At 40.9% G+C, this 115343-nt stretch carries 101 protein-coding genes and 1 tRNA gene (2 of these 102 running past the window's edge); 55 read left to right on the top strand and 47 right to left on the bottom strand.

Annotation, left to right across the window (positions count from 1 at the left end):
• From cysH to V7K76_RS01740, 13 genes are all read left to right on the top strand, one after another.
• Positions 1-139: the 3' end of a phosphoadenosine phosphosulfate reductase gene (cysH, locus tag V7K76_RS01800; RefSeq protein ID WP_334779331.1), read on the top strand. It extends 587 nt beyond the left edge of the window; 139 of the gene's 726 nt are visible here — the last part of the coding sequence; its start codon lies beyond the left edge, outside the window; the stop codon is at positions 137-139.
• 68 nt (positions 140-207) lie between these two features.
• Positions 208-1461: an exonuclease SbcCD subunit D gene (locus tag V7K76_RS01795; RefSeq protein ID WP_334779332.1), complete on the top strand. Its 1254-nt coding sequence runs from the start codon at positions 208-210 to the stop codon at positions 1459-1461.
• A 376-nt stretch (positions 1462-1837) separates the two neighbouring features.
• Entirely contained in the window at positions 1838-2467 is a 630-nt protein-coding gene (locus tag V7K76_RS01790) for a restriction endonuclease subunit R (RefSeq protein WP_334779333.1), read from the top strand.
• Between the two features lie 93 nt (positions 2468-2560).
• Positions 2561-2839 carry a type II toxin-antitoxin system HicB family antitoxin gene (locus V7K76_RS01785; RefSeq protein WP_334779334.1) on the top strand — a complete coding sequence of 93 codons (279 nt, stop codon included), beginning with the start codon at positions 2561-2563 and terminating at the stop codon, positions 2837-2839.
• A gap of 425 nt (positions 2840-3264) precedes the next feature.
• Positions 3265-4422 carry a sulfate ABC transporter substrate-binding protein gene (locus V7K76_RS01780; RefSeq protein WP_334779335.1) on the top strand — a complete coding sequence of 386 codons (1158 nt, stop codon included), beginning with the start codon at positions 3265-3267 and terminating at the stop codon, positions 4420-4422.
• A gap of 84 nt (positions 4423-4506) precedes the next feature.
• A complete protein-coding gene (locus V7K76_RS01775; protein WP_334779336.1) occupies positions 4507-5508 on the top strand; it encodes a PstS family phosphate ABC transporter substrate-binding protein in 1002 nt (333 codons plus the stop codon).
• Between the two features lie 49 nt (positions 5509-5557).
• The gene (gene pstC, locus V7K76_RS01770; protein WP_334779337.1) at positions 5558-6499 is read left to right on the top strand and encodes a phosphate ABC transporter permease subunit PstC; all 942 of its coding nucleotides are present in this window, start codon (positions 5558-5560) and stop codon (positions 6497-6499) included.
• 6 nt (positions 6500-6505) lie between these two features.
• Complete coding sequence (gene pstA / locus V7K76_RS01765; RefSeq protein ID WP_334779338.1) at positions 6506-7405, top strand: phosphate ABC transporter permease PstA; 900 nt, start codon at positions 6506-6508, stop codon at positions 7403-7405.
• A gap of 51 nt (positions 7406-7456) precedes the next feature.
• Entirely contained in the window at positions 7457-8284 is an 828-nt protein-coding gene (pstB, locus tag V7K76_RS01760) for a phosphate ABC transporter ATP-binding protein PstB (RefSeq protein ID WP_334779339.1), read from the top strand.
• Positions 8285-8535: 251 nt separating this feature from the next.
• Entirely contained in the window at positions 8536-8760 is a 225-nt protein-coding gene (locus V7K76_RS01755; RefSeq protein WP_334779340.1) for a hypothetical protein, read from the top strand.
• The gene (locus V7K76_RS01750) at positions 8729-9010 is read left to right on the top strand and encodes a type II toxin-antitoxin system RelE family toxin (protein WP_334779342.1); all 282 of its coding nucleotides are present in this window, start codon (positions 8729-8731) and stop codon (positions 9008-9010) included. Before V7K76_RS01755 ends, V7K76_RS01750 begins: the two co-directional genes overlap by 32 nt.
• 115 nt (positions 9011-9125) lie before the next feature.
• The gene (locus V7K76_RS01745) at positions 9126-9551 is read left to right on the top strand and encodes a hypothetical protein (protein ID WP_334779343.1); all 426 of its coding nucleotides are present in this window, start codon (positions 9126-9128) and stop codon (positions 9549-9551) included.
• A gap of 104 nt (positions 9552-9655) precedes the next feature.
• On the top strand, positions 9656-11785 hold the full coding sequence (locus V7K76_RS01740) for a single-stranded-DNA-specific exonuclease RecJ (protein ID WP_334779344.1): 2130 nt from the start codon (positions 9656-9658) through the stop codon (positions 11783-11785).
• 173 nt (positions 11786-11958) lie between these two features.
• Here V7K76_RS01740 and psb30 read toward each other — a convergent pair whose 3' ends face one another.
• Positions 11959-12102, bottom strand: a complete 144-nt coding sequence (gene psb30, locus V7K76_RS01735; protein WP_069068686.1) for a photosystem II reaction center protein Ycf12/Psb30 — start codon at positions 12100-12102, stop codon at positions 11959-11961.
• A gap of 394 nt (positions 12103-12496) precedes the next feature.
• On the opposite strand from psb30, the gene V7K76_RS01730 reads away from it, so the two are divergent.
• From V7K76_RS01730 to V7K76_RS01720, 3 genes are all read left to right on the top strand, one after another.
• On the top strand, positions 12497-12847 hold the full coding sequence (locus V7K76_RS01730; RefSeq protein ID WP_334779345.1) for a YkgJ family cysteine cluster protein: 351 nt from the start codon (positions 12497-12499) through the stop codon (positions 12845-12847).
• A 126-nt stretch (positions 12848-12973) separates the two neighbouring features.
• Positions 12974-13402, top strand: coding sequence for a TMEM165/GDT1 family protein (locus V7K76_RS01725; protein WP_334779346.1), 429 nt, complete (start codon positions 12974-12976; stop codon positions 13400-13402).
• Between the two features lie 104 nt (positions 13403-13506).
• A complete protein-coding gene (locus tag V7K76_RS01720; RefSeq protein WP_334779347.1) occupies positions 13507-13809 on the top strand; it encodes a TMEM165/GDT1 family protein in 303 nt (100 codons plus the stop codon).
• 334 nt (positions 13810-14143) lie between these two features.
• Here the strand turns inward: V7K76_RS01720 and V7K76_RS01715 are convergent, their stop codons facing one another.
• Positions 14144-15070: a cobalamin-binding protein gene (locus V7K76_RS01715; protein ID WP_334779348.1), complete on the bottom strand. Its 927-nt coding sequence runs from the start codon at positions 15068-15070 to the stop codon at positions 14144-14146.
• A gap of 529 nt (positions 15071-15599) precedes the next feature.
• Here V7K76_RS01715 and V7K76_RS01710 point away from each other — a divergent pair.
• Positions 15600-17375: a sensor histidine kinase gene (locus tag V7K76_RS01710; protein ID WP_334779349.1), complete on the top strand. Its 1776-nt coding sequence runs from the start codon at positions 15600-15602 to the stop codon at positions 17373-17375.
• A gap of 257 nt (positions 17376-17632) precedes the next feature.
• Here V7K76_RS01710 and V7K76_RS01705 read toward each other — a convergent pair whose 3' ends face one another.
• Together V7K76_RS01705 and pruA are read right to left on the bottom strand one after the other, a co-directional pair.
• Complete coding sequence (locus V7K76_RS01705) at positions 17633-18079, bottom strand: GNAT family N-acetyltransferase (protein WP_334952204.1); 447 nt, start codon at positions 18077-18079, stop codon at positions 17633-17635.
• Positions 18080-18595: 516 nt separating this feature from the next.
• On the bottom strand, positions 18596-21607 hold the full coding sequence (gene pruA / locus V7K76_RS01700; RefSeq protein ID WP_334779351.1) for an L-glutamate gamma-semialdehyde dehydrogenase: 3012 nt from the start codon (positions 21605-21607) through the stop codon (positions 18596-18598).
• A gap of 644 nt (positions 21608-22251) precedes the next feature.
• Here pruA and V7K76_RS01695 point away from each other — a divergent pair.
• Together V7K76_RS01695 and V7K76_RS01690 are read left to right on the top strand one after the other, a co-directional pair.
• Positions 22252-22902: an HD domain-containing protein gene (locus V7K76_RS01695; protein ID WP_334779352.1), complete on the top strand. Its 651-nt coding sequence runs from the start codon at positions 22252-22254 to the stop codon at positions 22900-22902.
• A gap of 213 nt (positions 22903-23115) precedes the next feature.
• Positions 23116-24696, top strand: coding sequence for a DHA2 family efflux MFS transporter permease subunit (locus tag V7K76_RS01690; RefSeq protein ID WP_334779353.1), 1581 nt, complete (start codon positions 23116-23118; stop codon positions 24694-24696).
• 449 nt (positions 24697-25145) lie between these two features.
• On the opposite strand, the gene V7K76_RS01685 is transcribed toward V7K76_RS01690, so the two are convergent.
• The 4 genes from V7K76_RS01685 to acs form a co-directional block, all read right to left on the bottom strand.
• Entirely contained in the window at positions 25146-25826 is a 681-nt protein-coding gene (locus tag V7K76_RS01685; protein ID WP_334779354.1) for a tetratricopeptide repeat protein, read from the bottom strand.
• 278 nt (positions 25827-26104) lie between these two features.
• On the bottom strand, positions 26105-26437 hold the full coding sequence (locus V7K76_RS01680; protein WP_334779355.1) for a XisI protein: 333 nt from the start codon (positions 26435-26437) through the stop codon (positions 26105-26107).
• A complete protein-coding gene (locus V7K76_RS01675) occupies positions 26407-26871 on the bottom strand; it encodes a XisH family protein (RefSeq protein ID WP_334779356.1) in 465 nt (154 codons plus the stop codon). Before V7K76_RS01675 ends, V7K76_RS01680 begins: the two co-directional genes overlap by 31 nt.
• A gap of 106 nt (positions 26872-26977) precedes the next feature.
• Positions 26978-28951 carry an acetate--CoA ligase gene (gene acs, locus V7K76_RS01670; RefSeq protein WP_334779357.1) on the bottom strand — a complete coding sequence of 658 codons (1974 nt, stop codon included), beginning with the start codon at positions 28949-28951 and terminating at the stop codon, positions 26978-26980.
• 230 nt (positions 28952-29181) lie between these two features.
• Here acs and V7K76_RS01665 point away from each other — a divergent pair, with 230 nt between their 5' ends.
• The 8 genes from V7K76_RS01665 to V7K76_RS01630 all read left to right on the top strand — a co-directional run bounded on the left by V7K76_RS01665 (position 29182) and on the right by V7K76_RS01630 (position 36000).
• Entirely contained in the window at positions 29182-29826 is a 645-nt protein-coding gene (locus V7K76_RS01665) for a restriction endonuclease subunit R (protein WP_334779358.1), read from the top strand.
• Positions 29827-29855: 29 nt separating this feature from the next.
• Positions 29856-30605 carry a Uma2 family endonuclease gene (locus tag V7K76_RS01660; RefSeq protein ID WP_334779359.1) on the top strand — a complete coding sequence of 250 codons (750 nt, stop codon included), beginning with the start codon at positions 29856-29858 and terminating at the stop codon, positions 30603-30605.
• Positions 30606-30697: 92 nt separating this feature from the next.
• Positions 30698-31381: a hypothetical protein gene (locus V7K76_RS01655; protein WP_334779360.1), complete on the top strand. Its 684-nt coding sequence runs from the start codon at positions 30698-30700 to the stop codon at positions 31379-31381.
• A 71-nt stretch (positions 31382-31452) separates the two neighbouring features.
• A complete protein-coding gene (locus V7K76_RS01650; RefSeq protein WP_334779361.1) occupies positions 31453-31875 on the top strand; it encodes a hypothetical protein in 423 nt (140 codons plus the stop codon).
• Between the two features lie 543 nt (positions 31876-32418).
• Positions 32419-33135: a biliverdin-producing heme oxygenase gene (locus V7K76_RS01645; protein ID WP_334779362.1), complete on the top strand. Its 717-nt coding sequence runs from the start codon at positions 32419-32421 to the stop codon at positions 33133-33135.
• 166 nt (positions 33136-33301) lie between these two features.
• Entirely contained in the window at positions 33302-34684 is a 1383-nt protein-coding gene (hemN, locus tag V7K76_RS01640) for an oxygen-independent coproporphyrinogen III oxidase (protein ID WP_334779363.1), read from the top strand.
• Between the two features lie 179 nt (positions 34685-34863).
• On the top strand, positions 34864-35142 hold the full coding sequence (locus tag V7K76_RS01635; RefSeq protein ID WP_334779364.1) for a GlsB/YeaQ/YmgE family stress response membrane protein: 279 nt from the start codon (positions 34864-34866) through the stop codon (positions 35140-35142).
• A 165-nt stretch (positions 35143-35307) separates the two neighbouring features.
• Positions 35308-36000 carry a manganese catalase family protein gene (locus V7K76_RS01630; RefSeq protein ID WP_179063992.1) on the top strand — a complete coding sequence of 231 codons (693 nt, stop codon included), beginning with the start codon at positions 35308-35310 and terminating at the stop codon, positions 35998-36000.
• Positions 36001-36349: 349 nt separating this feature from the next.
• On the opposite strand, the gene psaK is transcribed toward V7K76_RS01630, so the two are convergent.
• From psaK to V7K76_RS01615, 3 genes are all read right to left on the bottom strand, one after another.
• A complete protein-coding gene (gene psaK / locus V7K76_RS01625) occupies positions 36350-36610 on the bottom strand; it encodes a photosystem I reaction center subunit PsaK (RefSeq protein ID WP_179063993.1) in 261 nt (86 codons plus the stop codon).
• 804 nt (positions 36611-37414) lie between these two features.
• Complete coding sequence (locus tag V7K76_RS01620) at positions 37415-39193, bottom strand: tetratricopeptide repeat protein (RefSeq protein ID WP_334779365.1); 1779 nt, start codon at positions 39191-39193, stop codon at positions 37415-37417.
• Positions 39183-40475: an ATP-binding protein gene (locus V7K76_RS01615; protein WP_334779366.1), complete on the bottom strand. Its 1293-nt coding sequence runs from the start codon at positions 40473-40475 to the stop codon at positions 39183-39185. The genes V7K76_RS01620 and V7K76_RS01615 overlap by 11 nt, the downstream gene beginning before the upstream one ends.
• Before the next feature lie 847 nt (positions 40476-41322).
• Here V7K76_RS01615 and V7K76_RS01610 point away from each other — a divergent pair.
• Together V7K76_RS01610 and V7K76_RS01605 are read left to right on the top strand one after the other, a co-directional pair.
• Complete coding sequence (locus V7K76_RS01610) at positions 41323-42645, top strand: hypothetical protein (protein ID WP_334779367.1); 1323 nt, start codon at positions 41323-41325, stop codon at positions 42643-42645.
• Positions 42646-43563: 918 nt separating this feature from the next.
• A complete protein-coding gene (locus tag V7K76_RS01605; protein WP_334779368.1) occupies positions 43564-44124 on the top strand; it encodes a nitrate transporter in 561 nt (186 codons plus the stop codon).
• 3 nt (positions 44125-44127) lie between these two features.
• Here the strand turns inward: V7K76_RS01605 and V7K76_RS01600 are convergent, their stop codons facing one another.
• The 4 genes from V7K76_RS01600 to V7K76_RS01585 form a co-directional block, all read right to left on the bottom strand.
• Complete coding sequence (locus tag V7K76_RS01600; RefSeq protein ID WP_334779369.1) at positions 44128-45531, bottom strand: collagen-like protein; 1404 nt, start codon at positions 45529-45531, stop codon at positions 44128-44130.
• Between the two features lie 157 nt (positions 45532-45688).
• Entirely contained in the window at positions 45689-46711 is a 1023-nt protein-coding gene (locus V7K76_RS01595) for an NADP-dependent oxidoreductase (protein ID WP_334779370.1), read from the bottom strand.
• Positions 46712-47245: 534 nt separating this feature from the next.
• Positions 47246-47680: a VOC family protein gene (locus V7K76_RS01590; RefSeq protein WP_334779371.1), complete on the bottom strand. Its 435-nt coding sequence runs from the start codon at positions 47678-47680 to the stop codon at positions 47246-47248.
• A 103-nt stretch (positions 47681-47783) separates the two neighbouring features.
• Positions 47784-48197 (bottom strand): GNAT family acetyltransferase, encoded by a 414-nt coding sequence (locus tag V7K76_RS01585; RefSeq protein WP_334779372.1) that lies wholly within the window; start codon positions 48195-48197, stop codon positions 47784-47786.
• Between the two features lie 153 nt (positions 48198-48350).
• Between V7K76_RS01585 and V7K76_RS01580 the strand changes: the two genes are divergently transcribed.
• From V7K76_RS01580 to V7K76_RS01560, 5 genes are all read left to right on the top strand, one after another.
• Positions 48351-49112 (top strand): dienelactone hydrolase family protein, encoded by a 762-nt coding sequence (locus tag V7K76_RS01580; RefSeq protein WP_334779373.1) that lies wholly within the window; start codon positions 48351-48353, stop codon positions 49110-49112.
• Between the two features lie 659 nt (positions 49113-49771).
• Positions 49772-49909, top strand: a complete 138-nt coding sequence (locus V7K76_RS01575) for a hypothetical protein (protein ID WP_334779374.1) — start codon at positions 49772-49774, stop codon at positions 49907-49909.
• A gap of 17 nt (positions 49910-49926) precedes the next feature.
• Positions 49927-51063, top strand: a complete 1137-nt coding sequence (gene ssuD / locus V7K76_RS01570; protein WP_334952215.1) for an FMNH2-dependent alkanesulfonate monooxygenase — start codon at positions 49927-49929, stop codon at positions 51061-51063.
• 49 nt (positions 51064-51112) lie between these two features.
• Positions 51113-52504, top strand: coding sequence for an LLM class flavin-dependent oxidoreductase (locus V7K76_RS01565; RefSeq protein ID WP_334952217.1), 1392 nt, complete (start codon positions 51113-51115; stop codon positions 52502-52504).
• A gap of 180 nt (positions 52505-52684) precedes the next feature.
• The gene (locus tag V7K76_RS01560) at positions 52685-52927 is read left to right on the top strand and encodes a hypothetical protein (protein ID WP_334779377.1); all 243 of its coding nucleotides are present in this window, start codon (positions 52685-52687) and stop codon (positions 52925-52927) included.
• Here V7K76_RS01560 and V7K76_RS01555 read toward each other — a convergent pair.
• Together V7K76_RS01555 and V7K76_RS01550 are read right to left on the bottom strand one after the other, a co-directional pair.
• A complete protein-coding gene (locus tag V7K76_RS01555) occupies positions 52924-53952 on the bottom strand; it encodes an aliphatic sulfonate ABC transporter substrate-binding protein (RefSeq protein WP_334779378.1) in 1029 nt (342 codons plus the stop codon). The genes V7K76_RS01560 and V7K76_RS01555 overlap by 4 nt on opposite strands.
• Positions 53953-54135: 183 nt before the next feature.
• Complete coding sequence (locus tag V7K76_RS01550; protein WP_334952220.1) at positions 54136-54354, bottom strand: hypothetical protein; 219 nt, start codon at positions 54352-54354, stop codon at positions 54136-54138.
• Between the two features lie 443 nt (positions 54355-54797).
• Here V7K76_RS01550 and V7K76_RS01545 point away from each other — a divergent pair, with 443 nt between their 5' ends.
• Positions 54798-57608 carry a pitrilysin family protein gene (locus V7K76_RS01545; protein WP_334779379.1) on the top strand — a complete coding sequence of 937 codons (2811 nt, stop codon included), beginning with the start codon at positions 54798-54800 and terminating at the stop codon, positions 57606-57608.
• Positions 57609-57806: 198 nt separating this feature from the next.
• On the opposite strand, the gene V7K76_RS01540 is transcribed toward V7K76_RS01545, so the two are convergent.
• A complete protein-coding gene (locus V7K76_RS01540) occupies positions 57807-58823 on the bottom strand; it encodes a sulfate/molybdate ABC transporter ATP-binding protein (protein WP_334779380.1) in 1017 nt (338 codons plus the stop codon).
• Between the two features lie 140 nt (positions 58824-58963).
• Complete coding sequence (locus tag V7K76_RS01535; RefSeq protein WP_334779381.1) at positions 58964-61762, bottom strand: two-partner secretion domain-containing protein; 2799 nt, start codon at positions 61760-61762, stop codon at positions 58964-58966.
• Between the two features lie 430 nt (positions 61763-62192).
• On the opposite strand from V7K76_RS01535, the gene V7K76_RS01530 reads away from it, so the two are divergent.
• Entirely contained in the window at positions 62193-64835 is a 2643-nt protein-coding gene (locus tag V7K76_RS01530) for a CHAT domain-containing protein (RefSeq protein WP_334779382.1), read from the top strand.
• 83 nt (positions 64836-64918) lie between these two features.
• Here the strand turns inward: V7K76_RS01530 and V7K76_RS01525 are convergent, their stop codons facing one another.
• From V7K76_RS01525 to V7K76_RS01500, 6 genes are all read right to left on the bottom strand, one after another.
• Positions 64919-65626, bottom strand: a complete 708-nt coding sequence (locus V7K76_RS01525; protein WP_334779383.1) for a DUF928 domain-containing protein — start codon at positions 65624-65626, stop codon at positions 64919-64921.
• A gap of 122 nt (positions 65627-65748) precedes the next feature.
• Positions 65749-66303, bottom strand: coding sequence for a hypothetical protein (locus tag V7K76_RS01520; RefSeq protein ID WP_334779384.1), 555 nt, complete (start codon positions 66301-66303; stop codon positions 65749-65751).
• A gap of 262 nt (positions 66304-66565) precedes the next feature.
• A complete protein-coding gene (locus V7K76_RS01515) occupies positions 66566-66994 on the bottom strand; it encodes a DUF2752 domain-containing protein (RefSeq protein ID WP_334779385.1) in 429 nt (142 codons plus the stop codon).
• Positions 66995-67183: 189 nt separating this feature from the next.
• Positions 67184-67498 carry a hypothetical protein gene (locus V7K76_RS01510; RefSeq protein ID WP_334779386.1) on the bottom strand — a complete coding sequence of 105 codons (315 nt, stop codon included), beginning with the start codon at positions 67496-67498 and terminating at the stop codon, positions 67184-67186.
• Between the two features lie 387 nt (positions 67499-67885).
• Positions 67886-68803, bottom strand: a complete 918-nt coding sequence (locus V7K76_RS01505) for a hypothetical protein (protein ID WP_334779387.1) — start codon at positions 68801-68803, stop codon at positions 67886-67888.
• A 479-nt stretch (positions 68804-69282) separates the two neighbouring features.
• Positions 69283-69966 (bottom strand): hypothetical protein, encoded by a 684-nt coding sequence (locus V7K76_RS01500; RefSeq protein WP_334779388.1) that lies wholly within the window; start codon positions 69964-69966, stop codon positions 69283-69285.
• A 670-nt stretch (positions 69967-70636) separates the two neighbouring features.
• Between V7K76_RS01500 and V7K76_RS01495 the strand changes: the two genes are divergently transcribed.
• From V7K76_RS01495 to V7K76_RS01480, 4 genes are all read left to right on the top strand, one after another.
• Complete coding sequence (locus V7K76_RS01495) at positions 70637-71365, top strand: hypothetical protein (RefSeq protein ID WP_334779389.1); 729 nt, start codon at positions 70637-70639, stop codon at positions 71363-71365.
• A gap of 394 nt (positions 71366-71759) precedes the next feature.
• Positions 71760-72431, top strand: a complete 672-nt coding sequence (locus V7K76_RS01490; RefSeq protein WP_334779390.1) for a response regulator transcription factor — start codon at positions 71760-71762, stop codon at positions 72429-72431.
• Between the two features lie 70 nt (positions 72432-72501).
• Positions 72502-74397, top strand: a complete 1896-nt coding sequence (locus tag V7K76_RS01485) for a sensor histidine kinase (protein WP_334779392.1) — start codon at positions 72502-72504, stop codon at positions 74395-74397.
• A 288-nt stretch (positions 74398-74685) separates the two neighbouring features.
• Positions 74686-76893, top strand: coding sequence for an alkaline phosphatase family protein (locus tag V7K76_RS01480; protein ID WP_335029642.1), 2208 nt, complete (start codon positions 74686-74688; stop codon positions 76891-76893).
• A 259-nt stretch (positions 76894-77152) separates the two neighbouring features.
• Here V7K76_RS01480 and V7K76_RS01475 read toward each other — a convergent pair whose 3' ends face one another.
• Together V7K76_RS01475 and V7K76_RS01470 are read right to left on the bottom strand one after the other, a co-directional pair.
• Positions 77153-78292, bottom strand: a complete 1140-nt coding sequence (locus V7K76_RS01475) for a glycosyltransferase (protein WP_334779394.1) — start codon at positions 78290-78292, stop codon at positions 77153-77155.
• 218 nt (positions 78293-78510) lie between these two features.
• Positions 78511-79683 carry a glycosyltransferase family 4 protein gene (locus V7K76_RS01470; protein ID WP_334952231.1) on the bottom strand — a complete coding sequence of 391 codons (1173 nt, stop codon included), beginning with the start codon at positions 79681-79683 and terminating at the stop codon, positions 78511-78513.
• Between the two features lie 561 nt (positions 79684-80244).
• On the opposite strand from V7K76_RS01470, the gene V7K76_RS01465 reads away from it, so the two are divergent.
• Positions 80245-82530: a hypothetical protein gene (locus tag V7K76_RS01465; protein WP_334779396.1), complete on the top strand. Its 2286-nt coding sequence runs from the start codon at positions 80245-80247 to the stop codon at positions 82528-82530.
• 429 nt (positions 82531-82959) lie between these two features.
• On the opposite strand, the gene V7K76_RS01460 is transcribed toward V7K76_RS01465, so the two are convergent.
• Positions 82960-83406, bottom strand: coding sequence for a hypothetical protein (locus tag V7K76_RS01460; protein ID WP_334779397.1), 447 nt, complete (start codon positions 83404-83406; stop codon positions 82960-82962).
• Positions 83407-83812: 406 nt separating this feature from the next.
• Between V7K76_RS01460 and V7K76_RS01455 the strand changes: the two genes are divergently transcribed.
• Complete coding sequence (locus tag V7K76_RS01455) at positions 83813-84409, top strand: acyltransferase (protein WP_334779398.1); 597 nt, start codon at positions 83813-83815, stop codon at positions 84407-84409.
• 14 nt (positions 84410-84423) lie between these two features.
• Here V7K76_RS01455 and V7K76_RS01450 read toward each other — a convergent pair whose 3' ends face one another.
• Both V7K76_RS01450 and V7K76_RS01445 read right to left on the bottom strand, forming a co-directional pair.
• Positions 84424-85197: a hypothetical protein gene (locus tag V7K76_RS01450; protein WP_334779399.1), complete on the bottom strand. Its 774-nt coding sequence runs from the start codon at positions 85195-85197 to the stop codon at positions 84424-84426.
• Positions 85198-85248: 51 nt separating this feature from the next.
• The gene (locus V7K76_RS01445) at positions 85249-86640 is read right to left on the bottom strand and encodes a cytochrome P450 (protein WP_334779518.1); all 1392 of its coding nucleotides are present in this window, start codon (positions 86638-86640) and stop codon (positions 85249-85251) included.
• Positions 86641-86919: 279 nt separating this feature from the next.
• Here V7K76_RS01445 and V7K76_RS01440 point away from each other — a divergent pair, with 279 nt between their 5' ends.
• The 7 genes from V7K76_RS01440 to V7K76_RS01410 all read left to right on the top strand — a co-directional run bounded on the left by V7K76_RS01440 (position 86920) and on the right by V7K76_RS01410 (position 93253).
• The gene (locus V7K76_RS01440; protein WP_334779400.1) at positions 86920-87555 is read left to right on the top strand and encodes a ParA family protein; all 636 of its coding nucleotides are present in this window, start codon (positions 86920-86922) and stop codon (positions 87553-87555) included.
• Positions 87555-88181 (top strand): hypothetical protein, encoded by a 627-nt coding sequence (locus tag V7K76_RS01435; RefSeq protein WP_334952235.1) that lies wholly within the window; start codon positions 87555-87557, stop codon positions 88179-88181. The genes V7K76_RS01440 and V7K76_RS01435 overlap by 1 nt, the downstream gene beginning before the upstream one ends.
• A 216-nt stretch (positions 88182-88397) precedes the next feature.
• Positions 88398-89381: an alpha-ketoacid dehydrogenase subunit beta gene (locus V7K76_RS01430; protein WP_334779402.1), complete on the top strand. Its 984-nt coding sequence runs from the start codon at positions 88398-88400 to the stop codon at positions 89379-89381.
• Between the two features lie 267 nt (positions 89382-89648).
• Positions 89649-91067, top strand: a complete 1419-nt coding sequence (gene secD, locus V7K76_RS01425; RefSeq protein WP_334779519.1) for a protein translocase subunit SecD — start codon at positions 89649-89651, stop codon at positions 91065-91067.
• Entirely contained in the window at positions 91064-92041 is a 978-nt protein-coding gene (gene secF, locus V7K76_RS01420; RefSeq protein ID WP_334779403.1) for a protein translocase subunit SecF, read from the top strand. Before secD ends, secF begins: the two co-directional genes overlap by 4 nt.
• 230 nt (positions 92042-92271) lie before the next feature.
• Positions 92272-92685, top strand: a complete 414-nt coding sequence (locus V7K76_RS01415; protein WP_334779404.1) for a hypothetical protein — start codon at positions 92272-92274, stop codon at positions 92683-92685.
• A 97-nt stretch (positions 92686-92782) separates the two neighbouring features.
• On the top strand, positions 92783-93253 hold the full coding sequence (locus tag V7K76_RS01410) for a GNAT family N-acetyltransferase (RefSeq protein ID WP_334779405.1): 471 nt from the start codon (positions 92783-92785) through the stop codon (positions 93251-93253).
• Here V7K76_RS01410 and V7K76_RS01405 read toward each other — a convergent pair.
• The 11 genes from V7K76_RS01405 to V7K76_RS01355 all read right to left on the bottom strand — a co-directional run bounded on the left by V7K76_RS01405 (position 93216) and on the right by V7K76_RS01355 (position 105704).
• The gene (locus V7K76_RS01405) at positions 93216-94157 is read right to left on the bottom strand and encodes a sensor histidine kinase (RefSeq protein WP_334779406.1); all 942 of its coding nucleotides are present in this window, start codon (positions 94155-94157) and stop codon (positions 93216-93218) included. The two genes, V7K76_RS01410 and V7K76_RS01405, sit on opposite strands and share 38 nt — an antisense overlap.
• Positions 94158-94343: 186 nt before the next feature.
• Positions 94344-94952, bottom strand: a complete 609-nt coding sequence (locus V7K76_RS01400; RefSeq protein WP_334779407.1) for an L-threonylcarbamoyladenylate synthase — start codon at positions 94950-94952, stop codon at positions 94344-94346.
• Positions 94953-95114: 162 nt separating this feature from the next.
• A complete protein-coding gene (locus V7K76_RS01395) occupies positions 95115-95375 on the bottom strand; it encodes an acyl carrier protein (RefSeq protein ID WP_334779408.1) in 261 nt (86 codons plus the stop codon).
• A gap of 25 nt (positions 95376-95400) precedes the next feature.
• Positions 95401-96360: an acyl-CoA desaturase gene (locus V7K76_RS01390; RefSeq protein ID WP_334779409.1), complete on the bottom strand. Its 960-nt coding sequence runs from the start codon at positions 96358-96360 to the stop codon at positions 95401-95403.
• Positions 96361-96382: 22 nt separating this feature from the next.
• Positions 96383-98002, bottom strand: coding sequence for an acyl-CoA dehydrogenase family protein (locus V7K76_RS01385; protein WP_334779410.1), 1620 nt, complete (start codon positions 98000-98002; stop codon positions 96383-96385).
• Positions 97989-99872: a fatty acyl-AMP ligase gene (locus V7K76_RS01380; protein WP_334779411.1), complete on the bottom strand. Its 1884-nt coding sequence runs from the start codon at positions 99870-99872 to the stop codon at positions 97989-97991. Before V7K76_RS01380 ends, V7K76_RS01385 begins: the two co-directional genes overlap by 14 nt.
• 130 nt (positions 99873-100002) lie before the next feature.
• Positions 100003-101367 (bottom strand): aminotransferase class I/II-fold pyridoxal phosphate-dependent enzyme, encoded by a 1365-nt coding sequence (locus V7K76_RS01375; RefSeq protein WP_334779412.1) that lies wholly within the window; start codon positions 101365-101367, stop codon positions 100003-100005.
• Positions 101368-102377: 1010 nt separating this feature from the next.
• Entirely contained in the window at positions 102378-103268 is an 891-nt protein-coding gene (gene prmC / locus V7K76_RS01370) for a peptide chain release factor N(5)-glutamine methyltransferase (RefSeq protein ID WP_334779413.1), read from the bottom strand.
• Positions 103269-103293: 25 nt separating this feature from the next.
• On the bottom strand, positions 103294-104100 hold the full coding sequence (locus tag V7K76_RS01365) for a Tic22 family protein (protein ID WP_334779414.1): 807 nt from the start codon (positions 104098-104100) through the stop codon (positions 103294-103296).
• A gap of 677 nt (positions 104101-104777) precedes the next feature.
• A tRNA-Pro gene (locus V7K76_RS01360) sits at positions 104778-104851 on the bottom strand.
• A gap of 301 nt (positions 104852-105152) precedes the next feature.
• A complete protein-coding gene (locus tag V7K76_RS01355) occupies positions 105153-105704 on the bottom strand; it encodes a GNAT family N-acetyltransferase (RefSeq protein ID WP_334779415.1) in 552 nt (183 codons plus the stop codon).
• Positions 105705-106166: 462 nt separating this feature from the next.
• Here V7K76_RS01355 and V7K76_RS01350 point away from each other — a divergent pair, with 462 nt between their 5' ends.
• Both V7K76_RS01350 and V7K76_RS01345 read left to right on the top strand, forming a co-directional pair.
• A complete protein-coding gene (locus V7K76_RS01350) occupies positions 106167-106886 on the top strand; it encodes a hypothetical protein (protein ID WP_086763971.1) in 720 nt (239 codons plus the stop codon).
• 164 nt (positions 106887-107050) lie between these two features.
• Positions 107051-107962, top strand: coding sequence for an alpha/beta fold hydrolase (locus V7K76_RS01345; protein WP_334779416.1), 912 nt, complete (start codon positions 107051-107053; stop codon positions 107960-107962).
• Between the two features lie 47 nt (positions 107963-108009).
• On the opposite strand, the gene tsaD is transcribed toward V7K76_RS01345, so the two are convergent.
• Positions 108010-109059, bottom strand: coding sequence for a tRNA (adenosine(37)-N6)-threonylcarbamoyltransferase complex transferase subunit TsaD (tsaD, locus tag V7K76_RS01340; protein ID WP_334779417.1), 1050 nt, complete (start codon positions 109057-109059; stop codon positions 108010-108012).
• A 274-nt stretch (positions 109060-109333) separates the two neighbouring features.
• On the opposite strand from tsaD, the gene V7K76_RS01335 reads away from it, so the two are divergent.
• The 3 genes from V7K76_RS01335 (at position 109334) to V7K76_RS01325 (ending at position 110935) form a co-directional block, all read left to right on the top strand.
• Positions 109334-109828, top strand: coding sequence for a Photosystem I reaction center subunit III (locus V7K76_RS01335; RefSeq protein ID WP_334779418.1), 495 nt, complete (start codon positions 109334-109336; stop codon positions 109826-109828).
• 39 nt (positions 109829-109867) lie between these two features.
• Positions 109868-110017 (top strand): photosystem I reaction center subunit IX, encoded by a 150-nt coding sequence (gene psaJ / locus V7K76_RS01330; protein WP_179067568.1) that lies wholly within the window; start codon positions 109868-109870, stop codon positions 110015-110017.
• Positions 110018-110413: 396 nt separating this feature from the next.
• Positions 110414-110935 carry a photosystem I reaction center protein subunit XI gene (locus V7K76_RS01325; RefSeq protein WP_334779420.1) on the top strand — a complete coding sequence of 174 codons (522 nt, stop codon included), beginning with the start codon at positions 110414-110416 and terminating at the stop codon, positions 110933-110935.
• Between the two features lie 100 nt (positions 110936-111035).
• Here V7K76_RS01325 and gmk read toward each other — a convergent pair whose 3' ends face one another.
• Together gmk and remA are read right to left on the bottom strand one after the other, a co-directional pair.
• Positions 111036-111635, bottom strand: a complete 600-nt coding sequence (gmk, locus tag V7K76_RS01320; RefSeq protein WP_334779520.1) for a guanylate kinase — start codon at positions 111633-111635, stop codon at positions 111036-111038.
• A gap of 311 nt (positions 111636-111946) precedes the next feature.
• Positions 111947-112213 carry an extracellular matrix/biofilm regulator RemA gene (remA, locus tag V7K76_RS01315; protein ID WP_179067570.1) on the bottom strand — a complete coding sequence of 89 codons (267 nt, stop codon included), beginning with the start codon at positions 112211-112213 and terminating at the stop codon, positions 111947-111949.
• A gap of 254 nt (positions 112214-112467) precedes the next feature.
• Here remA and V7K76_RS01310 point away from each other — a divergent pair, with 254 nt between their 5' ends.
• Entirely contained in the window at positions 112468-112710 is a 243-nt protein-coding gene (locus V7K76_RS01310; RefSeq protein WP_334779421.1) for a hypothetical protein, read from the top strand.
• A 127-nt stretch (positions 112711-112837) separates the two neighbouring features.
• On the opposite strand, the gene V7K76_RS01305 is transcribed toward V7K76_RS01310, so the two are convergent.
• The 3 genes from V7K76_RS01305 to V7K76_RS01295 form a co-directional block, all read right to left on the bottom strand.
• Positions 112838-113992, bottom strand: a complete 1155-nt coding sequence (locus tag V7K76_RS01305; RefSeq protein ID WP_334779422.1) for an endo-1,4-beta-xylanase — start codon at positions 113990-113992, stop codon at positions 112838-112840.
• Between the two features lie 309 nt (positions 113993-114301).
• Positions 114302-114715, bottom strand: a complete 414-nt coding sequence (locus V7K76_RS01300; RefSeq protein ID WP_334779423.1) for a hypothetical protein — start codon at positions 114713-114715, stop codon at positions 114302-114304.
• Positions 114716-114749: 34 nt separating this feature from the next.
• Positions 114750-115343, bottom strand: partial view of a hypothetical protein gene (locus tag V7K76_RS01295; protein WP_334779424.1) — the 3' portion only. 165 nt of this gene lie beyond the right edge of the window; 594 of the gene's 759 nt are visible here — the last part of the coding sequence; its start codon lies off the right edge, out of view; the stop codon is at positions 114750-114752.

Here is a 115343-nt window from a genome sequence, read left to right as displayed (position 1 = left end):
CATCTACAACCCTCTACACGACCAAGGTTATCCCAGTATCGGCGACGAACCTATCACCACCAAAGTAGGCGAAGGTGAAGACGAACGCGCCGGACGCTGGCGGGGAAGTGATAAAACAGAATGCGGAATTCATATTTAGTCATTGGTCATTTGTCATTTGTCATTAGTATTAGACAAAGGACAAATGACTAAGAACAAAGGACAAATATGATTAAAATCCTCCATCTCTCCGATATCCACATGGGAAGCGGCTTTTCCCACGGACGAATTAATCCCACGACTGGATTAAATACACGATTGGAGGATTTTGTCAATACATTGTCTATATGTATTGACCGAGCGCTAACAGATGCAGTTGATATGGTGATATTTGGTGGCGATGCTTTCCCGGATGCTACACCACCGCCTTATGTACAACAAGCTTTTGCTAGCCAGTTTCGCCGTCTGATGGATGCCAATATTCCGACAGTGCTGTTGGTAGGCAACCACGACCAACATTCCCAAGGACAGGGAGGGGCGAGTTTAAATATTTACCGCACTTTGGGAGTGCCAGGATTTGTTGTTGGTGATACATTAACTACTCACTGCATCCAAACCCGTAATGGCAAAGTGCAAGTAATTACTCTGCCTTGGCTGACTCGTTCCACCCTGATGACTCGCCAAGAGACAGAAGGTTTGTCTTTGGCGGAAGTCAACCAACTATTAACGGAACGTTTGCGAGTTGTTTTAGAAGGGGAAGTCCGACGTCTTGACCCCGATGTGCCTACTATTCTTTTAGCTCACTTGATGGCTGATAATGCAACCTTGGGCGCAGAGCGCTTTTTGGCAGTAGGTAAAGGCTTTACTCTACCCCTATCTTTGCTGACGCGACCTTGTTTTGATTATGTAGCCTTGGGACACGTCCACCGCCATCAAAATCTGAATAAATCCAACAACCCGCCGGTAATTTATCCAGGGAGTATTGAGCGGGTAGATTTTAGCGAAGAAAAAGAAGACAAAGGCTATATAATGCTGGAACTGGAGCGGGGAAGCGCTGAATGGGAATTTTGTCCCTTAACAGTTCGGACTTTCCAAACCATTGAGGTGGATATCTCGAAAGCAGATGATCCACAAGCGGTGTTAATGAAAGCGATCGCCAAGTATGATATTGAAGATGCTGTAGTGCGGCTAATTTACAAACTCCGTTCTGAACAGATGGATTTAATTGACAGTTCCTCTCTACATACTGCTTTAAGTCCCGCTCATACCTACACCATTCAAGCAGAGTTAGTAAGTCAATTAGCCAGGCCCCGCATTCCTGAATTGAGTGCAAGTAGCAGCATCGACCCAATGGAAGCGTTAAAAACTTACTTAAATAATCGGGAAGACCTCAAAGACATCGCAGTATCAATGATGGATGCAGCCCAGAAGTTGCTAGCAGATGAAGTGGAAGTTTGGCTGGAAGCAGCAACTAATGAGTAGGTTAACAATTCAAAATTCAAAATGACGCTCGCAGACTCGCTAACGCTGCGCTAACAAAATTCAAAATTAAAGACATTTCAGACAGGGATTTAGCGAGAAACGCGGTCTTGGGATGCATCCCAAGTGGAGCGATTTCTCAAGACAAACCCCGACTGAAATGGGTGCTACATGTAGATTGCAGGTTCTTAAACCCTTTAATTTACAATAAAATGATTCGTAATTAACAATTATTTTATTATGGAATAACGTAGACGCTTCTCTACGAGAAGCTACGCGAACGGCTTGCCGCAGGCTACCGCAGAGGCGCGGAGGGCACGGAGAAATAAGAGTTTTAGAGGTGTTTTGTGTCAGTCCTATTTTCTACTTTCCAAAATCTATGACGCAAACAATCCAAGCAAAGGTCATCGACTTACGCTATTTAATCGATAACTTTGGTATTCAGTTAGTTTTAGATGACTCATTTTTTCACGAATGGCAAGAAAATTTACCAGAAATTAATGATTTAGACAAACAACTTTTAGACAAGGTGAAAATGGGTTATTTAAATCTTCTTAATTATCCACCTTTACTAGAAGATGTAGTTAGAATGGCAGTTGTAGACCCATTACTTTTTATTGGGGATTTTTATCTAGCCCCGTTTTATGTAAAATCAGAAGAATCTATAGATATTGCTGTACCAGATGAAGATGTAATCATTAAAGGCAGAATAGATACCTTAGTTTTGAAAGAGCAATTATGGGTGATGATTATTGAGTCTAAGAGAGCTTCCTTTTCAGTTGAGCAAGGACTGGCACAAATTCTTGCTTATCTGTTAGGAAATTCGTATATTGATAAACCCAGTTTTGGAATGATTGCCACGGGAAGCGAGTTTATTTTTGTCAAGTCAGTGCAAGGAAATCCACCGCGTTATGCTTTATCAAAGGGTTTTTTGATGCGAAACCCTGGAAATGAATTGTACGAGGTGCTACGTATATTGAAGCGCCTGACTCAGTTGGTGAGTGCTTAAATCTTATAGCTTGATTATATATTCTCACAGGATGCGCGATCGCTCTTTCAATAATGAGAGAATATACTATCTATAAATTTAGGGAAGTTGATAATGAAGCGTGAATTTAATGTAATTATCGAACGAGATGCAGATGGCTACTTTGTTGCTTCCGTCCCAAATCTTCCTGGTTGTCATACGCAAGCTAAAACTTTAGATGAGTTGGTGGAACGCATTAGAGAAGCGATTGAACTTTGTCTAGAATTTGAGGAAGAACAGCAGGATTCACTCGACTTTGTTGGTATTCAACTAATTGCACTAGCTTCCCTCTCCTTTATAAGGAGAGGGATTGAGGGTGAGGTAAGCCAGGGACATAAATTGTATGTTATTTAATTTTTATGCCTAAGTATTGATGATTTTGAAAGCTAGATATTATATACAAATAATAGTCGTAATGAATAATAGTCGTAATGAGCGCGATCGCTAGATATCATACTTAAGATGTTATTATGCAGCTACTTTATTTTAAAAAAAGCTTTAGTGGCTAAAGAAAGTCGAGTTTCCACTACTATTTTGTATTACTAATCACATATTTTTTAGCAAATATTATGTATATAGCCGGATTGTTTCGCTTTCCAGCAGAACAACCCGTTTTTTGAAATGCCTTGGTAAATCAAATTTATTTGCTACTTTTGATGATAAATTTCTCACTTAATCAAAAAAATTTAATCCAGATGATAAATATTATTCTATATACCCTATAATTCTCATAATCACGGTATCCATGTAGAAATACCGTAGATTTAGGGGTGATTCTAATGAGCAAGTCGCAACAATCGATACAATTAAGTAAATTCCTGAGTGAAGGAATGCAGGCTTATGCCATGAAAGCTTTGCGGACTATACAACTATCCTATCAACATGCAATTAGAAGTTGGTTGAATGGCCGCAGTATCCAAAGCTTTGTAAGTCTGTTTTTAATAAGTATTTTTTTGAGTATAGCAGTTGCCTCCTGTTCTGGAAGCAGTTCAGCTAGCAAAAATGATGTTAAGTTAAAACTCGTTTCATTCTCTGTCACCAAAGCCGCACATGACCAGATAATTCCCAAATTTATCGAAAAGTGGAAGCAAGAACACAACCAAAATGTCACATTTGAGCAAAGTTATGGTGGTTCTGTAGCTCAAGCGTCTGCTGTCATTAACGGTTCCCAAGAAGCAGACATAGTACACTTGGCACTTACCCTCGATGTTAGCAAAATTCAACAAGCAGGTTTAATTAAGTCAGGCTGGGAAATCAAAGCTCCGAGAAGTGGTATTGTGAGTAGATCGGTGGCTGCGATCGTCACCCGCGAAGGCAATCCAAAAGGTATCAATACTTGGGCAGATTTGGCAAAAGATGGCGTGAAAGTGATTGCAGCTAACCCAAAAACTTCTGGTATTGCTATTTGGGAATTCTTGGCTTTTTGGGGTTCGGTGAGTTTAACAGGCGGTGATGAAGCCACAGCATTAGATTATGTCACCAAAGTTTATAAAAACACCCCTATTCTGACAAAAGATGCCCGTGAAGCAAGCGATTTATTTTTCCAAAAAGGTCAGGGAGATGTCTTAATTAACTACGAGAACGAGGTAATTTTGGCGGATAAAAATGGGACAAAGTTACCTTATGTTGTACCCCAAGTGAATATTTCCATTGATAATCCTGTGGCGGTAGTAGATAAAAACGTTGATAAACACGCTACAAGAGAAGTTGCACAAGCATTTGTTGATTTTCTATACTCGACAGAAGCTCAACGTGAATTTGCAAAATTACAATATCGTCCTGTTAATCCCACTGTTACCGAAGAAGTAGCCTCACAACATCCGCCAATTAAAACTTTATTTACATCTCAAGATTTAGGTGGTTGGGATATTATTCAGAAAAAGTTTTTTGAAGATGGAGCAATTTTTGACAAAGTGCAAGCTGCAAACAAAGCATAATATTTATTTTTTCATGCAGCATTCTCTACTTGCAGATAGCCAAGCATAAGCAATTTCCTGTAACTTTATCTCAATTGATAATTTATGAGCTTTCGTAGCAGATTCAAGAATAGCTTCTTACTGACGTTTTTAATGATTATTGCCAGCAGTATCACTGCTTGTAGCAGTAATGAGGAAAAGAAAAGTCAGGTGAGCATTGATGGTGCAGCTGTAGGTTTTCCCATTTCTTTAGCAGTTGCAGAAGAATACGGTAAAGTTAAACCTGAAGCTAAAGTAAGCGTTGCCTCAAGTGGTACTGGCGGTGGTTTCAGTAAATTTTGTAATGGCGATATTGATATAGCTGGTGCTTCTCGCACCATTAGAGATGAAGAAATCAAAAAATGTGAAAGTAAGAATATTAAATTTGTAGAGTTACCTGTAGCTTTAGATGGCATTGCCGTGATTGCCAACCGTAAAAATAACTTTGCCAAATGTCTAACTATTAAGGAACTAGGTACAATTTGGGGCGGTAAATCAGACGGCAAAATATTGGCATGGAATCAAGTCAATCCCAAGTTTCCTAAGGAAAAGCTGAAGCTTTATGCTCCATCTTCTGATACAGGAACATTCGATTATATGACTCAAGCCGTGACTGGCAAAGCCAAGAATGGCCGTACAGACTACACTGCCACTCAGAATCAAAACCTTCTCGTACAAGGAGTTTCAGGTGATGTATCAGCCTTGGGTTATGTAGGGATATCTTACTACATTCAAAATCAAGACAAACTGAATTTAGTTGCTGTAGAAAGTCTTACAGGAAAGTGTGAAAAACCAGTTCCGGTGGATAATGTAATTAAAAACATCTATACACCTTTGTCTCGTCCTCTCTTCATCTATGTCAGTAAAAAATCCTTAGATACTAAGCCAGCAGTAAAAGAATTTGTAGATTTTTATCTAGAAAATTCTTGGAAGTGGGTAGATAGTGTTGGTTATGTAGCATTACCTGATGAAGCTTACGTCAAAGTCAAACAAAAATTTGCTAGTGGTGAAACTGGGACAAAGTTTAAAAAAGCAAAACCAGGTGAACCGATCACAAACTTCATTTAATTTAAGTCTCAGGTATTGTAGTTTAGTTTTAGTGAGAAGTTAATTGTTTATGCAAAATACCAATTTTCAAGATGCTCCTTATCTACAATCCAGAGAGTCACTGGAGAAAAATGCCTCGGAAGACATTTCCGAAAAGATTATTGCGGTGATTTTATTTGCTTGTGCTTTAGTCTCGGTTTTGACTACCTTTGGTATTGTCGTAATTATTTTTCAGGAGACATTCAGTTTTTTCCAAGATGTTTCCTTTGCCCAATTCTTTCTTGATACTAAATGGACACCTTTATTTGCCGATAGACATTTTGGTGTTTGGCCTTTGATTAATGGCACTTTCTTAACTACAGCTATTGCAATGGCAGTTGCTATTCCTTTAGGTTTATCTTCTGCCATTTATTTAAGTGAGTATGCTCAACCCAAAGTAGCAGCAATTTTGCGTCCAGCAGTGGAACTTTTGGCGGGAGTACCTACAGTAGTATATGGTTACTTTGCGCTGTTGTTCCTTACACCATTGCTGCGGAATGTTATCCCTCTGGAAATATTCAACGCTTTGAGTGCGGGTTTAATGATGGGGGTAATGATTACTCCTACTGTTAGTTCTATCAGCTTAGATGCTATTCGAGCAGTTCCACGCTCATTGCGAGAAGGAGCTTATGCTTTAGGTATTACTAAACTGGAAACCATTTTTAAAGTAGTTCTACCAGCCGCGCTTTCTGGAATTATAGCCTCAATTATATTGGGTATTTCTCGAGCTGTGGGTGAAACAATGACTGTCCTCATCGCCGCCGGACAGCAACCAAGACTAACTATTAACTTTGCGGAATCAGTAGAAACAATGACAGCCTACATGGCACAAATTTCTGGTGGAGATAGTCCGCGTGGTAGTCTTAATTTTAAGACATTATATGCTGTAGGCGCTGTTCTATTTCTACTTACCCTTGCTCTGAATATTGTTAGTTACTGGATTGCTAATCGCTTTAAAGAAAAATACGACTAAATAGATATGACTACAAGTTATCAACAAGATGATTCTCTAGATTCTGCGGCAGAATTTACCGATAATGTTGAAAGTAGGGAGACATTAGGTAAAGTATTTGAAGTACTTTTTTTGTTAGGATTGCTGATTGGTTTATTTGTCCTAGCTTTGCTACTTTTTGATATTTTTAAAGACGGATTAGGCAGATTTTTGTCACCCGGCTTTCTCACGGAAACTCCTTCTCGTTTTCCTGACCAAGGTGGTATCCGCCCTGCAATTATCAGCAGCATTCTTTTAGGGCTGGTTGTGATTTTAGTCACCGTCCCCATTGGTGTCGGAGCAGCTTTATATCTAGAAGAGTATGCACCTAAAGCTTGGTGGACAGCAATTATTGAGATTAATATCAGTAATTTGGCGGGTGTACCTTCTATTGTTTATGGATTGCTGGGTTTAGGGGTTTTCAATTATTTGCTTGGGTTTGGCCCCGCTTTGATTTCCGGTGCATTGACTTTATCTTTGTTGTCTTTACCAGTAATTATTGTGACAGCTAGAGAAGCTATTCGCGCTGTCCCAGATTCCCTGAGAAATGCTTCTTACGGATTAGGTGTGACAAAATGGCGAACTATCAGCAATCATGTCATACCCTATGCTATTCCCGGTATTCTGACGGGGGTGATTATCTCTGTATCCCGCGCTATTGGTGATGCAGCCTCTCTGATTGTTGTAGGTGCTGTGGGTTTTCTCACCTTTAACCCTGGTTTGTTTCAGAGATTTATGGCATTACCCATTCAAATTTACAGTTATATAACTCGTCCTGAACCGGGTTTTGCTAGTGCAGCAGCAGCCACAATTATTGCGTTGTTACTCTTGATTTTAGTTTTAAATGGTGTAGCAATTTATATTCGGCAACGCTTCTCAATAAATTAGGTAATTAAATATCTAATTGGATATATTCACAGATATTAGGAGTTAAACCAAATGACTTATAGCAATAATAAAATTAAATCAGATAGTGCCACAATCGACGAAAGTAATAGCGTCTTCAATGTAGAAGGTGTGAAGGTCTATTACGGTGGATTTCTGGCACTTTTAGATGTCTATATAAAGATTCCTGATAAACAAATTATTGCTTTTATTGGCCCTTCAGGATGTGGTAAAAGTACCTTGCTGCGTTGCTTCAACCGGATGAATGATTTAATTCCTGGTGCTAAGGTTGAAGGTAGACTAAATTATCGCGATCGCAATATTTACGCTCCGAAGATAAATTCTGTAAAATTGCGCCGCCAAGTTGGAATGGTTTTTCAAAGACCAAATCCTTTCCCGAAGTCAATCTACGAAAATATTTCCTTTGGCCCGCGTGCGAACGGTTATAAAGGTAACGTTGATGAATTGGTAGAAGATTCTCTCAGACGCGCTGCTATCTGGGATGAAGTCAAGGATAAACTCAAAGAGAAGGGAACTGCATTATCTGGCGGACAACAACAACGACTTTGCATTGCCCGTGCGATCGCCATGAAACCAGATGTATTATTAATGGATGAACCATGTTCTGCTCTCGACCCAATTTCTAGCCGCCAAGTAGAAGAACTCTGCTTAGAACTTAAGGAGCAATACACCATTATTATGGTGACACACAATATGCAGCAAGCTTCGAGAGTGGCAGATTTCACGGCTTTCTTCAATACAGAAATTGACGAGCATGGCAAACGTCGTGGGAAATTAGTTGAGTTTAATCCCACAGCGCAAATGTTTAGTTCTCCTCAAACTAAAGAAGCTGAAGATTATATCAGTGGACGTTTCGGTTAAAGAGGCATCACAGCAGAAGGGGAAAGGTAAAAGCCAAGTTCAGTTGTGAGCGACTATTATCAAAACCTTTCCCTTTTCTCTAAATCTAGTTAACTCAATGTCCCCTTAAAAATACTTCTATCTACTGAAATTTATACCTTGAAAGAAATCCCCAAACTTTTGCAGTTTGTTTTTTCGTATAAATTCCCCCCCACTAAAAGCTGATATTAGGTAATATATGTATACATATAACCATAAATAAAAGGCGTACGGTGGAAATTCAAGAATTAAAAGCATTGATTAAAGAAACTATGCGTGAAGTTCTGCAAGAAGAAAGACTTCGACTCTGCCAAATTCTCATTCCTTACATAAGTGATGATGAGCAACGCGAACTTGAAGCCGAATTTGGTGTACCTTCAGATGATGCTGAGGATGAAGTAATTGATATGACCGATTGGGTAAGATATGGCAATAAAATTTCGCAAAAAAGCGATTAAAATTTTAGAAAAAGCCAATCCCGAAGATGTCGAAAATATTCGGGAGCAAATAAACCAAATTGTTATTGCTGTCGAAGACCAAGGTATTATCCCGTTTACAGAACTAGATATCAAAAAGATGAAAGGTGATTGGGAGGGATTTTACAGACTACGTATAGGTAAAAACAGAATTATTTTTACAGTTGATATTGATTCGAGAGACATCGAAATTTATGCCATTGGTGCGAGAGGAGATGTTTATAAAAAATAATTCGTAATTAGTAATTTAATAACTGGAAATTACCAAAGTAATTCTGGAAAAAATACTGAGGCTTGATAATACGAAATTGAAGTAATATTTCAGTTTAGTACTTATACTGTGTATTATGTTTAAGCCTCTTTCATTTGCTTTAGTTGCAGCTACCATTCTAGTAGCAGCAATCAATAATCCCAGTGCTACTTTAGCTCGAACTTGTGCCTCTAAGTGTGGGTCGCACCCAATTCAGTTTACACCTGGGCAATATATTCGGGTTGAAGTTATAAATAGCACACCTAACCCGATAAAAATTCAAAAACCCTCCAGGACTGATGCAATATCCTTGAGTCCAGGGCAGAAATTAAATCTAGAACAAATAGAGGGTACTGAACCAAATACATCTCTGATATTTTGGAGCGAAAAGGGTTTATCACTACAAGCAATTGTCTCCAAACCTAACTTTGGCACGTTGCGGCTCGAACTCCGTCCGACTTGGCGCTCTCCGGGCGATCGCTCGTTATATATTATGGATGATGGTAGGATAAACGTGTTTTAACAGACAAGTTAGGAGTTAGGAGTTATCAGTTATCAGTTAAGAAATAACTTTTAATTCAAAACTCTTAACTTTTAATTCCTAACTTTTAACTCCTAACTTTTATTGTGCTAGACCGACCTGTCTCTGAACTATCAAAGCCTCGCCGACGCTTACCCGATCAGCGCTGGCAGATTTATCCGCAAAAACCAGAATTTGCCCAAAATCTGGCGGCTTTGACAAATATTTCACCCATTGTCAGCCAGCTGTTGATTAATCGGGGTATGGAAACACCAGAACAGGTACAAGCATTTTTAGAGCCAGAGTCTTTAGTTTTGCCTTCGCCGTTAGAAGATTTCCCAGATTTGGCGATTAGTTTGGAGTTGTTGGAAAATGCGATCGCTTCTCAAACAAAAATTGCTATTTGTGGTGATTATGATGCTGATGGTATGACCAGCACAGCTCTACTTTTGCGTAGTCTCCGCACTTTAGGCGCACAAGTAGATTATGCTATTCCCAGCCGGATGCATGAAGGCTACGGTATTAATAAACGCATAGTTGAAGAGTTCCACAGTGAAGGTGTAGGGCTAATTCTCACTGTCGATAATGGTATCTCTGCGTTTGAACCAGTTGCTAGAGCTAGAGAACTTGGTCTTGCAGTAATTATCACCGATCATCATGATATCCCGCAAAAATTACCGCCGGCTAATGCTATCCTCAACCCCAAACTAATAGCTGAATCCTCACCTTATCGGGGTGTTGCTGGTGTTGGTGTCGCTTACATTTTGGCAGTGTCTCTAGCGCAACAGCTAGGGGCGACTAAGGGGTTGATCCAACCGATGCTAGCGCTGTTTACACTGGGAACGATCGCAGATTTAGCCCCCTTAACTGGTGTAAATCGCCGTTGGGTGAAACGTGGTTTACAGCATTTACCCAAATCCCACTTACCTGGCATACAGGCGTTGATTCAGGTAGGTGGAGTGCAGGCGAGGGATGAGGGAGCAGGGGGAGCAGGGGAAGCAAGGGAGCAGGGGAGCAGGGGAGCAGAGGAGAAAATCTCCAATCCAAAATCCAAAATCCAAAATCCAAAATCGTTAAAGCCTGAAGATATTGGTTTTCGTCTGGGGCCGCGAATTAATGCTATTGGTCGGATTGGTAATCCCCAGACTGTGATTGAATTGCTGACTACAGATGATATGGGAGTGGCGCTGGAAAGAGCAATGCAGTGCGAACAAGTCAACGCCTCTCGCCAGGAGATGTGTCAGCAAATTGAACAAGAAGCGATCGCTTATGTAGAGACGTTGCATGCAACGTCTCTACAAGATGACCGTGTATTAATTGTTGTTCAACCAAATTGGCATCACGGCGTTATTGGGATTGTCGCCTCCCGTTTGGTGGAACGCTACGGTGTTCCCGTGTTCATCGGTACTTACGAGGATGAGGGACATATACGCGGTTCAGCACGCTCAATTCCAGAGTTTCATGTATTTGAAGCTTTGGAGTATTGTCACGATTTACTAGGCAAATTTGGTGGACACAAAGCAGCCGGGGGATTCTCTCTACCCACAGAGAATTTACCGATGGTGCGATCGCGTTTGATTGAGTTTGCTAACCAGTGTCTTGAACCCCAGCATCTTAAGCCTCTGCTCAAAATTGATGCCGAAGTCAACCTCAATCACATCAATCAGCAGCTTTATCAACAGCTTAATGCCCTACACCCCTGCGGTATGGACAACCCCGATCCCGTTTTCTGGACACCTAATGTCCAAGTGGTTGAGCAAAAAATTGTTGGTAAGGGTCACATTAAATTGACAATTGCTCAAACTATTGATAATCAGGAGTATAAAATTAAAGCGATCGCCTGGCGTTGGGGCGACTACTTCCGTTTACCACCGCGAGTGGATGTTGCTTACAAACTGCGAGAAAATTACTTTAACGGCAACACTACCATTGAACTAGAGTTAATTGGTGTCAGGTTGCCAATTCAGCTTCAACAATTTTTTGCTTCGCCACCTATTCAGTCAAGCACCAACTTTGAATATAACCAGCGACAGTATACTTGTGGTTTCTATAAAAACGGTATTGAAGCAGAATTAAGAATTAAAAATTCTGAAGGCAAAGTATTAGCTATGCAGCCAGGACATATAATTGGTTTGCTGGGCACTAATCGGCAAAACGCCAAAGAAGTTGATATTTCTCAACCACAGTATGACAATATTATCCAAGCTGCCCTTCAGGCGTTATCAGTTAAGAGTTAGGAGTTAAGAGTTAGGAGTTTGGAGTTTGGAGTTTGGAGTTGTTAATTAACTTATTACTTGTGAATGTGACACTGCGAGTGCTGATTTATGAGTTCCGAGTATGAGTTGAGAAGAAAATTTAATTCCTCACTCTTAACTCCTCACTCCTAACTCTGAATCAGCACTCAGCACTCTTATAGGTTGCCGTTGCGAAATGCCAGCACAAAGATTACTGCTGGGCCAGCAATCACAATTAGCGCCACGGACAGCAATTGGAAGATAACTTCCCAATTGATACTGGTAAAAGCGTTAAACAAGTCAGACACAGCATCAAACATTTTTCCTTTTCTCCTTTCAATTGCCTTAAAAAATTCAATAACTTAATTACAAAACCCGCAATATATCATATCTGGCTACGGGTTGTTAGATTTAATTTACTTAACAAAATTATAAGAAAAGACATAAAAACGTAAAATAGGGGGATTGGGGATTGGGGACTGGGGGACTAGTTCGGTTAATGCAAGAGACGCGATGAATCGCCGTCTCTACAATAATCAGTCTTTCGTTTTGATGGCGATTTATCGTATTTTTGTGATCTCGAATTTTCACAAAAAACCTTAACCGAACCGTATTGGTTCCCAATCCCCAGTCCCCAGTCCCTAATCCCCAATCCCCAGTCCCTAATCCCCAATCCCCAGTCCCCAGTCCCCAGTCCCCAATCCCCAATCCAAAATGTCAACTTGGCAATGTGTAAAGCAATGTGGAGCCTGCTGCAATCTCGATCCAGCAGATCGTCCAGACTTAGAAGAGTATCTCTCACCACCAGAACTAGAACTCTACCTCAGCATGGTAGGCGAAGGGGGATGGTGCGTTAATTTCGACCATACCACACGAGAATGTCGCATCTACTTAAGTCGTCCTCGGTTCTGCCGTGTGGAATCAGAAGTGTTTCAAGATATGTATGGGGTTGAACCAGAAGAAGTCAACGATTTTGCTATTGACTGCTGTCGCCAGCAAATAGAAGGAGTATACGGCGATCGCAGTCTGGAAATACTACGCTTTAATCAAGCTGTTGGGCTGTAAGCAGTATGCAAGGAAGTAAAGACACTTGATAATTTTTTATCTCTATCTGTGAAGTTGCAATTTATTACAACAATCTGAGAATATGATAGAAATATGAAAGCACCCTAGCAACCAAAACTACTACCTGTGAAACTTGACTCTGCACCTTTGGGCATTTCTGGCATAACTCAGTCTGAGGTTGAGCTAGAACTAAAAGACAGCAATGATTTTAACTTAACTCCTGCGATCGCTCCATCAGTTGATCCTGTCGTTGCCGATAGTCCTCAAAAGCAGCAATCAGTGCTAGTAGTTTTTGGTACAACTTTTATAACTATTTTTCTAGCAGAAATTGGAGATAAAACTCAGCTATCCACTCTGTTAATGAGTGCAGAATCTCATTCACCGTGGGTGGTATTTATCGGTTCGGCGGCGGCGCTGATAACTACCAGCTTATTAGGTGTGCTTTTAGGTAGTTGGATAGCCAGCCGACTCAGCCCAAAAACTGTAGAAAAATCAGCAGGCGTAATGTTGTTGGTAATTTCCTTAATGCTGTTTTGGGATGTATTCCAAGGTTAGTTAGAAGTTAGGAGTTAGTAGTTATTCTCTCTCATCTCCCCCACCTCCCTCATCTTCCCTATTCCCCACTCCCCATTCCCCATTCCCCACTCCCCATTAATTATATGGATTGGCATCTTTTAGGACTGAGCTTTATTACGGTTTTTTTATCAGAATTGGGTGACAAAAGTCAGCTAGCAGCGATCGCACTTTCAGGGCGTTGTAATTCTCCGCGTGCAGTGTTTTTTGGTGCAGCAGGTGCATTGCTGTTGACAAGCTTGTTGGGATCGTTAGCAGGGGGTGCAGTAGCAGAATTATTACCTACACGCGTTCTAAAAGCGATCGCGGCTGTCGGATTTGCCATCCTTGCTGCACGCTTGCTGTTATTTAACAATGAACCATCGGTAGATTCTGAAGAAACACCCTAAAGAAGAATTCAGAATTCTGAATTCTGAATTCTGAATCAATACGCTTGGGTTAAGGGCGACTGGCAACAATTTTGGGTTTTCGAGACGCGATAAATCGCCGTCTCTACAAGTGTTTTGTTGCTCATTCTGAACTGTATTGGAATCAGAATTACTCTTTGTGGAGGATTGGAATTCTCCAAAGACTTGAATTCCTACTGAATACTGAATAGACATCTCCAGAAATTAAATATGCGTTACCCATAACCCTTGTAGAGACGTAGCAGTGCTACGTCTCTACATTCTTTTTCGGATATGTGTAATTCTGACTCCTGAATTCTGACTCCTGAATTCTTCCTCACAAAGTTTCCCAGCCAGTTCCTTTGTAGCCGTATTGAAAAATTTCTGGATGCAAAATTTCTGCCAAAATTTCTAGAGAATCTACCAGTCGAGGCCCTGGGCGATTGAAGTAAGAATTGCCATCAGTGATGTAGACCCTACCAGCTTCAGTCGCATGTAGTTTTTCCCACTCTGGGCGTTGAGTTAACAACTGGGCTTCTTGGCGAGTGCGATTTAAATCAAACCCACAAGGCATAAAAACAATTACATCTGGATTCGTTGTTAATAGAGTTTCCCACGGCAAGACAGGAGAAGGCTGACCTGTAGCGCAAAATAGAGACTGTCCTCCTGCTAAGTTAACTAATTCAGGAATCCAATTTGCAGCGACCATCAAAGGATCAGTCCACTCGATACAGGCGACAGTAGGGAGTTCATGTAAAGAAAGTCCTTGGATTCGGTGGTGACAAATTTTGACGCGGGCTTCTAAATTTTCTAAGACTTTTACCGAGTCTACACCAAAAATGTTGCCGACTCGTTCAATATCAGTCCAAACATCCTGGAGAATATTGGGTTGTAAAGAAATAATCTGAGGTTTACTGTCAACGAGTGTGGCAACTGCCTTTTCAACTTCGTGTAAACTGACAGCACAAACATCGCATTGGTCTTGAGTGAGAATGTGAGTAGGCTGCAACTGCTCTAAAACATCTGTTTTGATTTCATAAATACTAAGAGCAGATTGCAATAATTTGTTCACTTCATCGTTAATCTGGCTGCTGGAGGCATTGGAGTTTAAACGTGCTTGGGTACAAATGGGGCGATTGTGGATTTCTGGAGGGTAATCGCATTCGTGCGATCGCCCCACAATAGCATCAACCAACCCTAGTGCTGCTAAAGTCTCTGTTCCACCGGGAATCAGGGAAACAATTCTCACATCATTATCCGTCATCGCTCCACCTCCATAAAAGCTGCCGTTACCTTGATTTTGACAAAATATGAGTCATTAGGTATCTTTCTCTAGGAGAATCAAGGGTGTTTTAGTAGTCAGCACTAAGCAATAACTTTAATTGGGCATTGGAGACTGGAGACTGAAGATTAGGGATTAAATATTAAGAATTAAATATCAAATATTAAGGATTAACAAAGATTTTTCCAGTTCTCAGTCCTTAAAACTAAGTTCAAAACATTATACTAATTAACAGTATCTTCATTGATAGTGGAATTACTTGATAGTAGAATTACTTAATACTTAAGATCATTACAATGCTAATTATCCCCTGGCAAAAATTACTGGTATGAAGTAATAGAAGTAATCAGCAAAATCTAGCTTAGAACTCGTTAGCCAGAATCATAAAATTTGGTTAGAAAAATTATACTTTCCGGTTATGAAAAACCATATCAAGTAGTTGTAGTTATACAAAGACAGTTTTACTTTTTGCGTAGAGCAAGCCAACATTATTTCTTCTTGAGGGCAATTAATGCAAGTGGTGTCAGCTAGAGATATTACAGAGTACAACCAGACCCAAGAGGCTTTAAAAATCAAAGAGCATAGTCGGCGAAAACAAAGCCAAACACTGGTACAACTAGCAAGAAGCAAGACATTTCAGCAAGGTAATCTCAATGCCGTGTTGAGAGAAATCACAGAAACTACTGCTGGGACGCTCTTAGTCGAGCGAGTTGGCGTATGGTTGTATAATGAAGAACGTTCTAAAATCGAGTGTATTGATTTGTATGATGTGAGGACTAAGGAGCATACCTCTGGTAACTCGCTTTTAAAAACAAATTATCCAGTTTATTTCCAGGCTTTAGAAGAGGAACGTACTATAGCCGCAGATGATGCCATAAACGATATCAGAACTCAAGAATTATCTAAGTCTTATCTTTCAGCTATCGGCATTACATCGCTACTAGATGCACCAATTTGGCTAGAGGGTCGTTTGATAGGCGTAGTGTGTCATGAACACATAGGCAAGGGTCGCCAATGGACTTTGGAAGAAGAGACTTTTGCCGGCTCGATTGCAGATTTTGTGACGCTGGCGATAGAAGCAAGCGAGCGAAATGTCGTGCAAGAAGCGCTGCGACAAAGTGAAGCGCAATTTAGAGCGATTTTTGAGCGTTCCTCTATCGGTATTGGACTTATAGATATGAAAGCGCAGATAGTCGATGCTAATGTAGCATTGTGTGAGATTTTAGGATACAGCCGAGAAGAGCTATATGGCAAGACCTTTACCGATTACATTTCCACAGAAAGGGGGGATTTAAAACTTTACAAACAACTGATGTCAGGAATTCACACAGATTTAAAGAGAAGTTCGAGAGACGGCTTTCAAGGCTCGAAACATCAGGAACAGCTTGGCCAAACACATCACATTGAGATGGAAAGACGCTGCTTGCATCAAAATGGTAACTTAGTTTGGACTCATATCTCTGTTTCTGTTATACCAGGCAGCAATGGTGAACCCGAGTTTTTTTTAGCGATGATTGAGGATATTACTGAACGTAAGCAAACTGAGTTGAAACTACGTGCCTCTCAAGAAGCAGCAGAAGCCGCCAGTCGGGCAAAAAGTGAATTTTTAGCAACCATGAGCCATGAGTTGCGGACACCTCTGAATGCAATTATGGGTTTGTCGCAGTTGCTACAACAAGAAATAGTTGGCTCTCTCAATGAAAAGCAGAACGAATATGTAAGTTCCATATATAGTAGTGGTGAACATCTGCTAGAGCTGATTAACGATATTCTCGATTTATCTAAGGTAGAAGCAGGTAAAGAGGAACTGTTGCTGTCATCTTTGCCAGTGTCCGATTTATGTAATTATGCCATTTGGACAGTGCGCGATCGCGCCTTAGAAAAGGGATTGCAACTTACCTGTAAAATTGACCTAGAAGAGGATATTTGCATTGCTGATGAGCGGCGTATCAAGCAAATGCTACTCAACCTGCTCACCAATGCCATTAAATTCACCCCAGCCGGCCAGGTATCACTGCTAGTCAAAAAAGTACCGCAAGGGATAACGTTTACAGTTTCAGATACGGGAATTGGTATAGACTCAAGTCAGTTTAAATTTCTATTTGAACCGTTTAAACAACTTGATAGTCGGTTAAATCGGCAGTATGAAGGCACTGGTTTAGGTTTAGCATTAACACGCAAATTAGCACGTTTGCATGGTGGAGATGTTACCGTGACATCAACTCTAGGAAAGGGTAGTCAGTTCACTCTGTTTCTACCAAATTCAGCGCATCTGGGAGATGAGTGAGATGGGGGAGCAAATTTTACCTGGGTCATAAAAATACATTTTTTCATGACCGAATAGGAACGTGGATTAAATAAAATGCAAAACTTCATCCTGTCTATAGCTTCCCTCTCCTTTATAAAGCAATACGCTTGGCTTTGTGAAAAATTGTAGGTTGGGTGAAGCAAAGCGCAACCCAACAAAGTCCTAGAAATATTGGGTTTCGTTCCTCAACTCAACCTACACAATTTAAGGATTTTGTAAGAATATACAATACATTGTCACTTAGAATGTGAGAAAATTTTCCTCATTGTGATATGGGGAATACTGGCTTCTTCAAATATTTCTCCTTCTTCGACAAAATCCAATTTTTTGTATAAATCTTTTATATATTCTTGAGCATGAACCATTACTTCGGGAATATTTTTGTTAGCTATCACTTGTAGAGCATTTTCCATAATTTTTTTACCAATACCCTGCCCTCTAGCTGTCGGTAAAACAGCAAGCCTTTCTATTTTGGCAGTTTTTTCATCCAAATATCTGATTCTGGTAGTACCCACAACTTCACCATTTAAATAAGCAATTAGATGAGTAGATATTTCATCTTTGCCATCAAATTCTAAAGCGGGGTCTACACCTTGTTCTTCTTGAAAAACTGATTTTCTAATTGCTTGAATTGCCGGAAAATCTTGAGGAAATTCAGCAATTTTTATAATTAAATTACTCATTGTTCTCTGTATCTGTGGGGTTCATATATACAATAGACATCTGGTGAAATTAATGATCAGTTACCTGAAACCTATGTAGAGACGTTATATATAACGTCTCTACATTCATTTTTACTCCTATGTCTAAGGGACTGACAAATAAAAAATATCCAATTAACTCTTGTGGGGTGGGCGTCTCGCCCGCCATATCAAAGGATGCCCACCCCACAATATTGGATAATTTATTTCTTGGAGTTCCCTAATAGATAGGACATACGCCCTACTAGTACCGCAAGGCGGAATTCAAAATTCAAAATGACGCTCGCGGACTCGCTCTAAGCGAAGCCATGCCGCAGGCTTTACGCTGCGCTAACAAAATTCAAAATGAATAGAGCATAAGGTTTTCAGAAATTTTGAATGGTATGTCTATTTACGCCGTGGTGTACTAGTCTGTCAAATTCATTTTGACGGTTAGAGAGATGCAATAAATCGCCGTCTCTAAAGGGAATTTGACAGACTACTACCTACTTTTATCGTTCACTCTGCACCTTCAATTGGTGCAAAACCTTGGCGCTGAATATTTTCTGTCACCGCGCGTGGTTCCAAAAATTGCAGCAGATAATCAGGGCCGCCTGCTTTAGAACCTACTCCAGAAAGTTTGAATCCCCCAAAGGGTTGCCGTCCAACGATCGCTCCGGTAATATTGCGGTTAATGTACAAATTACCAACTTCAAATTCTGTCTGCGCCTGCTGAATGTGCGAAGGTGTTCGAGAATAAAGTCCGCCAGTTAAGGCGTAGTTTGTCCCGTTGGCGACTGCTAACGCTTCTGAGAAATCTTTCACCCGAATTACCGCCAGCACTGGGCCAAAAATTTCTTGTTGGGAAATTACCGCATTTGGCGATACTTCACTAAAGATGACTGGCCCGATAAAATATCCTTGTTCGGGTGCTGGTAATTCCAATGCTAGTTGTGCTTCTGCCTTACCCTTCTCAATATACTCGCGGATGCGATCGCGGGCATTAGCATCAATTACTGGCCCAACTTGGGTACTTGGCAACTCTGCTTCCCCAATATTTAAGGATTTTGTCGCTTCCACCAATCGCTGCACAAAGGCATCATAAATCGGTTGTAACACAATCACCCTGGAAGCAGCAGAACATTTTTGGCCGCTGTAACCAAATGCCGATTGCACTACCCCGACAACAGCTTGGTCTAAATCAGCACTTTCATCGACAATAATGGCATTCTTGCCGCCCATTTCCGCAATCACCCGCTTCATGTGCTTTTGTCCAGGTTTCAGTGTTGCCGCTTCTGCGTAAATTCTACAGCCGACCTCTTGGGAACCCGTAAAAGCAATCACATGAGTATCTGGATGATTTACCAAATAAGCGCCAACTTGAGAACCCTTACCAGGTACGTATTGAAATACACCTTTAGGAAAACCAGCTTCTATCAAAATTTCTGTGAGTTTTGCCGTAATTACAGAAGATGTTTCCGCAGGTTTGAGGAGAGTACAATTGCCTGAAACCAAAGCTGCGACAGTCATTCCACAAGCGATCGCTAGCGGGAAATTCCAGGGAGAAATCACTACAGCAATCCCCCGTGGCTGGTAAATATAACGATTGGTTTCACCAGCTATGTCGTAATTCACACCTTTGTCTAACCGTTCTATCTCGTCAGCGTAGTACCGACAGAAGTCTATCGCTTCCGAAACCTCTCCATCAGCTTCTTTAACTGGTTTACCAACTTCCAAAACTATCCAAACTGAAAGTTCGGCGCGGCGTTCTTCTAGCAAATCACCCGCTTTCCGCAAAATATCAGCGCGTTCTTTGGCTGGTGTTTTCTTCCACCCAGGAAACGCCGCTTTCGCAGCTTGCATCGCCTGTTCCGCCTGTTCAACGCTAATCAACCCAACTTTACCAATTACCTCACTGAAATTAGAAGGATTGAGAGAATCAACAAATTCTGGCGTGTTAACATACTCGCCATTAATTAGAGGTAAATAAGTTTTACCCAGCTGTTGGCGAACATTTTGGAAAGCTTGCGCCGTCTTTGTTCTCACCTCTTCCTGGGCGTAATCGGTATCAGCCGCACCGAGGAAATGAGAGTTAGGAGTTTGCAGAGACGCGATTAATCGCGTCTGTACATTAGGAGTTAAAGACTTTTTCTCTTCTTTGACAATCGGCGGCGCTAATAATTCTTCAATTGGTCGATTTTCGAGATTTTGCCGTAAAAAAGAACTGTTAGCGGTATTTTCCAACAACCGCCGAATTAAATACGCCATTCCAGGTAATAATTCACCGTAGGGACAGTAAACTCTTACCCGATAACCTCTGTCAACCAACGCCTTGGCGACTTTATCACCCATACCGTACAGGACTTGTAATTCAAAGCGACGGCGAGGGACATTTAAACTTTCAGCGATGGCAATGGCGCGAGAGTGCGATCGCACATTATGGCTACCAATGGCAGAATACACATATTGATGATTTTCTAGCAACAACTGAGTGATGGTTTCAAAGTTAGCATCAGTTGCGGCTTTATCGTTGTAAACCGGCTGTTTCCAATGCTTTTGGGCTGCTTTGATGGTTTCTTGATCCCAATATGCGCCTTTCACCAAACGGATTGTTAGGGGATAACCGCGCTGTTTCAACCAAGAAATTACGTCTTTGACATCTTGCTCACTATCACGCAGATATGCTTGAATTGTGATGCCAATATCTGTACGTTGCCGAAACTCTTCTTCTAGTAATAGTTTTTTCAGGATGCTGAGAGTTATATCCTTATAGGCATACTGTTCCATATCAAAATGCACAGCTGCGCCCAACTCTTTAGCACGACGTAAGAGAGTACGAATGCGATCGCTAACTCTATCCTCACTACCTTTAGCATCTAATGGGTCAAATTGGGAATAAAACGCCGTTAATTTCACAGAAACCTGAACTTTTGGGATTGCTTCGCCATCAGCCTCATCAATAGCCGGGATAGCAGCCCAATTCTTCGATGCTTCCACCAATTGTTGCATTAATTCTAGATAGCGTTCTAGATAAGACTGCGCTTCGGCCTCGGTAATCACCGCTTCACCAAGTAAGTCGATGGTGAAAGCCATTTTCTCTTTTCGCAATCGTTCAACTGTTTTGATGACTTGTTTAATATTTTCCCCAGAAATATATTTATGGGCGAGAGTCTCAACTGCTGTACCAACGGTTGTAGCAGCAACTTGTCCTGGTACAGAGTCGGGATTAGCAAAGTTAAGCATCCCCTTCAAAGCTGCCGGTAATTCTACAGATTCATCGCCGAGATATTCTTGTAAATGTGAGGCAATTTCTGATTTACTGTGTAAAGCAGGTAGTGTATCTATAAAGCGAAATAGTTGCACCCGCAAGCCAGGATTACTCATCGCCCAAGCTAGTAATTTATCATCCCAGCGCATTTGATCCCGTAGGGAAGAAAAAAACGAACGATTTTCCTGGGTTGCTGCTAGAAGTTGTTTAGCAATTTCTTGAGTTTTAGCTTCGTAGGTGCTTGTTTGTACTTGTAATACCACTGATAATAAACTCCGTTAATCAAGGCAAGGCTTTTTGTATAAAGCCTGTGTCTTCTATTTTGACGCTTTCATTTCGCAGTCACCATATTTAACGTGAGTTCGACGAACCTCTCCCTGCCTTGAACTAAAGTTCAAGTCTGTCCCTCTCCGACTCCGAGAGGGACGGTTTTGCGTAGTAAAACCAGGGAGAGGTTTAATCGAATTCACGTCATATTTAGGGACTTCCAAATAAAAAAATATCCAATTAACCCCTGTGGGGTGGGTGTCTCGCCCGCCCAGTCGATATGGCGGGCAAGATGCCCACCCCACAATATTGGATAATTTATTTCTTGGAGTTCCCTTAGTAGGGAGTGGGGAATTCAATTCAAAATTCAAAATGACGCTTTCTACGAGACGCTAAAAGCGTAGCTTGCTTCCCTGTAAGGGTACGCGGACTCGCTAACCTGCGCTAATAACAAAATTCAAAATTAAAGAATTTCTGCCTCCTACCTTCTTCCCCCTGCCCTCTGCCCCCTGCCCCTGCCTCCTCTTTCCCAATGCCCAATTCAATAACAAATGTTATCCTTTTGTTGATCTATTTCTAATTTGATAGACAGATGTTGCAACACAAGAGATTAGCTCAGTCATACTAAGAGCGTCAACTTATGCTTACAGAAAACCTCACGCATATTTTATTTTCTAACTGGCAACACACACTCCAACCCTTTGGCGTTGACCAGGTAGCGGCTGATAAAGCCTTTAATCCTTTGGTTGCAGCTTACTCTACTCCTGGTCGCTACTACCATACACTGAAACACATTGATCGCATCCTCAGCACAATTCAGATTTTGCAAGGCTACACCAATAACTTACCAGCTGTTCAACTAGCTGCCTGGTTTCACGATGTAGTGTATGACTCTCAAGCTCAAGATAATGAAGAACGAAGTGCAGACTATGCTTCTGAATTGCTGAGTAATTTGGGTATTCCAGAAACTATCATTAGTACTGTCACCCGTCTGATTCTGAACACTAAAGACCATCAAGCTGCGGTGAATGATTATGATAGCCAAGTTTTACTTGATGCAGATTTAGGGATTTTGGCTACTGACCCAGTGCAGTATCGAGAATACACCCGTGCCATTCGCCAGGAATATGCCTGGGTGGCAGAAGAAGATTATATCAGAGGTCGTCAGCAGGTTTTAGAAGGATTTTTAAGGCGATCGCATATCTACTTTACGCCTTTAATGTCAGAGTTCGCCGAACCATGTGCCCGTGGCAATATCCAGGGAGAAATTAAGTCTTTATTGTCTGGTTAGTTTTACATCAATTTTCCTTATGGATGCAACGCCTGTTAAAGTAGCGTTTCAAAGCCTCTCTCCGCCTCGGATAGAGGTCAAAACCTGCATCCAAGGGAGAACCTCTATAATGAGCTTTGATCTAGTATTAATATTTTAATTTAGCCATCAGAAAGAAAGATAAGATTTAATAAGAGATTTTTTACTACTGAATTTGGAAACAGGAAGAACACTATGACGAATACTGGTGTAATTCATCAACAAGCACCTCCAGAGCGTGTACCACTAAGAACCTGGATTGGTGTATTAGCTAGTATGCTTGGTGCATTTATGGCAGTATTAGATATTCAAATAACTAATGCTTCGCTGCAAGATATTCAAGCAAGTTTAGGAGCGACTCTAGAAGAAGGTTCTTGGATTTCTACAGCCTATCTTGTAGCAGAAATTGTGGTAATTCCTCTAACAGGATGGTTATCACGGGTATTTTCTCTGCGGCGTTATCTGTTAGTAAATACTGTACTATTTATTTTCTTTTCTACCTGCTGTGCTTGGTCGTGGAATCTCAATTCCATGATTTTATTCCGCGCCTTACAAGGCTTTAGTGGAGGAGTGTTAATTCCCACCGCTATGACAGTTGTTTTAACGACTTTACCCCAATCTAAGCAATCAATTGGACTGGCTGCATTTGGGTTTAGTGCAGTTTTTGCACCTTCAATTGGCCCGACAATAGGAGGGTGGTTAACAGAAAATTTTGGTTGGGAATACAACTTTTATATAAATGTAATCCCAGGGGGATTAATGCTAGCTGGCGTTTGGTATGGAATTAAGCAAGAACTACCCCAAATTAATTTACTGAAACAAGGTGATTGGTGGGGAATTATTGCGATGGCAATTGGACTAGGTTCCCTGCAAGTTGTTTTAGAAGAAGGTAGCCGCAAAGATTGGTTTAGTTCAGCATTGATTGTGCGTTTAAGCATACTAGCAGTAATTTTTATAACGCTATTCTTTTTAATAGAACTAACTCGTAAACAACCATTTATTAATTTGCGACTTTTACTGCGGCGTAACTTTGGTTTAGCCAGTATTGTTAATGTCTCACTAGGGATAGGATTGTATGGCTCAATTTATATTTTACCTCTGTATCTTGCTCAAATTCAACAATACAATGCGCTGCAAATTGGCGAAGTATTGATTTGGGCTGGTATTCCCCAACTGTTTATTATTCCTCTCATACCCAGATTAATGCAACGCATTGATGTGCGTTTAATGGTAGCTCTTGGTGTGACTTTGTTTTCCATCAGTGCATTTATGAACTCTGGAATGACTAATCAAACTGGATTAGAACAATTACGATGGTCGCAATTTGTGCGAGCTATGGGACAACCCCTAATTATGGTACCACTTAGTTCTATTGCCACTGCTGGTTTGAATCCAAAAGAAGCAGGTTCAGCGAGTGGTTTATTTAATATGATGCGGAATATGGGCGGTTCTATCGGAATTGCATCTTTAGCAACTTTATTAACTAATAGAGAGCAATTTCACTCGAATAGATTGGGTGATGGAGTATCTTTATATAACCCAGAAACTCAACAGCGAATTGACCAAATGACCCAGTATTTTATCAGGGGAGGTGCAGATTTAAATACCGCTCACAATCAAGCGATCGCATCTATATCAAATATAGTCCGTCGGGAAGCATTTGTGCTAGCTTTTAATGATTGTTTCTACTTTATTGGTATTGCGCTCTTACTCAGTGGCATTGCCGTTTTATTCCTCAAAAAAGTGAAGCCAACAGGTGGGGGTGTGGCTCATTAGACTTGTTCTATAGGTTAAAATGTTTGATAAAACTACTAAGGTACTAAAACAGAAAGATTTCATCCATTACAATTATTTTATTTCGATGTTTTTAAAAGGGCGGCTTAGAAAACCCACCCCACAAGATTAACAATTCAAAATTCAAAATGACGCTCTCTACGAGACGCTACGCGAACGCAAACTCGCTAACAAAATTCAAAATTAAAGAAATTTGATACGGGGATTTAGCGAGAAACGCGGTCTTGGGATGCATCCCAAGTGGAGCGATTTCTCAAGACAAACCCCGACTGAAATGGTTGCTACATGTAGATTGCAGGTTCTTAAACCCTTTAATTTACGATAAAAACGGGATACCTTTTACCTAGTAGCCAAATTTTACAATCGTATCCGACGCCGTTTTTCTAAATCATCCTTAAAGCCGATCGCAGCAACTCTAAATAATATGATTTTCATGAAACACTAGGTTTATCAGCAGTTTTAATTTCTCGCAAAATCCTTTCGACTTGGTTAACTTTTTCAACTCTATTCTGTTCTTTGAAAATATTTAAAGCTTTTTCTAAAGAAGATAGCGCCTCATCTTTTTTATTTGTTTGCCACATTGCCAGTGCAAAGTTAGTCAGTGCCTCCCCATAATTAGGATTAATTTCCAAAGCTTTTTTATATTCAGTAATGGCTTCTTCCCAGCGACTTTGGCTAGCGTAAGCCATCCCGATCGCATTGTAAGCTAGAGCATATTTTGGCTGGAGGCGAATGGCTTCTCGATAAACGCTAATTGCTTCTTCTGATTTCTTTTGCTGAAAAAGCGCATTTCCCAGTTGAAAGTGTCCAAAGGCATCTTCTGGGAATTTTTTAATGAATTTACGTAAACTTTCCTCTGCGTCTTTGAAGTCTCCCTGATTATATAAAGCATTAGCTTCTTGTAGCAGCTGCGATCGCTCTGGTGAATCTGTACCTGAAAATTTTTCTCGTTTTTGTAGTTCTTTGTATGTATCCTGTTCTGGCGTATGCAACGAAACTATTGCAGGAACCGCTAAAACTAATGGTGATATCCCCATTACAGCGAGAATACTCAGCATCATGCAGCTAAAAGGTTGAACAAATGCTGATTTTAGTTTGCTCTTCAGCTTCATCGCCCTCAACGCCTCGATAATGTTCTTATCTCCATTATAAAATGTGGCGTGTTAGCATGTAACGCCTACAACTGAAATGAGCTAGCCTTGGCGACTAGAAGTCGCGGCTACACGGACAAAACCTGCCTACGCAGGTTAAAAACCCTTAATTTTTCTTAGTCCACGTTCGCGTAGCGTTCCGCAGGAAAGGTGGACATAAGGTCTCATTCTATTCGCCAAATACTTTTAAAACATCTTCTAAGCGCGATCGCCTATACACTGACAATGGAAATCGTAATTTAGAGTTTTCCTGCGCTAGCAGCTAGCTCTGATTCAGGCAGAAAAGCTAAAATAATATCTGCTGGAGAAACCCCCATCACTATCAAATCTTGGATTATGCCGTGTTCTATGCCGTCATATTCAATATAAATCTTGCCATTTTGTAGCGTGACATAAATTAGATTTCCTCGGACTCGCCGTCCTCTATCCCAACCCACTTGCATCAAAGCATACCTATCGTGTGTTTCATCAAAGATTGGGTCAAGTCGAATATCTCCATGCGAGGGACGAAGTTTAGAATATTGTATAATTATCTGCTTGACTATTTCTCGATAGGTCGTACTGGTATCCATTGTATTACCTCTACTGTTTTTAAATTGATGATGATTAATTTCAGTGGCATTTCTGTAATTACTAGTTCGCCAATTGGTTCATTGAAAATATTGCTATAGATAGTATCTGTAATTGCCAAATATAGTTCTCGCTCTGGTTCTATTCTACTGAGTAAAAGCTGATAGAGTGTATATTGTCCAAGCGCTTGTTCTAAATCAGCAATAACAGATTGACCCCGAAAATCTTTTATTTCAATTGCTATTCGCTGATTTTCTTTTGTTGCACCGATAAAACTTCCTTGAGCTTGATTTAGTGTTGATGCTAAAGTAGCAGCCAAATCTATAAATAAGAATCTTTCCCCGTAAGAAATAACATAAGGATCGTCAGTTATTTTCCAACCATCTTTAATAATTGCTTGTTTGACTATATTGTGAATGCTATCTCTTGGTGGCATTATTGATACTAGGATGTCTTTGATAGCGATGTATAACACACCATGTTTTGAGCGTCATAGAAAGGCATCTCCAATATAGGAAATGCCAATCCAAAATCTAAAATTTCTATGCGCCTTCCCGTAACTTATCCAACACACCCCGATCTTCCAATGTGGAAGTATCACCAGATACCTCTTCCCCTGCGGCTAGATTCCGCAATAAGCGCCGCATAATCTTACCCGATCGCGTTTTGGGTAAAGCGTCTGTAAAGCGAATTTCTCCCGGACGTGCGATCGCACCTATTTCTTTGACAACGTGCAGTTTGAGTTCTTTAATCAGTTCTTCACTTCCCTGATAAGTGCCTTCTAGAGTCACAAAAGCAACTACTTCTTCGCCCTTAAGTTCATCAGGTTTACCCACTACCGCCGCTTCTGCAACTGCTGGATGGGAAACTAAGGCTGATTCTACTTCCATTGTACCAAGTCGGTGTCCTGAGACATTCAGTACATCATCCACACGACCCATTACCCAGAAGTAGCCGTCTTCATCAACTCTCGCGCCATCACCAGCAAAGTAAGTATAGTTACCGTCTTTAGGCGGAATGTGTTCCCAATAGGTGCGGCGGAAGCGTTCTGGATCGCCGTAGACTGTCCGCATCATTCCTGGCCAAGGATGTCGCACTGCTAGATAACCGCCTTCGTTATTGGGTACGGTGTTTCCTTCTAAATCTACGACATCTGCAATAATTCCAGGGAAGGGAAGAGTTGCGGAACCTGGTTTAGTGGGAATTGCCCCTGGTAGTGGTGTAATCATGATACCGCCTGTCTCCGTTTGCCACCAAGTATCCACAATTGGACAGCGATCGCCACCAATTACTTTGTGATACCACATCCAAGCTTCCGGGTTAATTGGTTCGCCGACGGTTCCCAACAAACGCAATGAAGACAAGTTTCGCGCGTTGGGATGTTGTTCGCCCATCTTAATAAATGCCCGAATTGCCGTAGGTGCAGTATAAAAAATATTAACGCCGTATTTTTCAATTACATCCCAGAAACAACCAGGATTTGAAGTACGGGGCGCACCTTCATACATCACCGTGGTTGCACCGTTGGAAAGGGGACCGTAAACAATGTAGCTGTGTCCGGTAATCCAACCGACATCGGCAGTACACCAATATACATCGGTGTCTTGCAGGTCGAATATCCATTTGGTGGTAATATGACTATACAAATTATAACCAGCAGTTGTATGTACTACGCCCTTCGGTTTGCCGGTGCTGCCAGAAGTGTAGAGGACAAACAGCATATCTTCACTGTCCATCGGCTCGGCAGGACAATCTGCTGATGCATCTTTTTGCAAATCATGCCACCAATGATCGCGTCCGCCCAACTGCATATCAGTTTCTTGTCCGGTGCGCTTGACAACTAGGACGTTTTCGACACTAGGAACAGCACCATCAGCTAAGGCTTTGTCTACCTGTTCTTTGAGAGGAACGATCGCATCTTTGCGCCAACCACCATCAGCCGTAACTACTAGTTTAGCTTGAACATCAATTAAGCGATCGCGCAAAGCTTCAGCACTAAAACCACCAAATACCACACTATGGGGTGCGCCAATTCTGGCACAGGCTAACATTGCGATCGCTGCTTCGGGAATCATTGGCATATAGATACCAACGCGATCGCCTTTTTGTACACCCAGTTGCTTCAATACATTGGCGAACTGGCAAACTTCCCGATGCAGTTGGGAGTATGTAAGAGTACGCGAATCACCTGGTTCTCCTTCCCAAATCAATGCAGCCTTATTTTTGCGCCAGGTTGTGAGATGTCTGTCAAGACAGTTATAAGAAATATTAATCTTACCACCGACAAACCACTTAGCAAAAGGTGGTTGCCAGTCCAGCACCGTATCCCATTTTTGGAACCATTCTAATTCCGTTCCAGCCAAATCTGCCCAAAATCGCTGCGGATCGGCTTTAGCTTTAGCGTAGAGACGCTGATAGTCATCCAGGCTCTTGATATGGGCATTCTGCGAAAATTCCGAGGTAGGATGAAAGAGGCGATTCTCTTGTAGGATTGATTCTATGGTTGGTTGAGACATGGTTAGTTATGAATGCGATCGCGATTGTTACTAAAAACTATTCTTAGCCCAGTTGTGCTATATAGGGTTTAGATTTTCGTTCAGCTGGGTGTAAATTGCCGAGTAATTTAGTTTACATTCATTTTCATCTACCAAAAGCACGCGATCAAGAAATGTAAACACGTTTTGCAACCTATCTACTGGGAATGTTGCAATATTGTAAGTAGTCTTGACAAACAAAGCCTGAAATTATGACGCTTACCGTTGAAGCTAGCAGCTTGTCTCTCAATGATGTTCATCGGTTTCTCAAACTAGAAGAGCTTTCAACTGGTTTGTTTACAGACTTCTTAAATTTAGAACCGTTGACAGAGTTTGAACAGCAGGATTTATTGCGAATTAGCAACGACTTCCGTCGTTATCTGAGGTTTGGTAAAATTTCTGAAGGTTTGGTTAAATTTATAACCATCGCGCCACTAATGCGCCTAGCTGGATTTTACGATGTGCCGATTCGGTTGACAATGGAAGATAGCATTGCGATCGCAGTGGAAGATGAAGATAGAAGAATTACCGGGCGGATGGATATTTTAGCAATCAACAATCCTCAAAGTATGATTGCACCGCCTTTTTGGGTTGTAGTGATTGAAACTAAAAACAGCGCGGTTGAAGTAGGTGAGGGTTTACCTCAATTACTAACTTATGCTTTTAAGAGTTTAGACCAACAACCATCAGTTTGGGGTTTGGTAACTAACGGACTGCGTTATCAATTTGTTTATTTAAAACGTGACGTGCAGCCAACTTATCAGTTGATGCCATTATTAAGTCTGAATGAATCTCCCGGTGCAATCGAGTTATTACAAGTTTTCAAAGCTATCTGTAAGTTACCGACTTTTCAGTAAAATGAACCGAAATTGCGGAGCGATCGCTGATGTCTGAACCTGCTACCCTAGAACTCATCTCTGATAATATTTCAGAGGAGGAAGTGATTTTTCCTCCTGGCGATATACTGAGTGACGAACCACCCTTGGAAAGTGACCTACACCGAGAACAAATCGATTTGCTGATTCGCCTACTTAAATTATGGTGGCGAGAACGGCAAGATTTTTATGCTTCTGGCAATTTGACAATTTACTATAGTCCTAACCAGAAAAAATCAGAGTATTTCCGTGGCCCAGACTTTTTTGTAGTTTTGGGAACCCAGAAAAAAGACCGTAAGAGTTGGGTAGTTTGGCAAGAAGATGGCAAATATCCAAACCTGATTGTGGAAATATTGTCAAGTTCAACAACAGCAGTTGATAAAGGTTTAAAAAAACAAGTTTACCAAGATACCTTCCGTACACCAGATTATTTCTGGTTTGACCCTGTAACAACCGAACTTCAGGGATTTCATTTAGTTGATGGTAAGTATCAAGAAATCCAAGTAACCACTGATGGACGTTTGTGGAGTCAGCAGTTAGAACTTTATTTGGGAGTTTATGAAGGTAAATTAAGATTCTTCACTACTGAAAATCAATTAATACTATCATCAGAGGAATTGGCCCAACAAGAACGTTTACGTGCCCAACAGGCAGAAGAGCGTGCCCAACAAGCAGAAGAACGTGCCCAACAAGCAGAGCAAGAAATTGCTCGACTGCGGGAGGTTTTACGTACACAGGGCATCGACCTAGAGAATATTTAATGACATCAAGAAATTAACTAAAGACATTTTTGGGTTAAGATTTAGTTGAAAGTGTGTAAAAAAAGCGTAATCTTCTGAAAGTAGGGCATCGTTTGCAAGCACAAGAGATTAAGGATAAGCTAAATTCCCTTACCCTGCAAGCCTCCTCGGTAGATCAGAATTTAGCGAGAAGATTAGATGAAATCAATCGTTGGGTAAAGAACATCAAACCAGGTTCCCTGACTGCAAAACCCTTTGTCATTGCCTTTCTGCTAGAGGTGATTACAGATTCTACAATATGGCTGATCATCAAATCATTACCTTCAGAAGAACAAAAAGCAAAGTTCGAGCTAATGACGCCGATTGAGAGATATTGGTATGGTTATCTCTTTCCTAGATGGATCAATGCAAGTGACTCCAAGTTTTATATTTGGAAACAAAAATTGATGGCAGGCGAATTTAATCAGGTCGATAATGATATCATTAGATCAATAGCCCAAGATATAGTTCAGCGAGAAGGTAGTTTTTGGCAGCGTTATATTGCCGACCTTTCTATGGCAACAGATTTGATTGTTAGTCGTAATAATCAACCACTGTGCATTCAAGTTACAAGTGTTAGTGAAGAACTTAATCACCAAAAGTACGAAGCTTGGCAAAATACACTGCGATCGTGGGAAATCGAGAGAGGGTTGTTCTTAAGCTACAATCCGAAGGATGCTAATTTTGTAAACCAGTTAGTCAACGTGGCCCTGTATAACAGTGATTACCTTTCTGGTGGCAAATATTTAAAATTTTAGTGAAATTTCAGGAATTTGATATTTCAGATTTGTGTTCTAGCCTACATACTTACGTGCTAATTAGAGCTTTTATGCCTAACAAAAGAGAAACTCACTGCAACAATCAAGTAGATACATTTGCTGAAGCTTTAGCAACAGCGCGACAAATGCAGCAGAACTGGTTAACTTATGGGGTTGATTTTGTCAATATTTACGTTGAAGATGTAGATGGAGACTGGCTAGAAACGTGGGGACATGACGAAATATTGGGTAATTTTCAATTAAATACTATCAAAGAATTTTTGGTAAGTAATGATAGTGTAGCAGTGAAAGTAAGACAGCACTTAGGAGAGCGATCGCTGTTTGATTTTGCAGTAAATTTAGAAGAATCTTGGAGAATTTCTGAAAACCATGACAGATTATCTGCTGTGAGACACTTGTTAGTTAGTGAAGAAAATAGTGTTGATACAGATTTAGCAAATAGTTTGCTGGTAAAGTTGGCAGATATTCTGTGAGATTTTTAGTTGCATAGTGGTAGAGTAAATTGTGAACTCAAGGGTTTTGATGTTTTATTTTGGTTGCGATTGGGTGGGATATAGGCCAATACGGTTCAGTTAAGGATAATCGCAGGTTGGGTGGAACGAAGTGAAACCCAACAAACCCGCGAAAATGTTGGGTTTCGTTCCTCCACCCAACCTACGCATCTGAGGGGTTTTTGGCGCTAACTGAACCGTATTGGGATATAGGCGATCGCTTTTCCAGATAAGCTTTAATAATCTTTGAGATTTGCAATCTTTATGATTGTTAAATGTGCCTAAATATGAGCATCATAAAACATAAATAAATATTAATATCTTCATAGTTATATATAAATTAATAGTTAAATACTTTTAGGAGAGATAAAAATAGCTGGGATTTGTATCGGCAGTGGTACTTGCTGGATAGAGTAATGCAGATCCTCTCTAAACCTAAAATAACAATTTTTTAGCTGGCCTTGGCAGGTATCGTGAATCGGTGACTGCCGAAAAACCTTGCGCTTGAACACGAAGGAAGCAACAATGAGTAGCAATCTAGCCATCAAACTCCGCTCTGGAACTCAACAAGCCCATACATCAGCGGAAAATGTGGCATTCATGAAATGTTTTTTGCAAGGAGTTGTGGATAAAGACTGCTTTGCCAAGTTCTTAAGCAACTTGTATTACGTCTACAGTGAACTAGAAGCGGCATTAGAAAGCCATGTAAAGCATCCTGTAATTAGTGCAGTTTACTTTCCTGAACTTAATCGCCAATCCTCGCTCGAAAAAGATATGGTGTTTTATTATGGGGATAATTGGAGAGAGCGAGTTACAGCCTCACCAGCTGCCCAGACATATATTAGCCGCATTCGGGAAATTTCTGCTAGTGAACCAGCCTTACTGTTAGGTCATGCGTATACTCGCTACATGGGCGATCTTTCTGGGGGTCAAATGCTACAAAAAGTTGCTCAGTCAGCCCTGAAACTTTCTGGCTATGAAGGCACATCCTTTTACAACTTTGAGCAAATTCCTGACAAAAAGGCATTTAAGGATAAGTATCGTCAGGCATTAAATGCATTACCCGTTGATGATATAACAGCAGAACGGATTGTTGCAGAAGCCAATAATGCCTTTGGGTTCAATTTACAAATGGCTCAAGAGTTAGAGGGAAATTTAATTAAAGCACTCGGTCAAGTCCTGTTTAATAGCCTCACTCGTTCTCGGAATTCAGGTAGTACTGAAGTAGCTGCGACTAATTAATTTTTATTGGGAATTGGGAATTGGGCATTGGGCATTGGGCATTAGAAAGAAACTTGTTCAATAATTCTCCCCAGTCCCCAGTCCCCAATCCCTAGTTCCCAGTCCCCAATCCCCAGTCCCCAATCCCCAATCCCCAATCCCCCCTCATTCATTGGAAAGCAACTCAATGGTTTTTCTATTACCTGGTGTCAAGTTTGATCTGGATCTGATTCAAAAGTACGACACTCGCGCACCTAGATATACCAGTTACCCGCCCGCTACAGAGTTAAGCGAAACATTCACTGAAACTGATTTTAAGGCCGCGATCGCAGCCTCGAATCAACGCAAAACCCCTCTTTCTTTGTATTTCCATATCCCCTTCTGCCAAAGTGCTTGCTACTTCTGCGGCTGTAATACAGTAATTTCCAACAACAAAAATATTGCTAAACCTTATGTAGAGTCTTTGGCTCAAGACATCAAAAACACCGCAGCTTTAATAGATCCAGATAGAAAAGTGTTACAAATCCATTGGGGAGGTGGTACTCCTAATTACTTAGAACCTCACCAAGTAGAATTTTTATGGAAAAACATCAATCGCTATTTCAACATCGACCCCCAAGCAGAAATCTCAATTGAGATTAATCCCCGCTATATCGATAAAAACTACATTTTCTTTCTGAGACAGATTGGCTTTAACCGCATTAGTTTTGGCATTCAGGATTTTAATCGCCAAGTTCAAGTAGCTGTAAATCGTGTCCAGCCAGAAGAAATGCTCTTTGATGTCATGAGTTGGATCAAAGAAGCTAAGTTTGAAAGTGTGAATGTAGACCTAATCTATGGTTTACCTTATCAAACTCGCGAGACATTTCAAGAGACGCTGAAAAAGACGATTGAATTAGATCCTGACAGAATTGTAGTCTTTAACTTTGCTTATGTGCCGTGGCTCAAACCAACACAAAAAAATATTCCTCAAGAAGCGCTACCCCCAGCCGAGGAAAAGTTAGAGATTCTGAAAATGACCATTGAAGAATTGACGAATAACGAATATCTATTTATTGGGATGGATCATTTTGCTAAAACTAATGATGAACTAGCGATCGCTCAACGCAATGGCACTCTCAAGCGTAATTTCCAGGGCTACACTACCCACGCTGAAACAGAATTGTTTGGTTTTGGGGCTACATCCATCAGTATGCTAGAAGATGCTTATGCCCAAAACCACAAAGAATTAAAGGATTATTATCAGACACTTGCAGTGGGTGCATTACCTGTTAGTAAAGGTATTAAACTTACTCAGAACGATATCATCAGACGGGATGTGATTATGGGCATAATGTCTCACTTTCAGCTTCATAAGCAAGACATTGAAAACAAATATCATATCAGTTTTGATAAATATTTCTCTGAGGAACTAGAGGCGTTAAAACCACTAGAAGCCGATGGACTAGTCAGTTTATCTAAAAATCAGATCCAGATTACAGACATCGGGAGATTACTAGTAAGAAATATTGCCGTCATCTTTGATACTCATACAAGAACGCGAGAGACAAAATTTTCCCGCGCTATTTGATATCATTTCTGTAAATTGTGCTGCCCAGATCCCCGACTTCTTTAAGAAGTCGGGGATCTAAGTTCTTTGGATATAAACTCTTTTGTCTAACTTTTGGATTTAGCATTTACCCCATCTGGTAGAAAGAATTTGAAATCAGAGTTGATAACTTAGACACAGGTGAGCTTGTTGAGGCAGTTATGAGTATTATTGCTTGGATAGTTTTAGGAATTTTGGCAGGTGCGATTGCTAAAGCTATTTATCCTGGTTATCAAGGTGGCGGAATCCTTTCCACAATGATTTTGGGTATCATTGGTGCTTTCGTTGGTGGAACTCTATTTACCTTGTTACGAATAGGAACTCTACAAATTACTGCGGCTGGTACTGGTTTAACTCTTCCTGGTATTTTAGTAGCTGTGCTTGGCGCAATTGTTGCTATTTATCTATGGGGATTAATCAGAAGAAGCAGCAATGCCTAATCATTAATTTGCAGTCATCAAACCTGAGATAACTACTGTACTTTATTCAGTCTTTTATCTCACCAGTTGAAGAAGCTATTAAACATCAAATTAGCTCTCTCTGGAAAAAGACTAAAAGATAAGTCGATCCATTCTGGAACACTAAATTTTGGGAAGTGTAAATCTATGTTTTTTCACAAGAAAGAGCCTATTCATGCAGTTAACGTTAGTGAAGCAAACCCTCGTTTTGCTCAGTTGTTACTAGAGCAGTTTGGCGGAGCTACTGGCGAACTTAGTGCAGCACTTCAATATTGGGTTCAATCATTCCATGTCGAAAATGCTGGCATTAAAGATATGCTTCAAGACATCGCCATTGAGGAATTCAGCCATTTAGAAATGGTTGGTAAACTCATCGAGGCTCATACCAAAAATGTCGATCAAACAGAGGCTTATAAGAGTACTCTCTTTGCAGTCCGAGGGATTGGGCCTCATTTTCTAGATAGCCAGGGTACTGCTTGGACTGCAAGTTACTTGAATGAGGGTGGAGACGTGGTACGTGATTTAAGAGCTAACGTTGCAGCAGAAGCCGGTGCCCGTCAGACTTACGAATCATTGATCAAGTTGGCAACCGATAAAGGAACTCAAGAGACTTTAGTCCATCTGTTAACACGAGAAATTTCTCATACTCAGATGTTTATGAAAGCTCTAGATTCACTGGGTAAATTGACAGATCCATTCTTTGGTAATATTAAGCCTGATGACACTGTTGCTCTCTACTACAACCTATCGACAAACGGCGATGGTAAAGACGAGCGTGGCCCTTGGAATTCTGAGCCAACATTCAAATACATTGCTAATCCGCTAGAAAGTCACTCTTAGGGTATAGATTGATTTTGAGCAAAGAGATTGTTGGCATATCCTAAAAAAATCCTAATCATCCGGTGGGCAAACAGCCCACCTTTTTTAGTAATTTTTAGGCTGCTTATACCATTTTGAATTTTAGATTTTAGATTTTGGATTGGGAATTGCTTTCTGTGTCTGGGTTGCGTGAAAATTTAAAATTTGGTGGTGCAACAATTCAGTCGCGGGTCTCTTGATTCTGAATTATTCTTCAACAAACCTCGATCTCTCAGGAGAATTTGTATAAAAAAGAGCCAGAGAACTAACTCTCTGGCTCAAAGCTGGAGACAAAAGAATCACTAAAATAAAGGCTAACTTGGGTAAAAGCCTAAATTCTTCCCAGGTTATGCAGCCCTAAGACAACGCCCACGCCTAAGATATGACCAAAGGCAGTAGTTGCTAAAAGGGCAGGTAAACCAAAACCACCAAATAAATTGGGTGAAGGTAGTGCTGGTTCTGCATTGGGATACTTGATGCTAGATTTGCCAAAGGCGATCGCAACGATATTAGCGAGAATTATAATCAGACCAACTGTTGGACTCCATTCCAGGGGTGTGGTTGCAGCAGCGAGTAAGGTCGAAGTAAACACCTGATTTGCTCCTGAAATTTATTAATGGTTGAAAATATAATCTGAAACTTTCCGAAGCAAATTCAATAAATTACCCGATTTTGCATCAATATTTAACAGTTATTCTTACTACTTAATACAAAATGAGTTCAACGCGGTGAGTTAACTGTGGTAGGTGGTTTGAACTTCAATATCTAAATTGAACATATACGCAGAAAAATTAATACTTATTTGTGCGTTTTTTTACTTATATAACGTCATTGCATCTATAAACAAAAAGATCCCCGACTTCTTCAAGAAGTCGGGGATCTGAGCAATTGAGCAAGCTGGTTTTGTCGAGGTTCGCCAGTAGATTTGACGGTGTTAGTTATTGTTGAGTGCGATCGCTCCTCCAGGACTGAGCGCTTGGACAGTTTTTTCGTAGGCAAAGTAGTGGGTGAGAAAATTTATAACTACGATACCCTTGTATTTACCAATCTTTTTGTAATCTTCATAGCTAAAACCTTTGAATGATAAGGATTTCGGGATATAATTAAAGAGATCGAGTCAGTAGTCTACTGTTGGAGCCGAAGACCGGAAAACTCTCATCCCAAACCAACAGACTGAACCTTGAAAACTGATATGGGGTTGCATCCAGAAATACAGATTTCATCTGTTAGGTTGGTTGCGTAAAATCAGTTACCTTGGTTGTACAAAACTTTGGTTTCTTGTACAAACGGTGGTGTGGACGCATCATTGCTGGCTGTGGAGGTTACTGGAATACCAGACCTGTGAATCAGCAAACTCTAATCGTGAGGTTAGATGCTCCCGCTAATTGAAAAGCAATTAGCGGTGAGAGTCGTCACTACTCTCCATTACTGCGGCAAGTTTTTCTAAATTTTGACGAACAGTGACACTACGGTGATGATTTACACCCCAGACTCGTTCACAAATATCTAAAGCTTGCAAATAAAGCGGCTCTGCTTCACCATAACGCCCTGTTGCACGATAAATTTCTGCCAAATTGTTGAGACTTTCCGCAACATTAGGATGATTTTCTCCTAACAAAAGCTTATCAAGTTCTAATGCTTTTATACATAAAGATTCCGCTTCATTGTAACGTCCCTGTTCTCTATACATATAACCCAAAGCATAGATAGTATCTGCTAAAAGCGGATGCGCCTTTTGCAATAAACGCTGCTTGAGTTCTAATGATTGCAAAAACACTGATTCAGCTTGCTCGTAGCGTCCTTGAGCGCGGTATATTAAACCTAAATTGTGCAAATCTGTTGCAACATCAGGATTCTCTTCTCCCAAAAATCGCTTATCTAGTTCTATTGCTTGTTGCGACAACGGTTCAGCTTCACTGTAACGTCCTTGATGATAATAAAGTAGCGCTAAATTATTCAGTATGAGAGCGAAAGAAGGATGATTTTCGCCAAGCAAACGTTTTTCGAGTTCTAATGATTGCAGATATAGAGGTTCTGCTTCGTCATAACGTCCTTGTTCATCATATAGTAATGCCAAATTGTTCAGACTAGCGACAACATCAGCATGGTTTTCTCCTAACAGGCGTTTCCTAAGTTCTAAAGCTTGTTGATATAAAAGTTCCGCTTTATTATATTGTCCAGTAGATTTGTAGAGTCCTGCCAAATTATTCAGGCTAGTCGCAAAAGAAGGATGGTTCTCTCCTAGCAGGCGTTTCCTCAATTCTAAAGCTTGTTTATATAAGGGTTCGGCTTCGCTGTAGTTTCCGATTGCACGATATATTCCTGCTAAATTGTTGAGGCTAGTAGCTAAGTCTATCTGCAAACTTAATTCATTTTGTAACTCACTCGCCTGACGCCAATATTTAATTGCTAATTCTTGTTCTTCTTGATAATTTTGAGATTCACCCCGCTCTAATCTGCTGCGGTAAATATCACCTAACCTTGAATATAAAGTAGCCAAGATAGGATCTTTAGTTCCTTGCTCCTGTTCGACTTTCTCGATTAGCCTTTGTAAATCTTGGATGGGTAAGAAAAAGTGATTATTTTCATTAGTATCTGTGCTGGCTAATTCTGTGTCTCTAAAAACAAAGCGGATATTTTCTAATTCTTTACCAGGAATAGCATTTGTCTTTTTAGATTCAAACCGAAATACACCATTACGCCAACTCCAAAAATCAGGGGCTTTTTTAATCAAGTTGACTAAAATTTGATTAGTTACCCAAAGCACGATCGCAAAGGGAAATTCGCGCAATCCTTCCCTTGTCCACTGTAAGTAACCAAAAAATTTCTCCTGTTCTGATTGCTCTTTTCCCAACCTGAGAAAATAAAGTTGTTCAGCACCCGTCACAGTAATCACCGCCGGCTTCTGCTGATGGAGATATTCTTCTTGTTGTACCAGTTGGTTAAGAGCAGCTTTAAGGCTTGGTTCATGACGTGCTAAAGTTACTCGATATGGACGAAACTTAGGTTGTAGTTCGGCTTCATATTGGGCAATAATCTCATCACGAAAGCTAGCATCATCACAAACGGCAATCAGCAAATTTAATCCCCGCTTTTGAGCTTCAATAGAAACAATTAAATCATCATACGCATCTTGATTTTCTCCATCATCATCTAATAATTCCTCATTTAACATTAATAGCTCCCTGTCTTCTCAAGCTTTCGATAATAATTGGATGAACATCGTACCAAGTTTCATCAGTGCGATATTCTAGAACATATAGCCCATGTAGCAAATCCAAAAACTCTGGTTGTTTGGGGTCATTGGGCATAAATTGTTCATAAACACTCTGTAAAATATCGATATCAACCTTTCCTAAACGGATAGAAAAATCATTGCGAATTTTATTGATTGCTTGGAGGAGAATTTTATCATCAATAATAACTTCTGCTGAGGGATTTCGCCGGATCATCCGTAAACAAATGCGGCAACATTCCTTGGAGATACGAATTAACTCTCGCAATACGCCACCACTATAAATTACAATTTTTTCAGCCGTTTCAGGCGCAATTAATTCACTGGGAATCCGCTTTTGTAAAACTTCACCGAGAATCTTTGTTGCTTCCGGGCGAGGTTGGGCATTAGGGAAGCGATTTTTACCTTTATCAAATATTTTTAATACAGGCATTGCCACCACTTGATCGTTGGTTTCAGTAGTAATTATTGTGCTGATGAATGTTTCCCGAAGGACTGCGATGGGGATGGTGTAAATAATTTGAAAGTTAGGTTGACAAAGAGCTTTAATATTATCCCGATAAATTTCATTAACTCTACCTAAGTCCAGTTTATCTAAATCATCAATAATTACTAAAACGTTTTGTTTAGTTGCAGCTTGAATTAGAGCCGCAATTTCGTTAATTCTGGCAACTAAATCTGATAACTTGCGTTCAAACTCTTGCTTAATTTCATCCCGGACGCTTGCATCAGCTTTTAATTTAGAGCTAATCAATTTTAAGAGGTCAAAACCTATACTAGCTTCTGCCTGCAAATTTAATTCTTCAGTGCGAGTACGGGTAGCAAACCACTTATAAAGAGCTTCTTTCGTAGATTGCGGAATATCAACTTTGCGGGCTTCTGCCTCTGTCATTAAATTAACTGCGATCGCAAACAGTATATTAATATGATTAACAGCCGACATTTCAATTTTGTCAGCAATAGAAAACAGAACTACAAAATATTTATCTTGAATTTGTCTGCTAAACTCAGCTAACAAAGTAGACTTACCACATCCTCGATGTCCTGTAAAGACAATTTTGCCATCTCCATTAGGACTATCTTCCACTAATTGGTTCAGGTCTGCAATTAAATCATCACCATATTCGACTCTAAATCTTTCCATTTCGTTCCGTTCCATCAACGGAAATAGTTCGAGATTGCTGTATGCTTCTTGAAAGGAGTTTAATAAGTCTTGAGACATTGGATAGTGCCGGGAAGGTGCTAACTATCCATATAATGGCTCATGATTTTTGAAGTAGAAGTTCAGCCAATTACAGCTTTACTAACTTCGTCAATAAATGAGTACTAGGTGATACTGTCGTATGTTTTTAAAGAGGATACTTTCTCTTCCACAATCTCAACCGAGAAGCAAGTAATAGAGGTGAATCTAAATAAGAGTGAACAATAGATTATACATTCGACAAATCTGAATAAATAATAGATTATACATTTGAAATAGTGAAAGTTACCTAACAAATCAATAAAATTAAATTTTCATTTATAAAATAAAATTTTTAGCTTGCTTTGTTTCTGTATCCTCTTGCTATCCATAAGAGAGTAAAGTCCAGTAATTCCTACGATGTGCTATAGCAATCCTAAATCATTCGTGAAAAGTTAGATACCCGACTTCTTTAAGAAGTCGGGTATCTGTCCACCGCAAATTTTCACAAATAAAAGAGGAGTCAGAATACAGAATTCAGAATACTCTACCCTACCCATAAAGGGATAGAGTTTTCAGGCGAGAATATTTTTATTTTTTTCGCCTAATAGGGTCGAAAGCGTGTAGCGGGACGTACCCCTACGGGGATCTTGCTACGCGGTAGCGTCTCGTAGAGAAATACGGTTTTAACCAATATTCAGACGCGACTCGAAAATACTCGCTTGCCGCCGGCGCTATCACCCACTCGTACAGAATTCTGACTCCTGAGTTCTGAATTCTTCTTATAAAGATAAGTTGCACAGCGCATGACAAGTTTTTTAATATACAGAATCACTCAAGTATGGTTACACTACCGACATAGTAATCACTGTTGGTGGAATACCGAGCGATGTATAAAAACGCTAAAAAATTTACTGCTATTTTTCTGTTGGTTTTTCTGTTGATTGTTTCTATCAACTTTGCAGTAATTGCTCAAGATAGTTCAGATGTCCCTGCTGTGAATTTGGCATCGCCTCAAGTCTGTTCAGTGCCTCCTAATCTTAAAACTCAACAAGTCATTGCTGACAACGATCGCACCCAAGTTACAATGGGCGATCGCATCAGGATAAGAGTTGAAGGATTAGCAGCAGCGACCAGAAATGCAACGGCTAAAAATCCATTTGATCCTCGCCAATTAGTGTTGTACCTAGATGGCTATGAACTAGAGGATGTCCACGGAGAACCAGTCACCGTCTTGGTTCCGGGTAAAGATAAAAGCAAAATTGTTGATGATAATTGGTTAGCCTTTCTACTAAAACGTACCAACTCGTCTCAAGCTGCATGGAATACGCTTCTTGGTCAAGGAAACAGATATAGTATTAACGTGATTCCGGGAGTAGGCTGTCCCAAGAAACTGGCGATTCCGGTGAGCAATCCTCTATCACCTCCTAGATTAAAAATAGTTCTGTTATCATGGCGATTTTGGCTGTGTCTGTTTCTACTTCTGGCTATTGCATTAATATTCATTAGATATTGCCGAAATGCCCTTCGTAGCCCTGGAATAGAAGGCGTCTACTCTCAAAAAGAAGTAATCGCTAGTGGGGAACTGTTAATTCCACAAAAGCTTGAAGTTCAAAAACAAACTCGGAAAAGCCGAATTGCTCAATTTTTTCTTGGTAGAAAAAAATTGTACAAAAACCCCTTCAGCCTCTCGATATCTCAACTTGCTTTTTGGACGTTTTTAATTTTTGGTTCTTACCTGATTATCTACGGCATAACAGGAGATTATGCTAATATTTTGACTCGGCAATCACTAATTTTATTAGGAATTAACTCTGTAACTGCATTTGGTACTTCGTTAATTGATGGCCAGGGTAATGAAGAAAATAGAAAAGGTAGTCAAGGAGTTTCTGAAGGTTTTTTCACTGATATATTATCGGATATTAATGGAGTAAACTTTCATCGGTTCCAAACATTTATTTGGACAGTTGCGATCGGATTATTCTTTATTTTGGAAGTGATTAAAAATCTGGCAATGCCGGAATTTGATGATACACTTCTGACACTACAAGGAATCAGTTCTGCAACATATCTTGGACTTAGAGGGCAAGAGCAGCATGGTATGACAAAAAATCCAGAATCTTCATCGAAAGAAGATAACTTATCTGAACCACCCATTTTAACAAAACAAGACAATCCACCAGAGAGCAATCCATCGATTCCTCCTAACTAAATCTTAGAGGTTGTTTGAAAAGTGACTTGTTGTGATTTTAGGCACTTATTAAACTTCTTCAACCCACAGAGGTGGGTAAAGTTTCGTGTAGCCGCGATTTCTAATCGCCAGGGCTGGTATTAAATTAGACTTTTCAAACAGCCTCTAATACCATTTCACTTTAAAGTTGATACGCTTGGGTTAGTGTCAAAAACCTTTAGTTGTATAGGTTGGGTTGAGGAACGTAGAGCCAATATTTTCAGGGCTTTATTGGGTTGCGTTTTGCTTCACCCAACCTACAATTTTTCTTAACTGAACCGTATTGCGCTATATTCTGTATTTCTAATAACAAAATTTGCTATTTATTTAGTATTAAAAGTTGTAGATATTCATACTTAGTGTAATCATCAAGCAAGTAAATTATGGAAATTGTATTGAATTTACTAATCGCGATTTGCTTTTCTGATAAAGTTTAGTAAAGATAAATTTTACCTCTTCTTTGTACTACTCCTCTCAAATCGTAATCATACCTAGTTTTTTAATTAGCCATTCATAAGGAGAAGATTTAACAATTCAAAATTCAAAATGACGCTCGCAGACTCGCTCTAAGCGAAGCCATGCCGTTCGCGTTAGCGTCTCTGAAAGAGAAGGCTTTACGCTGCGCTAACAAAATTCAAAATTAAAGATATTTCAGACGAGGATTTAGCGAGAAACGCGGTCTTGGGCTTTGCCCAAGTGGAGCGATTTCTCAAGACAAACCCCGACTGAAATGGGTGCTACATGTAGATTGTAGGTTCTTAAACCCTTTAATTTACGATAAAAAATCTTGTAGGAATCAAAAACAAGGTGTAATTAAATACCTTTTGTATTTGCTGTTTTGTGTTGATGCCGCAGTATTTCCCAAATGTTTTCTATGAGAACTGAGGCAGAGAAAATAATATGTTTTTAGACATTGTAGCTAGCCTACAACGGTTATTTGTTGGTTACATTCCCGCCGTTGTATTGGGTAGTTTTGTTGGATATTTCATCGGTATGAATAGCGTGATTTACCAGCTATTTAGACTGATATTTCAGATACCGCATAGTATTCCTCCTATAGCTTTGCTACCTATTGCCCTAATAGCATTTCAAGAGAGCGACACGGCTGCTATTATAGTAGTTTTTATAGGAACTCTCTGGACGATGATCATTAATACAGCAATAGGTATGCGCCATTTTCAGAGACAGAATAATAACTTTCGAGTAGCTATTTTTCATATATTTCATGCCTTGAAAGTTAGCATTTGGGTAGCCTGGTTTATAGTTATTGCCACAGAAATGTTAACAGGCCCAAAAGGACTTGGCTTTACTCTTTGGGAGGCTTATAAAGCTGGCAATACTGATTATATAATCCAGGTGATTATCTACATCGGGATTATTGGCTTTTTGCTAGATCAGTTACTAGATTTCGCAGCTTATATTCTCTCGCAAATGGTTTCAGATGGCAAAAAATCTTCTTAAACTTTATTTAGGCTTGCGGATTGCACCTTGCCAGCTAATAGTTTGCTTGGCAGAACGTATTCCCAACGAACGAGTTGCTATAACTTCAATATCAACATTGACACCAGGGCGTAAAGCTTCGTCAGGAATTTTCAGCTTGCCCAAAGCTAAAGTAAAACGATTGTAGTCACGAGTCACAAGTTCGTTAGGAATATCCCCCTCGTATTCAGTTTTGTAGCCAGAAAAACCGTGTAAGCTATCCTGGGCGCGGAATTTCACGCGAAACTGAGTATTAATGGCATCAGACTTGGCTGCCAAATCCACTATTTTTAAGTTCAGGTTTTGTCCGGCATCGGCAAATTCTGCCACAGCCAACCGGGTGACATCTTTTTTGGCAATGGCATGATTAACGGTAAATGTTGTTAAGTTAGCCTCACTTTTGGTACTACCCTCAACCCATAATTCCTCAGAAAAAGTAATTTCTACTTGTTTGTTATCAGTTAAATTTAGTGTTACAGCTTGATTATCAAAGCTGGTGATGGGTTGTCTTTCTTGCCAAACTATTTGAAAAGCCTCTTCTAGACGTTGTTCAAACTCAAGATAATTATCAGCGATCGCAGCACCAGGCGCAAGTAGAGAAGCTGCCCCTATGCGTTGATTCCACTTGTTCTTTGAGAGGTTGAATTGTTTGTTTACCAGTTGCGAAATTGCTAGCTGCACAGTTGGATTATCAGCGGCCAAAGCTTCCTTGCTATTGACAATACTCAAAGTTCCTAAGCGTCCTTGGCTACCATCGCTACCATCACTGCCATCTCGCCCATCGCTACCGTCACTACATCGATAAACTTTCTCAGTACACTTATAATCAGGGCTACCAGGAGTTCCCTGGCAGGTTTTTACTTCCCATCTCCGTCTGTGACAGTTACAACCCTGCGTACCGTTGCCACCCCGACCGCCGCGCCCACCTTTTCCACCAGTTGCCCTAATGGAAATATTTCGTAAATCTGCCAAATTGCTGTAATACACTGTCAGGGAACCGCCATTTCCCCCATTTCCTCCTTTGCCACCGTTACCGCCATTACCACCATTTGGGGCGCTTATATCGTGGCTGACGCGTTGGGGTTGGGAACCACAGTCAGGTTGATCGCCATGTTCCCCATCTTCCCCGTCTTCACCATCTTTACCCGATAAATCAAGATTTACAGGTGAACCATTGACAAAAATATTTTGGTTTTCACCGCTACCACCATCTCTACCCGATCGCCCATCGGTTCCGGTGCGTCCGTCTCTGTCATAATTTCTAGCTATTTTATAGTATTCATCAGAGGCAACGGCTGGACATAAAACTGAACTAGAGGCAGGCAACAAGCTAGTAAATAAGCAGAATGTCAGTAATAGTGGCAGCTTACTCCTAAAACCATTGTGCATCTAGTTACACCTAAAACTTTAGTTGGATTATCTAGTCCTGACGCTGATTTCCAACAATTTGCTCCCCTTTATTCATTGATATGCCAAAATTGTCGCCCATTTGGAAATAATTTGAGAGATTCAGATCCCCGACTTCTTCAAGAAGTCGGGGATCTTTTTAAGCTGCTGTTGGGTCATCATTGACCTTAACAATCAACTTGCCAAAATTATCACCTCTAAGTAAACCGATGAATGCAGCAGGAGCCTTCTCTAAACCATCAGCTACATCTTCTTTATATTTGAGTTGACCAGACTGTAACCATCCAGAAACATCATGTAAAAATTCATTAAATCGATGTTGGTAATCACGAACTAAAAAACCTTTAATCAAAGCCCGTTTGACTAGCAATGGTCTTAAATTCGGCCCTGGTGGAGTAGATGTAGCGTTATACTCCGAAATCAAACCTACTAGTGGAATTCTTGCCCCAAGGTTGATCTGCTGCAACACAGCTTCTAAAATTACACCTGCGGTATTGTCATAGTAAACATCAATGCCATTGGGGGCTGCTTCTTTAAGGGCTGAATCAAGTTCTTGAGTTTTGCGATTAATGCCAACATCAAAACCTAATTCCTTAACTATATAATCCCGCTTATCGTCACTCCCAACAATTCCTACTACTCGCGCACCTTTAATTTTGGCGATTTGACCTACTACCGCACCCACAGCACCAGAAGCAGCTGAAACCACAACAGTTTCACCTTCTTTCGGTTGACCAATATCAAGTAAAGCAGCATAAGCAGTCAGACCAGGCATACCCAGTACACCTAAACTATAGGATAAAGGTGCTTGAGTGGGATCAAGTTTACGCAGTGTTTCACCTTTAGATACACCATAAGTTTGCCAACCATTACCACTAAGAACAAAATCCCCTACTTGAAATTGAGGATGATTTGATTTAATTACTTGGCTGACTGTACCACCGACAATAACTGAACCCAACTCTACTGGTGCAGCATAAGACTTGCCTGCACTAATGCTACCACGCACGTAAGGGTCAAGAGATAGATAAATGGTGCGGCTAAGAATTTCGCCTTCACCTGGTTCGGGAGTTGGTGTTTCTACTAGAGCAAAATCATTCTCTTTTGGTTCACCAACTGGACGACTTTTAAGAATGATTTGTTTGTTAATTAAATCAGACATCAGTTATTTTCCTCTAAATTAATCTGACCATTTATGAGTATACAGATGTGTGCAAGCATTCCAAAAATACCTCTACCTTTAGTGTGAGACTGACAAAAAATCTCGGATTATTATTTTATGTTTCAAAAAACTCTGCATAACTCGAAAACCCTGATTTTCTCTTCTCCATTTTCGACATAAGCTTAAAAAATAAATTTGGTTATTATATTAAAATACAGTTCATATAAACCCAAAACACTTGTAGAGACGGCGATTTATCGCGTCTTTAAAACCCAAAATTGTTGCCAGTGGCCCTTAAATGAGCCGTATTTTATTATATTACTAATAATCAAAATTAATTAAACAGCTAATTATTGAAAAATCTGCTATTTTCCCACTCACTCCGTAAAATGCTGTAAATATAATCATCCCATAGTTTATCGTCTAACTCATGATGTTCTCTTAAAATTCTATCCCTATGAACTGGGCGGGCGAGACGCCCACCCCACAAAACTTAATTGGATATTTTTTTATTTTCCTTAGTACGATTCGTATCTAAGACAATGTTACTGAATGCTTTTCTAATAGTAACTCCTCTGTTTGTAGCTGTTCAAAAGTATTCTTGACAAACTCTGCTATTTCTATACGATTCCCACCAGGATCGCGGAGGAAAAATCGCACGTATCCGGGAAGTGGTCGTTGATCGGGAATAATTTCTACCCCATGTCTTTTTAGATGTTCCTCAAAAGCGTTCAAGTTATTGACTTGAAAACAATAATGTCGTCTAGATGCTTGGTTATTAGCGTTTTTCTCTGTACTAATGTGCAGTTCAATATCTCCCAATTTATACCATGCTCCTGAATCGTTTTTAATTACTTCAGGTCTGGGAATTTCAGTCAATCCCAAAACTTTGCTGTAGAAAAACAGCATTGCATCCTCCACCTCAAGCGGATAGGTTACCTGAATATGATGAACTGCATCAAGTTTCATAAATTTTTCTCCTAGTTTGGGTTAAATTTGGCAACGCTACAATCACTTTTTGTAGTATTGCTGGCGTATTTCTCAAGTTTTTCTGTTCCAACTCACAAAAAGCCTATGTGACAAGCTTTCCCATGTTGATGCGTTCTTCGACGAGATAGCCAAGTTTTCTATAAAACTCAACGACTTGTGCGTTGGAGACACGAACTTGGAGATTGATTTTGATGCATCCCATCGCTATCAATACCCTCTCTGCGTGTTGCACTAGTTTGCTACCAATACCCTGCCGTTGATACTGAGGGCTGACTGCAACTGTGTATAGCCAACCGCGATGTCCGTCATATCCCGCCATGATCGTACCTACAATTACAGAGTTAATCTCAGCAACGAAAAACAACTCAGGCTGTACAGCAAGCTTCTGACTGATTACCAATTTTGGGCTGCTGTGCGACGGGTTATTAGGAAACACCTCATCCCATAGCGCACTGACTGATTCTGCATCAGATTCTTGGTACGGTCTTATATTCATCTACATCTCAATCAAATGACTTGCCTTTGCACATTGTTTGTGAAATACTACTCTTGAAACTACGGTAAATCGGTATTGTTTGGGTAGTATTGTACAAAACTTACCATAAAACATTTCGTCCTGAAAGCAACTACAGGCTAATCCCTAAGAAAGATGACAAACACAGAAATTCGCACCGCTCAAGTTAAAGTCCCTAACGGAGATTTGCAGATTGATGCTTACTTAGCTGAACCAGTCCAAAAGGGAACCTACCCTGCTGTGATCGTGATTCAGGAAATTTTTGGGGTGAATATTCACATTCGGGAAGTGGCTGAGAAATTTGCCAAAGATGGGTATGTGGCGATCGCACCGACTTTATTTCAACGCACCGCCCCTGGTTTTGAGGGTGGATATACCCCTGAAGATGTGCAGCAAGGGAGAGGTTATAAAGAGCAAACAACAGCAGAAGAAATATTGAGTGATATTAAAGCTGCGATCGCTTACTTAAAAACCTTACCAAATGTCCAAGGAGACGCGATCGGCTCCATTGGTTTCTGCTTTGGCGGTCATGTCGTTTATCTCGCTGCTACTTTACCAGATATTAAAGTTACAGCTTCTTTCTATGGTGGTGGTATTCCCAACTCAACTCCCGGCGGTGGAGAGCCAACCATTACTCATACTGCCGAGATTAAAGGCCCCATTTACGCGTTCTTTGGCCTTGACGATCAGGGAATCCCCTTAGAACAAACCGAACAGATTGAGGCCGAATTGAAGAAACATCAGATTCCCCATGCCATCTTCCGCTATTCGGGAGCAGGACATGGCTTTTTCTGCAACCATCGCGCCAGCTACAATGCCGAAGCTGCTGCCGATGCTTGGAAAAACGTTCAAGAATTGTTCCAAAAGAACCTTCAGCTTCAAAAAGTGTCAACTTAACGCGAAACGGGCAGTTAGAAACCGCGTCTACACAAACAAAAGCTACCGATCCTGGGTTTCAAACCCTTAATTTGACCCTCCGAATTTTAGATTTTAGATTTTAGATTTTAAATTGTTTTTGGTTCAAGCCCCGCCCCTGGTGGGCGGAACAAATCTAAAATCGTCAATTTAAAATCTTTAAGCTGTGTCCCCTTGTGGGCGCAGTCAATCCAAAAGACGCTCTCTACGAGACGTTGCGCGTAGCTTGCTTCTCTGTAAGAGTACGCGGACTCGCTAACGCTGCGCTATCGCAAATCTAAAATCCAAAATTGTTTGACTTTAGTCCGCAGAGGCGGACAATGCCAGTGTAGCCGCGAATTCTATGAGACTGTTGGTCAATTCATGGTGGGTTTGACCCCTCACCCCTAAAATATTGGTTTGGCGTTGCATTCCCGCCCTGAAATAAATTTCGGGCTAATAGTTCAAGTCCGTTGAAACGGACTGAAATCAGAATAGTGAGGAATGATGGGTTAGACCCCCTATTAATTCGCCAACAAGTCTCATTCTATTTGCCAGGGCTATTCGCTAGAGGCGCACATATGTGCGCCTCTACGATTGAAAATCGGCAAGCAAGTATTAACCAAATAGTCAAAGCCAAATAATAGCAAAGTCTCACATCCATGATGGAAAATCAACAGAAGATTGCAGATTTGTTTGCCAAAGAAAAAGTGATTCCTAAACACATCAGTATTAAGGAAGCGATGCTGACTAGCGAACAATATGCAGCCATCACACCAGAAACCATCAGTCAGAAATAGGGACAGGAGATAGGAACATGGAAGTTTTTTGGTATTTACCGACACAGGGAGATGAGCGTTATTTAGGTACTACAATTGGCAGACGAGCAGCCACTTATCCCTACATGCAGCAAATTGCCCAAGCTGTTGATAAATTGGGCTATGGTGGGATGTTGATTGGTACTGGACAAAAACAAGATACTTGGATTGTTGCGACTTCCTTAATTTCAGTTACAGAACGCTTGCGGTTTCTTGTCGCTTTTCGTCCGGCAATTATGTCGCCTTCATTAGCAGTGAGGATGGCTGCTACTTTTGACCAGATTTCTAACGGTCGAATTATTCTGAATGTGGTGACAGGTGGCGACACCAAAGAACTTGCAAAAGATGGGATTTTCTTAGATCACGATCAGCGTTATGAACTCACAGATGAGTTTTTGACAATTTGGCGATCGCTCATGCAGGGTGACGAAGTAACCTTTAATGGTCGTCATCTCAAAGTTAAAGGCGCTAAACTCCAATTTCCTCCCGTACAAAAGCCTTATCCCACCTTATATTTTGGTGGTTCTTCAGATGCGGCGCTCCAAGTTGCTGCCAAACACATTGATGTCTATTTAACTTGGGGTGAACCACCAGATCAAGTTGCTCAAAAAATTGCCAAGGTACGCCAATTAGCCGCCGAACAAGGTAGAACGGTACGTTTTGGGATTCGGATGCACGTTATAGTCCGCGAAACTACGGAACAAGCTTGGGATGCAGCTAATGAACTGATTCAGTATGTCGATGATGAAACCATTGCTGCTGCACATCAGCAGTTTGCTCAATCTGAATCAGAAGGACAACGCCGCATGGCTCAACTGCATAAAGGCGATCGCCAAAACCTAGAAATTAGCCTCAACTTATGGGCAGGTGTGGGCTTAGTGCGTGGAGGTGCTGGTACTACCTTAGTCGGAGATCCAGATACAGTTGCAGCACGAATGCTGGAATATGCCGATTTAGGAATTGATACCTTTGTTTTCTCAGGGTATCCCCATCTCGAAGAAGCTTATCGAGTTGCAGAATTACTGTTTCCTCGCTTACCGTTACAAACACCAGCGATCGCATTACCGCAGCAAGTTGCAAGTACATTTAGTGAATTTGTCACCAAAACAGATTTACTCAAACCCCAGCCAGTGTAAAAGGGACTGGGGATTGGTAGTTTTTTCCAAATTAGGAGAAAGAGAAATAATGAGTACAAAAAAACCTCAACTTAGACTAGGTGCATTCTTGCCCAGCACTGGCCATCACGTAGCGTCATGGCGACACCCCGAAGCGCAAGCTGACGCTGGTTTGAACTTTCAACATTATAAAAGGCTGGCACAAACGGCGGAACGCGGCAAATTTGACATGATCTTCTTTGCAGACGGCGTGGCTGTGCGCGATGCCTACGGCGGGCTACGCCAACGCAATCAAAGCCCCGACGTTTTGAGCCGTAACGGTAAACTCGTCCACTTTGAACCTCTCACCCTGTTGTCGGCTCTATCTGTAGTCACAGAAAACATTGGTTTGACAGCAACAGTATCCACCACCTACAACGAGCCTTATCACCTCGCCCGCAAGTTTGCATCACTAGATTATCTCAGTGGCGGTCGTGCCGGTTGGAATCTCGTGACTTCCGCTACTGAAGCTGAAGCGCTGAACTTCAATCGGGAAAAGCACATGGAGCATACCCTACGTTATGAGCGTGCCAAAGAGTTTGTAGATGTCGTCACTAAACTTTGGGATAGTTGGGAGGACGATGCCTTCTTACATGATAAAGAGTCGGGTATTTACTTTGATCCCAATAAACTGCACGTTCCCAACCACAAAGGCGAACATTTTTCAGTGCGCGGCCCGCTAAATGTGGCGCGTCCCATCCAGGGTTATCCGGTGATCATTCAAGCTGGATCTTCCGAGGATGGTAAGGATCTGGCTGCACAAACGGCGGAGGTAATTTTCACTGCCCAGCAGACTTTGGCAGAAGCTCAGGCTTTTTATCAAGATGTGAAGGGGAGACTAGCTCAATACGGACGCTCACCTGACCATCTCAAGATTATGCCTGGTGTATTTCCAGTCATTGGCAAAACTGAGCAAGAAGCTAAGGACAGATTCGATCAGATTCAAGAGTTGATCGATCCGGTGGTCGGCTTAAATTTGCTTGGTTCAATGATTGGTGGATTTGACCTATCCGGCTATCCGTTGGATGGGCCCTTGCCGGATTTACCAGATACTAATGGCGGTAAAAGCCGTCAGCAACTTTTGACTGACCTGGCTCGCAGAGAGAATTTAACGATTCGACAACTGTATTTATGGATCGCTGGAGCGCGTGGGCATCGTCAGATTCTAGGCACACCTGAACAAATTGCCGATCAATTAGAAGATTGGTTTGTCAATGGCGGGGCAGATGGCTTTAATATCATGCCACCTTGGTTGCCGGGAGGATTGGATGAGTTTGTCGATTTGGTAATTCCTGAATTGCAACGTCGCGGTCTGTTCCGTACAGAGTATGAAGCACGAACCCTACGCGAGAATCTTGGTTTACCTCGTCCGGTAAATCAGTTTAGCAAAGTTGCGGCTGTCGCTGAAGCTGCGATCGCTTAACTTTATTTCAGGACTTACGCAAAAGTATGAGAAAACGAACCGCATACTCCTACGGAGAAGCAAGCTACACGCAGCGTCTCCCCTTCTCCCAAAGGGAGAGGCTAGTGCCAAGGGAGAAGGACGCATTCGCGCAGCGTCTCGTCAGAGAAGGATACGAAGGAATAGGAGTTTCAGAGAGGAATGGCACTAAGAAAAGATACAGCCCTTGCTCTGACTGGTTCCCAGCCTCCAGGCTGGGAACCCATTCTGGGAGGCTCCGCCTCCAGTAGCTTGACGAGAGGCAGAGCCTCTTTTAAATACATTCCCAGCCTGGAGGCTGGGAACGAGGTGACACAAGCCTTTGGGCTTTTCTTAGTGCCATTCGTTTCAGAGAGTTTTTGCGTAAGTCCTAGCAATATTCAATATCGCCATCACCAAAGTTAAGGCTTGATTTCTGGTGGGGTTATCGCAGCATATTCTTCAGGCGTGAGAGTCACATCTTTAACATTAATCTTCTTGCTAATGAATTTTTGCTTATAGAACAAGTCAGATATTTCTTGCTGTCCTGCTATAACTTTATCAGTAATCCGCCTCAAGCCAAAACGCCGCCGTTTGACCATTGTTTCCAACGTTGGTAAATCAAGCTTGGAATCACGCCCGATAATTTGGGCTACTTCTCGTGGATTTGCTTCAGACCATTTGCCTAATTTATAGACTTCTTCAAGGACAATTTTTACTAGTTCAGGGTTTTCTTTAACAAAACTACGTGCAGCTAACCAGTAACCTCCTTGGGTTGAAAGCCCTTTAGCATTGCGGAGAATCCGAACTTTTTCTGTTCTTTGAAATATAGCCAGATGGGGATCTCCTAATACAGCTGCATCAATACTCTTACGCAATAACGCTGCACGAGTTTCTGGTGCTATGAGATTGAGATGTTTGACATCTTTTAGTTCTAGTCCTCCTTCCTGCAAAGCTTTAACCACAAAGTACTGACTAGCAGTAGCTCTTTGAAAGGCAATTTGCTTACCTTTTAAATCAGCTATAGTCTTGATCGGAGAGTCTTCTGGGACTACGATCGCAGAACCCTCACCAGTACCCGGTATAGTATTAGCAAGCAAAACAAAAGGAATACCACTTGCTTGAGCAAAGATGGGTGGAGTTTCACCAACAGCACCAATATCCAAACTGCCTACATTCACTGCTTCTAAAAGCTGTGGCCCGGCGGTAAATTGTGCCCACTCTACCTTAATACCCAATGGGTTCAAGCGTTTCTCTAAAACTTGTCTCGATCTAGTTATATCCGCAGCAGTAAAATAACCTATTCGTAACACCTTCGTTTTAATGCCATTAGAAGCGGCGACGGCAGCTTTCTCTGGTGTATTCGGTGTCTTACAACTAACTAGAGTTGTGGATAGGGTAAATACTCCAGCCATTAATAATATTAGAAAGTTGCGTTTTTTAGCTACCATAATGTGATGACAATTTTCTGATGTTTAAGGTTTACTGTAAATGCTTAAGGCTTAACTTCCGAAGATTTAAAGCAGTAGAATATGTGCTACTGGCAATTGGTTAGAAACTGAAATGAAACTTTTAGCTGATAAATTTAATTAAGCAGCCTTGAAAATAGTGCATAATCTCGACCAGATTTTAATCTACGGTAAATCAATCAAGTTACAGTATTTTTTGATTGCACGGATATTATCATAGACTTCTGGAAGAATCAAGCAGCAAATAAATACAGGCAGACTTGACAGGAGAAATGTCAATAAGGTTCGGTTAAGTAAGGTTTTTTGATGAAAATTATAGAGCGCAAATATCTGATAAATCGCCGTCAAGACGAAAGACTGATTCTTGTAAAGACGGCGATTCATCGCGTCTCTTGTCTTAACCGAAAAGTATTGGGTAGGGGCACAGCAATCCTCATTAGTGTCAACTTAAGCTGAAACTCCTTTAAAACCTCGTTTCCAGCCGGAGGCTGGAAATGCTGATCCTGGCGGCAGAGCCGCCAGTAAGGGAGGCGGAGCCTCAAAGACGAGCATTCCCAGTCGGAGACTGGGAACGAGGCAATCAAATCAAGGTTTTGAAACCCAGGATCGGTAGCTTTTGTTTGTGTAGACGCGGTTTCTAACCGCCCGTTGCCCTTACAACAGATGTGGTTCAAATACATGAAAACTGCTGTAACTAGACAATTTGCTCAAGCAACTTGTTCAAGTTAGGCAAACTTGCGCCACAGTGTAGGAGTAACTTGAGTTAGATTTAGATGTTGAAATACCCTTTGGGGTTTTATTTAAAAATAGGAAATTTTTCATTGCTTATGAAACGACGCTCATACATGCTTATAGGATTTTTTCTCAGCCTTCTCTTAACTATCGTGCCTTTTTCGGGCAATTTTACCAATGCTGCAACACCAACAGCAGTCACACCTGTATCTGCTCTCTCATTCACCCAAGGGGTACAAAAAACCTTATTGGATAATGGCTTAACAGTATTAACAAAGGAAGTTCATACTGCTCCAGTGGTGAGTGTGCAAGTTTGGTATAAAGTTGGTTCACGCAACGAAGTTAAAGGAGAGAATGGCATTTCTCACCAGTTAGAACATTTGATGTTCAAAGGTACAACTGACCGTCCAGTACAGTTTGGACGGCTGTTTAGTGCTTTGGGTAGCCAGTTCAATGCTTTTACTAGTTACGACGAAACAGTTTACTTTGGCACAGTGCAGCGAGACAAATTGGAAGCACTGCTGACACTAGAAGCCGATCGCATGGAAAATTCCTTAGTTGGGCCTGAGCAACTCACCAGTGAAAAGCGGGTGGTGATCTCCGAGTTACAGGGGTACGAAAATTCACCAGGCTATCGTCTAGATCGGGCAGTGATGCGAGCTGCTTTCCCGAATCGAGCCTACGGCTTATCGGTAGGAGGCACAAAAGCCGATGTCGAGAAATTCACGGTGGAACAGGTGCGGAATTATTACCAAACCTACTACAGCCCAGAAAATGCCACGTTGGTGATTACTGGGGATTTTGCCACAGAACCAGCACTTAAAGTTGTGAAAGAAACTTTTGGCAAGTTATCGCAACGAGCAAAAAAGGACACGGTACTCCATGATGCCTCGGCATCTTCTGCCCTCACTGAAGCCTCTCCATCTACCTCTGTTGCTAAAAAAGCACCAATTGTCCTCAAGCAACCTGGAAGTGCTGCACTGTTGCAAGCAGTGTATCCTCTGCCAGACATCAAACATCCTGATGTGCCAGCAATTGATGTGATGGATGCTATTCTCACAGGTGGGCGTAGTTCTCGGCTTTATCAGGCTTTGGTGGAATCTGGACTTGCCAGTTCAGCGAGTGGTGGTGCAGCCGAACTCATCGAACCGGGTTGGTATCAAATTGAGGCGACGGCGGCTCCAGGTCAAGAGTTGGGGAAAATTGCCCAGGTACTCCAGGAATCTTTAGCAAAATTGCAACAGCAGCCTGTCACCTCAGAAGAGTTGAACCGAGCAAAGACGCAGCTGCAAGCCTCATATATTTTGGGGAACCAAGATATTACTAGTCAAGCTAATCAACTGGGTTATAACCAAACTACCGCAGGGGATTATCGTTTTAGTGAAAGGTATCTGGCTGCGATCGCAAAAGTTACTCCGGCTCAAGTGCAGCAAGCCGCGAAAACTTACCTCAATCCAGCTCAACAAACTATCGGTTTCTTTGAGCCGACTCAACCAGATGGTAAGCCAGGGACTTCTAGCGCTGGTTCTGGACGCACAGTGGAGAACTTCAGCCCTGGTAAGCCTGTAGATCCGGCAGAACTGGCTAAATATCTGCCACCTGCGACATCAGAAACAGATTCAGCTAAACAATCGCTACCAGAAGAGTTTACCTTAAATAATGGTTTGAAGGTTTTGCTATTGAGCGATCGCAACCTTCCCACCATTAACCTGAGTGGACAAATTAATGCCGGGACTGAATTTGACGGCAATCAAAAAGCTGGATTAGCGAATCTAACTGCAAACAACTTAATGAATGGGACGCAGACTAAAAATGCTCTGACTCTAGCAAAAACTTTAGAAGATCGGGGAGCCGATTTGGGCTTCAGTGCCAGCCGCGAAGGAACTAACTTTAGCGGTCAGGGACTTTCAGCAAATCTGCCAATATTGATTCAAACTCTGGCAGATGTGTTAGAAAATGCCACTTTCCCCGCCGATCAGTTAGAACTAAGTCGCCAAAGAGCGTTGACAAGTCTAAAAGTCCAGCTAGATGACCCTAGAGGACTGGGACGACAAGTATTCCAGCAGGCAATTTACCCTGCAAACCATCCATTCCACAGCTTTCCGACAGCCGAGAGTTTAAAGAGCATTACTCGTGATGATTTGCTTGGCTTCTACCAGACACATTACCGGCCAGATACCACGACGATCGCAATAGTTGGAGACTTTGAGCCAGCTAAGGTAAAAGCTTTGCTAAATCAGGTGTTTGGTAAATGGCAGGCCACAGGTAAGCCCCCTGTTCTCAAAATACAGTCCGTACAATTACCGCAAACTTTGACACGTCTCAACAAAATAATTCCCGGTAAATCTGAGGCTGTGACTTACATCGGCTACAGCGCCATCTCTCGGAAAGATCCACGTTATTATGCGGCACTGGTGCTAAATCAAATTTTGGGTGGTGATACCTTATCGAGCCGCCTGGGTACGGAAGTGCGCGATCGCCGAGGTCTAACTTACGGTATATACAGTGCTTTTGCCGCCGGCATCAATCCCGGCCCATTCTTGATTCAAATGCAAACTGCCCCTGGAGATGCCCAAAAAGCGATCGCCAGTACTCTCGCTTTGCTCAAGCAATTGCGCGAACAAGGAGTGACTGAGGCTGAATTTAACACAGCAAAACGCTCAATTACCAATAGCTACCCTGTGGATTTAGCTAATCCTAGTGATGTATCAAGTATCATTTTGGATAATTCTGTCTTGGGGCTTTCACGATCGGAAATCCGAGAGTTTCCTCAACAGATTCAAGCAGTGACTATGGCTGACATCCAAAAGGCAATTAAAGATTTAATTAAGCCCGAAAATCTAGTGATTGTCACTGCTGGGCCTGGAGATGCTGTAACCAAGGGCGCGGCTAATTATCTCAGATAGATAGCAATGGGATTTGATTTGTAAAAATTGCAATAATTAAGATCCCCGACTTCTTAAAGAAGTCGGGGATCTCATTAGACATCTACAGAAATTAAAGATGCGTTACCCAGAACCCTTGTAGAGACGTAGCAGTGCTACGTCAAAACAATTCTTTTTCACCAGATGTCTATTGTTCACGAATGATTTAGAATTGCAATTTTAAATTGAATAAGACACTGGGAAGGATTTGGCACCCTTTGGCTTCACATACACTCGCTGTTTTGCTTCTAACTCTAAGTCATTAAAGCGATCGCGTGTTAAATGCGCTGTCAATACTTGTCCATCATCGAAAGTTAATTCCACCTGAATTTCCCAACCCAAATGTACCAATCGACTCACTGTCGCAGGTGTCGTGGCATCGTTGGCGCTAGTTTCAAAAATCACATCTTGCGGACGCAAAAACACTTGTGGGTGTGGTGCATCAAATCCGCTACTTTTAAAAATCTTTGAACTACTAGGTAATATGTTCACCGGGCCGATGAAGCTCATCACAAAAGCTGTAGCTGGATCATCGTAAATTTCAGATGGTGTTCCCACCTGTTCCACACGCCCTTTATTCATCACCACAACTTCATCAGAGACTTCCATTGCTTCCTCTTGGTCGTGGGTGACGAAAACTGTGGTAACATGAACCTCATCATGGAGGCGGCGTAACCATGCCCGTAAATCTTTGCGGACTTTCGCATCAAGTGCGCCAAAGGGTTCATCTAGCAATAAAACTTCCGGTTCTACTGCTAATGCCCTAGCTAATGCTACCCGTTGTCTTTGACCACCAGAAAGTTGTGATGGATAGCGATCGCCTAATCCAGTCAATTGCACCAATTCGAGTAATTGTTCTACCCGCCCTTTAATCTTCTTTGGCTGTGCCTTCCGAATTTCTAAGCCAAAGGCAATATTTTGCCTGACAGTCAAATGCTTGAATAGGGCATAGTGCTGAAACACAAACCCAATATTTCGCTCTTGCACGCTTTGGTATGTAGCGTCTTTACCGGTCAGCAGGATTTTGCCGCTATCTGGCATTTCTAAACCGGAAATCAACCGTAATAGCGTAGATTTACCTGATCCCGATGGCCCCAGTAACGCAACTAGCGAACCACTCTTAATTTCCAGGCTGACCTCATCAACTGCCTTGAAACTCCCGAATTGTTTGGAGACGTTCTCAACTACTATGCCCACTACTACTATACCTCTGCAACTAAATCTACAGATCCTTGGTAGGATTACTGTGCCTTACATATACCATACATCGTTATTTATAGATGAACAAGAATTAGCGATCGCAGCCAGTGCGATCGCACTCAATACGGTTCGGTTAATTAAGAACATTCCCGACTCAATATCTTCTTCCCATTTGGTAGTTGATAGACTCCTTGGGGTTCAACAATTGGGTCACCAATTTTCCACCTGGGAGGGGTAACATTACTTACAGGCAAATTGTTTTTACTGGGTACAGACTGCAAAGTTCCAGTAGGATATGGTGGAAGGGGTGCATCACCAGGACGTTCAGGTAAGCCACTAGAACCTGTAACAAAAAAAGTCCCGCCTAGTTGATTTTTGCGTCTAACAATGCAACTATTAGCAAGTATTGCGTTAGTATCAATCACATTTTGCGGGAGTTCTGTCAAACTGTTTTGCAGAAAGCTGATGTCAGGTACTCCCGTAATGGTTCCAGAAACCGCACCGCTAGCATTGACATCGACTTGTTGATTGCCATCAAGTGTGTTGATAGTAGCAGCATCAGTGGTGAATGGAGTCGGATGATAGAGGGGAGAACTGAGAAATGCGCGGGTGTTAAACCTAATATCACCGCCTTTGCCATCACGCGCAAATGAGAGAATATCACTGTCATTAAGGGCAATAATTGAGTTAGCAGTGAGGGTAATATTACCGCCGCCGCCAGCACCACTAAAAACATTGGTGCGAATGTCACTATTACCAAAAAGGCGGATATTTTCGGCAGTAAGATTGATAGTTCCTCCAGAAGATTGGATGGAGGATGTCAGAATTTGGCTATTAGTTGCACTGAAGTTTTTTGCAGTAGTCAAATTGATATTACCTGCTTTGCCTGTGCCTTGACTCAATGCGACAATTTGAGCATTATTAGTTAACTCAACTGCGTCAGCTTTAAGAGTTAAGTTACCGCCATCCCCTGAACTTGTAGTTTGAGTTGAGAGTAATGAACCATCACTGGCAATGAATTCTCCTGTTTCTATGGAGAGAGTTCCGGCTTTTCCTGCACCTAGAGTTTCAGTTGATATGAGGTTATGACGGTTTGGGTCAGTGGGAGATATACCAGTCATTACTAATGATTTAGTCGCCAGAATATTGATATTTCCAGAATTTGACTGACCGAGATTTTTTGTATTTTGCAAATTCAGATTATTATTTATCTGTGAGATTGTAGTAATTATACTCTGCTGAACTACTGGATCTAGAGAATTATTTGTTTTGGCTAGAATATCTAAAAAACTGTTGCTGATAGGGTCAAAGCTACTATTAATTAATTGACCGCCATCACTTATATTGAAATTCTCAGTTTCGATATTAATATTACCTCCCGATGCCGCACTAAAAGAAATACCGGATATTTCGCTATTTGATAGATTGATAGAATCGGAAATTTTGAGCGTTATATCACCAGGATTTCCTTGCCCCAAAAAGCTAGTAGTTGCAATTGATGATACATTTTCCAGGTTTAATGTTTTAGCAGAAATCAGAATATTTCCTCCAGCACCTTGAGTAGTTGAGTTACCTAGCCCAATAGAGTCAGTAGATAATGTACTATTATTCAAGTTGACAGAATTAGTAGCTTGTATTAATACATTACCTGCATTCCCCTCTCCGCCAGAAGTTCCAGTACCAATAAAAGCCAAATTCATGTTCAAGTTTTCTGTATTAATTAAAATATCTCCGCTATTCCCAGCCCCATCTGTATTTGTACCAATTACAGGAATACCAGTAACACCAGACATATTGAGATTTTGGGTATTAATGATAATATCTCCGCCCTTTCCAGTGCCTTCTGTATTTGTACCAATGATAGAAGCACCAGACATATTGAGATTTTGGGTATCAATGATAATATTTCCACCCGTTCCAGCAGCGTATTTAAGTGTATCAATATGAGATTCTTCAGAAATATCTAACTGTGATGCTTGAATTTTTATGTCTCGGCTATTTTGATTACGAAGGCTTCCTGAAAAAAGTTCAGATTGTCCAGCGATTTTGATATTATTACCTACTAACTGAATTTCACCACCACCTTCACCAGTAGTATTGATAAGTGCTTGCTTAGTTAAAGAAATATCTGCTTTAGCAACATTTGTCGGGAATATTAAATCGAGATTATCACCATCTATATTTAATCCAACACTACCCTTTTGAGCCAATCCTCCTACTTCAACTTTTCCACCAAAAGCTGTTAATATGCCTCCATCAAAAATAACATCACCACCTAAGAGTAATAAGCTTTTACCATAGGAAGAAGTAATTCCTGTGGTTATATCTGGATAAAGATTTACGCCTCTTGATTGATTAATAATTGGCGCAGGTTGTATTTGATTAAATAAAAAAGCCGAAGGGTTAATCGTCAAAAGTTGAGGAACTTCGGGAGTAGAAGTGCTAAATAATCCTTGGTTATTAAACTGCACTGCATCCGCAGTGGTAGCAACGAATGAACCACCAGTATTCAGGCTAGCATTTCGTCCAAAAATAATGCCATTGGGATTGATTAAAAATAAATTGGCCTTGGAAAAAAAATAATTACTCTCGTCAAGAGTACCCAAACCACCAAAAATAAGAGAAGGATTTTTTCCTGTAACCCGTGCCACAATATTTTGAATGTCAGCGCTAGGGGTGCGAAAATAAGCACTGCGTCCTTCACTGACATTAAATTCCTGAAAGCTGTGGAATAAGTTAACACCTCTAATTGCTCCTCCTTGAATTAATTCTATAGGCAGACCAAGGAAGTTTTGTTCCACTAAAGAACTTTCGGATTTAAGAGTATTATCTGGAACAATATTGCTACTCTGAGCTAAGACTGATTTTCCAGCTATAATCCAAACCAGCCAACTTATTACACCTAATTGTGTGAGAATTGTTATAATTTTTTGCACGATTTATGATTGCGCTAAAGTAAAGTTTTGGGCGATTGGAAATCGCGGCTACACAAACAAAGTCCGCCTACGCGGACTAACGAAAAATCAAGCTTCTTAACCCACGCAGGTGGGTTTTGTCTGTATAGCCAAGGCTAGTAATAATTTAGACTTTTAGAACATCCTCTAAGAAATCGGGGTTTTTTGTTAGTTTATTAGACATCTCCAGAAATTAAAGATGCGTTAACCAGAACCCTTGTAGAGACGTAGCAGTGCTACGTCAAAACAATTCTTTTTCGGAGATGTCTATTGATTATTAACAGTAAATATACTAAATTATAGCTAAAATACAAAACTATATTTATAAAATCTTTACCGTAAATGTACTGTGCTAAAATTTCAGCATATAAATCAAGTTTTTTTGAGCGGAAATAAAAATCATAAATTCAGGGTGCGTGGTTGGCTGCTATCTATATTCCTGTGTAGTTTGACGCTTTGCTTGTGGCTGGGTAATGTACCAAAAACAATCACGCCACTGGAATTTGCAGGAGTAGTCAGCGCCCAATCTCCTGATGCAAATCAACTAGTACAGCAAGGGCTAGAACTTTACCAAGTTGGAAATGTCAAAGCAGCTATTACTATCTGGGAGAAAGCTGTAAATATTTACCAACAAAATCACAATGCGGCGGCGGAAGTGATTGTTCGAGAAAACTTGGCGCGGGTTTATCAGGAAATTGGGCAAAGCGAACAAGCAATTATCCACTGGAAGCAAGTTATCGCCTATTATCGCCAAGTGGGGAATTTGCAGCAAGTGGGGCGATCGCTCACCGAACTTGCCCAGGTGTATAATAGTTTAGGACAACCCTTGCAAGCGATCGCTCTTTTATGCAATCCTGATGAAAAAAATAATTGCAGCACTGACAGCGCTGTACTAATTGCCCAGACTTACAAAGACGCTATCGGTGAAGCAGCAGCCTTGGGAAGTTTGGGTGATGCTAATCGGCTGACAGGAAATTATGATTTAGCAATCAAAAATCTCAAAAAAAGTCTAGGAATTGTTAATAAATTTAATATATCTGCATTGCGTGTTTCAGTTCTTAATAGTTTGGGCAATGCACATATTAGTCAGGCTTTAGTGAAGCATCGACAAGCAGATTCAGCAAAACAAAGCGGTGATGATGGGAAAAAACTCTTGGATGATGCTCAACAAGAAGATACTACGGCTTTGAATTACCTGCGGCAAAGTTTAGAGTTAGCCAGCAGTGATAATGATGTTGCGGGTGAAATGCGATCGCACTTACAAATCATCCCCATATATTACCGCAACAATGCCACCGATGAGGCTGCAACCAGCCTACAACAAGCAATTAACCTGCTAGAACGTCTGCCTGAAAATCGCAGGCGTGTGTATGCAGCTATCGACTTGGTGCATTTATTGGAACCTATTACCAGTCAAGCAAAATCGTTTAGAATTAGCTGTCTGAAACCTGACACATTAGTTAAAGCGACAACCCTACTCAATCAAGCAGTGACAATAGCCCATAGAATCGAAGATTTTCGGGCGGAATCCTTTGCTTTGGGAGAACTAGGACACATATATGAATGTCGCCAAGAATACTCAAAAGCCCTGGAAATTACTAATCAAGCCAGATTAGCGGCCGAACAAGGCTTAAAAGCACAAGATAGTTTATATCTGTGGGAGTGGCAAACAGGACGCATTTTACAAGCCTTGGGAAAACCAGATGCAGCGATTTCGGCTTATGAACGAGCAACTAATACCCTAGAGACTATTCGTCGTGATATTTTAACGGCAAATCGAGATATCCAATTTGATTTTAGAGATACGATTGAGCCAATTTACCGCGAGTTAGTAGGATTGAGATTGAGTTGGGAAGAATCAAGACAAACTGCAAATAAATCGTTAGTTTCCCAAGATAGTAAACATAATTTGGGTTCGATTCTCACGACGATGGACTCGCTAAGATTAGCAGAATTACAAAACTATTTTGGTAACGATTGCGTTCTTATTTCATCTGGACAAAAAAACATTGTAGAAAGTCCTAATCAGACAACTGCTTTTATAAACACTATTATCTTGGAAGATAAGACTGCGGTAGTTTTAACTCTGCCAAAAGGTCAAAATCATGTGAAGTCGATTTCTATTAAACGCAAAGATTTTATCGAGAACATAAATACATTTCGGAGAAATTTAGAAGCCCTGCGTAATGCTCGTATTGAGTATGATACTACAATAGCAAAACAAATCTATGATTGGTTAATTGAGCCTTTTACTAAAGAACTCCAGCAGTTTAATATTAAAACATTAGTATTTGTGCAAGATGGCATATTAAGAAGTGTACCGATGGCTGCACTTTATGATGGCGATAAATATTTAATTCAAAAGTATGCTATTGCCACAATTCCCAGTTTAAAGCTGACTGATATTAAACCTTTAAATCGGCAACACTTGCAGGTACTTGCATTGGGTTTAAGTGCCAAGACTACTATTGATGGTAAAGAATATTCACCCCTTGCTAATGTTCCTACAGAAATAAATGGAGTGCTAGAGGAGATTCCAGGAAAGAAACTACTTAATGATGATTTTACCAGCGATCGCGTAAATCAAGAACTGGATAAACAAACCTACCCAATTATCCACATTGCCACACATGGCGAATTTGGTGCTGTTCCAGAAGATACATTTATTGTCACAGGTAAAAACGGGAAACTCTCATTTCAGAAATTAGAAGAGCAAATTCGTAAAGTTACCCGCAATAATCAGCTATTAGAACTATTAACCTTAACTGCTTGCAAAACAGCAGCAGGAGATGAACGTTCTGCACTAGGATTAGCAGGAGTTGCAGTCCAGGCGGGAGCGAAAAGTGCCTTAGCATCTCTGTGGGCAATTCAAGATAACTCTACAGCAACAATTGCGATTAATTTCTACAAAAAATTGTTAAATAATCCTAATATAAGTAAAGCAGAGGCTTTGCAATCTGCTCAAATAGAATTGATTACAGGAAAGATAGGAGCAGGGCAATTTACTCATCCTGTTTATTGGTCGCCTTTAATTTTAATAGGAAATTGGTTGTAGAGATGAGTGTCTACTCATTCACATATCCCCGACTTCTTGAAGAAGTCGGGGATATAAATCAATTACGAATTACGAATTATCAATTACTTTAAGGCTTGTTCAGCATTTATAATTTGTTGTAGTCGTAAAACTTGTTGGTCTGAATCTTGCTTGCGGTTTGGTTCTGTAGCTTTGGGACTTGCTTCTCTTTCTGACTGACTGAGTTCTACCAATAAATTTAAAACAGATGCTTTCTTTGTAGAATTATTGAGTGTTTCAGCTAGTGCATCATACCACAATCCTTGTTCAGCATATAAATCTGAACGTTTCCAGAATTCTTTTGTCTGCGAAATTTGATTTTTTAACTTAGGTGGTATAGCGACAACTTCAAATTCAGCACTAGCAATTAAATCCTCTGAAGGATGGTTGGGGTTACACAACAAAGCGACTTGCCATAAATACCTTTGTCCCACCGCTAGACTAATTTGTTTATTAGCAAGGGAATATGTCATAATTCCTGGCGAACTGTGCATTGATATTGTGTCAACCCGTCGAGGTTTGCCGTTTACATACTCATCAAGACTAAATTCAATGTCCCGACTTTGAGAATTTGGTACAAACCAAGCAAATGTCGGTTGCAAAGAAACCGTTTGTCCAACGTAAGCAACGGGAGCAAGTACTGTGAGACTTGTCTTTTCATTTCCCGTACATTCTTCATTAGTTCTACTACTATTTGAACCTGTAGGGGTTTTAGGACTAGAAGGATTTGGAGGTGCTTTGTAAGTGGCTATGGCTGTAGTTGCCAGTGTCAAATATAGTATAAAAGTGCAACTAAGCAGCAGTTTGCTAGTCAAAGATTGTCGAATGACGCAGAAATACTTACTCATGGCTACTAGGCTACTGATGTGCGATCGCAGACTGTAACTGTAGATGCTTACCCTATAAATAGGATGACAGAATTTGTCACTAAAATACTAATATTACTTGTGCTGCTCAGGGAGAATTTGTAGTAATCAGCTGTGTCTACATTTCCGACAAATTCCGTGAAACTTTTAGTACCAGTTAGAGTGCCAATATTATAAGCAGTGCTGAGTGTGCTACCAGGATCGGAAGCAATAGAAGGAGGTGCAGATGCGGCTGATAACTGTAGTGAATAGTTGGAGTTGACGTTTGTACCAGGTGAAATTCCAACATAGTAATTCCCCGATGCTCCTAATGTTGCACTAATTTGACCGTTCCCACCGTTATAAGCAGAAGTAGAGTAAAGTTGTTCTCCACTCTCAATCAATCCATCGTTATTGCTATCGTAATAGATGGCTGCATAAACAGAGTTCTGAGTCACTCCACTCAAAAGCAAATTAATATTACTTGTGCTGCTCAGGGAGAATTTGTAGTAATCAATTGGATTTGCATTTCCTACAGCATCATTGTAGTTAAAAGATGTGAGAATACCAATGTTTTGAGCAGTTGCTAATGTACTTCCTGGCATATTGTTCCTTTTTTTTATTTAGATTTTGATTTACGTACTGTACAAATTGACGATTATTTCAGAGGATATAGGGGATAGGGTTGCAGGTTCGGGAACCCACGTTTAAAAACGTGAGCATTGTTGCAATGACGCTGTATTTCTCGTACTGCGCCACTCGTTATACATCCTTTTTTTACTGGGCTTCAGACCCAGAACTAAAGTTTTTGATTTCTATACAGATACAATTTTAATTGTGTTGTAATTGCCTTTTATCTCTGGGCTATTACCAAACCATCGTTGTATCTAGAAACACCCGAATAACTAAGCCACAAGTAACGAACTGAATCAAGTCAAACCAACAAAGTCCTGAAGATTTCCAGAACAATAACGGAAACCTGAGAAAAAATTGAGCGATCGCTAAAGCTACAATTAAAATTCCAGCTTTATTAAAAGCCAAAGCAGCATCCAGATCAAAATGGTACAGAGAAACAACACTTCGTGTTAAACCACAACTTGAACAGGGTAGATTGGGATAATTTGTGGCAATATAGCTGGAAACTGTAGGTAACTCGAAGGGGAGATAAGCCTCTACCTTGCCTGGAATAGAAACCCCAAGCGGGTAGAGTAAAAAAATCATAGCGAGTACAAGTAAGCCGTAGTTGACATATCGATACTCTCTGTAGATGTCCGGTAAGTAGCTAAAGAATTTCACAATTACAACGATTATTGCTTTTTAACAAACTCCGTGGGTTTAAGTCCCCCGGTTCAATAACCGGCAAGTTTTGGGTCGGGGTCTGTCTTGCAAAGTTGCTCCTCTTGGGGAGACCCCAAGACCGCACTTTGCGCTAAATCCCCGTCACAAAACTTAATTACGAATTACGAATTACGAATTACGAATTATTTAACGCCGTTGTTGAAGACCTTGCTGAAGACCATCTTGAATGCTATGAGCAGCACCATTTAATGCGATAATTTGAGTACCAGAAATTACTAGACCAATAGTGCTGATAGTCAGTGCTACTAAGGGAAACGCCTTTGACTCTCCCTTGGAGTAAGCCAAGTAAGTAGCTATTCCACCCAAAACAGAAGATGGCAGTGCCAACCACATGGCAAATGTTCCCAGGCATGGGATGAAAGATGCCAGCATACCCATAATTCCAAAAACTAGCGCAATTACCGACATCACTGTAGTTGCGGCTGAGGCTTCCTTTGCCATATCTCATACTCCTTATGGTTAAGTGAAAAAAGAATTGGACAAAAACTGATTCGTTTTCGTAGACTTGTTGTTATGGTATTGCAACGAGATAAGTGTAAATTTCATTGCGATCGCGTTTCATTAATACAATAAATAATTGACCTGAGAATTTGTTAGCCGTTTCTGCCAGTTACATTGCACCTTCGTGCCAATTTAGTTACACATAGTTGCCAAATCTAGAGACGTTGCATTGCAACGTCTCTAGATCGGGTATCTGTATTGCGTTGAATATGGTAAAATGTCGAGAATTATTGGCAGGATTGGCAGGATGCGATCGCCAAAACCCGAACCAGATATTGCCGCATTTTTTCTACCCATACCAAAAAAAATGACCTTGGTATTTGGATGTTACTGGATGGGTATATTTCTAAACTCTAGATTATGTTCTGAACTATAGCCACGATTAAGCTCTACGTTTAATAAAAAAGCTTGCGAAACTGAATCTGGTACTCCTGTAAAGTCGATAATAATGTTAGAATGGGCATCCTTTACCATATTCAGAGGCAAATCGTTATTAACCCCGGCTGCTAATTTTCCACTATAACCTTTGTTTACGTAGTAAGGATTATTTAAACCGTCAACTATCCTTGTAAGATTAGCTAAAGACACTTGAAAATTAACATCTTGGGTGCTTATAAGTGAGAAATGACAGCTGACAATATTACTTTTTTTTCTTGTACAAGAGTCTAATTGAAACGCTACAGAACCCCATACTTCGGTAAGAGGTAATACAGCAGGAGGAGGATTTGTAGAAACAGGTGTTGTAGCAGCAGTAGGCGTAGGTGTAGGTGTAGGTGTAGGCGTAGGTGTGGGCGTAGGATTAAGGTCTTTTACTGCTGGTGTACCACTTTGACTCAACCGAATTTCTCTGGTGGTAACTTGCTGTGTATTCACATTAATTGTGGTGTTTTGTGTAGGATAATTTTTAGCTCTTACACGAACTATAATAAATCCTTCATTTTTAATTTGAGCCGCTACGAAACCAGAATTATCAGTGTATCTAGGTTCAGGATTATCAATACCTATAAATTCAACTTTAGCATTTTCTATAGGCTCTCCTGATTCTGTTGATACGAGTAGATTAATGTTAGGTGCTATGGAATTATCTACACATTGACTAGACTTAATACCTACTAAATGTGTAACATTACATCTAAAATCTTTACTAATCACAAAAGTCAATACACTTGCTAGGGCTGCTAATGCACTAGGAATACCTAAAATTAAAGTCCAGTTAATCCGATTAATCCGACTGCTTCTAGTCATAATATAAATTCAAAGTGATAGGAATTAGTCCTCAATTACTTATGCGAAAAAAGGCATGACTGATTGAAAGTATTAGCCTCGCGCCAAGGTGTAAAGAATCGTTGTTTAGTCATATCAAAAATGTCAATTTATACTCCGATTCAGCAGCACCCAAAATTCGGTCGTTTCAGGCTGTTGGCGATAACTTTTAAATAAGTAGGGTAGAAATTGACTTTTTGTTATACATTGCTTAATCGCCAGATATAAAAGCCAAGAACAACAAAGGGTTAAATAAAAACCATTCATCATAACTTTTTTAATAGCTATAAGCATTGTGCAATCAAGCTTTTAGCTATTATTTAAAAGTAAAGATTCAACCCGTGTTTAGTATATGAGTTATAACCCCAAATTTCTAAAACTTTTATCTGCCTTGCCATAATCCGTATTATAGTGAGGCAGATAGCATAACATTTGACTTCCTAAAACTTTTCAAACGCCCTTTAATGGCAACCAATTAAAGGTAAGCAAATTTTGGGAATGTTGATAATAGGATTAGTGTTTTGATTTTCATTAGAATCTTGATCATTTGGTTTTTTGTTATGTCTAGCCGAGATAGGAACTTCACTTATTGAACCGTCGAGATTAATAAAAGGAACATTCTGAAATTCTGGCCATCTTTGATTAAGAGAGCGAGAACCAGTTTTAATATACAATGCTATTGCATATAAAGCCGAATCTGGTACGTCTGTGAAATCAATAGCGACTTTATACTGCACGTCTTTGTAAACATTAAATGACAAGGAGCTATTGTAACCAACAACTTTTTTTGGGGTTGCAATTTTGCTTACATGATATTCATTACCTTCCTTATCTACTAACCTAGTTTCATTTTGAGAATAAACATTGTAATCGAGATTTTCGCTACTACTGAAAGAAAATATACAACTAACAATATGATCCTTTTTTTTTGCACAAGATTTTAGCTCCCACGTTATGCTAGTACTACCTTCATTATCTGTTGCTATTTGAGTTGGATACTCTTTAGATTCTGTTCTAGAATTATCCGTTGTTTCTTGAGTCGGTGTCTTTTGAGATTGTGATAACGCTGGTGCAATAATTCCTACTGAAAAAAAGCTGGTACTTAATGATAATAATCCAACAAGCTTTAGTAATCTGAACATCATTTATTATCCCCAGAAGAATGTTTATATTAATTAGTCAGAATCACCCAATAATCCGGGGCGAATCCCTCGGTGACAAGCCACAAACGGCGTAAAATCTTCCCAATATGGTAATCCACCATTTCTCAAAAAATAGCTTAGTCATACTTAAGCTGTAAATTTGATCGCAATACAATTGCCTTTGATTAATACAATAAATAATTGACCTGAAATTACATTGCACCTTTGTGCCAATTTGGTTGTACATAGTTGCCAAATATAGAGATATTGCAATGCAACGTCTCTACATCAGGTATCTGTATTGCCTTTAATATGGGAAAATATCAAGAATCATTGGCAGGATGCGATCGCCATGATGTTAAAGTTCCACCCCATCCATCCCAAAACCTGAAAAAATGGGGCTAAGGGCAAGAATACAGTGACTAAAAAATCTAGTTCCCTCCCCTTTATAAGGGGAGGGTTAGGGTGGGGTATTTCTGTACCTCACCAAGTTGAAATCTGACATAACTCATTGTTAGTCATAATAGTTGCACTTTCATGCCAATAGCTTGGCTACTTCCTACTATCTACCTCAGATGAAAAAAAAGTAAACTAAGTAATCTTTATACTCATCATCTAGATGAAACATAAGTACTAATGTGATTGTAGAAAATTACTTCTCTAAAATACACACATGCTAATTGTTACAGGGATTATAGTTCTGATTACTTGTATTATAGTTGTGTTGTGTTTGTTTCTATATCATCAGCAAACACAACGAGCATTAATTTGGTGGCATACCAGGCAATGGATAAGAATGCATCAGGAAGCAGAGATGATTCACAATGATTTGCTACAAGAATTATTCGTAATTCGACGAAATTTAGAAATATCTTCAATAAATCCTTCTCTGTATCAACAGCAGCAACAGCAAAGTAACTTAGCGACTATCGAGAAGTTCCATCATTCCCTCAAAGAACTGAGTGACTACTTGTCTCCGGCACATATTGACGACAGTCTACCCTTAGCAATTCAACATACACTAGTGAAATGGCGATCGCGCATTCCCGAATTAAATTTGCAAATGGAATTGCCAACTGACTGGCCTCCTGAGTCACTTTATACTCTTCGCGTTGTTTTGATGGCACTAGAAGAATTGCTGCAAATTATCCTATCAAATATTCCCAGTACATTATCTATATTTGTCACTTTGAAACCACGAGGTAATTTTCATGAACTCATAGTTCAATTAACTAATTTAAATATATCGAAACAAACTTATATATCGAATGTTACAGAAGTAGCTTATCTTCGTCATGCCTTTAATTTTTTGACTTTGGGTAGATGCTTTTATCAGCATCATAATAATGCAGAAATATGGTATTTTCGTTGGCGGCATTTGCAGAAAAATTTAAATGTATAAAAAGGAGTCAGAATTCAGAATTCAGAATTCTCTACCCATGTTCGCGCAGCGTCCCGTAGGGAAGTGATAGAGTTTTAAATAAGTGAAAAAATTTAATACTAGTTTCGCCCACAAGGGGCGTTAGCGTAGCGGGACGTTCGCGGTAGCGTCTCGTAGAGAAGTACGGTTTTAAACCAATATTCATTACCCAGTCGTACAGAATTCATACTGAATTCTGACTCCTGAGTTCTGAATTCTTCTTATAAGAATACTTTTCTTTTAAAATGCGTCAGCCAAAATTTAACATTTATATAAATACAAACCGATGATATAAAAATCAATTTTCGTAATTACCAAGCCTAAAAATAAATACCTCCTTTTCAAGATAATCAATCTTCAATATCAAGGAAACTGTATGTATCAATCTGTACAAAAGTCAAACCCACAGAAAATTTTAGTAATTGATGACCATGAATCCGTTTTATATGCAACTGCCAATGTATTAAAACAGCAATACCCCGAAGCTAAAATTGTCGAAGCGCAAACCATAAAATCAGCACTCGAAAAATTAGAAAATGTCAACTTTGACTTGATTATAGTTGATTTAGTTATGCCAGAAACAATGGGAGGAACTGCCCAAACTAACAACGGTATTCAGTTACTTAAGATATTGATGCGCCAATATCCGAATCTCAATATTGTGATCCAAACAGCCACTCCTCGTGCTTTAGTCAGGCTAAAAGCAGCAATTAGCAATCACGAAGGCGGTTTTACAGTTGCAGACAAAAGTTTGCCAATGAGTGAAATGTTAACCAAAGTTGATTGGTCTCTAAAGGGTTTGCAGAACACTCCTAGAGAGATACGTTCTGGTTTGGAACTGAAACCAGAATGGCTAGAAGTTTTACAACTTGCTTGTAAAGAAGGTTTACAAGATTTACCTATTGCCAAGAAAATGAATATTGGTGAACGAACAGTACGGCATTATTGGACTAAAATTTATGATGTATTGGGAGTTTACCCAGATGAGGGAAAAAATCTCCGAATTCAATCTGAAATTCGAGCAAGAGAAGAAGGTTTAATTGATTAGTCAATAGTCCATAGTCAATATTTAGTTGTAATCACAAATAAGAATCTAAGATTTACAATAAACACGATGTATGATGCGGCGAATTTGGACAAAAGTTAATTCAGATAATAAGATTTGGCGCGTAGAATTTACCACAATTGCATTCATAATTTCACTGCGCCTAGTGGGTTCGCTGCAATTTTTGGAGTGGACTGCATTTGATACATTTATGCGGCTGCGCCCAGAAGAATCAATTGATGAAAGAATTTTGATTGTAGGTATTAATGAAAAGGATATTAATAGGATTAAAGCCTATCCAATTCCTGATAAAGACATCGCCGCCTTATTAAATAAATTAAAAACTTATCAACCTGCTGTAATTGGACTGGATATTATTAGAGACTTACCACAAGAACCAGGACATAAAGAACTTGTTAAAACATTCACAGAAATTAAAAATTTAATTGCAGTTGATAAAGTTCTGCCTGACCGCAGTGGCTCAACTTTCAATCCACCACCAAATTTACCACAAAAGCAGATAGGCTTTACTGATGCTGTAATTGACACAGATGGCAAGCAACGCCGAAGTTTATTAGCTACTTCAAATTTACAGGGAGAATGGAAATGTTCTTTTACATTAAAGTTGGCAGAAACCTATTTAAAAACTAAAAATATTCATCTAGAAAATGTAGATAGCGACCCCTATGGTATGAGATTTAATGCAACTAAACTTCCCCGACTTCAGCCTAATTTAGGCGAATATATACAAGCAGATACAGGTGGTAGTCAAATATTAATTAATTTTCGCAATCGACGTAAACCTTTTCATGTAGTTTCTCTTACAGAGATTCAAAATGGAAAGATTAATTCTGATTGGATTCGCGGCAAAATAGTCTTAATTGGGATGACTAGTCCCAGCGCTAAAGATTATGTTAATTCATCGGCAATCAATAGTGAAAATGCTGCTCTAATTTATGGTGTTGAGATACAAGCACATGTAGTTAGTCAATTAGTTAGTGCTGTACTAGATAATCGGCCAATGATAAATGTTTTGGCAGATGGATGGGAGTATTTATGGATTATTGGTTGGGGGATGTTAGGTTTAAGTTTAGGGCGTGTGATTCTCAATCCATTAAAGATGTTTCTTTATATTACTATTGCTACTATCTGTTTAATTCTCATCTGTTATGGATTAATAATTATTGGTTGGTGGATTCCAATTGTACCAGCTTTCTTCACATTAGTATTCAATGGTGTAGGTTTAGCAGCTTTTTATCGATATGATGAAGCATTACGTTACCGCATTCGAGACCGACAGTTAATTATTGACCAAATCTTCGATGCAATTCATAGTCATCCCTTGCAAACTTTGAATATAATCTTAAGAGAAGTTCAAAGTGATGAAAGTTTATCACGCCAAGAATTTATATCAAAGCTTCAACAACTAAATCAGCAATTGCGCGATGTTTATGATTTAGTAAAAAGAGAGGCAGTCAGCGAATTAGATAGTTTTTATTTTCAACAAGAGCAAAGACTAGATTTATCTCAACCACTTGATGATATTCTGTTTGAAGTTTATAACGAAGTTGTCGAACAAGATTATGCTTATTTTAACAATATAAAACAAAAGGTACTCAAGTTTGAGGCAATGGATGAACGCAACTTAACTATTGAACAAAAGCGGAGTCTTTGCAGCTTTTTAGAAGAAGCATTGCGTAATGTCAAAAAGTATGCTATCGGCACTACTCGTCTTGAAGTAATTTGTACTCAAGAGCATGGTAAAAATGTAATTCGAGTAACAGATAATGGTTTAAAAATTGAAACAATGGCTGATTTATCCTCACATTTAGGGTTTGGAACCAAGCTAGCTCAAAATTTAGGAAAACAGTTGGGTGGTGAATTTAAGCGATACCCTAATTTCCCAAGAGGGATGGTTTGTCAGCTTAGTTGGTCCGCCAATAAACTTTGGTTTTGGCGACTATTTTAATATGTATTTATTGTTGATTTTAATTACCTTGGGTAAGTTAATTGGATTATAAACCAATACGGTTCAGTTAGCGCCAAAAACCCCTCAGATGCGTAGGTTGGGTGGAGGAACGAAGTGTAATCATTCTACCAAGGGCTGTTCAAGAGGTAGAATGATGAAAAAGCCATCCTCTAGGCGTGTACCGTACTCATTTACTTAAGATTTTCATAGTCTTTCGTTAAGATACCTTGAATAAATTGAGGATTAATCATCTCAATCAAGTTAGGGCATTTTACTTAGGGAGGACAAGTGAGCAGATATTTAAAATTCAATGGGATAAACAAAGCATTTGAGTGGCTATGGCAGACTTTGAGACATAAGTTACTTATGTGCCTATCCATTGTGGTGGTTGTGACTTTTTTCTTCAGCTTAACTGTACATTCCATAGTGGCTAAAACCGTATCAAGTACACCACACCCGAAAGTGATTTTGATTTCCCTGGATGGCGCAACACCAGATTTTGTGGAACAGTATCTTAAAAAAGGTGTGCTGAGTCGAAGACAGGGATTGGGACTTCTGAAAAGGGAAGGAGTTTACGCAGAGCGAAACATTACTTGTAGTGCATCCCTAACTGCGGCTTGTCATATAGCAATTGGTACAGGTTCAACCGCAGCTCGCAATGACATTAACAGTAACACATTCCACTTGGTTGCTAGTCCCTTTACTTCTAATATCAGTGGTTTTGGCGCTCCCATCGGTGGTTATTCAACTTTTGGGCCTGCTGCAAGTTTACAACCTACTGCTGAACCTGTGTGGGTTGGACTCCAGCAAAATGGGAAGAAAGTTGTAGCTGCTACCTTTCCCGGTGCAGATGGAGTTGATGTGCGAGTACCGGGTTTAGCCAATAGCCCAATTATTCAACCTGCTAACAGAAGAACTGTATCGTACACAGTTCCCTTTGGTGCTTTTGCTGGGGTAGGTGCGAGTGGTTTTAGTTTAACCGCCGCCAATTTTAGTGCGGCTTCTAGCCAAATAGTTAGTCAACTCAATAATGCCAGAAGATTTTCCTATAGCCCGATTCAGCAAGCTGCTTTAAACGATCGCTTTACTGTTGGTGGTATTAGTTATGATATCCAAGTTGCGGCATTAGATACAAGCAACGATCGCAAGACCAACTATGATACGCTAGTCTTCTTTGATGCTCAAATTGGGATTCCAGCCGGGCCTTTTAGCTTACCTGCAACTGGCCCTGCATATATCAAAGCGGGCGATCGCCGTTCTAGTCTATTTTACTTGTCAGGTAGTTCCAACCAGGCAGGAACAGCATTTTACGTCAGCAATCTTGCCCCTGACCTGAACATCGTGCGGATTGCCCGTTATTCTGCGAATGCGATTCCTCAAAATCCGGCAGCACAAACTAGTGTTAATGATATTCTCAGCAACGTTGGCTTCTGGGTTCCTCAGTCTGATTTTCGGATTCCAGAACGCCTCAGCCCTGGATTTACAACTTTCCCCGACAGGGAGCTAGAAGCTATTTACGAAGACCAAGTTAAACTGTTTGTAGACTATCAAACTCGACTGGCATTGAGAGCAATCAACCAAAACCCTAATGCCGACTTAGTTATGGTTTATATTGAACAACCAGATGGATCGGAACACCAGTTTCTCTTAACTGATTCTCGCCAGCCCAGTGACCCCAAAAATCCATCCTCTATTGGCGCAGGACAAGATCAAGCCAAAGTCAATCGATATAGAAGCTATCTAGAGACAGCTTATCGGGCTGCTGATAATGCTGTAGAACGCATCATGAACGCAGTAGGTACAAATCGTCAAGGTCAACCTAATAGTAACATCATAGTTGTTTCCGACCACGGTTTTTCTGCCTTCCATACAGAAGTTAACCTTAATAACTATCTCAGAAGTAGAGGTTTTGACTTAACTAGAGTCCATGCTGTGACATCAGGGCCAGCCGCCAACATATATATCAATCTTCAAGGGCGTGAACCCAACGGCGTTGTCACTCGTGCTGAATATGTAACTCTACAACAACAAATTATCACAGCTTTGCGAGAATTAGTAGACACCAATCCTAACTATGTCCTTAGACGACAAAAAAAGGCAGTTTTTGACCAGATATACCCTCGTCCCCTACCAACTAATTTAAACGACCCAAGTTTTGGACTGGGTACAAGTGAATTTGTTGGTCAAGATACTGGTGATGTCTTTGCAATCATGGGTGAAGGATATAACTTTGACGGAAGACAAACTCCGGCTGTAACTCGTTTAGGCGACGCGGATAATTCAGTTTTTTCCGTGCCTAACTTCTATGGGGCGCATGGCTACGATCCCAAAATACCTAATCTCAGTGCCATTTTCTATGCCGCAGGCCCCGACATCAAGCGCCGTGGCAATATCGGCACAATTCACAATATCGATATAGCCCCCACTATCAACAGTTTACTCGGTGTTCCCTCTGCCCCAACTGTTCAGGGAAAAGCTCTCAAGATTAGAAAGTAACTACTTCGTTATTCTCGGAGTGCTGACTTCTCCACCGTCTGGGATGCGGTGAAGAAGAATGCATCCAAATCTCAGAGAGCATCCCAAATCTCAGTGTGCGATCGCCTGTCTGTTCATAGACTAATCAACTCCACATTGCTTGATAATTAGTATAGAGTAAATCCCTCAAAACTTTTGAGAGGTTAGTGGTGTTCAGATCCCCGACAACTTCTGCGAAGTCGGGGATCTAGCAGCCCTACAAAATTAAGGAAACAAACTACTATAATCTGTGAGACAGCAGTTGGGCAATTTGCTGATTAATAGTTGCAACATCAAAACGCAGACTAGCTGTAGTCCTGGCATTATTAGCTATAGTTGCAGTTATTTCCGTCTCTTGAAGACAGGTAATAATTACTTGTGCTAGTTCTTCGGGTTCTCCTGGTGTCACGAGAAAACCATTAAGTCCATGTTCTACTAATTCCATTACACCTCCAGCTTTGACTGCAACCACAGGTTTTCCGCATAGCATCCCCTCAACAATTACTCTACCAAAGGGTTCTGGAGAAGTAGAGGTATGTGCTACTAAGTTACAAACTGACATTAACTGGGGAATATCAGAACGAAAGCCTAAAAATTTGACGCGGTTTTCTAATCCCAGTTGGGTAACTTGTTGGTGTAAATATTGGACATACTCTTGTTCGCCAAATAGTGCATCACCAACTAAAATTACTGTCACTTCTGGCGGACATTTAGCAAGGGCATTAATTAAAATATGCTGCCCTTTCCAAGGTGCAAGTCGGCTAAAGTGTCCAACAACAAATTTTCCTTGCAATTCTAACTGTTGCTGTAATTTATTAATATCAGATTCATCAGGTTGATAAGTTTTTGGATCAAAGCCATTATAGATAACTTCAATAATATCTCGCCTTCCTCCTGCTTGCAGAAAGGCTGTTTTACTAGCTTCAGAATTAGCAATTACTAATGATGCAAAACGGTTAGCTAAATTAATAGCAATGCGAAGATTAGTTTGACTAAAATGTTCTTTGGAAAGAATATCATGTAAATGGTAAACTAGAGGACGACGACTAAAAAAACTTGCCAATGCTCCTACAACTAATGCTTTTTGGGTGTTGGCATAGATTAAATCGTATTTACGGACTTTTTTAACTACCTTAGTAATCAGAGGTGCAAGTTGTCTGAGACTTTTGAATCCTTGTAGCAAACTGCTTTCTTTGCGAACTTGGATTGCTTGAGTTGCAAGAACTTCTACCGGAATATTATTTTGCTGTAGTAAATCTTTAAATGGTCCATCTGCAAATAAACCGACTAAAGCGCGATCGCCATAAGGTTTAGCAATATCTATTAAACATAATTCGGCACCGCCTGGTTTACCGCTTTGATCTAAAAAAAGAATTTTCATTAATTTTCCTAATAATATAATACTATTCAGTAGAAACGTGAAATTCTACGCTAATACCTTGCTATAAACAAAATTTACCATCTTTACTTCTTTAAGAGATTTCCAAGAAATAAATTATCTAATCTTGTGAGGTGGGCAAGATGCCCACCTTTGATTATCAGGCGGGCAAGATGCCCACCCCACAAGCAAAAATTGGATATTTTTTTATTTGGAAGTTCCTAATTTAATAGAACATTCCGCACTTGCTGGGCAATTTGATTCCAATCATAGTGTTTGGTAGCGTACTGACGACAGGCTTCTCGTGATGGTGTGGGGATATTTCCCAAAAGTACTTGCTCTAATTTTTCTGCAATAGCTGAGGCTTCTATTGAAGTAGTAATTAAATCAGGTGAAAATTCTGATAAAATTTCTGGCATTCCCCCAACTGGAGTACATAAAACAGGAGTACCACAGGCTAGAGATTCAACTATTACTAATCCAAATCCTTCAAAAGATTGACTAGGCATGATAGTCAATTCAGCAGCTTGGTAAGCTATAGGTAATTGCTCATCAGGGAGAAAACCTAAAAATTTAACGTTGTCATCTAGTCCTAATTCTGTAGCCTGTTGTTGTAGTGCAGCTTGGATGTGACCACGACCTGCGATCGCAAGCCAAACATCTGGTATTCTGGGCTTAATTATAGCTAGTGCTTGCAATAATTTGTCAACTCCGGTTCGATGTACTAAGCGACGTGATGTAAATATAATTCGGCGATTAGTAGGCCAGCCTAGCTTTGTACAAGCCTCTTGGGGTGATAAATTTGGTTGAAACCAATTAATATCAACTCCACCAGGAATAACATTAATTTTGCTCCAAGGTACTTGATATTTTTGATGTAATATTTTACCAAATGCTTTGCTCAAAACAATGAAGCGATCGCAGCGATTATAAGTGTTTTGTTCTATTAACCAGTGCTTGATTAAAAGACTAAGATTTTTATTAACTACCTCTTGCTGACTTTCAGAAGCCCAAGGGCCATGAAAGTTAAAAGTAACTGGTACTCCCTTTGGTAAAATATCTAAAAGAGGAAAGCTGTATAATGCAAAATGCAAATTAATCGCATCTGGTTTGCTGGTTCTTGTTTTCTGGAAATTAGTGCGAATTGACCATAATCTTTGCCAAATAGTACTATCAGGACTCGCCAAGTTAGTTAGCTTAATTTGTGAATTTAGTTCATCTTCTGGTAGACCAACTCCACATAATTCAATTTGGTCTTGATTTGCGGCTAATTTATGAGTTAATTCATAAATATATCTTTCTAGTCCTCCAGGATTTTTGGGAAACCAGCCTAATCCAAGGGTGGTAATAGATGCAGATGCGGAATTAAAACTTTTTTCTTTATTACCTGCCATCAAGATGTCTCCTATAAAATATATTAAAACAGTAGAGGCAATTTATGAGTTGCACCTACAGCTTGTTGTATCTCAATCTGAACTACTAAAATTTACAAATACATACTAATAATAAAATTCTTTTGTAGAACACCAATTTATAAACTATTTATATACCAACGTCAACAAGGAATAAAAATTTGTGTTTTTATTAACCAGATAACACCGACGATGACAAATATGATACTAACTAATCAAGAAACTTGAATGCTAGACAGTGAGAAGGATAAACCACTATACATTAATAATTTTCTCAGAATTTTGTATTATTTTTGACTGTCTTTATTTAAAAATAAGTAACCATTAATACATGAGAAAATATTTTTGGATAAATTAAATAATCATATTACTTTTATGAAGTTTATATAAATATTGTTTTTCAAGTGTGTTTATTTTTTATTCATGCATTATTAGACTTTCTATTTTTACATAACTTGAATTTTATCCAGTTAAAAATAATAATGTTTCGTGCGGATTTTATAAAAAATGATTGTATATAAATAATTAAAAGCTTAAAACTATATGAAAAATAAATTATTGTTCCAGTTAGAAAAGTTGAGTCAGTATATCCAGAAATTATCTCGGACTAGATATTTACAAAGAAGTAAAACTTTCAATTTTTTACTCAGTCTGACTGTTGGAGTTATTGTTACTACCCTGGGAATAACAACAGACTGGGCCACGACTAAAACACCCACGGTTACATACAAAACATCATGGATAAATAATATTACTGACAATAAAAATCTGCTGGTACAAAACAATACTACAACACCCACACCTGCATACAAAACATCGTGGATAGGTAATACTTTTGGTAGCGGTAATCTGCGAGTACAAAACAATATTGAGGCAATGTATGTTACTCCTGATGGCACAGTTTATACTAACAGTCATTGGGATGAGGCGGGAATGGAGGCAGGAATATATAAGGATGGTAAGGTTATTGGTGCCATTGGTGATACTCACGGTTGGAGTCGTGGCGGTGGCAAAGCTGTAACAGTAAATAGTAAATATATTTACATTGCCATGACTCAAGGTTCGAGGGGTAAAACAAATGAAGATTACCCACCGGAAGGAACAACTTGGCATTGTGTTAGACGCTATGATTTGTCAGGAAAACCTGCACCGTTTCCGAATGGACGTGGCTGGGATAAAAGTATGTTGATTACCAGTACTAAAAGCGAAGTCACTGGATTAGCAACTGTGGAAAGTGAGTTGTATGTGAGTGATTTTGCTGCTAACCGGATTCGTGTCTATGATACTGATACGATGAAGGAACTCCGCAGCTTTACTATTGCTAATCCGGGAGCAATAACTATTGATCCACAAAAAAATCTGTGGATTATCCAAAGTAAAAATGGTAAGAATTCTGCCAAAATTTTACATTATTCCCAGAGTGGAAAGCAATTACCTCAACAAATTGCAGATATTGTTGAACCAACTGCGATCGCAGTTGATCGTGAAGGTAAGCTGTTAGTGGCAGAAAATGGCCCGCGTCAGCAAATGTTAATTTATGACATCAAAAACCAGCCGGTGCAGGTGGGTAGTTTTGGCAGTAAGGGTGGTGTCTATGCAGGAGTTCCTGGTGAAGTTCAAGATTTGAAACTTTATGGACTTACTGGAGTCGGTACAGATATTTCAGGTAATATATATATAAATAGTGATGGTTTCAACAAATCAGGAACAGATTTGCGGAAATTTTCGCCATCGGGTAAGTTGATTTGGCGATCGCTGGGATTGATATTCGTTGATAATGCAGATGCCGATCCGAAAACTGATGGTGTAGATTTATTTACCAAACAAGAACACTATTTGATGGACTACAGTAAGCCTGCTGGTAAGCAGTGGACTTACAAAGCCTACACCTTAAATGCTTTCAAATATCCTCAAGATCCACGGCTGCATACATCCCCAGATGGCACCTTTGTTCGCCGCATTCAAGGGAAGCCGTTTTTGTTTCTTACAGATATGTATAGCAGCTTTTTGCAAATATATCGTTTTAATCCAGCCACAGATGGCCAAATTGCCATACCAGCCGGAATGTTTGTCGGTACTAATGGTGCAGATAAACCATTTCTTGACGGAAATTGGCCACCGCATCAACCAGAACAAGGAGAATGGATCTGGCGCGATCGCAACGGTAATGGCAAATTTGAAAAGAACGAATACGATCGCAGCAAAGATTATCCTTATATCGGCGGCTGGTGGGTAGACAGCAAAGGAGATGTTTGGAAAGCTTTGCGAACAAAAGATGGCATTCGACACTATCCTTTGCAGGGAATAGATCCTCAAGGCAACCCCATCTACAGCTATAGTTCGATGGAAAAGCAAACTACTCCCAGCATATTTAACGACTTGCGGCGGCTTGAATATTTCCCTCAAACAGATACGATGTATTTGTCAGGTTTTACAGTAGATCATCCTGCCTCTGGTGACGATACAGGAGTTGCGGGATCTGAGATTGCCCGTTTTGATCATTGGAGTCAAGGTAATCGTACTCCCAAGTGGCGAATTGTGATTCCTTACGACAGCACTGGTAAGCGGGAAGTATCTACAGCTGCAATGAGTGTGGCGGGAGATCGTGTATTTGCCGTGACAGTTAAAACCGCAGAAGTATATGTCTACAATGCCAGAACGGGAGTGGAAGTACAACGATTAAAACCAGGCCCAGAAGTTGGCAGCAAAAGTGGCTGGATTGATATACCCTATGGTATCCGTGCTTTTCGGCGTTCCAATGGTGAATATCTGGTATTTGTGGAAGAAAATTGGAAAGGAAAAGTGATTATCTATCGGCTACCGAGTTGAGTATTTACAGCAATTGCGATACAACACAGCCATAAGCTTGGTAGTCGGGGTAGCTGCGATCGTGAGAAACTCAAAAAAAGCAGCAGGTGAAATATGAAAAAACTCCGTGAGTTTACGAATGTGATTAACTGTCAGCTTGTGATGTCTACTCAAGACTTCAGAGTTTTATCTCAAGCATTGAAGAATCGATATAGCATTTCCCGACCTAGTAAGGTACACCCGTAAGGGCACGGCAGTGCCCATTGGTGTCAACTTAACGTGAAACCGCTTGTCCGCCGGGAATTGAAATTCCCGTATAATAGCGAAAGTCATCTGAAGATGACTAAATATCGCCAAAAATCTCCAGTCTACTTCAGTAGACTTTAGCCTACTAGCCCGGAAATTTATTTCCGGACGGGCATGGAAGCCAACAGTTAAGCTATTTCCAGCTTAAGTTGACACCAATGGGCAGTGCCGTGCCCCTACACCTTGCGGTATAATATTGTACCTCATCTGAATGGGAACCGCTATATCTAAAAGCCAATTTTCATCAATAAACTCCAAATTTTCATTGTAAATAAGAACCAATTCACCTAAATATTGAGCGTTTTTACTTGCTGTCTGTGTGCCATCAACAGCAGAAGCTATCAGGAAAAACTTGAGTTGTAGAAAGCGTTCTTTGTGGGTAACGCCAATAGAACTACTAACTAATTTTGCTTTTAGTGTACGAGGCAAAGTAATTGTTTCATAATATTTATCTTGTTCATCCCAGTAGCCGCATATTTTATAATCAGATAGTTCTAGATGTTGTTTAACAAGAGCATTAGCATCTAAAGTTTCTAATATTTCACTTAAATGTCGCCAAACTTGATGATTTTTTAATTCGAGTTTTGTCATATTTATGCGATTTTAATGTGGGAGCATCCCACTTTTTTGTATGTCATTGCGAGCGAAGCGTTCGCGGAGCGTCTCGTAGAGAAACAATCGCAAAATCTCTAACGAAGAGTGAGTCCATTTAACTTACTACTGATATAGTAGTCCAATTCTTGGGGTACTTCTTTAGTCCCTTTCATTTTCCAAACAGTTGTATCTTGAAAATCCAAACTCCGAGAGCAAAACTCGTAATGTTTAGTTTACCTTGACAAAGCTACCATCCCTACGCCACTTTTAGAGAAACGTTACTCACATGGGAGAAAATACTCTTATTGGGGAAAACTAATAAATGTGAAGGGTGCTAAAGTACCCACGTTATTTTTCCTCCTTGGTTGAAAGCCAGAGAGTTCCTAAACTTCCGTGAGGTTTTATGAAAGAGATCAAAAATAAAATTACGAATAAATTAGAGCGACTGTTGGAACAATGGTTAGTACCTCGTCTGGTACAGTGGGGAGAATACTTAGAAACCAAAATCAGGCGCTACAAGCATCAAGAACTGAAGAGTCAATTAAAATTTTGTGGCTCTGGTTTGCGATTTAAGCGAGATATTAAAATTGACCATCCGCAAAATGTATCTCTGGGAAATAAAGTCTATATCGGTCCAGATGTCTTATTAGATGGTCGTGGTGGAATCACAATTGGCGACAATACCACAATTGGATTTAACGTGATTATCCTCTCTGCAAATCACGACTATCAAAGTAATGATTTGCCTTATGAACATAATGTCTACATTCATAAACCTGTTGTCATCGGTCGCAATGTTTGGATTGGCGGAAATGTTCTAATTGTTCCAGGAGTTTCCATTGGAGATGGTGCAATTGTGGCGGCTGGTACAGTTGTAAGTGCGAATATTGAACCTTTAGCAATTGTTGGTAATCAACGGATGAGAACAATTAAATACCGTGACAAAGAACATTATGAACAACTCGCTAACAAGCAAGAGATTCAACTTCCTTCAGAGTAATTCAAGGTAATTTTTCAGGTTTGATGTTTAGAATTTCGCGGGGGTAATGGCTGGAGTAGACTTTCTGTCCCTAACTGCACCTCGATACGATGACGAATATAACTATCAGGATGAGTTTTAGCGATCGCAATTGCTTCTGGTATAAGATGTCTAAGTTCATCGGGATAAAGCAATGGATCTAGTACAAGACTAGGAATAATACTGCGGCGTACTTCGACGCTAGAATTTTTTACGAACTCTCTCAGAAACAGGCAGCGTTTGCGTAGCTGAATATCTGCTAAAGCATCATAAGCTGCCTGTGACTCTGGTGTTGCGTACTTTTTGCTAAAGCTGGGAACTTCTCTATCAAAGCGTAAGGAAACCTGTGCCCAATACAGTGCGTTTACTGCCCCTGCTTTCTCGAAATTTGACCCATGCTCAACAAACTCTAGCAAAGCTTGATTGACGAGACGATGACCGAAAGCAATAACACATGGCTCTACGAATGAACGATTAAAGCTGGGATTTCTTTCATACACAGCAGCACGTATTAGAGGAGAAAACAGCACTTCTTTAAGTTGCTTGGGAGCAGATTGAGTTACTTTGTTGAACATGAAGACAACAAACAATTTACGTTGTTCATCTGCAAGTGCTTGTATAAACCAATTGATATCTTCTTCAGATGCACTTAAAAAACGCTGCCTAGTCTCAGACCATAAACTTTTCAGAGTTTCATCAGCTAAATCAGTTCTCAGGGCTTCTAGGTAGCGTACACAATAGTCATCCCAGCTATTATTTAGTCGGCCCATGTTGTTAGAGAATAAAAGTTATTGCTTTCAGCATAGCTTCACTTCAGTAAATCAACTTAAACTAGAGGCAACAATTGGATTTGCACGCTTAACTTGAGGCGTTGCAATCATCTGCATTCCGGCAGGTGCAGCTAAAGTTAACCCACGGCGCACAGGACGTACAGGACGCTTATTCATTCGCGATATTTGAAATTCTGACAAAATAGTTGCCAAGACGATTTTCATTTCATACTGAGCAAATGCCATCCCAATACAGCGACGATTACCACCACCAAAGGGTAAGTATTCATAAGGTGAATATTGTCTTTCTAAGAAGCGTTCTGGTTTGAACTGCTTAGATTGTGGGTAAACTTCTTGCCGATGATGTGCTAAATAAATACTGGGGATTATTGCCGTTCCCTCTCGTAGTTCGTAGCCCATAACTGTAATTGGAATTTTCACAACCCGCACGAAAGCAGTCATGGCAATTGGATAAATTCGCAATGTTTCTTGGCAAACTGCTGTCAAATAGGGCAATTTAGCTACACTACTCAAATCGGGGTTAACTCCAACGGTGTTGAGTTCTTGTAGCAACTTCTCACGCACCTCTGGTAAATGGTCAATCCAGTAAAAAGCCCATGTCAATGCGGAAGCGGTAGTTTCATGTCCCGCAACTAGCAGCGTCATTAACTCGTCGTGTAATTCTTCATCTGACATCCCTTGACCATCGTCATAACGAGCCGCCATCATCAAACTTAAGATATCTTGGCGATTTTGTTCAGATTTAGCCCGACGTTCTCGAAGTAAAGCATAAATCAGTTGATCAATTTTTTGCCGTTGTTGCAGAACCCAACCCCAGGGACTCCACGCACCAAAATCTTTTTGCATGAACCGGAAGAAGAAGGCGCTGGACATTACGGGCGAACTTATGAAGTCTAGTAAATCACTTAGCGATCGCCTCAGTTCTTCAAACAGCTGTCCATCATTCAAACCAAATACAACCCGCAGAATAACACGCAAGGTAATTTCTTGCATAGACTCACGGATGTTAAAAGGTTTACCAATTTGCCATTCATTACTTACCTTTTGAGTGATTTCCCGAATTTCTTCGCCGTAAGCCCGCATCCTTTCGCCATGAAAAGGTGGAGCTAATAATTGCCGTTGCCGTTGGTGGCGATCGCCATCTGATAACATGAAGGAGCGATCGCCAAGCAAAAATCTTAGTCCTACGTTCCCCCTGCCCACCTCAAAATGGCTGGAATCAGCAGTAAAAATCTGCTCCAGTGCTTGGGGTTGACTAAAATACACCAGATGATTATCTGAGTGAACACTTCTGATTGTGAAAGTGTCACCATAGATTTTGGCAAAATCATCCACATATTTGACTGGTTGACTAATAAACTTGATCATTCTTAGCCAGCGCGGCATTTGAGGCCCATCAGGCAGATTATAAGTAGTTGTCATCGGACTTTGTGGAGTTAATGGCTTCTGAATTTTATTATTACGAGTTTTCATGTTACTTATGGGTTACAGAAAGCTGTATATTCATCAATGGAGAGTAGGGAGTGGGGAGTAGGAGTGGAAAAAAAGGATAATAACTAATAACTTCTAATAACTAACTCAGTACTCAACACTCTTTTAAGTCAGTCCTTCATCAAAAAATCCCACGACCAAACATGAAAAATATTTTTCTCCCTACTCCCCCACTCCCTACTCCCCCACTCCCTTCTTCTAGCTAAAGCAGTGCCAAAAATCATCGCTATTCTTAACGGTAAAGGAGGAGTCGGTAAAACGACTACCGCAGTCAATCTGGCTGCAAACTTTGCGAAGAAAAAAAAGGTGCTGTTGATTGACGCAGATATTCAAGGTTCTGCTAGTTGGTGGTTTGGGCGCAGTCAACAGGGAATGGGATTTGATTTATCTCAAGAAACCGATCCCACACTTTTAAGTGATTTAGGAAAGATAACAGGTTACGATTTAATAGTGGTGGATACACCTCCCGCCCTGCGCTCTGAAGCATTAGTGGCGGTAGTTGCAATCGCAAATTATCTAGTTTTGCCTACACCCCCAGCCGCAATGGATTTAGCAATCCTCGTGGAAACAGTCAAGGAAGCCGTCATCCCCGTGGGAATCCCCCATCGGGTATTGCTCACCAAAGTCGATACGCGCAGTCTGGGGGAAGCGCAAGAAGCAAAAAACACTCTCACTCGCTTAGGTATTCCTACTTGTAATACCTTCATCCGTGCTTATAAAGCTCATGAACGAGCAGCACTAGAAGGTGTAGCGATTACTCAATGGCGAGGAGGAAACGCACGGGAGGCGGAATTAGACTACCGCCGTGCAGCTGATGAATTACAGCGTGATTGGAGAAAAGAATAATGGCTAGGAAACAAAGTCTCTCTGACTTACTACAAGAAGAGGCGCAAAAATTTATACCCCCAGAAGGTGAATCGGCGATCGAAGTTACAGCCGAAAAAATTGCCGAAGAACAAGCTTCTGATGATGAAGAATCGTTAGGACAACCACTTGAGCCAGCTTCTACTAAGCGCACAAGTCCTACCAAAGCTGATTTAGAAGCAACTGTCAAAGAATTGACAAGTAATCTAGAAACAAGCCACAAAAAAGAAGCATCTCTAGGACAAGAAATTACTGATTTGCAATCAAAATTATCTAAACAAAAAACCTTTGCATCAGAGCAAAAATCATTACTAGAACAGCTAACAAAAGAACTTGAAGAAACCAAAAAAACAGCACTGCAACTTGCAGAAGCCAACTCCCAGCTTATAGAAGAAATTAAGACTTTAAAACAAACAGCAGAAGAAAAATCTCAACTTGCTGTAGCTGCCAAAGAAACTAGTGCGATCAAACCAGTAAAAAAAGACCACTACAATCCACTTAACTACAAGAAATCACATCGGTCATCGGAAACACTAGCTCAAAATCAACCACAAAATCAACCAAATGAGTATCCTGATAGTTCTAATGAGATGTGGTTACTTGATTAGAGCAAATATACCTGGCGATTTTTCATCGCAGCGACACAAACTTAAGTCCGCCCAGGCGGACTCCGCCCAAACAGGAATTCACCTGATGGCAATTACTCGCTCTACCTTGGGGCGATTTGTTTAAATAACTTAAACTCTAACTAGTGCGATCGCTCACTGTATTTACGACAGCAGCACGATAAAATTCTAAAACCATAATCGTACTAAAAGGTCTAAATGGCAGAAACACTATTCTTCAACGCCTTACGGGAAGCCATTGACGAAGAAATGGCGCGTGACTCCAGCGTATTCGTTCTCGGTGAAGATGTTGGACACTACGGCGGTTCCTATAAAGTTACCAAAGACCTGTACCAAAAATATGGCGAACTCCGCGTTCTAGACACTCCCATCGCTGAAAATAGCTTTACAGGCATGGCCGTGGGAGCAGCAATGACTGGGTTGCGTCCGATCATTGAAGGCATGAATATGGGCTTTTTATTGCTCGCCTTCAACCAAATAGCCAACAACGCCGGAATGCTACGCTATACTTCTGGCGGTAACTTTAAAATTCCGATGGTAATTCGCGGCCCTGGCGGTGTGGGAAGGCAACTAGGCGCAGAACATTCCCAACGATTAGAAACTTACTTTCAAGCTGTGCCAGGATTGAAAATTGTTGCCTGCTCCACACCAAGAAACGCTAAAGGACTACTGAAATCCGCTATCCGCAATGATAATCCGGTGTTGTTCTTTGAACACGTTCTGCTTTACAACTTAAAAGAAGATTTACCAGAAGAAGAATACTTACTACCTCTGGATAAAGCAGAAATTGTCCGTCCGGGAAAAGATGTGACAATTATTACTTACTCACGGATGCGCCATCATGTGGTGCAAGCAGTAAAAACTCTTGAAAAACAAGGATACGATCCAGAAGTTATCGATTTAATATCTCTCAAACCATTAGATTTTGATACCATTGGTGCATCCATACGTAAAACTCATAAAGTCATTGTTGTGGAAGAATCCATGCGAACTGCGGGTATTGGAGCAGAAGTCATTGCTTCCATAAACGATCGCTTATTCGATGAATTAGATGCGCCAGTACTGCGGCTTTCTTCCCAAGATATTCCCACACCCTATAACGGCAATCTGGAGCGACTGACAATCGTCCAACCAGAGCAAATAGTAGAAGCCGTGCAAAAAATGGTAGCGTTGCGAGTGTAGGGACTGGGGACTGGGGACTGGGGACTGGTGACTGGGGACTGGTGACTGGGGACTGGTGACTGGGGAGGAGTAAGAGAAGAATAACAATACCCAATCCCCAATCCCCAATACCTAATACCCAATACCCAATACCCAATCCCCAATCCCCAATCCCCAATCCCCAATCCCCAATCCCCAATACCCAATCCCCGATCCCCAGTACCCAATACTTACTCATAACTCCTCAAAAGAGCGCTATTATAGCGTTTGTCAGTTGCGAGTTATGGTATGCAAAGACAGCGATCGCTATTAATTTTAATTTTAGTCCTGATAATCGCCGCAATTACGGTGATTGCCACAATTCCAATACCCCTGGGACTGGATTTGCGCGGAGGTTCACAGCTCACAATTCAGGTGAAACCATCACCGGAAATTCCCAAAATCACCGACCGAGAATTGGAAGGTGTAAAGAAAGTTGTCGAAGGTCGGATTAATGGTCTGGGTGTTTCTGAGCCAGTAATCCAAACAGTCAGCTCAGATAAAATCTTGGTACAACTACCAGGAGTTAACGATCCAGAACAAGCTGAACGGGTGCTAGGGGGTACAGCACAGTTAGAATTTCGTACCCAAAAGGCGAATACAGAAACTCAACTACTTGCTTTTCAAGCATCTAGAGCCGAATTGAAAGCCAAGCAAGAAGAGTTGAAAAAGAGTAGCGATAAAGCGGCAATTGTCAAGAATCAAGAAGATTTAAAGAAAAATAATGAAGCGATCGCAGAATTGTTTGAAAGTACCAATCCACCGCTAATTGGCAAATACCTCAAGGATGCCTATGGTGAACCCACTCAAGGTAACAACTGGAATGTTGCCATTCGCTTCGACCAAAAGGGTGGTGAACTGTTTGCCAATTTGACGAAAAATCTTGCTGGTACTGGGCGTAGTATTGGTGTTTTTCTGGACAATGAAGTGATTAGCGCTCCTACCGTAGGTATAGAATTTGCTGCCACTGGGATTACTGGTGGTTCTGCTGTGATTACAGGACGGTTTACCGCCCAACAAGCCAATGACTTAGGTGTGCAGCTACGCGGTGGCGCATTACCCGTACCAGTAGAAATAGTTGAAAACCGTACCGTCGGGGCAAGTTTAGGTAAAGATAGTATTCAACGCAGTATTTACGCTGGTATTGGTGGATTGCTGTTAGTATTAGTTTTCATGTTAGTTTACTACAGACTACCAGGGTTAATTGCTGACTTTTCTTTGATTATCTATGCGCTATTGACCTATGCCACTTTCGCTTTGCTAGGCATTACATTAACTCTCCCCGGTATTGCTGGGTTTATCCTCAGTATTGGTATGGCAGTTGATGCTAACGTATTGATTTTTGAGCGCACCCGTGAAGAAATACGTGCTGGTAAAACTTTATATCGTTCTGTAGAGTCAGGATTCTACCGAGCTTGGTCTAGCATTTTAGATAGTCATGTTACATCATTAATTTCTTGTGCAGCACTATTTTTCTTAGGAGCAGGTTTAGTTAAAGGCTTTGCTTTGACATTGGCGCTAGGGTTAGTGGTGAATTTGTTTACTGCCATTACTTGTAGTCGCACACTGCTGTTTCTAACATTGGGATTTCCCAACTTGCGTAAGCCAGAGTTATTTTGTCCCAATCTCTCAACGTCAATTAAGTCTGGTGCGGAGGTACAGTCATGAAATTTAGTGTCATCAAACGTCGGAGACTTTGGTGGACAATTTCTGCCACCTTGATCATCATTAGCATCGTGGCAATGGTGATTTCTTGGCAACAACTAGGCGCACCACTACGTCCCAGTTTAGATTTTGTTGGTGGTACACGATTACAATTTGAACGCGATTGTACACAACCAAACAGCTGCGCTCAACCAATTGAAATTTCTGATGTCAGAGAAGTAGTTGATGCTCAGAAGTTAAATAATAGTAGCATCCAAGTTGTTGGTCAAAAACAACAGGGAATATCCATTCGCACAAAGACATTAAATGTCGATGAACGCACCAAGTTGCAAACAGCCTTGAGTGAAAAACTTGGAGTCTTTAACCCGAAAGTCACTCAAATTGATACCGTTGGCCCAACACTTGGTCGTCAGCTATTTTCCCAAGGGTTACTAGCTCTGCTTGTCTCCTTTGTTGGAATCGTTATTTATTTAAGTGTGCGGTTCCAGGTGGATTATGCTGTAATTGCAATTATTGCCTTGTTCCATGATGTTTTGATTACGCTGGGTGTTTTCTCCATCTTAGGATTAGTAGTAGGTATTGAAGTTGATAGCCTTTTCGTCGTTGCTATTTTGACTATTACTGGTTTCTCGGTGACAGATACCGTGGTCATCTACGATCGCATTCGAGAAATACTGCATCTACATCCTGGCGATGGCATTGACAAAGTTGTTGATGATGCAACCAATCAAACTTTAACGCGATCGATTAATACCACGTTAACCGTTTTGCTAACATTATTTTCTCTGTTTCTATTTGGTGGTGAAACCCTGAGAAACTTTGCTCTGACCTTAATTATTGGATTTACAATGGGTGCATATTCAAGTATTTTCATCGCCAGTACTCTGCTTGCTTGGTGGCGAGAGCGCAGGGGTCAATCTCAGGTGCTAGAAAATGTAGAGCCGATTGATACATCTGCTAGTTCCCAGGATAGTTAAACTTGTGTATATTTCACAATTGGGTGAAGGCTTTTTGAATAGCTCACCCACGCCTTGCAATTTTATCGTAAATTAAAGGGTTTAAGAACCTGCAATCTACATGTAGTACCCATTTCAGTCGGGGTTTGTCTTGAGAAATCGCTCCACTTGGGCAAAGCCCAAGACCGCGTTTCTCGCTAAATCCCCATCTGAAATGTCTTTAATTTTGAATTTTGAATTGTTAATCCCCTATGGATCAACCGGAAGAACCACTAACTAGTGTCCCAGACTTTGAGAAATCTGACCCATCGTTTGCTCAACAAGTACAAAGGCTACATCAGCTAACAGTATATGGCAGGTGGCTGTTTGTGGGCTGTTTATGGCTCACTGTTGCGCCTGTCTCCTTGTGGGGTTTACGTACAGAAATTGCTCTGTGGCAACAATATTTTACCTGGGTAGCAGTGAGATTTGGATTATTCTACCATCCACTGCCTACCTTCGGTCTCGCCTTTTGTCTGGGGATGACTGCTGCGGTTTTAGTTTGGCAAAGTCGGAATATTCTACTTGGGCTACCACAGCAGGAAAAGCAACGTTTAGAAAAACAAGTTTATCGGATACGTCAGCAGGGAGCAACTCATCCTTTATGGAAGTGGGTTTGTCGTTAAATTTTCTTTCTCGTTGCATATACATAGACACGTACAGCAATTTCTAGCAAAATATGACTTAAATATACAAAGATAGTGCCAGAAGTGGATGCCATACATGAACGATCTTCAAATTCAATTTAGCGATCGCAAGTCTGAAATTGACCTTTACCAACTCCAAGAACTGTTAAACGTTTCCGCTTTCTGGGCAAAGGGACGCAGTATTGAGGATTTAGGGATAGCTATTGCCAACAGTGAGCCAGTAATTTCTGTTTGCCTTCGCGATCGACTCATTGGCTTTGCCAGAGCAACATCTGATGGCATATATCGCGCCACAATTTGGGATGTTGTGATTCATCCAGAATATCAACATAGTGGGTTGGGCAGCAATTTAGTAGAAACCGTTTTAAATCATCCCCGGATGAGGTTTGTTGAGCGTGTTTACCTCATGACTACTCACCAGCAGGGTTTCTACGAAAAAATTGGTTTTCAACCCAACACTACCACTACGATGGTGCTACACAACCTAACTAACCGTGCTTTGGTTGCTGCTACAGAAGTTCAGCTTCAAGAATCGCTAGGGGGATAGAGATTTGTAGTCTGGTAAGTTGCTGAAGTGGTTCCTTCACAATGGTAGAAGGCAGAATTTCCAACTTTCCTCCCATAACTTCCACCAAAGTCTGATTGATTAATAGCCTCATTCCTGGAGAAAGAGCAGTGTTCTTTTCGTCAATCTGAGTCGGCAGATATTCAGATTTGAGCAAATCAATCGGCTCGCTCCAGGATATAGCATGGGTTGGTACATCCAGCCAAATATTTATAAGATTATTTGTAGGTATGGTGCTACAAGAAATACAGATGCTACCTTCCTCCATTTGAGTAATGGCAGTGTCTATTAAACTTATTAATACTTGGCGGAGCCAGAGGTAATCTGTCAAAACATAAATTTCTGGATCGGCGGGTAATAATTGCAAGGGAAAATTGCGATTTGCCGCCAGCATATAAGTTAAGTCATGAACCTCCTCCAAAATTTGGGCTAAAGGTCTAGGCTGAATATCTAATTTATTGGTACCATGTTCAGTTCTGGCAACGTTGAGAATTTCATCCATCAGCTTCAGCAGTTTTAGCGATCGCTCATAAGCTTGGGCAATAAATTCTCTCTCTTCAGCTGGATTTTCACATAAATCTGACAAAATTAACTGATGTAAGCCAATTAGACCATTAAAAGGCGATCGCAATTCATGAGTAGTCCGCGCTAAAAAACCAGCTTTAAACAGGCTCATTTCCCTTGCCATCAGGTATGCCAGATGGGTTTGCTGTAGCTGTTGCGATATTGGTGGCGTATCCTCTTCAGCTAATGGCGCGACTGGGGATGAACTAGATGAAACATTAGGCAATGCCTGGGTTGGGCGTAGCCATCGCCCAAATAACTGACGGAAAACCATACCTAGTGCTATTCCTACTCCTAGATATATCCAGTTGCTCCAATTCATATCTGGCAATTATTAACCTGCTAAAGTTTCAGATTTCTCTGTTGTTAAAACCACGAAAACAACATTATAGCCACCTATATCTCAATACGGTTCAGTTAAGGGCTACTGGTAATAATTTTGGGTTTTCGAGACGCGATAAATCGCCGTCTCTACAAGTTTTTGTTGCTCATTCTGAACTGTATTGACCTATATCTGGTTATCAATCGAAATCTCTAACTCGATTGCCCCTTGCCGCAAAATCTGCCAATTTCTCCCTGTCCATTTAGCAACAGTGGAAGGTACACCCATCCCCGGCATTTCACCCTGGTATTCTGTTGTTGCTAAAGTCAGAACTTGAGGAAACAGAGTCTCAATTTCTGCCATTGTTTGCAAAGGTGGCTGACCGGAAAAATTGGCGCTAGTGGTGGCAAGAGGGCCTGTTTGGGCCAAAATAGATTGAGCGATCGCACTTTTGGGTACTCGAATACCAATTGTCGTTGGATCAATGGGGTTCATGACTTTTGGTAAGTGTTGACTCGCCGGCAAAACTAGCGTTAGCCCTCCTGGCCAATACTTATCTGCTACTTCTTGCCAAACTTTATATTCACTATCACTACCTTTGACATACAGCCACAAATCTTCAGCACTAGCCGCCATCAAAATCAAAGGTTTATCCTGACTGCGTTGCTTCGCCGCAAAAATTAATGCTGCTTTTTCTGGTATGGCTGCAAGTGCAGGAACAGTATCGGTGGGAAAACTTACCAAAAAGCCAGCGCGTGCGCCAGCTATTAAGTCTGTGAGAGAAACTTGCGTCATCTTACTAACTAAGTCGGCGAGAAAAATTCAATATATATAAAGAAATATAACTTTTAAATAACTTCCCAAAAAATTATCTAATCTATCTTGTGGGGTGAGCATCCTTGCGCGCCCTGAATATGGGATGGGTGTCTCCACCCGTCCCAATACACAGTAATTCAGTTACTCGCTTAAATGTTGTGACAGAGATGCGATCGTGGGGTAATCCCAAATTACCCTTAAATCTAGCTCCTCTCCGAGCCAATTTCCTAAATCTCCTGTTAAAACTACCGCTACCGATGAATCTAAGCCATAACGTGCAAAAGTAGTTTCTACATTTATTTGCTCTGGTTCAATTTCTAGCAAATCTGCTAAATAAGAAACTAACCATTCTTTGATTTCTGTAGCAGATACTTTCAAAGCTTCAGTTTGTTGAGAAAGCATAGATCCTCCAAAAGTTAGACTAAAATTAGTTAGCAGTTTTTTTCGCTTCAATCATTCCCAGCGTGGGAACTTTAACATCCCAGGCTAAACCCAATACTTCCAGAGTGCGGATAAACCAACACCCTAAATCAACTTGCCACCATTGCAACCCAAACTTTGCTGAGTTAGGAAAAGCATGATGATTGTTATGCCAAGCCTCTCCTCCTGTAGGAATTGCTAGCCAAACATTATTAGTACTCTTTTCACTAGTATTGAAAGAGCGACTACCATACAGATGAACAATGGAGTTAAGACTCCAAGTTAAATGATGCACCACAAAAATTCTGACAAGTCCGCCCCACAAAAATCCTTGCCATATACCTATCCACGTACCTGACAATAGTCCTCCAAGCATAGCTGGAATCAAAAGACCCAAAAAGACGAAAGCTAGGTATTGTTGGTTGATTTTTGTGATTACAGAGTCTTGCAACAAATCCTTAGCAAAGACTGTAGAATTTGTGAGTTCGCCACTAAGCATCCAGCCAATATGACTATGCCACATTCCCCTTAACTTTCCCCAAGATTCTCCTTGGTAAAGGTTAGGTGAATGAGTATCTCCTATTTGGTCACTATATTGATGATGCCGTCTATGATTGCTAACCCAATTAATAACAGGGCCTTGAGCCGCCATCGAACCCAAAATAGCCAAAGCAACTCGAATATATGGGTGGGTTTTAAAAGCACAGTGAGATAAAAGCCGATGATTACCTACAGTCACACCTCCAACCATAGTTAAAAACCAGAAGACTAACAGCAGTTCTAATTCCATGAGACTAATTCCAAAATCCCAAGCAAATTTGAGAGCTATCAGTGTACCTATCAAGGGAATTATGATAGTGGCTGCGGCAAACCGCTTCTGTATTGTTTGTAAGTAATCATTTTTGATTGTGATTTTTGCTTCTTTTGTTGAAGTAAACAAAGAAGGACTTTGATTATTTAACTGCATTAACTTTTACATCCTCATTCAATTATTGATATTTAGGCTTTTTACAGAGATATTCATCAAGCTCATATTCTTCTGTCCCAGATAAATTTTGCTCGATATCACCAATTGTTTCTGCATACTGATTAATCAAATTTTCTACATGATTAGTATCTAGTAAAGTTTGCTCATAGAGATTTTCTGCAAGAGCATTAGCTATCTTTGCTTGAAAATATTGTTGTCCCCATTTTTCGACACGGTTTAATTCATCTGTCGGTTCACTTTGATATGACTTCTGTATGCAAGCAACCACAAATGCCCATGCAGTTACATCACCCAATTTTGGGGATAATATTTTACTGAATTTCTTATTACTGCTCCGAGATAGGTTTTTATTTTTGAGGTAAGAAGCACAAGATTCAGCCGTATGTTGCAATTGCTCACTGATTTTTGTCGCTCCCAGAAACTCATTAAGAGATGAACAGACTTGAGGTGTTTGGTATAAAGCTAATAAGCCCAAGTGCATCTGTAAAGTTTCAGTCGGCCCCTCAAAAATCCGAAACAAACGAGCATCCCGTAAAATTTGGGGGGCAATATTAGATTCGATATAACCTCGTCCACCTAGTAGTTGAACAAGATTATCTGCTGCTTGCCACATTAATTCGGGTGCGATAATTTTAGCGACAAGATAAGCTTCTAAAGGAACAGGCTTTTCTTCATCTAAGGATGTTGCAATGTTCTTCACCAAGCACTCAACTGCGCTAATTGCTGCTGTTAAATCACTCAGACGTTGTAAAGTAATCTGTTGATTTATTAGCCGTTCTATACCAATTGAGCGACGGGTAGCATAACGAAGCATGAGTTGGGCACAGTGTTTCATTCCGCCAATACAGGTGGCAGCAATTCCCAATCGCGCCAGTTGCATTGCGTCCTGGGCTACTTCAAAACCTGAACCAATTTCGCCTAAAACATTTTGATGATTGACTTTTACTTGCTCAAGGTAAATAGTATTCTGAACCATACCTCGCATTCCCATCGTCAGAGCTTCAGTACCTTGCTTCAATCCTTGAGCATTTTCAGGGATAGTAAATGCTGTGATTCCCAAAGATTCGCCTTGTTCATCTACAACATGAGCAAAAATATTGATCGCGCTTGACCAAGATGCAGAACCGCTCCAAATTTTGGTGCCGCTAATTAACCACCCACCATTTCCATCTGGATGAGCTTCAGCCTTGATTCCTCTAGGATTAGATCCCGCAGATGCTTCGGTAATGGCAAAGGCTGCTAAATCTCTCCCTTCGGCTAAATTCTGGAGATAGGTTTCTTTGATCTGAGGTGTACCATATTTAAGAATTGGATAGATTCCCAGAAAATTGTTTACACCAACAAATGAAGCTAAGTTGAGATCAATGGCTGCAAGTTGTTCCATCACTTGCAACGTATCACTGTAACTTAAGCCCAGACCCCCAGATAATTGAGGGACAATCATTCCCAACAGGCCTTTTTTGCCAAAGTCTAGAACGACATGGGGAGTTATACACCGGCGCTCGTCCATCAGCCTAGAATTGATTCGTCTTTGGGCATAGTCACGTAACCAATTGATGACTTGCTCTGCACGTTGACGACTTGAACTCTCTAAGGACTGACTTTGACTATTGAACTGCATTAGCTTTTGCGCCTTCCTGAATATTCGCTGTTTGAGAGTCAGGATTACCTTGCTGCACTTTTACTAAGAGTGAGTTGATATCAACTTCCAACTTTTGAAACTGGGCTTGATGCTGAAGATTTCCGCTACAATGGGCTACCACATTCAAACTGCCATCTAGAAATCCACGCCGACAAGCATGACGCTGAATCTTGCCGCTAGATGTCTTGGGAATACTCCCAGGTTTAATCAAAACTGTGGCATACACTTGTAAACCGTGATGATCTACAACTGCTTCAGTGATATTACCGACGACTTCTTGAATATCCAACTGCCTTAAATAGGTTCGTTCCACCTCTTGAACAACAAATAATCGCTGTTGTCCCTTCTGCTCTATGGTGAAAGCTGCTCCACAATGCGATCGCAATGCTGGATGACTTTTTTGAACTGTTAGCTCAATATCCTGGGGATAATGATTTTGTCCTCGGATGATAATCACATCCTTTATTCGTCCGGTGACAAACAGTTCGCCATCTTGCACAAATCCTAAGTCACCCGTGCAAAGAAACGGCCCTTCTCGTCTATCTGCCAGATAACCTTGAAAAGTTTCCTCAGTTTGCTCTGGTCGATTCCAATAGCCACCAGCTACAGAAGAACCTGATACCCAAATCTCTCCTACTTTCCCAGGGGGACACAGAGTTAAAGATTGGCGATCGACAATGACGATTTTTTCATCTAACCAGGTGCGACCACAGCCGACAATTGTTTTAGTCCCTTCCCCAGATTCAGTAGCTACCACCCGATTTTCCTCAAGGGCGGCTCCTTCAACTTGGTAGAGAACGGGGGAAGCTGTTTTTAAACCTCCAGAAACGAATAAAGTCGCTTCAGCCATGCCGTAGCAGGGGTAAAATGCTTCCCGACGGAAACCACAAGGAGCGAAATAGTTAGCAAATAGCTCCAGTGTTTCGGCACGGACTGGTTCGGCTCCATTGAAGGCGACTTCCCAACTACTTAAATCAAGATTAGAACGCTGTTCAGGAGTAATCTTGCGAACGCACAAATCATAAGCAAAATCTGGCCCGCCGCTAGTAGTGGCTTTATAACGAGAAATAGCTTGCAACCAGGAAAAAGGCTTCTGAAGGAAAGCTACTGGTGACATCAAAATAGACGGTATACCCAAATATAGAGGCTGCAACACATTGCCAATCAGTCCCATATCGTGGAATAAGGGCAACCAACCGACAAAAATTGTTTTCTCTGTATGTCCGAAACCCATCTTGATGGATCTCTGGTTGGACAGCAAATTCCCATGAGTGATCATTACCCCTTTTGGCGTTCCCGTAGAGCCGGAAGTATATTGGAGAAATGCTAGGGTGTCACTCTCTAGTTTTGGTTTCTGCCAATTTACACTGAGATTAGTGTCAATGCAATCAGTGTTTAACCAGCGCATAGTTGCCAATTCTGGCTTTTCGACCAACTGACCTTCCAAGTTGGTTAACAAGGATTTTGTGGTCAAGACTACCTTGGCTTGGGCATCTTTAACGATCGCCTGCAACCTGAGCAAGTTCATATTGGCTCGTGGTGGATAAGCGGGAACGGCGATCACACCCGCATATAAACAGCCAAAGAAGGCGCTAATGAACTCTAGACCCGGTGGATATAAGAGTAAAGCGCGATCGCCAGGAGATATTAAAGACTGAAGATGGGTAGCAAGCGATCGCGCTTGCAGGTCTAATTCTCCATAAGTTAGGCTGTTTTCTTCAGTTTCTCCATCTCGGAGAAATATATAAGCTGTTTTCTCAGGCTGATTTTTAGCTCTGTAGCTCAGTAAATCTATTAAAGTTGAAAATTTGTCAAGAGGGTTTTGGAGATCAGCCAAACAAATTGTCATAAGCCAAAGATGTGGTTCAAAGATGCAAGTGAGAATTGCTATTTATCAGGGAGCATCCTGAATATTTGATTTCATTTTTCAACGCAGAGAGGCGCGGAGGTTAACGCAGAGGGGCGCGGAGCTTTCATTTTTATCGGATGATGCCTAATTCACGATCCAACTTTTGGAAAACGTGAATAAATGTATCTAAATCTTCACGTGTATGGGTTGCCATGACGCTGATTCGGAGTCTTTGAGCATTCAGGGGAACAGCCGGATACTCGACCGAATTCACAAAGATGCCTTCTTGGTGAAATCTCCAGGCAAGAGTGCGAATTTCGACTTCCGCCGGGATTCTGACTGGTATAATTGCAGAATCGCTACTGGCTCGGAATCCTGCCTCTTGGAGTTGCTGCAACAAATAAGCACTATTGGCTCGAAGCTGACTGATGCGCTCTGGCTCCCGCTCGATGACATCCAGACCTGCCAAGACAGCTGCAACAACAGGAGCAGGCAAAGATGCTGAAAACATATAAGACCGAGCGAAAAAGCGCAAATACTCGATTACATCACGACTAGCAGCGAGAAAGCCGCCTGTGACACCCAATGCCTTACTGAAAGTCCCCATCGTTACATCAATTCGACCTTTCAGACCAAAGTGTTCATCGCTGCCACCGCCCTTTTTACCCATGACACCCGTGCCGTGTGCGTCATCCACGACAAGAATAGCTCCGTAATGGTGACAAAGTTCACGAATTGCTGGGAGTGGAGCTAAGTCACCATCCATCGAATATACGCCTTCGACAGCTACATAGATTAATCGGTTTGATGCTCCTCCAACTTGCTTGCATTTGATGAGACGCTGTTCGAGGTCATCACAATCGTTGTGCTTGAAGTTAAAAGCGCGAACCCTGGAACCCATAGACACAAGCTTAATGGCATCATATAGACTGGCATGGCCTAACTCGTCACAGATTAAAACATCATCATCCCGTAACAGACCATTGACCCACCCTAACTGTGCCTGAAATCCACTGGCAAAAAGGAGAGCATCTTCAGCGCCTTTGAACTGGGCAATACGGGCTTCAAGTTGCCGATGGATGCTGCTCATTCCATTGAGTAGAGGTGGCCCGCCCATACCAACACCAAATTCTTCAATGGCTCGCTTTGCTGCTTCTCGAACATCTGGATGGGTGGTCAATCCCAGGTAATTATTTGATCCGAACATCAGCATTGACCTGATCTCACCAGTGAGCGGATCTTTGATCAGGGTTCGATTTTCAATTGGCCCAACGACCTCACGAGGGAAGTAGGTCAGCATACAAGCATTGGGGCCGATGGAGGGATTTGGTGTATGCAGCCAATTAGAGCAAGGTTTCACACGCTCTGCTAAGGATGAACCAATCGTTGGGAAAAAATCTTTGAAGGAAAAATTCTCGGCATGGCTGCTGGTATCAGGTGCAGCCCATATATTCTTAACATCTTCTGGAAATTTATTAGTCTGTTTACTTAGCATTGTGAACTCTAACCTAGATTTATTTTCCTGTTTTTAGGAAAGCAAACTAACTGCTTAAGTCTTTTAAGCAATAGACCTTTTTTGTGAATCAGATTATGAACTATTCAACAGATAAGTCACTAGTACACCACGGCGTAAATAGACATACCATTCAAAATCTCTGAAAAGCTTATGCTCTATTCATTTTGAATTTTGAATTCCGCCTTGCGGTACTAGTTTGTGAGTATGCGTTTTTTAAATAATCAATCGCACACTTTCATTGCATTATTTTGACAAAAGCTATATCTACTTTCTTGGTGAAGGCATTGAGAATAGCAAGCAGTTTTTATCTGAGCAAAGGCTCTCTTGCTAGCACTTTTTCCTGTTTTTTATATGCAGTAGTTTACAAATTACTCGCACACCAAGAAAACTGCTCAAACTAATTTCGCTAAAGACTGGAAATTAGCAAACAAATATCATCAATTACTTTCGATGTAGAGCAATCTTATCTGAAGTGTTAACATCATAAAATTAGAGAAAATCAACCTTTTCTCGGTTTTTATAAAGCATTTAAGACTGCTGTGCAATATTAATTTAACGATGAGTACCAGTTGGCCAATATTGTACCCAATTTTCCACTTTAAACATGATTTTAATGGGAAGAGAAGGCATATAAATAGAAATGCCCTTCTCTAATGAAAGATTAACCACCAAAATTGCTTCCTCTGCTCTAAACGTACCAATCTCTAAATCTTTTTAGATGTGTTGGAAATTTGGATTAGGGTGAATTTTTAATTCGAGATTAAAGCTACCATTATTTATCTTTTGTTGTCAATCAAGAAAAGCTAAATAAAATCACTTAAACACAGCGTTTAGATAAAAATATATAGGTAGATATAGATACAGAATCTTGCTAGATATATAACAAAGACATAATTGGTTGCGACGAATTGCCGATGCTATTGATAATATTTGAGTGATGTTACAATGGCTCAAACAGATGGAGATAGCCAAATTAAGCAACAGGAACCCTAATTTCTATAAGCTAGGGCGAAGCGTTCAATTCCAGCTAAATCAGCGTGAATTTGAATATTGCAATAATTACCTTGATTTTGCAAAAGTTCTTGCACTGCATCGGCTTGTCCAGCCATCATCTCAATTAGCCACACGCCGCCAGGTTGCAAATAGCTAGGAGAGATTTCTATCAAATGGCGAATGCAATCTAAGCCATCAGCGCCACCATCCAAAGCTAGATGCGGTTCATGGTTAACTACTTCTGGTTGCAAATTAGGTAAGGTGCTGGTGGGGATGTAAGGAGGGTTAGACACCATACCACTGAACTGACCTTTTAACAATGCCAGTGGCTCCCACCAAGAACCTTGATAAAATCGAATGCGGTCAGCAAAACCCAAATTATCGGCGTTGGCTTGAGCGATCGCTAAAGCTTCAACACTATAATCCACTGCATGAATCGTGGCTTTTGGCAAGATATCTGCTAATCCGATGGCGATCGCTCCACTCCCAGTACCCAAATCTGCCCAGTGTCCTGACACATTGCTAGCAGATGCTTTAGCTAAATCAATTAAGCACTCTGTCTCTGGTCTGGGAATTAAAACCGCACTTGACACCGCGATTTTAAAATTACGCCAAGGTGTAACTCCTGTAATATATTGCACTGGTAAGCGGTCATTTAATCGCCTTTGCCACAGTTGTTCTAATTCTTCTAGCGGTAATTGCAGCTGAATTTGTGGCCAGTTTTTAAAAGACTCCAAACGCAGGGCCAAGCGGTCTAAGCCAGCCACCTCTAAAAGTAGCCAATCTACCTCCGTTGGTGGAACATCAGTGGCGATCGCTGCTTCGAGAGCTGCATTTCGCCACTGCCAAAGTTGTAAACCAGAAACTATCAGATGTTTCTCCCCCATACCTCAACCCTGGAGCGCATAACCGTTATTTTTTCGGGGCGGGCGCAGCAGCTGGTGATTGGTTCGGAGCCAGCGATCGAATAAAGTTGATCGACTCCCGCGATGGATACAGAACAATTTTATTGATACTAGGATCGTTGCTGCTATTGAGAGCTTCTAGAACACCGTACAAATCCACCACCTGAATTTCCGTGTTGTCTGCTTCCTTGGGCACGGCTTTCTTGAATTCGTCTAACAGAGCGACTGCTTGCTCTTTCTCAAAAAAGAAAGGGATGTAGCGCTCACTGCCTTTGGCCACGGGAATAGTTAGATAGCTATTATCTTTCTTAAATTTGGGTACAAATAAGGGAATACCGTTGAATTGCTCCGCTTTTTTACCATTTTGACTCAGCATACTAGTTGCCGATGCTACCTGTTCTTGCGTCGGCACTAAAGTATAAATTACGGAGTCTGCTTTCTTTTTGCTTTCTTGTACTATTTTGTAGTAGTCTGCCAGGGACAAGGGTCTAACCTGTAGGGTGCTTGCCAACTGGGGATTTTCTTTTTTGAGCCGATTGTCCAGGAATTTTTGAGCATCTTGCTTACTAATAAAAAATCCTACTTGCGAGATCGGCTTGGATGCGTTATTTCTCGAAAGAACTACAAATTCGCCCTTGGGATTGGTGAGTGTGAATACAGGTACTTCTTGGAGCTTTTTCACTACCTCATTTTGTGGCAATGCGATCGCCTCTAGATTGCCCATTCCTGGTAAATTGCCTATTCCTGAAAGCCCTGTGAAAAATACACTGCCAGCTATGCTCAATGTTGCGCCCAAGCGAATAAATGATTTCATGACTGCTCCTCGCATCAATATTCCAATTAAATTAAACAAATGGTTGGATTTGCACAGCACCAACTAGCTTTAGTTATATAGCAATCTATTTGAGTTGTGAAAAATTCATTGTGCGCGTTGAAGTTGAGTGAGCCTCAACGGTCAAAATCCAATATTACCCAACTATTTAGGCTTGCTATGGTATCGTTTTCACAAACTGGCTGTGCTAATGTTCTGTTTTTCTGAGTTTTGCTTCGCTATTCACCGCGAAATGCGGTAGATGCCTATTATATGTCTTTTCAAAGAGTGAAAAGCCTCTCCATCTCTGGTACCTTGGAAACGATAAATGCCATTCTATCGGCTTTTTCTAATATTGGGTGACGCTATCACTTAATAAATCGTTCCATCTCCGATTGATATAATAGTATATTCTCAAATTTATACAAAGCTCAGTGTCAGAAGCATCTTACTGCTTAATGAGTAAATTTGCGTATTAAGCTTCAATAGCCAAATCAAGTTTCTCTGTAAAAACATGCAATTTGATTGCACATCCTAACAAAAACACTCTAGTACAATAAGGCAGAAGTAAAAAGAAAGAATGCTTATTTTGTAAGCTTTCTGGCTATTTTAAATGGGTGGTTTATTTACGCCGTGTTGTACTAGTCAATTCGCCCTAGCTATTAAATATACTAATTAAATCGGGATGACAGGATTTGAACCTGCGGCATCCTGCTCCCAAAGCAGGCGCGCTACCAAGCTGCGCTACATCCCGGTTATGTCTATCTACTTTTTTGGTTTAGTTTTAACTTAACCATCAAAGCGATCGCACTTTCACAAAAGCACTAATCTGATTATATCAGAATATTACGACTTATGCTTAATATTTTTTATATTCTGCAAATACGAGCTAAATTACATCCTTACAATCATCAAGGGTTTTCTGCCGACTTAGTTTTACAAGAGATATACTTGCTTGTTCGTCGGCTGAACCTTGTCAAACCAAACCAAAATAATAGATTTGTACTACTATACCTGATTTTATTGTGCTAATCGGGTTTTATTTGGATTGAGTGCTAATGAGGATACCAGAACATACCTTTGATGCCTTCTGGATCAGCCATAAACCCCATAGTTCGGTAGAAATCTACAACATGGGGGTCGGCGAAGAGAGTGACATTACTAATTTCCTCACTTCTAAGTTTTTTGAGAACGTATTTCATCAGCGCCTTGCCCAATCCTTGACTTTGAAAGTCTGGGTGAACTACCACATCCCAAATAGTGGCATTAAAAGCGTGATCTGAAGTAGCACGGGCAAAACCAATGAGCCGCTTTTGGTTTCCTCTCACCTGCCACATTGAGGCGACGAGAAAACTATGCTCAATAGCTTTTTTTACTTTTCTTAGAGGACGACGTGACCAACCAACTGCATCACAGAGTTCTTCTAGCTCATATAGGTCAATGTCTCGTTCCGTACTGAAGACGATCCGAGCCTCCTTTGCAGAAGCATCGCTAATGCCACTGGGGCTGGAGTTGCCCGCAGTTCCTGCTTTATGCTCTTCAAAGGAGTTTGTCCTAGTTGTCGCTACAGATTCAGGAGTACTAAACCAAGTTTTCCAAAAACCCATGCCAACGTGGTTCGGGTAGTATAACTGAATTGGTTTCCACTCTTAAGAGTGTTGATTCACGTTTAACATAGCGATCGCCATTGACTACCCCTTACACTCAAAGTTTTTCGGTTGCTTTCGGGATTTGCAATGGTAACAGCGAGTTAGAGCGTGTTTCACACCAATCATTTTCAACTTTAGCATTTTGTTGTAAAGGGTAGGGGAAATTCACAAAAAGGGAAGGATAGAAACAATTCAAAATTCACGCATTCAAAATTCAAAATGGAAAAACCTAATCCTGACAATTGCTCGTATAGAGCTTAAATGCACGTTAGCTTAGGAGTGTATTGTATACAAGGGATGGAGCATGGGGCATTGAAAAGAGGCAGAGCGGAAAACTCTTCTCTCTTACTTCTTCCCCAGTCCCCAATCCCCAGTCCCCAGTCCCCAGGTGACGAAAGCAAGCGAGTCTTACCCTTAACAATGGCTTCTGGTTTAAAATCTTCTACACTGGAACTCCTAAAGCGCTTTAACCGAGCGTTTCCCCAGTTTTATGAGCAATTCGTCAGTAGTGAAATTCAACTGCAAAATTTGCGGCTAGCCTACCGTCTCTATAAAACTAGACGCGCTGTGATTGAACTGAAACCGGAAGGTAGTAAAAGTGCCTTGCATTTTGCTTACCGCAACCAGTCTTTTCTCCTTAGCGATATTTTTGGTGTACTAGCAGCTTATGGGTTGACCATTCACGGTCTAAGTCTATACGGTCAAATCCGTCCGCCAATGTTAGTTTTTATCAAACTATTGGTGTCTCGTGGTAGTAAAGCCTTGACCGATAAAACCGCAGAAAATGTCTGTCGTGCCATTCGTGAGGCTTTAGGAGGTCGGTTTGAGGTAGAAGAGATGCTGGCAGTAGAATTCAATCTTGATACTGGTTTAGAGCAGGTACAAACTGAGTTTTATGTCGATCCGGTCTTTCATCTCCCGGCCCTTGTGATTGAAGCTGATAATCAACCAGGCTTATTCTACAAAGTGATGTACGCCATCTGGCAAGAAGACCTTTTGGTAGTCAATGCCAATTTACTGGTTTGGCGCGGACGTACACGGCTAATTCTCTACTTGTTGGGGCCAAATGAAAGCCTCATTCCTGAATATCTAGGTCATAAAATTGCTGAAGGGGTACGACAGAGGTTGCTGGGTAAATAAAAAAGTTATGAGTTATGAGTTATGAGTTAAAAATTAATAACTCCTCACTCCTAACTCCTAATTTCTAACTCCTAACTCCTAACTCCTAACTTCTAACTTCTAACTCCTAACTCTCTTCCTATTCCGTATTTAGTCGCACTCGCCCTTAAGGGTACGATATAAGTATGGCAACTATCGAAATCTTGGGCGTTCCACACGCATACGAGCTAACGGCTCCCACCTCCTGCCCCCATGCTTTAGTATTTATCCACGGTTGGCTAAATAGCCGTGGATATTGGCAACCTGTGATTTCCCGCCTATCAGATGATTTGCAGTGCCTTTCCTATGATTTGCGGGGTTTTGGTGAATCGCAATCCCAGGTAAAAACTGATTTTAGTCGAACACAAACGTCTCTGAGTCTGACGCCCATCTCCAGTAGTGCGGTTGGCTCACCAATGGAATCTCTTTATACTCCTGCTGCTTATGCTCAGGATTTAGCAGTTCTTCTGAAACAGCTAAATATTACCAGTGCTTGGCTAATTGGTCACTCATTGGGTGGAACGATCGCTCTTTGGGGAGCAGATCAAATACCTGAGTGTGTTAAGGGTGTTATCTGTATCAACGCTGGCGGTGGTATTTACCTCAAAGAAGCGTTTGAGCAGTTTCGCTCGGCGGGTCAGAAATTTTTGCAAATCCGTCCGCGCTGGCTGTCTCAAGTGCCTTTGATTGATTTGCTGTTTACCAGAGCTAGTGTGGTTCGTCCTTTGGAGCGCTTTTGGGCACGTCAGCGAGTAATTGATTTTGTCGTGGCTGATCCAGAGGCGGCTCTGGGAACTCTGTTAGACTCCACAACGGAAGAAGAAATCAATCGTTTACCTGAGCTAGTATCCCAGCTGAAGCAGCCAGTTTATTTTTTGGCTGGTGCGGAAGATAAGGTTATGGAACCCAAGTATGTGCGCCATTTAGCTAGCTTTCACAGACTGTTCCAATATTGTGGTGACAATGTTCTGGAAATTCCTAATTGCGGACACCTGGCTATGTTGGAACAGCCGGATGCTGTGGCTGATCTCATTCGATCGATAGTCAAGAGTCTATAGTAAGAGTCATTAGTCATTGGTCATTAGTAGTTACAAATGACTAATGACTACTCAATAGGTTGATACAACTTCATCACCTGGGCAAGTCCTAACCTAGATTCAACGCCTAGTGTGAGGGGGGATGTATGACCACGTGAGAGATGGTCAGCGGCGGCACAGCCAATCATGGCGGCGTTATCGGTACAGAATTTTAGAGGAGGGAATAGGACGCGTAAGTTGTGTTTAATGGCGGCGGCTTGGAGGTTTTTTCTCAAGCCGCTATTCGCTGCTACACCGCCACCAATGGCTATTGTGTCTAGACCATAGTCTAGGGCACAGGCGATCGCTCTTTTGGTTAGCGATCGCGCTACGGTATCCTGAAAGCTAGCTACTACATCTGCTACTGGCACTTGTCCCCCATCTTTCTCTAACTGCTGCACTAAACGCAATACAGCCGTTTTTAACCCACTAAAACTCGTGTCATAACGATGAAACCCCCCACCAGGTAGAGAAACTTTTCCTTCTGGTAAAGTAAAGGCTTGAGGATTCCCCTGTTGTGCCAACTTGTCAATCACTGGCCCACCGGGATAACCTAGTTTTAACAATCGCGCCACTTTATCAAAGGCTTCACCGGCTGCATCATCACGGGTTTGTCCCAGGGTTTCGTAGCTACCACAATCTTTGACATAAATCAAGCTTGTATGTCCGCCTGAAACCAGTAAGCTAAGGAAAGGGGGATTTAAAGTTGATTCGCTCAAGTAAGTTGCGTAAATGTGACCTTCGAGGTGATGAACTCCCAAAAATGGCTTGTTGTGTACCATCGCTAGGGTTTTGGCAGCAGTTAACCCCACCAATAACGCTCCTACGAGTCCAGGGGCACAAGTGGCGGCAATGGCATCAATTTGTCCCCAGTCTAATTGGGCTTGCTCTAGGGCTTGTGCGATCGCAACATTTATCGTTTCCAAGTGTTGGCGAGACGCGACTTCTGGCACTACCCCGCCATACTGCTGATGGACTGGAATTTGTGAGGCGACGATACTACTGCAAACTTTACGATTGTTAACAATTGCGACGGCTGTTTCATCACAACTGGTTTCTATTGCTAAAACGGTTGTCATTGAGAGTGCTGAGTCCTGAATCCTGAGTCCTGAATAGTGGAGAGAAAATCTTGCTTCCTTACTACCCTACAACAACAATTCCTATACTCAGCACTCGTTACTCAGCACTCAGCACTAATTTTGGTTGAGAAGCTTTAACTTTTATTTACTTAAACTTTACTCGGTTCCCACCCAAGAGTATGATGACTTCCTAGTTATGCAAATAAACAGACTGTACAAGCCGCTTCGTTTTGTACAAAAAACTTCTTGTTTTGTAATAAAAGGAAACAACTCTATGCGACGATTGTTTGCTTTGATGTTAGCGATTAGTCTTTGGTTCAACTTTGCTCCCCCAGCGCAGGCTTTAGGAGCTAATTTGACACCGTGCAAGGACAATCCCGCTTTCCAAGAGCTAGCAGCTAATGCCCGTAATACCACCGCTGACCCCCAATCAGGGAAAAAGCGGTTTGAGCGTTATTCTCAGGCGCTGTGCGGCCCTGAAGGATACCCTCACTTGATTGTTGATGGTCGTCTAGATCATGCTGGTGACTTTTTGATCCCTAGCATTCTGTTTCTATATATTACTGGTTGGATTGGTTGGGTAGGTCGTGCCTATCTACAAGCAATCAAAAAGGGATCTGACGCTGAACAAAAGGAAATCCAAATCGATCTTGCTTTGGCACTACCGATAATAGCGTCAGGTTTTGCTTGGCCAGCAGCAGCAGTCCAAGAATTTCTCTCTGGAAAATTAGCAGCCAAAGATTCAGAAATCCCCATTTCCCCACGCTAAATCAGCTTAACTAATTCATTCGTTTAGGAGACTAAATTCATGGCAGACAAAGGCGACCAATCATCTTATTTGATTAAATTCATTTCCACGGCACCTGTGGCAGCTACCATCTGGCTGACGATTACAGCAGGTATCTTGATTGAATTCAACCGCTTTTTCCCCGACCTCCTTTTTCACCCACTGTCATAAGTGTCAAACAATTTTGGATTTTAGATTTGCAATTTTGGATTGACATTGCCCACAAGGCATCGGGTATGAACCGAAAAATTCTTTTAATCCAAAACCTAAAATCCGAAATCTAAAATTGCTGGTCTAATGGGATTTTAGGACAGTTTAATGAATGTCTTGTTTTTTGCCTAATATTGTGTAGTTGATATATTCAGCTTCTAAAGGGCGAATTATCACCAAAATAGACGGCAAGAATAGTTTTTTGAAACTCGTGATACTGTTTACAGATCGCGAGTTTCACTGGTTTTAAACAAGCTAAATTAATTTTTCTAAACTTCCTAGCTAAAAGACATCTTTAGCTACAATTATTATTAATATAAAAATGCCACCATTTTAATTTAGAGGCGAACGTAAAATATGGCACAAGCAGTAGATGCATCAAAGAATCTCCCTGGCGATCCTAGAAATCGGGAAGTTGTTTTTCCCGCATTCGGCGATCCACAGCTAGGCAACCTAGAAACTCCAGTTAATTCTTCTCCCTTGATTAAGGGATTCATTAATAATTTACCTGCCTATCGTCCAGGTCTGAGTCCTGCCAGACGCGGTTTAGAAGTTGGCCAAGCTCATGGTTACTTCCTATTTGGCCCCTTTGCTAAATTAGGCCCACTGCGGGACACAGATAACGCTAACTTAGCTGGGTTACTGGGAGCCATCGGCCTAGTTGTTCTTCTGACCGGCGCTCTATCTCTGTATTCCAGTAGCAACCCTGGCAAAGCACTTCCTAGTGTTACCGTACCCAAGCCTCCGGCAGATGCTTTTAATTCTAAAGAAAGCTGGAATAACTTCGCCAGTTCTTTCCTGATTGGTGGTATCGGTGGTGCAGTAGTCGCTTACTTTTTGACTAGTAATTTGGCACTAATTCAAGGTCTATTTGGTTAATTATTAGGAGTTAGGAGTTAGGAGTTACGAGTTAGGAGTTAGAAGTTTAAATTCAGAACTTTTAACTCTTAACTCCTAACCTATTTAAATAACTCCTAACTTATTTAAACAAAACCGCTTCAATATCATTTAAAGCAGTCTCAAAATCGTCATTAACGATTTGAATATCAAATTCACCTGCGGCTTGAATTTCTGCTTGGGCGCGGAGTAGACGACGGGCGATCGCTTCTTCAGAGTCTTGGGCACGAGAGCGTATCCGTTTTTCTAATTCATCGAAGGAAGGCGGTAATATAAAAATGCTGAAGCCACTGGGGAAGGAAGCACGAATTTGTCTTGCTCCTTCTAGTTCAATTTCTAGCACCACCAACTTACCAGAATTAATTTGGTTAAGTACAGCTTCACGGGGGGTGCCGTAATAGTTACCAGCAAATTCTGCCCATTCTAAAAATTCACCTTCCGCAACTAGTTGTTCAAACTTACTGCGGCTGATAAAGTAATAACTTTTGCCATCGATTTCTCCTGGACGGGGAGAACGAGTCGTCACGGATACAGAATAATAGAGTTCTGGATGACGTTGTAGGAGCGATCGCATTAAAGTGCCTTTACCGACCCCACTGGGGCCAGTTAAAACAATTAACCTGCCTAAATGTAAGCACTCTTCGGTAGTAGCACTATTCTGGATGGGTAAAACTGACATCATCCCTTCAACCTGTGAATCAATCAATAGATATTATTCATTAATCTGTGTTCCTGGCCAAGTCCACTAGTGACTAAAGAATTTGTAGCAAGAGTGATAGAGATCAAGTACTAGTAGTCTGTCTCATTAATTTTGTGGGGCTGCTAGATCCCCGACTTCTTGAAGAAGTCGGGGATCTGAACATCACTAACATCTCAAAACTTTTGGGACAGACACTTAGTACAGTACGGCGTAAAGAAACAGACCATTTCAAATAGCGTAAGAAGCTCGGAATACAATTCTTTTGACTTTTGACTTCCGCCTTGCGGTACTAGTCAATTATCTACAGTTTGATGATCGCGGGAAATTACAAAGCGATTTGCTACCGTTTCTGGCTGAATCGCTGACAGTATTACGTGGTTGGAATCAGTGATAATTACAGCTCTAGTCCGACGACCGTAAGTTGCATCAATCAGTTGATTTTTGTCCCGTGCTTCGGTAATAATCCGCTTAATTGGGGCAGACTCTGGACTGACAATGGCAACTACTTTGTTGGCAGACACGATGTTACCAAAGCCGATGTTGATTAATTGAATGTCCATAAAAAAAACTGACGCTAAACGCGGTTTGAGAAGCTTGAAATAAACTTATACTCATGTTATCGCCAAAAAACAGGAGTTACAACGCTTAAATTCAAGCCAGTCTGTGTTTTTAAATAATGTCTGCTTTTTTTAGCTATTTATCAGCTATTTTTGCGGAAAATCTTCCCAAAGATATAGACGCAATTTCACTGATCCAAGCTAGTTGGATGATGTACATTTATTTTGTTTGAAATAAGTACTTGGATCGGAAATTGATGGAGAGCAAAATCGATTGGAACGGTCTGGCTCTAAGCGTACTGGTTGAGTACAATGTCAGTGCAGCTCAATTGATATTCTTGAGTCATAGAGAAAATGTGACGTTTCGCGTTGACACTCGGAATAATCCAAATTTTGCGACATCTGAAGAAAATGATGAGCAAGGGTTATTTCTTCTCCGTATCCATTATCCGATCGCGGAACTCAGCGATCGCTATGCAGGGAAAAACTTTTTGGTTTAGTGAGTATAAATACTAGCTTATGAACAATCGCTGCTAACAGTGGCGTGGTCAGTTAGCAGCGATCGCTCTGGCATCTGTGCAGAATTCAAGCGAGTCAAAGTTGTACACTAGAAGGATCCGGCCAGTATTAAGTTGCTTGCCTAAAAGCTTGGGCAATAGCATTGCGGGCAAGCTTAGGTTGCAAGTTCTGATCGTAGGGAAGCGGACGCAAAAATTGCTGACTACTGAGATCGGCTTGAAATTTTGCTGGCATGTAATTGAGATCACGTATCCAGCTATAACGATCGGTAATACCCCATGTAATTACAGTATCAACATTAGCCGCAAAGCATAGATCAAGATATCGCGTGTAACTGTCAGCTACCATCTGGTCTAACTGTTGGATAGTGTTGGGTAATGGGAAATCAATGATAATATCTAATTCTGTAATTATTGGTTTCACTTGAAGATCATTAAGTCTTTTTAAGACAGAACTAAATCCTGTAGCGTCAAAAGGGTATGCAGTAGAAAACCATAGATGCGATTCTAGACCCGCGCCGTCGATTTTAGCTCCATTATTCTTCAAGTATTCGATCAATGCTAACCATCGGTCTGCTCTCCATGAAGCCCCTTCCATACTACTCTCGTTTAGGTAAAATAGCTTAGTACTATCAACCGAAGCCGCAAATCTAAACAATTCCAGAATATATTCCGGTGTTAATCCTGGAAGTAAACCATAGATAGCATCACTGGTTTGATTTGGATTACCAGCAATAATTTCATTAGTAATATCCCAGGACTTTAAAACGGGGCTATTCTTATAATGTCCCATAACCCCAGTAACATGTTCTTGGAGTTGCTGCATTGTCGGGGGAAAAGAAAGCCAGCTAGGTAATGCCTGATTCCAAAGAAGGGTATGACCGTGCAATTGTATATGATGTTTTTGGCAGAAATCAGCAATTACATCTGCTGATTCAAAGGTAAATACTCCTGGAGATGGTTCAGTGGCGTTCCATTTTAATTCACCATTCGGTGTCGCAATCCCACATTCACGAGCAAGTAGGGCAGCATAACCAACATCTTGTTGTAAAGAGACACTATCAATTGCTGCGCCATAAAGTTTTCCTTTGCTGGCAGCTAATTGCCGAAGGGGAGAATTTACATTTGTACTTGTATAACTTGCCATAGCAACATTCGTGCTATGTCCTCCTTTTTGATTATCCTTTTGTAAAACCCCCATAGTCAATAAGGCAGAAAGGGTTGTGTATCCTGCACTTTTTAAAAATTTTCTCCGAGCAAGCATAAATTGTCGTCCATTTTCACAACGGTTGATTGTCGAATATGCAACGCAAGAACAGTGGCAGCAAATTGTTCTTGCGTTACCCGCATTTCTCACAAGGAGAGAAGGGATTGAACTTGGCAGATTGAACTCTCCCAAAGCGCGAACCTCACGGGCGAAGTAATAAGTAAGAAGTAAGATTCATTACTCATTACTTATTTAATTATTGAGATGTGGTGAGAAATCCGGGGTTAGCCCTAAAGCAAGTCGCAAATTATGAATCATCCCCCAGGACTCTGGCTGTTTGATGTTCAAGAGGTTTTTGATCACCATCTAACCATGCAAATTCTGAGCTTCCATCAGTAAATACGCGCAATTTGTGTTTTTATAGTAAAATTTCTTGAATGAAGGGAGTTTTTTAAGTGATGTTGAACTTAAATTCTTAGAGGAAAGATTAAACAGGGCTGATTCTACCAAAGAAGCACCTAACGAGTAACAACCACTATAAACATCCTCTGGTACTGACAACAAAGCTACATTGTGGGGATATGTAAATCCCTCTTTGAAATCAATGCAACTTTTGACAATTGTCCATGAATCTGTAATAGCTGTGCGTAACTGTTTGTCAAATCCATGATTTGTATAATTTTGATATTGCTCTCGTAGTTTCTTTAAAGATGCTAAAAACCGCGCCTTTTGTTTGGCGTGTGACTGGCGGATATCACAAATATTACGAGCTGCTACCAATGTTTCTTTCTCGTACCAAGCCGTGACTAATATCTTAAAGGCGAGGCATTTTTGTTCGAGTTATAGCTTTTCTACTTTGATTTTTGTCTCCCAGATTCACACTACGCATCCGTCGTACACTTCCAGCTTGACAATCGCGCAACCAAGCTTTAATTCCTTGGGCGACGGTACCGTTACTACTATCGCGTGGCGGGGATAGTGGCTGCTTTTCAGAATGGGAACTAGTTTGAGAAAACATCATCACTAGTTGCCAACCACTTTTAGTTTTAGTCAACAATAGCCAGTGGAATTGTTGCAATTCTAACGCTTTATTTCCTATATACTGGCGCTCCAAGGTTGTAAAGAAAACTTGCTCAACTCCTGATGCAGAGCTTTTAGGCGCATTTGCACTATATTCTTCCAAGTTAAGGGGCAGAGGAGTAAACTCAGGTCTTCCTGCCACTAGCATATAACTGTAAATGTCACTGCTTCTACTGAGGCGACGGGCGCGTTGACTAACGCGATTGGTATAACTAGGTAAATCTTGTAATAGCTGTATAGTTAATGTTTCTAAATTTTGCTCAGAACACAAAGACCTCTCGCCAGCGTTAACATTTTGCCTTTGTGCGATCGCAGAGGGTTTAGAGTT

Source organism: Nostoc sp. (assembly GCF_036917975.1).
Lineage (GTDB): Bacteria > Cyanobacteriota > Cyanobacteriia > Cyanobacteriales > Nostocaceae > Nostoc.
The sequence above is the reverse complement of the archived record's forward strand: the minus strand, read 5'-3'. Positions and strand labels throughout refer to the sequence as shown.

What these genes read in the sequence shown, in the direction of transcription:
- V7K76_RS01490 (WP_334779390.1), top strand. Translation starts at nt 71,760, where the DNA reads ATGTATCAATCTGTACAAAAGTCAAACCCACAGAAAATTTTAGTAATT.
- V7K76_RS01710 (WP_334779349.1), top strand. Translation starts at nt 15,600, where the DNA reads ATGCAAGTGGTGTCAGCTAGAGATATTACAGAGTACAACCAGACCCAA.
- secF (WP_334779403.1), top strand. Translation starts at nt 91,064, where the DNA reads ATGAAATTTAGTGTCATCAAACGTCGGAGACTTTGGTGGACAATTTCT.
- V7K76_RS01455 (WP_334779398.1), top strand. Translation starts at nt 83,813, where the DNA reads ATGAAAGAGATCAAAAATAAAATTACGAATAAATTAGAGCGACTGTTG.
- V7K76_RS01500 (WP_334779388.1), bottom strand. Translation starts at nt 69,966, where the DNA reads ATGATGTTCAGATTACTAAAGCTTGTTGGATTATTATCATTAAGTACC.
- V7K76_RS01675 (WP_334779356.1), bottom strand. Translation starts at nt 26,871, where the DNA reads ATGCCACCAAGAGATAGCATTCACAATATAGTCAAACAAGCAATTATT.
- V7K76_RS01720 (WP_334779347.1), top strand. Translation starts at nt 13,507, where the DNA reads ATGGATTGGCATCTTTTAGGACTGAGCTTTATTACGGTTTTTTTATCA.
- V7K76_RS01475 (WP_334779394.1), bottom strand. Translation starts at nt 78,292, where the DNA reads ATGAAAATTCTTTTTTTAGATCAAAGCGGTAAACCAGGCGGTGCCGAA.
- V7K76_RS01585 (WP_334779372.1), bottom strand. Translation starts at nt 48,197, where the DNA reads ATGAATATAAGACCGTACCAAGAATCTGATGCAGAATCAGTCAGTGCG.
- V7K76_RS01610 (WP_334779367.1), top strand. Translation starts at nt 41,323, where the DNA reads ATGTATAAAAACGCTAAAAAATTTACTGCTATTTTTCTGTTGGTTTTT.
- V7K76_RS01565 (WP_334952217.1), top strand. Translation starts at nt 51,113, where the DNA reads ATGAGTACAAAAAAACCTCAACTTAGACTAGGTGCATTCTTGCCCAGC.
- remA (WP_179067570.1), bottom strand. Translation starts at nt 112,213, where the DNA reads ATGGACATTCAATTAATCAACATCGGCTTTGGTAACATCGTGTCTGCC.
- V7K76_RS01605 (WP_334779368.1), top strand. Translation starts at nt 43,564, where the DNA reads ATGTTTTTAGACATTGTAGCTAGCCTACAACGGTTATTTGTTGGTTAC.
- V7K76_RS01685 (WP_334779354.1), bottom strand. Translation starts at nt 25,826, where the DNA reads ATGAAGCTGAAGAGCAAACTAAAATCAGCATTTGTTCAACCTTTTAGC.
- V7K76_RS01350 (WP_086763971.1), top strand. Translation starts at nt 106,167, where the DNA reads ATGGCTTCTGGTTTAAAATCTTCTACACTGGAACTCCTAAAGCGCTTT.
- V7K76_RS01510 (WP_334779386.1), bottom strand. Translation starts at nt 67,498, where the DNA reads ATGGCAAAGGAAGCCTCAGCCGCAACTACAGTGATGTCGGTAATTGCG.
- V7K76_RS01690 (WP_334779353.1), top strand. Translation starts at nt 23,116, where the DNA reads ATGACGAATACTGGTGTAATTCATCAACAAGCACCTCCAGAGCGTGTA.
- V7K76_RS01410 (WP_334779405.1), top strand. Translation starts at nt 92,783, where the DNA reads ATGAACGATCTTCAAATTCAATTTAGCGATCGCAAGTCTGAAATTGAC.
- V7K76_RS01715 (WP_334779348.1), bottom strand. Translation starts at nt 15,070, where the DNA reads ATGACGGATAATGATGTGAGAATTGTTTCCCTGATTCCCGGTGGAACA.
- V7K76_RS01305 (WP_334779422.1), bottom strand. Translation starts at nt 113,992, where the DNA reads ATGCTTGCTCGGAGAAAATTTTTAAAAAGTGCAGGATACACAACCCTT.
- V7K76_RS01400 (WP_334779407.1), bottom strand. Translation starts at nt 94,952, where the DNA reads ATGACGCAAGTTTCTCTCACAGACTTAATAGCTGGCGCACGCGCTGGC.
- V7K76_RS01385 (WP_334779410.1), bottom strand. Translation starts at nt 98,002, where the DNA reads ATGCAGTTCAATAGTCAAAGTCAGTCCTTAGAGAGTTCAAGTCGTCAA.
- V7K76_RS01600 (WP_334779369.1), bottom strand. Translation starts at nt 45,531, where the DNA reads ATGCACAATGGTTTTAGGAGTAAGCTGCCACTATTACTGACATTCTGC.
- V7K76_RS01780 (WP_334779335.1), top strand. Translation starts at nt 3,265, where the DNA reads ATGAGCAAGTCGCAACAATCGATACAATTAAGTAAATTCCTGAGTGAA.
- V7K76_RS01745 (WP_334779343.1), top strand. Translation starts at nt 9,126, where the DNA reads ATGTTTAAGCCTCTTTCATTTGCTTTAGTTGCAGCTACCATTCTAGTA.
- pstB (WP_334779339.1), top strand. Translation starts at nt 7,457, where the DNA reads ATGACTTATAGCAATAATAAAATTAAATCAGATAGTGCCACAATCGAC.
- V7K76_RS01615 (WP_334779366.1), bottom strand. Translation starts at nt 40,475, where the DNA reads ATGTCTCAAGACTTATTAAACTCCTTTCAAGAAGCATACAGCAATCTC.
- V7K76_RS01375 (WP_334779412.1), bottom strand. Translation starts at nt 101,367, where the DNA reads ATGCTAAGTAAACAGACTAATAAATTTCCAGAAGATGTTAAGAATATA.
- V7K76_RS01460 (WP_334779397.1), bottom strand. Translation starts at nt 83,406, where the DNA reads ATGACAAAACTCGAATTAAAAAATCATCAAGTTTGGCGACATTTAAGT.
- V7K76_RS01790 (WP_334779333.1), top strand. Translation starts at nt 1,838, where the DNA reads ATGACGCAAACAATCCAAGCAAAGGTCATCGACTTACGCTATTTAATC.
- V7K76_RS01430 (WP_334779402.1), top strand. Translation starts at nt 88,398, where the DNA reads ATGGCAGAAACACTATTCTTCAACGCCTTACGGGAAGCCATTGACGAA.
- ssuD (WP_334952215.1), top strand. Translation starts at nt 49,927, where the DNA reads ATGGAAGTTTTTTGGTATTTACCGACACAGGGAGATGAGCGTTATTTA.
- V7K76_RS01560 (WP_334779377.1), top strand. Translation starts at nt 52,685, where the DNA reads ATGGCACTAAGAAAAGATACAGCCCTTGCTCTGACTGGTTCCCAGCCT.
- V7K76_RS01545 (WP_334779379.1), top strand. Translation starts at nt 54,798, where the DNA reads ATGAAACGACGCTCATACATGCTTATAGGATTTTTTCTCAGCCTTCTC.
- V7K76_RS01705 (WP_334952204.1), bottom strand. Translation starts at nt 18,079, where the DNA reads ATGAGTAATTTAATTATAAAAATTGCTGAATTTCCTCAAGATTTTCCG.
- V7K76_RS01750 (WP_334779342.1), top strand. Translation starts at nt 8,729, where the DNA reads ATGGCAATAAAATTTCGCAAAAAAGCGATTAAAATTTTAGAAAAAGCC.
- V7K76_RS01505 (WP_334779387.1), bottom strand. Translation starts at nt 68,803, where the DNA reads ATGACTAGAAGCAGTCGGATTAATCGGATTAACTGGACTTTAATTTTA.
- V7K76_RS01650 (WP_334779361.1), top strand. Translation starts at nt 31,453, where the DNA reads ATGCCTAACAAAAGAGAAACTCACTGCAACAATCAAGTAGATACATTT.
- V7K76_RS01620 (WP_334779365.1), bottom strand. Translation starts at nt 39,193, where the DNA reads ATGTTAAATGAGGAATTATTAGATGATGATGGAGAAAATCAAGATGCG.
- V7K76_RS01325 (WP_334779420.1), top strand. Translation starts at nt 110,414, where the DNA reads ATGGCACAAGCAGTAGATGCATCAAAGAATCTCCCTGGCGATCCTAGA.
- V7K76_RS01575 (WP_334779374.1), top strand. Translation starts at nt 49,772, where the DNA reads ATGATGGAAAATCAACAGAAGATTGCAGATTTGTTTGCCAAAGAAAAA.
- psaJ (WP_179067568.1), top strand. Translation starts at nt 109,868, where the DNA reads ATGGCAGACAAAGGCGACCAATCATCTTATTTGATTAAATTCATTTCC.
- V7K76_RS01380 (WP_334779411.1), bottom strand. Translation starts at nt 99,872, where the DNA reads ATGACAATTTGTTTGGCTGATCTCCAAAACCCTCTTGACAAATTTTCA.
- prmC (WP_334779413.1), bottom strand. Translation starts at nt 103,268, where the DNA reads ATGGGGGAGAAACATCTGATAGTTTCTGGTTTACAACTTTGGCAGTGG.
- V7K76_RS01495 (WP_334779389.1), top strand. Translation starts at nt 70,637, where the DNA reads ATGCTAATTGTTACAGGGATTATAGTTCTGATTACTTGTATTATAGTT.
- V7K76_RS01645 (WP_334779362.1), top strand. Translation starts at nt 32,419, where the DNA reads ATGAGTAGCAATCTAGCCATCAAACTCCGCTCTGGAACTCAACAAGCC.
- V7K76_RS01590 (WP_334779371.1), bottom strand. Translation starts at nt 47,680, where the DNA reads ATGAAACTTGATGCAGTTCATCATATTCAGGTAACCTATCCGCTTGAG.
- gmk (WP_334779520.1), bottom strand. Translation starts at nt 111,635, where the DNA reads ATGATGTCAGTTTTACCCATCCAGAATAGTGCTACTACCGAAGAGTGC.
- V7K76_RS01680 (WP_334779355.1), bottom strand. Translation starts at nt 26,437, where the DNA reads ATGGATACCAGTACGACCTATCGAGAAATAGTCAAGCAGATAATTATA.
- V7K76_RS01555 (WP_334779378.1), bottom strand. Translation starts at nt 53,952, where the DNA reads ATGGTAGCTAAAAAACGCAACTTTCTAATATTATTAATGGCTGGAGTA.
- V7K76_RS01390 (WP_334779409.1), bottom strand. Translation starts at nt 96,360, where the DNA reads ATGCAGTTAAATAATCAAAGTCCTTCTTTGTTTACTTCAACAAAAGAA.
- V7K76_RS01465 (WP_334779396.1), top strand. Translation starts at nt 80,245, where the DNA reads ATGAAAAATAAATTATTGTTCCAGTTAGAAAAGTTGAGTCAGTATATC.
- V7K76_RS01580 (WP_334779373.1), top strand. Translation starts at nt 48,351, where the DNA reads ATGACAAACACAGAAATTCGCACCGCTCAAGTTAAAGTCCCTAACGGA.
- V7K76_RS01730 (WP_334779345.1), top strand. Translation starts at nt 12,497, where the DNA reads ATGTCAACTTGGCAATGTGTAAAGCAATGTGGAGCCTGCTGCAATCTC.
- V7K76_RS01355 (WP_334779415.1), bottom strand. Translation starts at nt 105,704, where the DNA reads ATGGGTTTTTGGAAAACTTGGTTTAGTACTCCTGAATCTGTAGCGACA.
- tsaD (WP_334779417.1), bottom strand. Translation starts at nt 109,059, where the DNA reads ATGACAACCGTTTTAGCAATAGAAACCAGTTGTGATGAAACAGCCGTC.
- V7K76_RS01395 (WP_334779408.1), bottom strand. Translation starts at nt 95,375, where the DNA reads ATGCTTTCTCAACAAACTGAAGCTTTGAAAGTATCTGCTACAGAAATC.
- V7K76_RS01795 (WP_334779332.1), top strand. Translation starts at nt 208, where the DNA reads ATGATTAAAATCCTCCATCTCTCCGATATCCACATGGGAAGCGGCTTT.
- V7K76_RS01695 (WP_334779352.1), top strand. Translation starts at nt 22,252, where the DNA reads ATGCTTACAGAAAACCTCACGCATATTTTATTTTCTAACTGGCAACAC.
- V7K76_RS01630 (WP_179063992.1), top strand. Translation starts at nt 35,308, where the DNA reads ATGTTTTTTCACAAGAAAGAGCCTATTCATGCAGTTAACGTTAGTGAA.
- V7K76_RS01335 (WP_334779418.1), top strand. Translation starts at nt 109,334, where the DNA reads ATGCGACGATTGTTTGCTTTGATGTTAGCGATTAGTCTTTGGTTCAAC.
- V7K76_RS01445 (WP_334779518.1), bottom strand. Translation starts at nt 86,640, where the DNA reads ATGACAACTACTTATAATCTGCCTGATGGGCCTCAAATGCCGCGCTGG.
- V7K76_RS01665 (WP_334779358.1), top strand. Translation starts at nt 29,182, where the DNA reads ATGACGCTTACCGTTGAAGCTAGCAGCTTGTCTCTCAATGATGTTCAT.
- V7K76_RS01485 (WP_334779392.1), top strand. Translation starts at nt 72,502, where the DNA reads ATGATGCGGCGAATTTGGACAAAAGTTAATTCAGATAATAAGATTTGG.
- V7K76_RS01310 (WP_334779421.1), top strand. Translation starts at nt 112,468, where the DNA reads ATGGAGAGCAAAATCGATTGGAACGGTCTGGCTCTAAGCGTACTGGTT.
- V7K76_RS01550 (WP_334952220.1), bottom strand. Translation starts at nt 54,354, where the DNA reads ATGAATCGCCGTCTTTACAAGAATCAGTCTTTCGTCTTGACGGCGATT.
- V7K76_RS01345 (WP_334779416.1), top strand. Translation starts at nt 107,051, where the DNA reads ATGGCAACTATCGAAATCTTGGGCGTTCCACACGCATACGAGCTAACG.
- V7K76_RS01595 (WP_334779370.1), bottom strand. Translation starts at nt 46,711, where the DNA reads ATGTCTGATTTAATTAACAAACAAATCATTCTTAAAAGTCGTCCAGTT.
- V7K76_RS01435 (WP_334952235.1), top strand. Translation starts at nt 87,555, where the DNA reads ATGGCTAGGAAACAAAGTCTCTCTGACTTACTACAAGAAGAGGCGCAA.
- pstA (WP_334779338.1), top strand. Translation starts at nt 6,506, where the DNA reads ATGACTACAAGTTATCAACAAGATGATTCTCTAGATTCTGCGGCAGAA.
- V7K76_RS01660 (WP_334779359.1), top strand. Translation starts at nt 29,856, where the DNA reads ATGTCTGAACCTGCTACCCTAGAACTCATCTCTGATAATATTTCAGAG.
- V7K76_RS01405 (WP_334779406.1), bottom strand. Translation starts at nt 94,157, where the DNA reads ATGAATTGGAGCAACTGGATATATCTAGGAGTAGGAATAGCACTAGGT.
- V7K76_RS01450 (WP_334779399.1), bottom strand. Translation starts at nt 85,197, where the DNA reads ATGGGCCGACTAAATAATAGCTGGGATGACTATTGTGTACGCTACCTA.
- hemN (WP_334779363.1), top strand. Translation starts at nt 33,302, where the DNA reads ATGGTTTTTCTATTACCTGGTGTCAAGTTTGATCTGGATCTGATTCAA.
- V7K76_RS01415 (WP_334779404.1), top strand. Translation starts at nt 92,272, where the DNA reads ATGGATCAACCGGAAGAACCACTAACTAGTGTCCCAGACTTTGAGAAA.
- secD (WP_334779519.1), top strand. Translation starts at nt 89,649, where the DNA reads ATGCAAAGACAGCGATCGCTATTAATTTTAATTTTAGTCCTGATAATC.
- acs (WP_334779357.1), bottom strand. Translation starts at nt 28,951, where the DNA reads ATGTCTCAACCAACCATAGAATCAATCCTACAAGAGAATCGCCTCTTT.
- V7K76_RS01785 (WP_334779334.1), top strand. Translation starts at nt 2,561, where the DNA reads ATGAAGCGTGAATTTAATGTAATTATCGAACGAGATGCAGATGGCTAC.
- V7K76_RS01775 (WP_334779336.1), top strand. Translation starts at nt 4,507, where the DNA reads ATGAGCTTTCGTAGCAGATTCAAGAATAGCTTCTTACTGACGTTTTTA.
- V7K76_RS01365 (WP_334779414.1), bottom strand. Translation starts at nt 104,100, where the DNA reads ATGAAATCATTTATTCGCTTGGGCGCAACATTGAGCATAGCTGGCAGT.
- V7K76_RS01635 (WP_334779364.1), top strand. Translation starts at nt 34,864, where the DNA reads ATGAGTATTATTGCTTGGATAGTTTTAGGAATTTTGGCAGGTGCGATT.
- psb30 (WP_069068686.1), bottom strand. Translation starts at nt 12,102, where the DNA reads ATGTTTGATGCTGTGTCTGACTTGTTTAACGCTTTTACCAGTATCAAT.
- pstC (WP_334779337.1), top strand. Translation starts at nt 5,558, where the DNA reads ATGCAAAATACCAATTTTCAAGATGCTCCTTATCTACAATCCAGAGAG.
- V7K76_RS01520 (WP_334779384.1), bottom strand. Translation starts at nt 66,303, where the DNA reads ATGCCAGGAAGTACATTAGCAACTGCTCAAAACATTGGTATTCTCACA.
- V7K76_RS01470 (WP_334952231.1), bottom strand. Translation starts at nt 79,683, where the DNA reads ATGGCAGGTAATAAAGAAAAAAGTTTTAATTCCGCATCTGCATCTATT.